General features: G+C 58.8%; 109 protein-coding genes (1 of these 109 cut by a window edge). 65 read left to right on the top strand and 44 right to left on the bottom strand.

Going from position 1 to position 113,827, the window contains the following annotated elements:
- Positions 1-60 precede the first annotated feature (60 nt).
- The 13 genes from Q1A32_RS16665 (at position 61) to Q1A32_RS16725 (ending at position 13,472) form a co-directional block, all read left to right on the top strand.
- The gene (locus Q1A32_RS16665) at positions 61-1,152 is read left to right on the top strand and encodes an alpha-hydroxy acid oxidase (protein ID WP_299656699.1); all 1,092 of its coding nucleotides are present in this window, start codon (positions 61-63) and stop codon (positions 1,150-1,152) included.
- Between the two features lie 451 nt (positions 1,153-1,603).
- Positions 1,604-2,527, top strand: coding sequence for a glutamine amidotransferase family protein (locus tag Q1A32_RS16670; protein ID WP_299655655.1), 924 nt, complete (start codon positions 1,604-1,606; stop codon positions 2,525-2,527).
- Positions 2,527-3,210 carry a protein GlxC gene (locus tag Q1A32_RS16675; protein ID WP_299655658.1) on the top strand — a complete coding sequence of 228 codons (684 nt, stop codon included), beginning with the start codon at positions 2,527-2,529 and terminating at the stop codon, positions 3,208-3,210. Before Q1A32_RS16670 ends, Q1A32_RS16675 begins: the two co-directional genes overlap by 1 nt.
- A 13-nt stretch (positions 3,211-3,223) precedes the next feature.
- A complete protein-coding gene (locus Q1A32_RS16680) occupies positions 3,224-4,570 on the top strand; it encodes an FMN-binding glutamate synthase family protein (protein WP_299655661.1) in 1,347 nt (448 codons plus the stop codon).
- Between the two features lie 66 nt (positions 4,571-4,636).
- Entirely contained in the window at positions 4,637-5,965 is a 1,329-nt protein-coding gene (gene glnT, locus Q1A32_RS16685) for a type III glutamate--ammonia ligase (protein WP_299655664.1), read from the top strand.
- A 276-nt stretch (positions 5,966-6,241) separates the two neighbouring features.
- Positions 6,242-6,349, top strand: coding sequence for a pyrroloquinoline quinone precursor peptide PqqA (gene pqqA / locus Q1A32_RS16690; protein WP_076630733.1), 108 nt, complete (start codon positions 6,242-6,244; stop codon positions 6,347-6,349).
- 14 nt (positions 6,350-6,363) lie between these two features.
- Positions 6,364-7,251: a pyrroloquinoline quinone biosynthesis protein PqqB gene (gene pqqB / locus Q1A32_RS16695; RefSeq protein ID WP_299655667.1), complete on the top strand. Its 888-nt coding sequence runs from the start codon at positions 6,364-6,366 to the stop codon at positions 7,249-7,251.
- Positions 7,248-7,994, top strand: coding sequence for a pyrroloquinoline-quinone synthase PqqC (gene pqqC / locus Q1A32_RS16700; protein WP_299655669.1), 747 nt, complete (start codon positions 7,248-7,250; stop codon positions 7,992-7,994). Before pqqB ends, pqqC begins: the two co-directional genes overlap by 4 nt.
- Complete coding sequence (gene pqqD / locus Q1A32_RS16705) at positions 7,991-8,269, top strand: pyrroloquinoline quinone biosynthesis peptide chaperone PqqD (protein WP_299655672.1); 279 nt, start codon at positions 7,991-7,993, stop codon at positions 8,267-8,269. The genes pqqC and pqqD overlap by 4 nt, the downstream gene beginning before the upstream one ends.
- On the top strand, positions 8,253-9,338 hold the full coding sequence (gene pqqE / locus Q1A32_RS16710; protein ID WP_299655675.1) for a pyrroloquinoline quinone biosynthesis protein PqqE: 1,086 nt from the start codon (positions 8,253-8,255) through the stop codon (positions 9,336-9,338). The genes pqqD and pqqE overlap by 17 nt, the downstream gene beginning before the upstream one ends.
- A 9-nt stretch (positions 9,339-9,347) precedes the next feature.
- Complete coding sequence (locus Q1A32_RS16715) at positions 9,348-10,052, top strand: vWA domain-containing protein (protein ID WP_299614581.1); 705 nt, start codon at positions 9,348-9,350, stop codon at positions 10,050-10,052.
- Positions 10,053-10,548: 496 nt separating this feature from the next.
- The gene (locus Q1A32_RS16720; RefSeq protein WP_299655678.1) at positions 10,549-12,603 is read left to right on the top strand and encodes a 4Fe-4S binding protein; all 2,055 of its coding nucleotides are present in this window, start codon (positions 10,549-10,551) and stop codon (positions 12,601-12,603) included.
- Positions 12,600-13,472, top strand: coding sequence for an FAD:protein FMN transferase (locus Q1A32_RS16725; RefSeq protein WP_299655681.1), 873 nt, complete (start codon positions 12,600-12,602; stop codon positions 13,470-13,472). The genes Q1A32_RS16720 and Q1A32_RS16725 overlap by 4 nt, the downstream gene beginning before the upstream one ends.
- A 56-nt stretch (positions 13,473-13,528) precedes the next feature.
- Here Q1A32_RS16725 and Q1A32_RS16730 read toward each other — a convergent pair whose 3' ends face one another.
- The 6 genes from Q1A32_RS16730 to pedF form a co-directional block, all read right to left on the bottom strand.
- Positions 13,529-14,311 carry a xanthine dehydrogenase family protein subunit M gene (locus tag Q1A32_RS16730; RefSeq protein ID WP_299655684.1) on the bottom strand — a complete coding sequence of 261 codons (783 nt, stop codon included), beginning with the start codon at positions 14,309-14,311 and terminating at the stop codon, positions 13,529-13,531.
- A 1-nt stretch (position 14,312) separates the two neighbouring features.
- Complete coding sequence (locus tag Q1A32_RS16735) at positions 14,313-16,697, bottom strand: xanthine dehydrogenase family protein molybdopterin-binding subunit (RefSeq protein WP_299655687.1); 2,385 nt, start codon at positions 16,695-16,697, stop codon at positions 14,313-14,315.
- 14 nt (positions 16,698-16,711) lie between these two features.
- Positions 16,712-17,197 carry a (2Fe-2S)-binding protein gene (locus tag Q1A32_RS16740; protein ID WP_299655690.1) on the bottom strand — a complete coding sequence of 162 codons (486 nt, stop codon included), beginning with the start codon at positions 17,195-17,197 and terminating at the stop codon, positions 16,712-16,714.
- A gap of 39 nt (positions 17,198-17,236) precedes the next feature.
- Positions 17,237-17,752 carry a CoxG family protein gene (locus tag Q1A32_RS16745; RefSeq protein ID WP_299655693.1) on the bottom strand — a complete coding sequence of 172 codons (516 nt, stop codon included), beginning with the start codon at positions 17,750-17,752 and terminating at the stop codon, positions 17,237-17,239.
- 88 nt (positions 17,753-17,840) lie between these two features.
- Positions 17,841-18,743: an ABC transporter substrate-binding protein gene (locus Q1A32_RS16750; RefSeq protein WP_299655696.1), complete on the bottom strand. Its 903-nt coding sequence runs from the start codon at positions 18,741-18,743 to the stop codon at positions 17,841-17,843.
- A 4-nt stretch (positions 18,744-18,747) separates the two neighbouring features.
- Positions 18,748-19,446 carry a cytochrome c-550 PedF gene (gene pedF, locus Q1A32_RS16755; protein ID WP_299655699.1) on the bottom strand — a complete coding sequence of 233 codons (699 nt, stop codon included), beginning with the start codon at positions 19,444-19,446 and terminating at the stop codon, positions 18,748-18,750.
- A gap of 201 nt (positions 19,447-19,647) precedes the next feature.
- Here pedF and Q1A32_RS16760 point away from each other — a divergent pair, with 201 nt between their 5' ends.
- Genes Q1A32_RS16760 through Q1A32_RS16785 form a run of 6 tightly spaced genes read left to right on the top strand, consistent with a single transcriptional unit; the run spans position 19,648 to position 24,278 of the window.
- A complete protein-coding gene (locus tag Q1A32_RS16760; protein WP_299655702.1) occupies positions 19,648-20,772 on the top strand; it encodes an ABC transporter substrate-binding protein in 1,125 nt (374 codons plus the stop codon).
- Positions 20,769-21,731 carry a YVTN family beta-propeller repeat protein gene (locus Q1A32_RS16765; RefSeq protein ID WP_299655705.1) on the top strand — a complete coding sequence of 321 codons (963 nt, stop codon included), beginning with the start codon at positions 20,769-20,771 and terminating at the stop codon, positions 21,729-21,731. Before Q1A32_RS16760 ends, Q1A32_RS16765 begins: the two co-directional genes overlap by 4 nt.
- 24 nt (positions 21,732-21,755) lie before the next feature.
- Entirely contained in the window at positions 21,756-22,208 is a 453-nt protein-coding gene (locus Q1A32_RS16770) for a hypothetical protein (protein ID WP_299655708.1), read from the top strand.
- Positions 22,205-22,921, top strand: coding sequence for an ABC transporter ATP-binding protein (locus tag Q1A32_RS16775; RefSeq protein WP_299655711.1), 717 nt, complete (start codon positions 22,205-22,207; stop codon positions 22,919-22,921). Before Q1A32_RS16770 ends, Q1A32_RS16775 begins: the two co-directional genes overlap by 4 nt.
- A complete protein-coding gene (locus Q1A32_RS16780) occupies positions 22,918-23,709 on the top strand; it encodes an ABC transporter permease (RefSeq protein ID WP_299655714.1) in 792 nt (263 codons plus the stop codon). The genes Q1A32_RS16775 and Q1A32_RS16780 overlap by 4 nt, the downstream gene beginning before the upstream one ends.
- Before the next feature lie 32 nt (positions 23,710-23,741).
- Positions 23,742-24,278, top strand: coding sequence for a tetratricopeptide repeat protein (locus Q1A32_RS16785; RefSeq protein WP_299655717.1), 537 nt, complete (start codon positions 23,742-23,744; stop codon positions 24,276-24,278).
- A gap of 134 nt (positions 24,279-24,412) precedes the next feature.
- On the opposite strand, the gene Q1A32_RS16790 is transcribed toward Q1A32_RS16785, so the two are convergent.
- A complete protein-coding gene (locus tag Q1A32_RS16790) occupies positions 24,413-24,934 on the bottom strand; it encodes a hypothetical protein (protein ID WP_299655721.1) in 522 nt (173 codons plus the stop codon).
- Positions 24,935-25,155: 221 nt separating this feature from the next.
- Here Q1A32_RS16790 and Q1A32_RS16795 point away from each other — a divergent pair, with 221 nt between their 5' ends.
- From Q1A32_RS16795 to Q1A32_RS16810, 4 genes are all read left to right on the top strand, one after another.
- Positions 25,156-26,925 (top strand): PQQ-dependent methanol/ethanol family dehydrogenase, encoded by a 1,770-nt coding sequence (locus tag Q1A32_RS16795; protein WP_299614598.1) that lies wholly within the window; start codon positions 25,156-25,158, stop codon positions 26,923-26,925.
- 108 nt (positions 26,926-27,033) lie between these two features.
- Complete coding sequence (locus Q1A32_RS16800; protein WP_299655724.1) at positions 27,034-27,735, top strand: response regulator transcription factor; 702 nt, start codon at positions 27,034-27,036, stop codon at positions 27,733-27,735.
- 34 nt (positions 27,736-27,769) lie between these two features.
- Complete coding sequence (locus Q1A32_RS16805) at positions 27,770-28,966, top strand: FIST N-terminal domain-containing protein (protein ID WP_299655727.1); 1,197 nt, start codon at positions 27,770-27,772, stop codon at positions 28,964-28,966.
- On the top strand, positions 28,966-31,182 hold the full coding sequence (locus tag Q1A32_RS16810) for a PAS-domain containing protein (protein WP_299655730.1): 2,217 nt from the start codon (positions 28,966-28,968) through the stop codon (positions 31,180-31,182). The genes Q1A32_RS16805 and Q1A32_RS16810 overlap by 1 nt, the downstream gene beginning before the upstream one ends.
- A gap of 32 nt (positions 31,183-31,214) precedes the next feature.
- On the opposite strand, the gene Q1A32_RS16815 is transcribed toward Q1A32_RS16810, so the two are convergent.
- The 5 genes from Q1A32_RS16815 to Q1A32_RS16835 form a co-directional block, all read right to left on the bottom strand.
- Positions 31,215-32,498 (bottom strand): TRAP transporter large permease, encoded by a 1,284-nt coding sequence (locus tag Q1A32_RS16815; RefSeq protein ID WP_299655733.1) that lies wholly within the window; start codon positions 32,496-32,498, stop codon positions 31,215-31,217.
- Between the two features lie 9 nt (positions 32,499-32,507).
- Positions 32,508-33,035: a TRAP transporter small permease gene (locus tag Q1A32_RS16820; RefSeq protein ID WP_299655735.1), complete on the bottom strand. Its 528-nt coding sequence runs from the start codon at positions 33,033-33,035 to the stop codon at positions 32,508-32,510.
- Between the two features lie 75 nt (positions 33,036-33,110).
- Entirely contained in the window at positions 33,111-34,091 is a 981-nt protein-coding gene (locus Q1A32_RS16825; RefSeq protein WP_299655737.1) for a TRAP transporter substrate-binding protein, read from the bottom strand.
- 218 nt (positions 34,092-34,309) lie between these two features.
- The gene (locus Q1A32_RS16830) at positions 34,310-34,822 is read right to left on the bottom strand and encodes a redoxin domain-containing protein (RefSeq protein ID WP_299655739.1); all 513 of its coding nucleotides are present in this window, start codon (positions 34,820-34,822) and stop codon (positions 34,310-34,312) included.
- Between the two features lie 23 nt (positions 34,823-34,845).
- Positions 34,846-35,538: a GntR family transcriptional regulator gene (locus Q1A32_RS16835; protein ID WP_299655741.1), complete on the bottom strand. Its 693-nt coding sequence runs from the start codon at positions 35,536-35,538 to the stop codon at positions 34,846-34,848.
- Between the two features lie 283 nt (positions 35,539-35,821).
- Here Q1A32_RS16835 and Q1A32_RS16840 point away from each other — a divergent pair, with 283 nt between their 5' ends.
- Together Q1A32_RS16840 and Q1A32_RS16845 are read left to right on the top strand one after the other, a co-directional pair.
- Positions 35,822-36,565 (top strand): SDR family NAD(P)-dependent oxidoreductase, encoded by a 744-nt coding sequence (locus Q1A32_RS16840; RefSeq protein WP_299655743.1) that lies wholly within the window; start codon positions 35,822-35,824, stop codon positions 36,563-36,565.
- 21 nt (positions 36,566-36,586) lie between these two features.
- Positions 36,587-36,898: a cupin domain-containing protein gene (locus Q1A32_RS16845; RefSeq protein WP_299655745.1), complete on the top strand. Its 312-nt coding sequence runs from the start codon at positions 36,587-36,589 to the stop codon at positions 36,896-36,898.
- Between the two features lie 177 nt (positions 36,899-37,075).
- Here the strand turns inward: Q1A32_RS16845 and Q1A32_RS16850 are convergent, their stop codons facing one another.
- The 8 genes from Q1A32_RS16850 to Q1A32_RS16885 form a co-directional block, all read right to left on the bottom strand.
- Positions 37,076-38,896, bottom strand: a complete 1,821-nt coding sequence (locus tag Q1A32_RS16850) for a D-Ala-D-Ala carboxypeptidase family metallohydrolase (RefSeq protein ID WP_299655747.1) — start codon at positions 38,894-38,896, stop codon at positions 37,076-37,078.
- 27 nt (positions 38,897-38,923) lie between these two features.
- Complete coding sequence (locus Q1A32_RS16855) at positions 38,924-39,754, bottom strand: hypothetical protein (protein ID WP_299655749.1); 831 nt, start codon at positions 39,752-39,754, stop codon at positions 38,924-38,926.
- Between the two features lie 308 nt (positions 39,755-40,062).
- The gene (locus Q1A32_RS16860) at positions 40,063-43,023 is read right to left on the bottom strand and encodes a hypothetical protein (RefSeq protein ID WP_299655751.1); all 2,961 of its coding nucleotides are present in this window, start codon (positions 43,021-43,023) and stop codon (positions 40,063-40,065) included.
- Positions 43,024-43,360: 337 nt separating this feature from the next.
- A complete protein-coding gene (gene goxB / locus Q1A32_RS16865; RefSeq protein WP_299655753.1) occupies positions 43,361-44,440 on the bottom strand; it encodes a glycine oxidase maturase GoxB in 1,080 nt (359 codons plus the stop codon).
- Positions 44,437-46,461, bottom strand: a complete 2,025-nt coding sequence (gene goxA, locus Q1A32_RS16870) for a CTQ-dependent glycine oxidase GoxA (RefSeq protein ID WP_299655755.1) — start codon at positions 46,459-46,461, stop codon at positions 44,437-44,439. Before goxA ends, goxB begins: the two co-directional genes overlap by 4 nt.
- Before the next feature lie 407 nt (positions 46,462-46,868).
- Positions 46,869-47,261, bottom strand: coding sequence for a response regulator (locus Q1A32_RS16875; protein ID WP_299614614.1), 393 nt, complete (start codon positions 47,259-47,261; stop codon positions 46,869-46,871).
- On the bottom strand, positions 47,258-48,724 hold the full coding sequence (locus Q1A32_RS16880; protein ID WP_299655757.1) for a HAMP domain-containing sensor histidine kinase: 1,467 nt from the start codon (positions 48,722-48,724) through the stop codon (positions 47,258-47,260). The genes Q1A32_RS16875 and Q1A32_RS16880 overlap by 4 nt, the downstream gene beginning before the upstream one ends.
- 3 nt (positions 48,725-48,727) lie before the next feature.
- Complete coding sequence (locus tag Q1A32_RS16885) at positions 48,728-49,474, bottom strand: ABC transporter substrate-binding protein (protein WP_299655759.1); 747 nt, start codon at positions 49,472-49,474, stop codon at positions 48,728-48,730.
- A gap of 438 nt (positions 49,475-49,912) precedes the next feature.
- Between Q1A32_RS16885 and Q1A32_RS16890 the strand changes: the two genes are divergently transcribed.
- The 9 genes from Q1A32_RS16890 (at position 49,913) to Q1A32_RS16930 (ending at position 58,388) form a co-directional block, all read left to right on the top strand.
- On the top strand, positions 49,913-50,293 hold the full coding sequence (locus tag Q1A32_RS16890; RefSeq protein ID WP_299655761.1) for a carboxymuconolactone decarboxylase family protein: 381 nt from the start codon (positions 49,913-49,915) through the stop codon (positions 50,291-50,293).
- Between the two features lie 249 nt (positions 50,294-50,542).
- On the top strand, positions 50,543-52,276 hold the full coding sequence (locus tag Q1A32_RS16895; protein ID WP_299614619.1) for an ABC transporter substrate-binding protein: 1,734 nt from the start codon (positions 50,543-50,545) through the stop codon (positions 52,274-52,276).
- A gap of 94 nt (positions 52,277-52,370) precedes the next feature.
- Positions 52,371-53,435 (top strand): ABC transporter ATP-binding protein, encoded by a 1,065-nt coding sequence (locus Q1A32_RS16900; RefSeq protein ID WP_299655764.1) that lies wholly within the window; start codon positions 52,371-52,373, stop codon positions 53,433-53,435.
- The gene (locus Q1A32_RS16905; protein WP_299655767.1) at positions 53,435-54,520 is read left to right on the top strand and encodes an ABC transporter ATP-binding protein; all 1,086 of its coding nucleotides are present in this window, start codon (positions 53,435-53,437) and stop codon (positions 54,518-54,520) included. Before Q1A32_RS16900 ends, Q1A32_RS16905 begins: the two co-directional genes overlap by 1 nt.
- Positions 54,517-55,380, top strand: a complete 864-nt coding sequence (locus Q1A32_RS16910; RefSeq protein ID WP_299655770.1) for a carbohydrate ABC transporter permease — start codon at positions 54,517-54,519, stop codon at positions 55,378-55,380. The genes Q1A32_RS16905 and Q1A32_RS16910 overlap by 4 nt, the downstream gene beginning before the upstream one ends.
- Positions 55,381-55,584: 204 nt before the next feature.
- A complete protein-coding gene (locus Q1A32_RS16915; protein WP_299614623.1) occupies positions 55,585-56,382 on the top strand; it encodes a carbohydrate ABC transporter permease in 798 nt (265 codons plus the stop codon).
- Between the two features lie 128 nt (positions 56,383-56,510).
- Positions 56,511-56,780 (top strand): DUF2160 domain-containing protein, encoded by a 270-nt coding sequence (locus Q1A32_RS16920; RefSeq protein ID WP_366141243.1) that lies wholly within the window; start codon positions 56,511-56,513, stop codon positions 56,778-56,780.
- An 80-nt stretch (positions 56,781-56,860) separates the two neighbouring features.
- A complete protein-coding gene (locus Q1A32_RS16925) occupies positions 56,861-57,256 on the top strand; it encodes a BlaI/MecI/CopY family transcriptional regulator (protein WP_299655773.1) in 396 nt (131 codons plus the stop codon).
- On the top strand, positions 57,243-58,388 hold the full coding sequence (locus Q1A32_RS16930; RefSeq protein WP_299655776.1) for a M56 family metallopeptidase: 1,146 nt from the start codon (positions 57,243-57,245) through the stop codon (positions 58,386-58,388). Before Q1A32_RS16925 ends, Q1A32_RS16930 begins: the two co-directional genes overlap by 14 nt.
- Positions 58,389-58,390: 2 nt before the next feature.
- Here the strand turns inward: Q1A32_RS16930 and Q1A32_RS16935 are convergent, their stop codons facing one another.
- Entirely contained in the window at positions 58,391-59,443 is a 1,053-nt protein-coding gene (locus tag Q1A32_RS16935) for a LacI family transcriptional regulator (RefSeq protein WP_299655779.1), read from the bottom strand.
- Between the two features lie 187 nt (positions 59,444-59,630).
- Here Q1A32_RS16935 and Q1A32_RS16940 point away from each other — a divergent pair, with 187 nt between their 5' ends.
- The 7 genes from Q1A32_RS16940 to Q1A32_RS16970 all read left to right on the top strand — a co-directional run bounded on the left by Q1A32_RS16940 (position 59,631) and on the right by Q1A32_RS16970 (position 68,087).
- Positions 59,631-60,857 (top strand): ABC transporter substrate-binding protein, encoded by a 1,227-nt coding sequence (locus tag Q1A32_RS16940; protein WP_299655782.1) that lies wholly within the window; start codon positions 59,631-59,633, stop codon positions 60,855-60,857.
- A 72-nt stretch (positions 60,858-60,929) separates the two neighbouring features.
- Positions 60,930-61,829, top strand: coding sequence for a carbohydrate ABC transporter permease (locus Q1A32_RS16945; RefSeq protein WP_299655786.1), 900 nt, complete (start codon positions 60,930-60,932; stop codon positions 61,827-61,829).
- Entirely contained in the window at positions 61,822-62,712 is an 891-nt protein-coding gene (locus tag Q1A32_RS16950; protein ID WP_299655789.1) for a carbohydrate ABC transporter permease, read from the top strand. The genes Q1A32_RS16945 and Q1A32_RS16950 overlap by 8 nt, the downstream gene beginning before the upstream one ends.
- 3 nt (positions 62,713-62,715) lie before the next feature.
- Positions 62,716-63,789 (top strand): ABC transporter ATP-binding protein, encoded by a 1,074-nt coding sequence (locus Q1A32_RS16955; RefSeq protein ID WP_299655792.1) that lies wholly within the window; start codon positions 62,716-62,718, stop codon positions 63,787-63,789.
- Between the two features lie 4 nt (positions 63,790-63,793).
- Positions 63,794-66,184 carry a glycoside hydrolase family 2 protein gene (locus tag Q1A32_RS16960; RefSeq protein WP_299655795.1) on the top strand — a complete coding sequence of 797 codons (2,391 nt, stop codon included), beginning with the start codon at positions 63,794-63,796 and terminating at the stop codon, positions 66,182-66,184.
- A gap of 11 nt (positions 66,185-66,195) precedes the next feature.
- Complete coding sequence (locus tag Q1A32_RS16965) at positions 66,196-66,951, top strand: sugar phosphate isomerase/epimerase (RefSeq protein WP_299655797.1); 756 nt, start codon at positions 66,196-66,198, stop codon at positions 66,949-66,951.
- Positions 66,952-66,962: 11 nt separating this feature from the next.
- Positions 66,963-68,087 carry a Gfo/Idh/MocA family protein gene (locus Q1A32_RS16970; RefSeq protein ID WP_299655800.1) on the top strand — a complete coding sequence of 375 codons (1,125 nt, stop codon included), beginning with the start codon at positions 66,963-66,965 and terminating at the stop codon, positions 68,085-68,087.
- A 13-nt stretch (positions 68,088-68,100) separates the two neighbouring features.
- On the opposite strand, the gene Q1A32_RS16975 is transcribed toward Q1A32_RS16970, so the two are convergent.
- The 7 genes from Q1A32_RS16975 to Q1A32_RS17005 all read right to left on the bottom strand — a co-directional run bounded on the left by Q1A32_RS16975 (position 68,101) and on the right by Q1A32_RS17005 (position 75,804).
- Positions 68,101-69,594, bottom strand: a complete 1,494-nt coding sequence (locus tag Q1A32_RS16975) for a mannitol dehydrogenase family protein (protein ID WP_299655803.1) — start codon at positions 69,592-69,594, stop codon at positions 68,101-68,103.
- Positions 69,594-70,367, bottom strand: coding sequence for an L-iditol 2-dehydrogenase (locus Q1A32_RS16980; RefSeq protein WP_299655807.1), 774 nt, complete (start codon positions 70,365-70,367; stop codon positions 69,594-69,596). The genes Q1A32_RS16975 and Q1A32_RS16980 overlap by 1 nt, the downstream gene beginning before the upstream one ends.
- Positions 70,364-71,368 (bottom strand): ABC transporter ATP-binding protein, encoded by a 1,005-nt coding sequence (locus Q1A32_RS16985; RefSeq protein ID WP_299614637.1) that lies wholly within the window; start codon positions 71,366-71,368, stop codon positions 70,364-70,366. The genes Q1A32_RS16980 and Q1A32_RS16985 overlap by 4 nt, the downstream gene beginning before the upstream one ends.
- A gap of 50 nt (positions 71,369-71,418) precedes the next feature.
- On the bottom strand, positions 71,419-72,252 hold the full coding sequence (locus Q1A32_RS16990) for a carbohydrate ABC transporter permease (RefSeq protein ID WP_299655810.1): 834 nt from the start codon (positions 72,250-72,252) through the stop codon (positions 71,419-71,421).
- A gap of 5 nt (positions 72,253-72,257) precedes the next feature.
- Positions 72,258-73,196 carry a carbohydrate ABC transporter permease gene (locus Q1A32_RS16995; RefSeq protein WP_299614639.1) on the bottom strand — a complete coding sequence of 313 codons (939 nt, stop codon included), beginning with the start codon at positions 73,194-73,196 and terminating at the stop codon, positions 72,258-72,260.
- 163 nt (positions 73,197-73,359) lie between these two features.
- Positions 73,360-74,655: a sugar ABC transporter substrate-binding protein gene (locus Q1A32_RS17000; RefSeq protein ID WP_299655813.1), complete on the bottom strand. Its 1,296-nt coding sequence runs from the start codon at positions 74,653-74,655 to the stop codon at positions 73,360-73,362.
- A gap of 117 nt (positions 74,656-74,772) precedes the next feature.
- The gene (locus tag Q1A32_RS17005) at positions 74,773-75,804 is read right to left on the bottom strand and encodes a LacI family DNA-binding transcriptional regulator (protein ID WP_299655816.1); all 1,032 of its coding nucleotides are present in this window, start codon (positions 75,802-75,804) and stop codon (positions 74,773-74,775) included.
- 195 nt (positions 75,805-75,999) lie between these two features.
- Here Q1A32_RS17005 and Q1A32_RS17010 point away from each other — a divergent pair, with 195 nt between their 5' ends.
- From Q1A32_RS17010 to Q1A32_RS17040, 7 genes are all read left to right on the top strand, one after another.
- Positions 76,000-76,668, top strand: a complete 669-nt coding sequence (locus Q1A32_RS17010) for a DNA-3-methyladenine glycosylase I (RefSeq protein WP_299655818.1) — start codon at positions 76,000-76,002, stop codon at positions 76,666-76,668.
- Between the two features lie 196 nt (positions 76,669-76,864).
- Positions 76,865-77,803, top strand: coding sequence for a sugar ABC transporter substrate-binding protein (locus Q1A32_RS17015; protein ID WP_299614644.1), 939 nt, complete (start codon positions 76,865-76,867; stop codon positions 77,801-77,803).
- 91 nt (positions 77,804-77,894) lie between these two features.
- Positions 77,895-78,977, top strand: coding sequence for an ABC transporter permease (locus Q1A32_RS17020; protein ID WP_299614646.1), 1,083 nt, complete (start codon positions 77,895-77,897; stop codon positions 78,975-78,977).
- A 4-nt stretch (positions 78,978-78,981) separates the two neighbouring features.
- A complete protein-coding gene (locus Q1A32_RS17025) occupies positions 78,982-79,755 on the top strand; it encodes an ATP-binding cassette domain-containing protein (protein ID WP_299655821.1) in 774 nt (257 codons plus the stop codon).
- 9 nt (positions 79,756-79,764) lie between these two features.
- Complete coding sequence (locus tag Q1A32_RS17030; RefSeq protein WP_299614648.1) at positions 79,765-79,959, top strand: hypothetical protein; 195 nt, start codon at positions 79,765-79,767, stop codon at positions 79,957-79,959.
- 3 nt (positions 79,960-79,962) lie between these two features.
- On the top strand, positions 79,963-80,964 hold the full coding sequence (locus Q1A32_RS17035; RefSeq protein WP_299655824.1) for a LacI family DNA-binding transcriptional regulator: 1,002 nt from the start codon (positions 79,963-79,965) through the stop codon (positions 80,962-80,964).
- Between the two features lie 107 nt (positions 80,965-81,071).
- Positions 81,072-81,806: a class I SAM-dependent methyltransferase gene (locus tag Q1A32_RS17040; RefSeq protein WP_299655829.1), complete on the top strand. Its 735-nt coding sequence runs from the start codon at positions 81,072-81,074 to the stop codon at positions 81,804-81,806.
- 62 nt (positions 81,807-81,868) lie between these two features.
- On the opposite strand, the gene Q1A32_RS17045 is transcribed toward Q1A32_RS17040, so the two are convergent.
- The 3 genes from Q1A32_RS17045 to Q1A32_RS17055 are packed head-to-tail and all read right to left on the bottom strand — an operon-like array spanning position 81,869 to position 85,039.
- Complete coding sequence (locus Q1A32_RS17045; protein WP_299655831.1) at positions 81,869-83,023, bottom strand: Gfo/Idh/MocA family protein; 1,155 nt, start codon at positions 83,021-83,023, stop codon at positions 81,869-81,871.
- A 3-nt stretch (positions 83,024-83,026) separates the two neighbouring features.
- Positions 83,027-83,923, bottom strand: coding sequence for a TIM barrel protein (locus Q1A32_RS17050; RefSeq protein WP_299655833.1), 897 nt, complete (start codon positions 83,921-83,923; stop codon positions 83,027-83,029).
- A 12-nt stretch (positions 83,924-83,935) separates the two neighbouring features.
- Positions 83,936-85,039, bottom strand: coding sequence for a Gfo/Idh/MocA family protein (locus Q1A32_RS17055; protein ID WP_299655835.1), 1,104 nt, complete (start codon positions 85,037-85,039; stop codon positions 83,936-83,938).
- A 157-nt stretch (positions 85,040-85,196) separates the two neighbouring features.
- Between Q1A32_RS17055 and iolD the strand changes: the two genes are divergently transcribed.
- The 6 genes from iolD (at position 85,197) to iolG (ending at position 91,717) form a co-directional block, all read left to right on the top strand.
- A complete protein-coding gene (gene iolD, locus Q1A32_RS17060; RefSeq protein WP_299655837.1) occupies positions 85,197-87,065 on the top strand; it encodes a 3D-(3,5/4)-trihydroxycyclohexane-1,2-dione acylhydrolase (decyclizing) in 1,869 nt (622 codons plus the stop codon).
- On the top strand, positions 87,065-87,910 hold the full coding sequence (locus Q1A32_RS17065; RefSeq protein WP_299655840.1) for a phytanoyl-CoA dioxygenase family protein: 846 nt from the start codon (positions 87,065-87,067) through the stop codon (positions 87,908-87,910). Before iolD ends, Q1A32_RS17065 begins: the two co-directional genes overlap by 1 nt.
- Positions 87,907-88,887 (top strand): 5-dehydro-2-deoxygluconokinase, encoded by a 981-nt coding sequence (iolC, locus tag Q1A32_RS17070; protein ID WP_299655843.1) that lies wholly within the window; start codon positions 87,907-87,909, stop codon positions 88,885-88,887. The genes Q1A32_RS17065 and iolC overlap by 4 nt, the downstream gene beginning before the upstream one ends.
- 13 nt (positions 88,888-88,900) lie before the next feature.
- Positions 88,901-89,755 carry a 5-deoxy-glucuronate isomerase gene (locus Q1A32_RS17075; protein WP_299655846.1) on the top strand — a complete coding sequence of 285 codons (855 nt, stop codon included), beginning with the start codon at positions 88,901-88,903 and terminating at the stop codon, positions 89,753-89,755.
- 136 nt (positions 89,756-89,891) lie between these two features.
- Complete coding sequence (locus Q1A32_RS17080; RefSeq protein ID WP_299655849.1) at positions 89,892-90,725, top strand: class II fructose-bisphosphate aldolase; 834 nt, start codon at positions 89,892-89,894, stop codon at positions 90,723-90,725.
- Positions 90,722-91,717, top strand: a complete 996-nt coding sequence (gene iolG / locus Q1A32_RS17085) for an inositol 2-dehydrogenase (protein ID WP_299655852.1) — start codon at positions 90,722-90,724, stop codon at positions 91,715-91,717. Before Q1A32_RS17080 ends, iolG begins: the two co-directional genes overlap by 4 nt.
- Here the strand turns inward: iolG and hemN are convergent.
- A complete protein-coding gene (gene hemN / locus Q1A32_RS17090) occupies positions 91,714-93,066 on the bottom strand; it encodes an oxygen-independent coproporphyrinogen III oxidase (RefSeq protein WP_299655854.1) in 1,353 nt (450 codons plus the stop codon). The genes iolG and hemN overlap by 4 nt on opposite strands.
- Positions 93,067-93,125: 59 nt before the next feature.
- On the opposite strand from hemN, the gene fnrL reads away from it, so the two are divergent.
- The 10 genes from fnrL to ccoS all read left to right on the top strand — a co-directional run bounded on the left by fnrL (position 93,126) and on the right by ccoS (position 102,279).
- Positions 93,126-93,866 carry a transcriptional regulator FnrL gene (gene fnrL, locus Q1A32_RS17095; RefSeq protein ID WP_299655857.1) on the top strand — a complete coding sequence of 247 codons (741 nt, stop codon included), beginning with the start codon at positions 93,126-93,128 and terminating at the stop codon, positions 93,864-93,866.
- 81 nt (positions 93,867-93,947) lie between these two features.
- Positions 93,948-94,355, top strand: coding sequence for a universal stress protein (locus Q1A32_RS17100; protein WP_299655860.1), 408 nt, complete (start codon positions 93,948-93,950; stop codon positions 94,353-94,355).
- A 156-nt stretch (positions 94,356-94,511) separates the two neighbouring features.
- Complete coding sequence (gene ccoN / locus Q1A32_RS17105; RefSeq protein WP_299655863.1) at positions 94,512-96,122, top strand: cytochrome-c oxidase, cbb3-type subunit I; 1,611 nt, start codon at positions 94,512-94,514, stop codon at positions 96,120-96,122.
- A gap of 12 nt (positions 96,123-96,134) precedes the next feature.
- Positions 96,135-96,860, top strand: a complete 726-nt coding sequence (gene ccoO / locus Q1A32_RS17110) for a cytochrome-c oxidase, cbb3-type subunit II (protein ID WP_299614664.1) — start codon at positions 96,135-96,137, stop codon at positions 96,858-96,860.
- A 9-nt stretch (positions 96,861-96,869) separates the two neighbouring features.
- Entirely contained in the window at positions 96,870-97,061 is a 192-nt protein-coding gene (locus Q1A32_RS17115) for a cbb3-type cytochrome c oxidase subunit 3 (protein WP_299614665.1), read from the top strand.
- A gap of 1 nt (position 97,062) precedes the next feature.
- Complete coding sequence (gene ccoP / locus Q1A32_RS17120; protein ID WP_299655866.1) at positions 97,063-97,935, top strand: cytochrome-c oxidase, cbb3-type subunit III; 873 nt, start codon at positions 97,063-97,065, stop codon at positions 97,933-97,935.
- Positions 97,936-98,119: 184 nt separating this feature from the next.
- Positions 98,120-99,553 carry a cytochrome c oxidase accessory protein CcoG gene (gene ccoG, locus Q1A32_RS17125; RefSeq protein WP_299655869.1) on the top strand — a complete coding sequence of 478 codons (1,434 nt, stop codon included), beginning with the start codon at positions 98,120-98,122 and terminating at the stop codon, positions 99,551-99,553.
- Between the two features lie 3 nt (positions 99,554-99,556).
- Positions 99,557-100,012 carry a FixH family protein gene (locus Q1A32_RS17130; protein WP_299655872.1) on the top strand — a complete coding sequence of 152 codons (456 nt, stop codon included), beginning with the start codon at positions 99,557-99,559 and terminating at the stop codon, positions 100,010-100,012.
- Positions 100,009-102,135, top strand: coding sequence for a heavy metal translocating P-type ATPase (locus Q1A32_RS17135; protein WP_299655876.1), 2,127 nt, complete (start codon positions 100,009-100,011; stop codon positions 102,133-102,135). Before Q1A32_RS17130 ends, Q1A32_RS17135 begins: the two co-directional genes overlap by 4 nt.
- 3 nt (positions 102,136-102,138) lie before the next feature.
- On the top strand, positions 102,139-102,279 hold the full coding sequence (ccoS, locus tag Q1A32_RS17140) for a cbb3-type cytochrome oxidase assembly protein CcoS (RefSeq protein ID WP_299614670.1): 141 nt from the start codon (positions 102,139-102,141) through the stop codon (positions 102,277-102,279).
- Here the strand turns inward: ccoS and Q1A32_RS17145 are convergent.
- The 10 genes from Q1A32_RS17145 to Q1A32_RS17190 all read right to left on the bottom strand — a co-directional run bounded on the left by Q1A32_RS17145 (position 102,276) and on the right by Q1A32_RS17190 (position 110,863).
- A complete protein-coding gene (locus Q1A32_RS17145) occupies positions 102,276-103,205 on the bottom strand; it encodes a 3-keto-5-aminohexanoate cleavage protein (RefSeq protein ID WP_299655879.1) in 930 nt (309 codons plus the stop codon). The genes ccoS and Q1A32_RS17145 overlap by 4 nt on opposite strands.
- Before the next feature lies 1 nt (position 103,206).
- On the bottom strand, positions 103,207-104,226 hold the full coding sequence (locus Q1A32_RS17150) for a branched-chain amino acid ABC transporter permease (protein WP_299655882.1): 1,020 nt from the start codon (positions 104,224-104,226) through the stop codon (positions 103,207-103,209).
- Complete coding sequence (locus Q1A32_RS17155) at positions 104,223-105,089, bottom strand: branched-chain amino acid ABC transporter permease (RefSeq protein WP_299655885.1); 867 nt, start codon at positions 105,087-105,089, stop codon at positions 104,223-104,225. The genes Q1A32_RS17150 and Q1A32_RS17155 overlap by 4 nt, the downstream gene beginning before the upstream one ends.
- The gene (locus tag Q1A32_RS17160; protein WP_299655888.1) at positions 105,086-105,796 is read right to left on the bottom strand and encodes an ABC transporter ATP-binding protein; all 711 of its coding nucleotides are present in this window, start codon (positions 105,794-105,796) and stop codon (positions 105,086-105,088) included. The genes Q1A32_RS17155 and Q1A32_RS17160 overlap by 4 nt, the downstream gene beginning before the upstream one ends.
- Positions 105,789-106,517: an ABC transporter ATP-binding protein gene (locus tag Q1A32_RS17165; protein WP_299655891.1), complete on the bottom strand. Its 729-nt coding sequence runs from the start codon at positions 106,515-106,517 to the stop codon at positions 105,789-105,791. Before Q1A32_RS17165 ends, Q1A32_RS17160 begins: the two co-directional genes overlap by 8 nt.
- A 9-nt stretch (positions 106,518-106,526) precedes the next feature.
- Positions 106,527-107,798 carry an ABC transporter substrate-binding protein gene (locus Q1A32_RS17170; RefSeq protein WP_299655893.1) on the bottom strand — a complete coding sequence of 424 codons (1,272 nt, stop codon included), beginning with the start codon at positions 107,796-107,798 and terminating at the stop codon, positions 106,527-106,529.
- 151 nt (positions 107,799-107,949) lie between these two features.
- Positions 107,950-108,888 carry a 3-hydroxyacyl-CoA dehydrogenase family protein gene (locus Q1A32_RS17175; protein WP_299655895.1) on the bottom strand — a complete coding sequence of 313 codons (939 nt, stop codon included), beginning with the start codon at positions 108,886-108,888 and terminating at the stop codon, positions 107,950-107,952.
- A 3-nt stretch (positions 108,889-108,891) separates the two neighbouring features.
- The gene (locus Q1A32_RS17180) at positions 108,892-109,677 is read right to left on the bottom strand and encodes an SDR family NAD(P)-dependent oxidoreductase (protein ID WP_299655897.1); all 786 of its coding nucleotides are present in this window, start codon (positions 109,675-109,677) and stop codon (positions 108,892-108,894) included.
- Positions 109,674-110,024 carry a cupin domain-containing protein gene (locus Q1A32_RS17185; protein WP_299655899.1) on the bottom strand — a complete coding sequence of 117 codons (351 nt, stop codon included), beginning with the start codon at positions 110,022-110,024 and terminating at the stop codon, positions 109,674-109,676. Before Q1A32_RS17185 ends, Q1A32_RS17180 begins: the two co-directional genes overlap by 4 nt.
- Positions 110,024-110,863, bottom strand: a complete 840-nt coding sequence (locus Q1A32_RS17190) for a cyclase family protein (RefSeq protein ID WP_299655901.1) — start codon at positions 110,861-110,863, stop codon at positions 110,024-110,026. The genes Q1A32_RS17185 and Q1A32_RS17190 overlap by 1 nt, the downstream gene beginning before the upstream one ends.
- 141 nt (positions 110,864-111,004) lie before the next feature.
- On the opposite strand from Q1A32_RS17190, the gene Q1A32_RS17195 reads away from it, so the two are divergent.
- Entirely contained in the window at positions 111,005-111,748 is a 744-nt protein-coding gene (locus Q1A32_RS17195) for an IclR family transcriptional regulator (protein WP_299655903.1), read from the top strand.
- A gap of 1 nt (position 111,749) precedes the next feature.
- Here Q1A32_RS17195 and Q1A32_RS17200 read toward each other — a convergent pair whose 3' ends face one another.
- Positions 111,750-113,222, bottom strand: a complete 1,473-nt coding sequence (locus Q1A32_RS17200; RefSeq protein WP_299655905.1) for an aldehyde dehydrogenase — start codon at positions 113,220-113,222, stop codon at positions 111,750-111,752.
- A gap of 8 nt (positions 113,223-113,230) precedes the next feature.
- Positions 113,231-113,827: the 3' portion of an LLM class flavin-dependent oxidoreductase gene (locus tag Q1A32_RS17205; protein WP_299655907.1), read on the bottom strand. The gene runs 438 nt beyond the window's last position; the window shows 597 of its 1,035 coding nt (coding positions 439-1,035); its start codon lies off the right edge, out of view — the gene reads right to left on this strand; it ends in the stop codon at positions 113,231-113,233.

Consider the following 113,827-nt stretch of genomic DNA (forward strand, 5'->3'; position numbering starts at 1 on the left):
TGTGATCACCATGGATCCGGTCGTGATCAAGGACCGGTTCATGAAGGCCGTCGCCAGCTGATGCGAGGGGGGAGGCGCATTCACTCAAGTGAGGATGCGCGGCGTCTGGCCAAGGCTCGTCTTCCGTGGATGGTGTTCGATTACATCGACGGTGCGGCTGGGACCGAAGCAGGGGCGGCCAGAAACCGGGCTGCCCTTGATGAGGTTTGTCTTGAGCCGCGCATTTTGACTGACGTCAGTGAGCGCACGCTGGACGTTGGCTTGTTTGACAAGATCGCCAATCGTCCGTTTGGCATCGCGCCCATGGGGATGTGCAACCTGTCTGGGCCGGGCGCTGATTTGATGCTGGCCCGTCTGGCCGCACGCAATGCAGTTCCGGTCGGGGTGTCGACGGTTGCATCGACCCCATTGGAAAAGATGATCGAAACGGCAGACGGACACGCCTGGTTCCAGCTTTACTTCAGCGGTGACGGAGCGGGATCATTTGCGTTGGCCAAGCGCGCACAAGATGCAGGTTACGAGACGTTGATCGTGACGGTCGATGTACCTGAAGTCGGTCGTAGGCCGCGCGAATTGCGCCACGGGTTCACGATGCCCTTCCGCATCGGTCCACGCCAGTTTCTGGACTTCGCGCTCCATCCTCGGTGGTCGCTCAGCTCATTGGCGGCCGGACGGCCTCAGATGGCAAACTTCGAGATGGAAGGCTTTGAATTCGACCGAACCGAAAGCCGGGCGAAGGCAGACTGGAATACACTCAAGACGCTGCGCGATCTTTGGAAAGGAAAACTGGTCATAAAGGGCGTCACCAACGTCGAAGACGCAGTACGCTTGAAAGCGGAAGGTGCGGATGCCATCCAAGTCTCCAACCATGGCGCGCGGCAGTTGGAAAGCTCACCTGCGCCGATCCACGCGTTGCCAAAGATCCGCACCGCGCTCGGGCCAGAGTTCCCTTTGTTCTACGACAGCGGTCTTCGATCTGGTGAAGACGTGCTGAAAGCTTTGAACCAAGGTGCAAATTTCGCATTTTTCGGTCGCGTTCTGCAATTTGCGATCACTGCTGGTGGCGAAGAGGGCTTGCAGCGTATGTGGGACATCCTGACCGCTGAACTGTCCATTGCAATGGCGCAGACAGGTCTTCGTCGGCTCGAGTAACAGCGCTGGCTCAGCTTGTGGGGCGCCATGAATACCCACTATATGCAGATATGCGAGAGCGCATCGATTTCGGGGTTTCGTTCAAGTCGAAGACCCGAGGTTCTGCCATGACGCGCCGCGCAACAACCCACGTCGATTTGCCTGTGCTGACAGTACCTAGACGAGAATGTCCTTGTTTTATCATATTGAGTTAAATGTGTTTTCTGTTGAGTGTAGCATTTTTTTGCGCGTCGATGCCTGAACCCGTCAAAAGCCGAAAATGCGGGACAGATATGAATTCAAATACTGCCAGCATCTGGTGAAATACGCCGGACCTGTCGTCGCCACAAACGAGACTTCAGAGATGGCACCAGCACGCCATCTTGCCTGTTGAGAAAAATAGTTTCCTAGTGGTTGAGTTTCGCTTGTGGGATGGTAGCGTCGTCTGCGTGCCTGAGTCGGGAGCAATACGATGTGCGGAATTGTCGGCCTTTTTCTTAAGGACAGATCACTTGAGCCAAAGCTGGGTGAAATGCTCACGGCGATGCTGATCACCATGACAGACCGTGGGCCCGATAGCGCGGGTATCGCGATTTATGGTGGAGAAACAGTGGGTCGGACGAAAATGACTGTTCAGTCTGACTCGCCTCAAACAGCTTTCTCTGGACTCGAGGTCGTTCTGAGCAAAGCCGCCGGTGACCCTGTTTCGATTGATGTCAAAAGCACGCACGCCATTCTCGACATTCCTGCCGGTTCGACTGCCAAAATTCGTGAGGCACTGGATAATCTGGGCATTCGGGTGATGAGCCGGGGAGACAGCCTTGAGATCTACAAGGAAGTTGGCTTGCCCAAAGATGTGGCGGCCCGGTTTGATCTTGTGGACATGTCGGGCACACATGGGATCGGGCACACTCGCATGGCCACCGAATCCGCGGTCACAACCATGGGCGCGCATCCATTCAATACCGGGGACGACCAGTGCCTTGTGCATAATGGATCATTGTCCAATCACAACTCCCTGCGTCGCAAGCTGCGCCGCGAAGGCATTCACATCGAAACCGAGAACGACACCGAAGTGGGCGCGGCCTATCTGACATGGCAGATGCAGAACGGGGCGACCTTGGGTGAGGCGCTGACCAGCAGCCTTGATGATCTGGACGGCTTTTTCACGTTTGTCGTCGGCACCAAGGATGGATTTGGCGTCGTGCGCGACCCGATTGCGTGCAAGCCTGCAGTGATGGCTGAAACCGATCAATATGTGGCGTTCGGCTCTGAATACCGCGCCTTGGTTGATTTGCCCGGGATCGAGACTGCTCGGGTCTGGGAGCCCGAACCCGCGACCGTCTACTTCTGGAGCCACAACAACACGCCTTCAGCCACGGGGAAAGCGGCCTGATGCAAACAATCGACCTGTCCGAGACCGGCTTGCGCGCCATGAACAAGATGCTGCATGAGCAATCCGGGACCACAAACCAAACGGCATGGGAAATTGTAAACCCCAAAGGCGCGCATGCGATTGCGTGTGGGTTGGATGCCCCGATTGAAGTGACCGTCAAAGGGTCAACCGGATATTATTGCGCGGGCATGAACCAACAGGCGACGGTGAATATTCATGGTTCGGCTGGTCCTGGTACCGGCGAGAACATCATGTCCGGAAAGATCGTCATCGAAGGTGACGCAAGCCAATATCTGGGTGCGACAGGCCATGGCGGGATGATCGTCGTGAAGGGCAACGCCTCGTCGCGCTGTGGCATTTCGATGAAGGGCGTAAACATCGTCGTTCAGGGCAATATCGGGCACATGTCCGCTTTCATGGGTCAGTCGGGCAACCTTGTGGTCTGCGGAGACGCTGGAGACGCACTTGGCGACAGCTGCTACGAAGCCCGCTTTTTCGTGCGCGGAACCGTGAAAAGCCTTGGTGCTGACTGCGAGAAGAAAGAGATGCGCGAGGAACATCTGACTTTGTTGCAAGGTCTGCTGGATGAGGCGGGTATTGATGCGGACCCCTCCGAATTCACCCGGTACGGTTCCGCCCGCACCCTATACAATTTCGATGTCGACAACGCTGGCGCGTATTGAGGACACCCACAGGATGAACAAACGTGATCAAACGGGTATTCCCCACACAACACCGCGTCAGTCGGCGACATTCACACAGGACGTTAACAGTGACATCCGCCGAGCTGCCGCGACAGGCATCTACGACATTCGGGGCGGCGGTGCCAAACGCAAGGTCCCGTCATTCGATGACCTTCTCTTCATGGGTGCGTCGATCTCTCGCTATCCTCTCGAAGGCTACCGGGAGAAATGCGAAACATCCGTGACCATTGGCGGCTTGAACGCGGAAAATCCGGTCGAGCTTGATATTCCAATCACCATCGCGGGCATGTCCTTTGGCGCGTTGTCCGGACCGGCAAAAGAGGCGTTGGGACGCGGCGCGTCAGCCGCTGGGACGTCCACCACAACAGGTGATGGCGGAATGACCCCCGAAGAGCGTGGCCATTCGGACAAGCTTGTCTACCAATACCTGCCCTCGCGCTATGGCATGAACCCCGATGATCTGCGCAAAGCTGATGCCATTGAAATCGTCGTGGGGCAGGGCGCCAAACCGGGCGGTGGTGGGATGCTGTTGGGGCAAAAAATCTCGGACCGCGTGGCCGAAATGCGCAACTTGCCCAAGGGGATCGATCAGCGTTCCGCCTGTCGTCATCCCGATTGGACCGGGCCGGACGACCTTGAAATCAAGATACTCGAGCTTCGGGAAATCACCGGTTGGAAAGTGCCGATCTATGTTAAGGTCGCCGGCGCCCGCCCGTATTATGACACCACTCTCGCCATCAAAGCGGGTGCAGATGCGGTTGTTCTGGACGGGATGCAGGGGGGCACAGCCGCGACGCAGAATGTTTTTATCGAACATGTGGGATTGCCAACACTGGCCATCGTCCGCCCCGCGGTTCAGGCGCTGCAAGACCTCGGCATGCATCGCAAAGTCCAACTGATCCTGTCAGGCGGCATCCGGTCAGGTGCAGATGTGGCGAAGGCGATGGCTTTGGGCGCCGATGCCGTGGCCATCGGAACGGCCGCGCTGATCGCACTTGGGGACAATGACCCGAAATGGGAGGCCGAATACAACGCGCTTGGGACCACCGCCGGGGCCTATGATGACTGGCACGAGGGTCAGGACCCTGCGGGCATTACCACGCAAGACCCCGATCTGATGGCGCGGCTTGATCCGATTGAAGGGGGGCGCCGTTTGCGCAACTACCTGAAAGTCATGACGCTCGAGGCGCAGACAATCGCGCGGGCGTGCGGGAAAAACCACCTGCATAATCTGGAGCCCGAGGATCTGGTTGCACTGACAATGGAGGCCGCAGCCATGGCGCAGATCCCCTTGGCAGGCACGAATTGGTACCCTGGCAAACCGGGCACTGCATATTGAGCAAAATGAGGGAGCGCCTGACTTCAGGCGGCCCCCTATTCGCTAGACGGAAGGGAAGGCACATTTATGGCTACAGATCTCGCTAAGTTCGCCGAAGAAAACGGCGTGAAATACTTCATGATCTCGTTCACCGACCTCTTTGGTGGACAGCGTGCCAAGCTGGTTCCGACACGCGCGATTGCCGAGATGCAACGCGACGGCGCTGGATTTGCAGGGTTCGCCACTTGGCTTGATCTGACACCAGCCCATCCGGACATGCTGGCCGTTCCCGACCCGGAGGCTGTGATTATCCTGCCTTGGAACAAGGAAATTGCGTGGGTGCCCGCCAATTGTGTGATGGAGGACGAACCGGTTGCGCAGGCTCCGCGCAACGTCTTGCGCCGATTGATAAAAGAGGCCGCCGCCGAAGGGCTCCACGTCAAGACAGGGATTGAAGCCGAGTTTTTCCTGCTGACCCCTGCAGGGGATCAAGTTTCCGACCCATACGACATAGCCGCAAAGCCATGCTATGATCAGCAGGCGTTCATGCGCCGTCTCGATGTTATCCGCGAGATCTCGGATCACATGCTGGAACTGGGCTGGAACCCCTACCAGAACGACCACGAGGACGCGAACGGCCAGTGGGAGATGAACTGGGAATTCGACGACGCCCTCAACACCGCCGACAAGCATTCGTTCTTCAAGTTCATGGCCAAATGCGTCGCTGAAAAGCACGGATATCGCGCCACGTTCATGCCAAAACCCATCGAAGGGCTCACCGGAAATGGCTGTCACGCGCACATCTCTGTGTGGGACGCGCCCGGTGCCGCGGCGAAAACCAACGTGTTCGCCGGTGAGGGCGAAGGCGAGACCGGAGAGTTGGGTCTGTCCAAACGGGGCAAGCATTTCCTTGGCGGGATCATGAAGCATGCCAGCGCACTTGCCGCGATCACCAATCCAACGGTGAACAGCTACAAGCGCATTAATGCTCCACGGACGATGTCCGGCGCAACATGGGCGCCGAACACGGTGACCTGGACCGGCAACAACCGGACCCACATGGTCCGCGTGCCGGGCCCCGGCCGGTTCGAACTGCGCCTGCCCGATGGCGCGGCGAACCCGTATCTTCTGCAAGCGGTCATTATCGCTGCTGGCCTGTCGGGCATTCAATCCGAAGCGGATCCGGGCAAACGGTACGATATCGACATGTATGCCGAAGGTCACAAGGTCCGCGGCGCACCCAAGCTGCCCTTGAACATGCTGGATGCGTTGCGTGCATATGACAAGGACAAAGGCCTCAAGGAGGCGATGGGCAAGGAGTTTTCTGCCGCCTTCCTCAAGATGAAGCACGACGAATGGAACGATTACGTGTCTCACTTCTCCGCGTGGGAAAAGGCCAACACACTGGACATCTGACCTATGAAACGTGCCGCGCGGGAGGCTTAGCCAAGCCAATCCGTTTCCTATCCATGGACGCTGAAATCCATTCGCGTTGAGCATGGCTCGACACATCTTTGGGAGTTGGATCGCTCAGTTGTGATGTCTTTGGCGGCTTTTTATGTGGTGTTTTGCGCGCAGATTGGATCGTATGCTCTGGCATCGCATGTGCAATAGATATCTAGGCCTAAAGTCTGATATGTTGGCCCTGCGAAACGGACTACGTTTGAACTCACATTAACGGAGGACATAAAGATGGCGTGGACAAAGCCCAAAGCGCGCGAAGTGAAGTGCGGAATGGAGATTAACATGTATGGGCCCGGTGAAGATGATGACCGCGGCGCAGAACGTGATGTGATCTAAGCCACTTTCGATACATGAGATTGATTGTTCTTGGGGCAGCCGCCGGAGGGGGGCTGCCCCAATGGAATTGCGGCTGCCGAAATTGCGCGGATGCACGTGCCGAGGTGATTCCACGGATGACACAGTCTTCGGTCGCGGTCTCCTTGGATGGCACCGCGTGGGTGGTGCTGAACGCCTCGCCTGATATTCGGGCACAGGTGGATGCCTGCCCACAAATGCACCCACCGTCATTGCGAGGGTCGCCAATTGCGTCGGTGGTGCTGACAAATGGAGACATCGACCACATTGCAGGGTTGTTGACCTTGCGAGAGAAGACCCCTTTCGATCTCTATGCGACATCTGCAGGGCTGGAAATTCTGCGCGGAAACTCGGTGTTTGGAGTTTTGGACCCATCGCTTGTCTCGCAGCGCCAGATTGCACTGGATGCCCCATTCGAGCCGCTTCCGGGGCTGACCATCACGCCTTTTGCAGTCCCTGGCAAAGTGGCGTTGTTTCTGGAAGGCGACACATTGAACCTCGAGGAAGTAGGTGAGCAGACTGTGGGTCTTTTGCTGGAAGATGGTACGACGCGCGCGGCCTATGTGCCCGGCTGCGCGGCGATCCCTGACTGGCTGATCGACCGCTTGGGTGGCTTGGACGCACTGCTGTTTGACGGCACAGTCTGGAATAACGACGATATGCAACGGACCGGGACCGGAGAGAAGACGGGCGCGCGCATGGGGCACATTCCTTTGAATGGATCGCAGGGCAGTCTGGAGCGGTTGGCCGAATTGGGCGGGCGTAAGGTATACATCCATATCAACAACACCAATCCGATCCTGCAACCTGACAGCGCCGAGCGGGCGGAGGTTCTGCGACAGGGCTGGGAGATTGCCTTTGACGGCATGGAGATGTCGCTGTGACCGATCAGGCCGACAACCGGGACCTTTTTGAAGCGCGGCTGCGCGCGGTCGGCGACGCACAATACCACGACAAACACCCGTTTCACCATTTGCTGCATTCCGGTGGATGTACGCCGGATCAGGTGCGCGCATGGGTGATCAATCGCTATTACTATCAAACGCGTATCCCGATGAAGGATGCGGCATTCATGTCCCGTGTATCGGACCCCGCCCTGCGCCGGTCCTGGCGATCGCGGATCGAAGATCACGATGGTTCTGCCCCGGGCGAAGGCGGTATTGCCCGCTGGCTGAAGCTGGCCGAAGGTGTCGGGCTCGATCCCGACTATGTCGCGTCGGAGGTTGGGATCTTGCCTGCCACGCGATTTGCCGTCGATGCCTACGTGCGCTTTGTTCGGGACGAGCCGTTGCTGCCTGCCGTCGCATCGTCGTTGACTGAGTTGTTTGCTCCCGCCATCCACAAGAACAGAATTGCCGGCCTGTTGCAGCATTATGATTTCGCCAATGCCGAAACGCTCTCATATTTTCGAAACCGTTTGAACGAGGCACCAAAGGATGTCGCTTTTGGTTTGCAATGGGTCATGGATCACGCCGTTACGAAGGCGGATCAGGATGCCGCTGTGCGCGCGCTGACCTTCAAGACCGAGGTGTTGTGGGCGCAATTGGACGCACTTTGGTCGGCCTATGTCGAACCCGGTCGCGTGCCTCCAGGCGGTTGGCAACCCGGTGAGGGGGTGGCGTCGTGACGCAAGACGATGTGCCATACTTGCCGCGCGGCGTACGCACACGCTTTGATACTGTGCGCAAGGTGGATGTCTTGTTGGGTCCTGAACGGGTGCTGGTGTTGGACCAGGTCGGCACAGCGGTGTTGGGTCGGCTGGATGGCAAGGCGAATTTGGCGCAGATATCCACTGATCTGGCAGAGGTCTATGACGCTCCGCTTGAGGTGATTGCGCCAGACGTGATCGCTTTTGTCGAGGACTTGCGAGATCGGGGGATGGTGCATGCTCGTCCGCGTTGATCCACCCATGGCAATGCTGGCCGAACTGACCCATCGATGTCCGCTGGCTTGCCCTTATTGTTCCAACCCCACAGAATTGCTGGCCAAAGAGGCTGAGCTAAGCACAGAAACATGGGCTGACGTCTTTCAACAAGCGGCAAAGCTGGGTGTGTTGCAGCTGCATCTGTCGGGTGGCGAACCTGCATCCCGAAGAGATCTGGTAGAGCTTGTCATCGCCGCGCGTGAAGCGGGGCTTTACACCAATCTGATCACCTCGGGTATCGGATTGAACGAACGACGTTTGCACGATCTGGATGATGCTGGGCTGGATCACGTGCAGCTGTCCCTGCAGGGCGTTACCGCGGAAATGGCCGATCGGATTGGCGGGTACAATGGCGGGTTTGACCGCAAGATGCACGTGGCTGAGATCATTTCGGACATCGGCTTTCCCTTGACGCTGAACGCCGTGATGCACCGCGAAAATCTGGACGACCTGCCTGCCACCATTGACATGGCGCGACGCCTTGGCGCGCGGCGGATCGAGGTGGCCTGCGTACAATTTCAAGGTTGGGCCCTGATCAATCGCGCGGCTTTGCAGCCCAGCCGAGCGCAGGTGGATGCGGCGAAAGAAACGGTCGCACGGGCCATCGAAACGCTGAAGGGACATCTGGTTATCGATTTCGTCCCGCCCGACTACTACTCGGACTTCCCCAAGGCGTGCATGAACGGGTGGGGCTCTACCGGATTGAATGTCACACCGAATGGCACCGTACTTCCCTGTCATGCGGCTGAGACCATTCCGCACTTGCAGTTTGACACTGTAACAGAGCGGACGCTGGAAGAAATATGGTATGAGGGTGACGCATTCAACGCGTATCGCGGCACGGATTGGTTGCCGGAACTGTGCCAGTCCTGTGACCGGCGGGACATTGATTTCGGGGGGTGCCGCTGTCAGGCGATGGCGGTTCTGGGTGATGCGGGCGCGCCGGATCCGGTGTGCCGCAAATCGGGGGGACGCGCAGCTCTCGATGCGCTTTTGAAGGAAGAAACGAAAGAGGTGGCGGCACCGGACTTCGTGTTCCGTCGGTAGGAAACGGTCATGCGAAAGACAACAGGTCGAAAATGCGTGGCAGCCGCTTGCATCCTATCCCTGTTGATGACGGGTGCGGCCCGCGCTGAATGCACTGATGATGCGATGATTGTTTTCGACGGATCGGGCTCCATGGCCGAGATGGGGTTCAATCAAATCGATGAACCCCGCATTTTCGAAGCGCGCCGCGCTGTACGGACCGCGATGCCGCAAGTGGCACCATTCAGGCGGATCGGGCTTATTGTCTATGGCCCCGGTGGCGCGGGTGGCGTCGGGGAATGTTCGGGCATCGAGTTACGCTTTGGTCCCCGTTCTGACGCGGCGGAGGCCGTCATCGCAGCGGTCGACGGCCTGGAACCCGAAGGCCGGACAGCTTTGACGGAAGCCGTCGCCTTGGCCGCAGAAACCCTCGGGTCGCCGGAGAAGCCCGGAACAGTGGTGCTGGTTACCGACGGCAAAGAGACCTGTGGCGGGCAAACATGTATGTTGGCAGCTCAGTTGTCGGGCACAGGACTGGTCGTGCATGTCATCGGTTTCAAAGTGCGGGGCGAACACTTTGGTTGGCAAAGTGAGGGTGTGACCGACTATCAGACATCCGTCAGCGTTGCCAAGTGCCTCGCAACCCAGACGGGCGGAGAATACGTGAACACCGAAACCGTCGATGAACTGGTCGAGGCAATGAGCCGGACGTTGGGTTGCAAACTGCTCTTCTAAGATGGCGGTTACGTCAACGTTTTGCCTGCGCGTGACGAGAGCGAGTTTCACTATTATGAACGCGACAACTTTGAGGGTGTAGACCCCCGCATGTCCGGTCCCGACCGTGTGGGCATACAGACAAATGCGGAAGCCAATTTCGGGGCGGTGAACGTGGAACTCGAAAACCAGTACAATCTTTGAAGTGGTGGTCAGGCCGTTGCGGATAGACACTAATATCTACGGCGAAAGTAACGGCCTTATTACATGCTGTAGGTTCGCGCCTCACATCGCTGAGGGGCAACAAGAAGTTTCATGGAAAGCATGACAGTCTCGTTGTCGAAGCAGGCACTAATTGCGCGCCGAGCCTGTTAAACATGTGGTGATGCTCGGGGCCTTGCCAACCATCGTTCATACCTTAGTCGCATAGGGCAGCATGGCGGGTCGTCATAGGCTGCGCTGGATGTCTCTGAGCAGATCCATATCAGCCCTGTTGGTAGCAACCATACTGTGGAGTATGGGGGCTTTGACGAGTTTGGGCGAGCCCCTGCCACGCGAGGCGTTGGAGCCCTATGTCGCACCGCCGATGAGCTTGGGTGAGCAGATCAACGACAAAGGCGTCTGGCAGTTGCTGAATTCCGGCGGGGCCGAGGCTGGATATGTGTTTGAAACCGAGCCCATGGCCCCGCTGCCTGGGTTTTCGGGGGCGGCGATCAACATGCTTGTTGTGCTTGATCTGGATGGTCGGTTTCTGGATGTCCAGTTGCTGTCGCACAACGAACCCATCTTTGTCTCGGGCCTTCCGGAAAAGCTGTTTTATGACTTTTTCAAACAGTATCGCGGGCATTCGATTTCGGACACGCTGGTGGTTGGCTCGCCCTATGGCGCTGGCAGCGATGGGTCTGCGCTGGTCTATCTGGATGGCGTGACCAAGGGCACAGCATCGGTCCGCATCGCACATGAAAGTATTCTGGCCGCAGCCCTTCAGGTTGCACGGGAAAAAATGGGCGGGATTTCGACTGGGCCGCCTGCCTATCCGGATATGCAGTACCAAGAGGATCTGACTTGGGACGATCTGGTCGCGCAAGGTATTGTAACGCGCAAGGTCGTCACCAATGCCGAAATGGACGCCGCCTTCGCGGGGACCCTATGGGAGGACGATGACCCCGACGCAAAGGGCGATCCGGCCGGAGCCTATCTGGACCTTTGGGTTGTGGATATCGGTGCCCCCTCCATCGCCCAAGCCGTTCTTAGTCCAAGCAGTTTTGATGAACTTCGCAATTTCATGGAGATCGCGGATACGGACGAGCCTGTTCTGGTTATCGAGACCGGGCGGCATGGGCTGGTCACCGAAGAGTTCGTTCGCAACACCGCGCCGGATTTGATCAGCGCAGAACAAGGCGGCTTTCCCATCGCGTTTCGGGACAGTGATATCTATGTCGAACTCAATGACGCCTTACCGAATGAGTTGCATAACGCCGCGTATGAAGGGGCTGCCTTGATCCTGCGCACTGATCGCCGCTTGGGGTTCGATCCGGCAAGCGATTGGACGTTGCAAATCAAAGCGCTCCGCGAGCACGGTTCATTTCAGCCAGAAATTGGGTCCGTCACGTTGGACGTTGCGCATGTCACGCCCGAACGCTTTTATGCTCGTCCGGAGGTCATCAAGCCTGTGCCGCCTTGGGTCGACGCGCTGCGCAATCGCGCTGCCGATCTGATCGTGTTGAGTGTCTTTCTGGTGGGTCTTCTTGCGCTTTTGCTGTTTGGGACCAACAGGCTGGCTGCGCACCGTTGGTTTACGCCCATGCGTCTTGGCATTCTCGCGTTTGTCACCGGGTTCATCGGCTGGTGGGGGCAGGGGCAATTGTCCATCGCCACCCCCTTGGCTGTTGCTCGTACTGCTCTTGATGGGGGCAGCTTTGCCTTCCTTCTCTATGATCCATTTTCACTGGTGATCTGGGCGGTTACCCTCGTCGGCTTTGTCCTGTGGGGCAGGGGGCTTTTCTGCGGGTGGCTTTGCCCGTTCGGCGCACTTCAAGAGTTCGCCCACCATTTGGGCCGATTGCTGCGATTGCCGCAGATCGAGCCGAATGCGTTCTGGGACAGCCAATTGAAGAACCTGAAATACATCGTGCTGGCGTCCTTGGTCGCCCTTTTGGTCACAGCACCCGCTGCTCTGGACAAGGCCATTGAAGTTGAACCGTTCAAGACGGCCATCACCACCTTCTTCATCCGCGAGTGGTACTATGTCGCCTATGCGGTCGGGCTTTTGCTGCTGTCGATGGTCCTTTTCAAAGGCTTCTGCCGCTATCTTTGCCCCTTGGGTGCCGTCATGGCGATTGGCGGTTTGGTGCGCGGTCGCGACTGGATCGCGCGGCGTGCGGAATGCGGATCGCCTTGCCAGTTGTGCAAGGTCAAATGCAGCTATGGCGCGATCAAGAAGACAGGCGAAATCCAGTATTCCGAGTGCTTTCAATGTCTTGATTGCGTGACGATCCATGACGATGCGCAGCAATGTGTACCGCTGGTTCTCGCCGCAAAGGGGCGTAAACTGTCGGTGGCTGCGGAATGAGTTTGAACCGTCGCCGCTTTCTGGCCATTGCGGCCACCTTCGTCGCGGCGCCTGCGCTGGCACAGCCCCATGCCTGGACAGGGCGCGCCTTTGGCGCCGAGGTTTCGATCCAGTTGCATGGGCCATCGGCTGAGGTTGGTCCAGCACTTGCAGAGACGCAGGCGCTGATTGTCGAGATCGAACGCCTCTTTTCACTCTATGACCCGGCATCGGATCTTGTGCAGTTGAACAAGACCGGAGCAATACGCATGTCAGAGCGTTTTGAGGAGCTTGTGACACTTGCTGATCAGGCGCACCGCTTGACCGGCGGGTTGTTTGATCCGACGGTTCAGCCGCTATGGCGCGCCATCGCCGAAGGGGCGGATGTGGATACGGCGCTTGCTTTGATCGGTTGGGATCGAGTGAGCGTCGTGGGGCGCGACGTGCGCTTGGATGCGGGACAAGCATTGACGTTCAACGGGATCGCACAGGGATACGCAACCGATCTGGTATCGCAGATGCTGCGCGATCGCGGGTTTCATCAAACACTGGTCAATATCGGTGAGTACCGCGGCATGGGAGGGCCCTGGCGTCTTGGATTGACCGATCCGACCTATGGAATGTTGGCGACCCGCACCATCGAAGATGGTGCTGTTGCGACGTCAAGCCCCTTGGCAACGCCGATTGGTCCGCATGGGCATATCGTGCATCCGTTCCACGCTCCGATCTGGTCTACTGTTTCGGTGGAAGCGGACACGGCAGCGATGGCTGATGCCTTATCCACCGGACTGACCCTGGCCGACATGGATTTGGTCCGTAAGGTGCGCGCGACGCCGGGCGTACGGCGGATCACACTTGTGGATCAGGCGGGAGATCTTGGCAGCTTGTGACCAAAGAAAAGGGCGGGGTGGTCCCCGCCCTCTCAGAAGACTTCTTACTGTGACCGTTAGCCAGCAGCGGTGACGGCACGACCAGTCATGACCTTCACCAGATGAGCCCGGTACGCGGCAGGGCCGTGCAGGTCCGAAATCATGTTGTCTGCGGGCACGCTCAATCCATCCAGAGCAGACGCTGAGAAGTCGTCGCCCAGTGCCGCTTCGGCCTCAGCCCAACGGAACACACCCTCATTAGACGCACCCGTCACGGCCACGCGTATGCCGTCGGCGTATTTGGCCAAAAAGACACCGACCAAAGCAAAGCGGGACGCAGGCTGCACGAACTTCTGATAGTTCGCGGCTTGCGGGATCGGAAAGCTGACTGCGGTGACGATCTCACCTTCATCCAAGGCGGTGTCGAACATGCCTTGGAAGTAGTCGTCTGCGGCAATCTCACGATTGGTCGTGATGATGGTCGCACCGGAGCCAAGGGCCGCTGCAGGGTAACAGGCTGCGGGGTCGTTGTTGGCAAGGCTACCGCCGATGGTGCCACGATTGCGCACCGCCGGATCACCGATCTGCGCAGCCAAGGCCGACAAGGCAGGGTAATTGCCATCGGCCGCAACAGCGCCATGTGTGGTCGCGCCTCCGATGCGCAGGGCATCCCCATCTTTGCTGATCCCTTGCATCTCGGCCACGCCGGACAGCGACACCAGCTTGGCCGGGCTTGCCAGGCGTTGCTTGAGCGTGGGGATCAGTGTTTGACCCCCGCCCAAAGCCTGCGCATCCTCACCCGCCATCGCAGCGGTGGCTTCGGCAAGCGTACCCGGTTTCTCAACCTCGAAATTATACATCTTAAGCCTCCTCTGACTTGGCGTTCTGCATGGCATCCCACACGCGGGCGGGCGTGACCGGCATGTCGATATGAGTGACGTTCGTGCCGCCTGATTGCAGTGCGTCGATCACCGCATTCACGACCGTGGGGGGCGATCCGATGGCCCCGGCCTCACCGCAGCCTTTCACCCCCAGCGGGTTGTGCGTGCAGGGCGTGCCTTGGCTGTGGTCCACATGGAACATGGGCATGTCGTCAGCGCGCGGCATGGTGTAGTCCATATAAGACGCGCTGAGCAGCTGGCCGTTTTCGTCATATGACGTGTTTTCAACCAATGCCTGCCCGATCCCTTGCGCCAGGCCGCCATGGACTTGTCCAGTCACGATCATCGGATTGATGACATTTCCGAAGTCGTCCACCGCGCACATCCGATCCACGCGCACTTTTCCGGTTTCGGGGTCCACCTCGACCTCGCAGGCATAGGCGCCGGAAGGATAGGTGAAGTTCGCCGGATCGTAGAACGCGGTTTCCTCCAGTCCCGGTTCGATATCTTCGAGCGGGTATTCGTGGGGGATGTAGGCCTTCAGCGCGACCTCACCGAAGGTCACGGATTTGTCGGTTCCCGCGACCGAGAACACGCCATTTTCCAGAGTGATATCCTGATCGGATGCCTCCAGCATGTGACCTGCGATCTTTTTGGCCTTGTTGATGATCTTCTCGGTCGCACGCACTACGGCAGAACCGCAGACTGCCAGCGAACGCGAGCCATAGGTACCCATGCCGAAGGGGATCTTGGACGTGTCGCCATGCACGATGTCGATCACGGCAGGATCAATGCCCAGCATCTCGGCCACCACTTGCGGAAAGGCCGTTTCATGGCCCTGACCGTGGCTGTGTGCGCCGACCATGACAGAAAGGTTGCCGGTGGCATTCACCCGTACCGTGGCTGCATCGTAAAGGCCCACGCGAGAGCCAAGCACACCTACAAGGTTCGACGGCGCGATGCCGCACGCCTCAATGTAGGCGTTCACGCCAAAGCCGCGCATCAGCCCATTGGCTTCGCTTTGCTTGCGGCGCGCCTCAAACCCGGCGACATCGGCCACCTCCTCCATCTTGTCCATGAGCGCGTCGTAATTGCCTGCGTCATATTCCAGACCCGCAGCAGAGGCGTAAGGGTACTGATCGGGTTTGATGAAGTTCTTGCGGCGCAACTCGATTGGATCCATGCGCAGTTCACGCGCAGCCTTGTCGATCACCCGTTCAAGGGAATAAGTCGCCTCTGGCCGCCCTGCACCGCGATAGGCATCGACGGGGGCCGTGTTGGTGAACACAGCCTTCACGTTCACATAGACGAGTGGCACGGTGTAGTTCCCGGCCATCAGCGTGCCGTGCAGGAAGGTCGGCGTTGCCGTCGAGAAGTTCGACAGATACGCGCCCACATTGGCCTTGGTGTCCGTGCGGAAGGCGAGGAAGTTGCCCTCCTTGTCCAGCGCCAGTTCGATTTTGGTCACGTGGTCGCGGCCATGGGCGTCCGTCAGAAAGGATTCCGTCCGGTCCGCTGTCCATTTGACCGGGCGACCCAGTTTTTTGGCCGCGGCCAGCACCAGTGCCTCTTCACCGTAATGATAGATTTTTGAGCCGAAACCGCCGCCCACATCGGGCGCGATGACCGTCAGCATGTTCTCCGGGATACCAAGGACAAAGGCCGAAATCAGCAACCGCGTCAGGTGCGGGTTTTGCGACGTGGTGTGCAACGTGTACTCGCCCGTGCTGGCCTTGTAGCTGCCGATGGATGCGCGCGGCTCCATCGCGTTGGGGACCAGACGGTTGTTCACCAATTCCAGCGTGGTCACGTGGTGCGCATTCTTGATCGCGTTGTCCGTGGCGTCGCGGTTGTCCTCGATCCAGCCCCAGTCAAAGCACTGATTGGTCTCGATTTCATCGTGGACGAAATTGGACCCCGACAGCGCGTCGTTCATGTCTACCACGGCGGGCAGTTCGTCGATATCCGCCTCGATGGCTTCGACCGCGTCGCGGGCCTGTTCGATTGTTTCCGCGATGACAGCGGCATAGGCGTCGCCGACATGGCGCACCTTGCCATGGGCGAGAACCGGGCGCTTGGGCTCTTTCATCGGTTCGCCATTGCGCGAGTTGATCAACCAGCCAGCGGGGTTGCCGCCCACCTCGACGAAATCCTCGCCCGTGAACACGGCCAGCACGCCGGGCATTCCTTCGGCGGCAGAGGTGTCGATGGACTTGATTGTGCCATGGGCGACAGTCGAACGTGCAAAGACCGCATAGGTCTGTTTTGCCAGTACGATGTCGTCGGTATATTCGCCGGTTCCTGTCAGGAAGCGGACGTCTTCGCGGCGCACGGGTGAGGCGCCAATCCCTGTATCTTTGGGCATGTCTGTCTTCTCCCTTATTCGGCGGCGATGGCTGTCACGTCCTGCCCGGACGCAGCCATGATCGCTTTGACGATGTTGTGGTAACCGGTGCAGCGGCAGATATTGCCTTCGAGGTACTCGCGCACTTCCGTCTCGGACGGTTTCGGGTTGTCCTTGAGCAACGCAGCGGCGGACATCACCATGCCAGGCGTGCAGAATCCGCATTGCAGGCCGTGGTGGTCCTGGAACGCCTGCTGGATCACATTGAGCGACCCGTCCGCGTTGGACTGACCTTCAATCGTGTCCACATTCGCGCCGTCAGCTTCTGCTGCGAGCATAGTGCAGGCTTTGACCGCCGCGCCATCCACGTGCACGACGCAGGCCCCGCATTGCGACGTGTCGCAGCCCACATGGGTGCCGGTCAGGCCCTGATCCTCACGCAGAAAGGACGACAGCAATGTGCGTCCTTCCACGTCTCCCGAGACGGCCTTGCCATTCACCGTCATGGTTACCTTTGTCATACTGTCCTCCCTTAGAACGTCTGCAGTGTTGATGTGCGCTCAGGTGACCAAGCGCTTGAGCCAACCCTTTTTGGGCGCGTCGTCGGACGTCTCCGGCTCTGTGTCTTCGGCGGGCGGAGCGCCCACGTGATCCTGAAAGTTGTTAAAGAACTGGTCGGCCATCTTCTTGGCAAAGCCGTCGATGATGCGGCTGCCGAGTTGTGCAAGTTTGCCACCCACCTTGGCCTCGACGTCATAATGCAGCACGGTCTGATCACCTTGCTCTTCCAGCCGCACTTTGGCACCACCCTTTGCAAAGCCCGCAGCACCGCCCTTGCCTTCGCCCGAGATGGTGACGCTTTCCGGGGCTTGCATCTCTGACAAGGTTACGGCCCCTTTGAATGTCGCTTTGACCGGGCCAACCTTTTGCACAACCGTCGCGGTGAACCCGTCCTCGGGCGTGCCGTCCATCTCCTGACAGCCCGGAACGCACGCCATGAGCACCCCTGGATCGAGGATGGCGGACCAGACCGTGGGCCGGTCGGCATTGATAACGCGTGAGTCGCTGAGATTCATGGATTGACCCCCTTTTGGCTTCCTCAAAAGCCTATGGGGCCAAAGGTCAGGGCACCATTCGACCAAGTGTGTAAGACCAAAGTCGCTCTTACCTTTCAGGGGTTTGGTGGGTCAGTCCGTACCTTTGGTAGATCGCCGGAATCCGGCCATCCTGGAGTGCGTAATTGATCGCGTCATCCACAAAATAGGACAGCGGGCGATAGCGGAAATTGACCGCCACGCCGAGGGTCCATTGACTGACGGCGAAACCTGCCAGCGGCGGTTGATGCACATCCGATGTGTTAGTCAGCCCGTGTTCCAACTCCCCCAGTGGTCCCATGACGGCCATCACGTCACCTGCGTTCAGCGCTGCCATGGCAGCACCTGTTGTGGGAAAGCGGCGAATGTTGTTTTGAAGCTGACCGCCAACAAAGCCCGACAGGTAGAAGTCGGAGATTGAATCGTTCTCAACGCCGACGGTGTCGAAGCGGAAATAGGCGGGGACAGGCTTGTCATCGGGGTAAGTCGCCTTGTCATACGCGATGGCAATGCTTTCTCCGGCGTATTGACCGGTAAACACCACCTGCTCGACCCGGCATTTGAACGCGCTGTCATAGGGGATGCGCATCATGACGTTGGCGATACGGCCGCCGATCAAGGCACCGCGCCAGATGTTGTTGCGCAGATCGGCGTCCAGGTTTTCGCCAGCAGATACGAAGTTGAAGCGTGCCTCGACCCCGATATCCTCAGCGATAATTCTGGCGATCTCCACATCGACGCCTCGGGCCTCGCCCCCTTCTTCCCAGGAGTAGGGCGGGTAATCCTCGTAAACGGCGAATAGCATGTGCCCTTGTTCCTGGATTTGGTCCAGTTCCTGCCCGACAATGTCGCGCCCCACATTCTGGGGCTTGGCCTGAGGGACATAATCCGCACACGGATCAGCAGCGTGGGCCTGCCCCGTCAAGGACAGACCCACAACCACCAGGGAGAATAGCGTTGTTCGAAATGTCATACCGTCAGTTTGCGGCTGACAGTCCGATGGTCAAGGCTTCGGAGGCCGACTTGTACGCAGCGGGCGTCCCGTCGATCAGGTTTGCCGCGCGGAAGGCAGCACTGTCTGCCACCGGAGCCCCAGACAGTGTCGGGATTTCACCCGCAATCTCGCCAAGCCGCCCTTTCAGCGCATCTGCATCTGCACCGCTTGCATCGGTGGCGTAGCCTGCAAGTTGATCCCGCATCGCTTTCAACTCTTCTGCGACCTCTTCCACTGCAACGTCGTCCGGGCGCGCCTCGATATAGGTTCGGATAGCCCAAGCAGCTTCTTGGCCCAGCAGTTCGCCGAAGGCGGGCATCTTTGTGGTGCCATTTTGGGTGTATCCTGTCCGAAACCGTTCAACATACCATTCGTCACCGTATTCTTCAGCTTCGAGGAACCGCAGGTCCGGGGCCAAACCGCCTGAGACAACCTCGAGACCATGGCAGCGCGCGCAGTTCTGATTGTAACCGGATGCGCCGATTTCGATGGCGCGCAGCCAGGTTTCTTCGCCCACCTTGTCCGCTCGGTAGGGGTTCTCGGTCAACCAGTCGCCTTCGATTGCAGGCAGGCCGGTTGTGTCGACGGCTTGTGGGGCGACGTCGCCATGGGCGAAGGCCAGGCTCGCGATTGCGGTCAACGCACCGGCGAGTAAAAAGCGTTTTTCGGTTGTGCTGGGCATCACATCCCTCCCTGACATGAACGTTCGTGTTACCTTTGTCCTACGTGACTGGGCTGGTGTCCGGTATTGGACTTTGGTTGTGCGGCGAAAGGTGTAAGACCAAGGTCTAATTCCGCCCCGAGAATGGCCCACGTTAGCGTGACTGTCATGGGAGAATTCAGATTTATGCAAAGGGTTACCGGCTTTTGTGTCGGATGCATCATGGCGACGGCAAGCTTTGCGGACACGACGCTGTCGATTGGCTATCTGCGCGTTGAACAGCCTGTGCCACCGACCTTGTCGAATCTGGATCCGATTCCGAACGATAATGGGCTGGCCGGAGCCCAAACAGGCTTGGCGGATAACCTGACAACAGGCAAATTCCTGGGCCACGCCTATGAGATGACTGTGGCAGATGTGGCCGAGGGTGAGGACGCGTTGGCGGCTGCCCGCACTCTGTTGGCCACATCCCGCTATTTGGTGATCGACGCAAATGCCGATGATCTATTGGCCATTGCTGATCTGGACGAGGCGCAGGGCGCGCTGTTGTTCAATACGTCGGCCGGCAATCTGGATCTCCGCGATGGTGCGTGCCGCGCCAATGTTTTGCACACCCTCGCCTCGGATGCGATGCGCACAGATGCGTTGGCACAGGTGTTGGTGCAGAAGCGATGGAATGATCTGGTGATGATCTTTGGGACCCATGCTGCCGATATCAGCTATGCCGCTGCCATGCGCCGGTCGCTGACCAAGTTTGGTCTGTCGCTGGAGGGCGAAAAGGAATGGGCCTTTGATGCCGACATGCGCCGCAATGCAAGCCAGGAAGTGCCGCTCTTCACGCAGGATTTCGGGGATTACGATGCGTTGATCATCGCAGATGAGGTCCACGATTTCGGGCGCTACGTGCTGTATAATACATGGCAGGCGCGGCCTGTCGTGGGCTCCGAAGGGCTGACCGCTGTGGGCTGGTCACCGGTGATCGAACAATGGGGCGCGGCCCAATTGCAATCGCGTTTCGAAGAAGAGCACGCCCGTGATATGACGGCACAGGACTACGCCGCATGGGCAGCGGTGCGCACATTGGGCGAGGCGCTGACAAGGACCAATGCAATCGACCCCGAAACCTTGCGCACCTATATCCTGTCAGACGAATTCGAGCTTGCAGGTTTCAAAGGGCGCCCGCTGACGTTCCGAGACTGGAACGGTCAGCTCCGCCAACCCATTGCCGTCGCTCACCCGCGTGCCTTGGTGGCACAGGCTCCGCTTGAGGGGTTCCTGCATCAGACCAACGAACTAGACAGCTTGGGGCTCGACCGTCCCGAAAGCAAATGCGAGGCGTTCCAATGATCCGACTGACTGCGCTGCTGACCCTTCTGTCCACAACCGCCGTGGCGGATGAGATCTGGGTCACGAACGAAAAAGACGACACGGTGTCGGTAATTTCGACTGACACGCTGGAGGTTATCAAAACCTACGAAACCGGCGAACGCCCGCGTGGCATCATCTTTTCCAAGGACTACAGCCGCGTCTACATCTGCGCGTCGGACAGTAATGCGGTTCAGGTGATGGACCCCAACTCGGGCGAGATCCTGCACGAACTGCCATCTGGCGACGATCCGGAGCAGTTTGTACTGCATCCCAACGATCGCCACCTCTATATCGCGAACGAAGATGACGCGATCACGACCGTCGTGGACACCGAAACGCGCAAGGTCATTGCCCAGATCGACGTTGGGGTGGAACCCGAAGGCATGGCCGTATCCCCGGATGGCAAGATTGCCATCACCACATCCGAAACAACCAACATGGCGCACTGGATCGACACCGAGACGCAAGAGCTTTTTGCCAATACGCTTGTGGACAGCCGCCCGCGTCACGCCGAGTTTGTCAAAGAGGGCACCGAGATGTGGGTCAGTTCCGAGATCGGCGGCACGCTCACCGTTTTTGACACCGCCACTCAAACCGAAAAGGCCAAGATAAGCTTTGAGGTGCAGGGCGTGCATCCCGACCGCGTCCAACCCGTGGGTTTTGAGTTTGCTGCGGGTGACACCCATGCCTTTGTCGCGCTTGGTCCGTCGAACCACATCGCCGTTGTCAACGCCGAAACCTACGAGATCGAAGACTACATTCTTGTTGGCCGCCGCGTCTGGCACATGGATTTCAACGCGGATCGGTCGATGCTGTTCACGACCAACGGCGTGTCGGGCGACGTGACAGTGATCGACGTCGCATCACGCAAAGCCATCAAATCCATCAAGGTGGGCCGCTTTCCCTGGGGGGCCGCATTCCGACCCACCGGATCATAATCAAGACATTTTGGGAGAACTCACATGAAAACCTTGGCTTTGATCGCCGCGATGACACTTGCGGTGCCGACGCTTGCATTGGCCGACGACGATGATGACCGCCCCAGCTTTGGTGCTGCGGGCCTGTTGTCGGGCAAGAACAAGGAAGACCTGCCGCCGATCATCCTCTCCTCGGGCGAACCAATCGCACCGGACGGGCCGTGGGAGCTGCAATCGGGAACCTACTACGAGTTCGAAATACAGGGCGATGGCAGCCAGGAACTTGCCTTGGTCGGCCCTGAGTTTTTTCGTGCCATCTGGATCGATGAAATTGTCGTTGAGGGCCTGGAAATCCGACCCCTTGGCCTCGACAGCATCGAATTTGACGAGGCGGGCGAGATGGAAATCGGTTTCGTCGCGATCAAACCCGGTGCATATTACATCAAGATCCCCGGCACATCCGGGGAAACGCAGCGGTTGGACATCACCATCAAATGATCGGGCTTGAGGCGCAGGGCCTCAGCTATTCCTACGGACAAAAGCACGCGCTGGAAGATGTCTCTTTCAGCGTGCAGTCCGGCGTGTTCTGCGCGCTTCTTGGACCGAACGGCGCAGGCAAATCGACCTTGTTCAATCTGCTGACCCGGCTTTTCGTCGCACCGACGGGCCGGATTGAAATTGCGGGCCATGATTTGCGAACTGCACCACGTGCGGCTCTTGCAGAGCTTGGCATCGTGTTCCAACAGACGACGCTCGATCTGGACCTGACCGTGTGCCAAAACCTGACTTACTTCGCAGCTTTGCACGGATTGTCCGGTCGTTCGGCACGGTCCCGCATCGACGCGGCGCTTGATCAGCTGGATATGCGCGAGCGGGCAGGGGAGAAGGCCCGCGACTTGAACGGCGGCCATAGACGCCGGACCGAGATTGCCCGCGCTTTGCTGCACGATCCGAGCGTTTTGCTGTTGGATGAACCTACCGTTGGACTGGACGCGGCAGCGCGAGCGTCGATCACCGATTATGCTCATGCACTGGCGGAAACGGGCAAAACGATCCTTTGGGCAACGCACCTGACGGACGAAGTGCAACCGGGCGATGATCTGATCATCCTGCATCAGGCCCGCATTCTGGCGCACGGCAAAGCACGCGACATCGCGGGAGATTTGAGCTTGCAAGACCGCTTCCTGTCGCTGACCGGAGTGCAAGCGTGACGGCCTACCTCACATCCTTGCGCGCAATTGTCCTGCGCGAGGCGCTGCGTTTCATTCATCAGCGCGAGCGTTTTGTCGCGGCTCTTGTTCGGCCGCTGGTTTGGCTTTTGGTCTTTGCTGCCGGCTTCCGCGCAGCCCTCGGGCTCAGTATCATACCGCCCTATCAAACCTACATCACTTACGAGACCTACATCGTGCCGGGTTTGTGCGGGATGATCTTGCTGTTCAACGGAATGCAGTCGTCGCTGTCTTTGGTCTATGACCGCGAAATGGGGTCAATGAAACTGCTGCTCACGTCGCCGTTGCCTCGCGGGTGGCTGTTGTTCTGCAAGTTGCTGGGGTCGACGGCGATTTCGATCTTGCAGGTCTATGCATTTCTGGCCATCGCTGCCGCCTTCGACATTCGTATGCCCGGCTGGGGTTATGTCACAGTGCTGCCAGCCCTGATTGTTGCGGGGCTGATGCTTGGCGCGCTTGGGTTGCTCTTGTCCAGTTTTATCAAGCAGTTGGAAAACTTCGCCGGGGTCATGAATTTCGTGATCTTCCCGATGTTCTTTCTGTCCTCGGCGCTTTATCCACTTTGGAAAATGGCCGAAAGCTCAGAGCTCTTGCATGACATCTGCGCGCTGAACCCTTTCACGCATGCGGTCGAATTGATCCGCTTCGCGTTGTATACGCAACTCAATGGTTCTGCGTTGGTCTGGACGCTTGTGGCTGCGTCAGTTTTCGCGGCGGCGGCTCTGATCGGTTACGATCCTGCGCGCACTCGGATCGGGCGGCGCGGGTAGGTCGCCCAGCGAATCCGTGCTATGACAGAGCCATGCACAGCTTTTTTCCCACCGCTATCTTGATCGCGTTTGGCGCCACATCAGCCGCTGCCGACGAGTTTGGCACACTTAATCCGGACGAGATGACCTGGCAGCATTTCCTGGATCAGGCCGAGCGTGGGGAAACCGGAATGGTCATTTGTTCGATGGGATATGCGTTGACGAAATCGGGTGATCATGCGTCCGCGCGCACTCTGTTCCGGAACTGTGCCAATGACGGATACACCGGAGCGATGACGTGGATGAGCCAGCTGGACAACAATGGTCTGGGCGCTGAATACGACCCCGACAGTGCTGCCGAATGGGACCGCCGTGCGGCGCAGGCGGGTGATCCTGTCGGGAAATTCAACTACGGAATATCACTGATGCGCGGGCACGGTGTAGCGCAGGATGATGCGCTTGGCAGGCAACTGGTGGACGAAGCTGCGCGCGACGGACTGATGATCGCCAAGCGATTGCAACGTGCAGGATATGATTTGGACGAGGTCACGCCGGATGCCGACAACTGGAAATACGCGCCGTCATTCTAAAAACCTTCATCGGCAACGAACAAGTGCCTCAAAGCGATTTGCCAGCTATTGAATGCGACGTCTTCAACCCCGGAACTGGCGCTGGTGTAGCCTGAACGCCTTGGCATAGTCGGAAGTCGACCAGATCCTCTCGGCTATTCGATCACCATATGGGGCAACCAATGGCTGTCGGGGTCGCTTGCATGCAGGTCTGCTGCCTTGAGTGGGCGAAGGTTGCCTGCGTCGGGCGGGGCTGACAGCAAGTCCATATCCAACTCCAGCAGCGTGCCGATCAAACGGTCTCCCTCTGCTTCCAGCTTGTAATAGATCCCGTTCCACATATTGATCCCGTACTCTCCGGCGCCCTTCCATACGAACAGAAAGTCATACTCCAGATCGGTGAGGTCCGTGCTGATATCGCGCGCAATCTCATAGGGGTAGGGGACATGGCACCAGTGCTTTTTCGGTCCTTCAAGGCAGCGGAACGGGCGCATGGACAGGAAGTGGTTGGCAAACGGGTCGCTTTCCATTTCGACAGAATACGTGCCACTGTCAGAAATCTCGACGGTCGCAATCCTGACCTGCGTTCCGTCCTGCGCCTGAAGATATACATTTCTGGTGTCCGCCCATACGCCAGTGGCAAGAATGGCAAGGGCAATAGATGCATAGCGTATCATGTCGATTTCCCCCTTGAAAGCGCACGATATGGACTGCCGCCATGAGTCGCTGCGCGACCAAAGTCGCAAGGTTCATGTCAAGTTTCTTGGGGTCTTACGACCATTGTGCAATACCTGTGCACCCTTTTTGCACGAATAATTGACGCAGGGTGAAGGCCGTTCTGTTGCGACAGGTTGCCTTTGCAAGAACTGCCCACCAACGGGTTTTGGGAGGAAAACATATGAACAGATTTATTGCAGCCGCCATTGTCGGGGTGCTGTCGACCACACCCGCATTTGCGCAGGGTGTCACGGAAGAGATGCTGGCCAATGATGCCGCCTCGACCGCTGACGTGTTGACCAATGGGATGGGCCGTCACCTTCAGCGGTATTCACCGTTGGACATTTTGAATAAGGACAATGTGGACAATCTGGTGCCTGCTTGGGCGTTCTCATTGGGCGGTGAAAAGCAGCGCGGCCAGGAAACACAACCCATCGTACATGACGGGGTGATGTATATCACCGGTTCCTATTCGCGCCTCTATGCCATCGATGTGAAGTCAGGCGAAGAGCTGTGGCAATATGATGCCCGCCTGCCCGAAGGCATTCTGCCCTGCTGCGATGTGGTCAACCGCGGTGCGGCAATCTATGGCGACAACATCTATTTCGGCACGCTTGATGCGCGCATTGTGGCACTGAACGCAAAGACCGGCGACACTGTCTGGAACAAGAAGATAGCCGACTACAAGGCGGGCTACAGCTATACGGCGGCGCCGCTCATCGTGAACGGGTTGGTCATCACCGGCAACTCTGGTGGTGAGTTCGGGATCGTCGGCGAAGTGCAGGCGCGCAACGCCGAGTCAGGTGAGCTTGTCTGGACCCGCCCCGTGATCGAAGGTCACATGGGCACGCTCAACGGCGAAGAAAGCACAATGACCGGCACACTGAATGCAAGCTGGCCAGGTGACATGTGGAAAACCGGCGGCGGGGCCACCTGGTTGGGCGGATCCTACGACTCCGACACCGACACGCTTGTGTTCGGCACCGGCAACCCGGCCCCATGGAACAGCCACCTGCGCAACGCAGGCGAGCCAACCGAGGGCAATGCAGGTGACAACCTGTATGCCGCGTCACGCATCGGCATCGACCCTTCCAACGGCGAGATCAAGTGGCACTACCAGACCACTCCGCGCGAAGGCTGGGACTATGATGGCGTGAACGAGGTCGTTGCCTACGAAAACCGCGAAGGCGTGAAGCGTTTTGCCACCGCCGACCGGAACGGTTTCTTCTATGTGCTCAACCGTGAAGATGGCGCATTCGTGTCAGCTGTGCCCTTCGTCAAGGACATCAGCTGGGCAAGCGGCATTGACGAGAATGGGCGCCCAATCTTCATCGAAGACAACCGCCCCGGTGATCCGGCAGCTTCTGCCGATGGCAAGAAGGGTGAGGTCGTGTTTTCTTCACCTGGCTTCCTTGGGGGCAAAAACTGGATGCCGATGGCCTTCAGCCAGCGCACCGGCAATTTCTATGTGCCCTCGAACGAGTGGGGCATGGATATCTGGAACGAGCCGATCACCTACAAGAAGGGCGCTGCCTATCTTGGGTCTGGCTTTACCATCAAGCCCAACTACGAAGACCATATCGGTAGCTTGAAAGCGATTGACCCCGATACGGGTGAGACCAAGTGGGAATACAAGAATGATGCGCCGCTTTGGGCGGGTGTTATGACCACTGCGGGTGGCCTTGTCTTCACCGGTACGCCCGAAGGCAAGTTCATCGCCTTTGACGATGAAACCGGTGAAGAGTTGTGGTCCTTTCAGACCGGCTCGGGCATCGTGGGTCAGCCGATCACTTGGGAACAGGATGGCGAACAATATGTCACCGTCATTTCTGGCTGGGGCGGCGCGGTGCCACTCTGGGGTGGTGAAGTGGCCAAAAAGGTCAACTACCTGAACCAGGGCGGCACACTCTGGACATTCCGCCTGCCGGAACAGCTGGCCTCCGCCAACTGATTAGTTGAAGAAATGCGAAACGCCCCTGCCTGTGCGGGGGCGTTTTGCTTTTGGCCTAGTACCTTTTGACAAGTGACCGACACGCGGACTGTGGTTTAGGCTAGGTCTATGACGCTTCAAACCACGCCCGTGTCCAACCCATCCGAATCCAAGCCGCCGCAAGGCTGGGCGTTGGTGATCGATGATCATCCCTTGTTCTGTGATGCCCTCGAACTGACACTTCGATCCGTTGCGAATTTCACCAAGGTGGTTACCGCCGACAGTCTGGAACATGCGATAGAGCGTCTGGCGCAAGACACGCCACCATCCCTTATCTTGCTGGATCTGAACCTGCCGGATGTCGATGGGCTGGACGGGCTGATGCGTCTGAAACGAACGGCAGAACACACGCCGGTCATCATTGTGTCGTCGATGACGGACAATTCGATCATTGCCAATTCAATTGTCGCAGGTGCGCAGGGCTTTGTTCCGAAACATTCGCATAGATCCGTTTTCCTTGAAGCGATCCAGACGATCGCCGCGGGGGAAACCTATAAACCGGCGGGTTATGTCGAGGGCAACGGGACCGAAGGCAAGGAGGACCATCTGACACGCTTGTCTTCTCTCACCAATCAGCAAGCCCGGATTCTGGAGCTGATTTGCGAAGGCAAGCTGAACAAGCAGATTGCCTTTGACCTATCCATTGCCGAAACCACCGTGAAGGCGCATGTCACCGCCATCATGCGAAAGCTTGGTGTGCAAAGCCGGACGCAGGCCGTACTTGTCGCGCAAGAAGCCAAGTATTCAAAGGTCTTGCCAACGCCCAACTGACGCCCCTATCGTAGGTGTCAGGGAGAAAATCAAAATGACATTGCAGTCCAAGGCCGACAGGCTTGAAGGACGTGCCGTGGCAGACCAATGCGACATACTTCGCACTGGTGAAGTGCGCGCTTCAACGACGTCGCCCGTCAAACATCTCAAACGTGAATTGGGCGAAGGTCCGTTTGCGCTGGTCGCCCTTTTCGTAACGCCCAACGTCGATTTCCACGGGGTCGTGGCCGAAGCGGAAACACTGTTTCCAGACGTTGATGTGCTGGCCTGTACGACGGCCGGGGAAATCGGCACGACCGGGTACGAAGAGGGCCTTGTTGTTGCAATCGGGTTCCCGTCAGACGGGTTTGTGACCAAGTCCTTGATGATTGAGGACGTGAGTGTCCTTGATATGCAGGCAACCATCGACCAGGTCACGCTGGAAAGGATCGCTTTGCGGGATGGAACGCCTGACCTTGATCACAACTTTGCCTTTCTCGTGGTGGATGGCCTTTCGCTAAGCGAGGATACGCTGGCGGCAACAATTGCGCCTGCGTTGCGAGATTTCCCGATCTTCGGTGGATCGGCCGGCGATGGCACCAGCTTTACCCAGACCTTTGTTGCTCTGAACGGTAAGGTCGCCACAAACGCAGCCATTTTGACATTGGCGCGCAGCAAGTACCAAACCCGTGTGTTCAGCCTGAACCATCTTGTCCCCGGCGACACGCAGATGGTCGTCACCGGCGCTGACCCGGCGCGCCGCATCGTGAAAGAGATCAATGCCGAACCTGCTGCCCGCGAATATGCGCGGCTTGTTGGTAAGGACCCCGATCAGCTGGACCGCTTCACCTTTGCATCGCACCCGGTCGTGGTGCGGATTGGCGACACGCACCACGTGCGCGCCATCCAGCAGGTCAACGAACACGGCGAACTGGTCTTCTTTTCCGCCATTGACGAAGGAATGGTTCTGACCGTTGCGTCGCAGGAAAATCTGGCGGCACATTTGCAGGCCAGGCTGACCGATCTGAGTTATCCTGACAGGCCGGCCAACATCATAGGGTGCGATTGTATCTTGCGCCGCATAGAGGCGGAACAATCGCAGCAAACCCGCCAGATTTCAGAGGTGCTCAGCGCCAATCACGTCACCGGGTTTTCGACCTACGGTGAACAGATTGGTCCATTGCATGTAAACCACACGATGAGCGGTGTCGCTTTCTATCATCCCATGCCTGACAGCAAGGCAGATACATAGTGTCGCTGATCAATCCGCAGGACTCACTTGAGCGGCAGAACGAAAAACTTCTGCAAATCTCGCAAGCTTTGATGCGGCGGGTCGAACAAAAGACCGAGCAGTCGGGCTTTGCCTACCAGCAATTCGAGCGGGCTGCCCTTCTGGAGTCCGAGGTGCGGGAACGCACCCGTGATCTGGAACGGACATTGGACCTGCTCCAAGATTCCAATGCGCGCCTTGAGCGGGCGAACATGGAGACTGAGAACGCCCGGTCGAACTTGACCGAAGCGATCGAGACGATCAACGAAGGCTTTGCGCTGTTCGATCAGGACGACAGGCTGGTTCTGTTCAACAGTCGGTTCTGTCGGGATCTGCAAGACGTTGAGCCGGTGCTGAAAGAAGGGCTGACCTTTCACGACTATGTCACCTCGATCTCGACCAGTCGCTTTCTGGCATTGCCCGACGGGCAGACGGCTGACGATTGGGCACAACTGCGGCTGGAACGGCACCGGGAAGAGCACGTGGTGTTCAATGTCAGTCTGATCTGGGACCGGTGGTTGCAAGCCTCTGAACACCGGACATCGCGCAATGGGACCGTGATCCTGCAGACGGACGTAACCGACATCATCCGAATGGAACGTCAGGAACGTGACAAGATGCGCCACCAGGAGGCGCGCAAATTGCAGGCAACGCTTGATCACCTGAACCAGGGTGTCTGCATTTTCGACCACAACAAGACGCTTGTGGGCTGGAACAAGCGGATGGACCGGTTGCTTGACGTCGCACCTGTTCGCCATCGCCACAGGTTAAGCTTCGATGACCTGATGGAGCAGTTTCGAGAGGAGCTCGAATTCAATGCAACATTCTCAGCCGAGCGTCTGATAGAATGGACGAAACGCGCCCGACCGCGCGATCCTATAGCGTTCGAGGTGGCCCGCAAAGGTGACCAGACGTACAGTATCTTTGCCCAGGAAATGCCGGATCGAGGCTTCGTTATCAGCTTGACCGATGTAACCTCGGAACGTGCCGCCACACGGGCCCTCGCTGAGGTCAATGAAAAGCTCGAAGGGTGGGTCGAAGAGCGCACGGCCGAACTTGAGGAAGCTCTGGCGGAGGCGGAACGCGCCAATGCATCGAAGTCTCGATTTGTTGCGGCAGCCAGCCACGACCTGTTGCAACCGCTGTCTGCCGCCAAACTCTTTGTCTCGTCCATCTCGGATCAAACGGACAACGCTGACATTCAACATGTCGTGGCAAAAACCGAAACGGCCCTTCAGGGTGTCGAACAGATCATCGAAGCGTTGTCAGCAATTTCCAAATTGGATGCGGGCCATGCCGTGTTCGATGTCCAACCCATTTCATTGACCGAGATTTTCGATCCGCTCAGGGACGAACTTGCCCCGAGTGCGCGCGCGAAAGGGTTGGACTTTACCTTGGTGCACAGCGGGCTGACGGTTCTCAGCGATCCTGGGTATCTGCGAAGGATCGTGCAAAACCTTCTGTCCAATGCGATCCGCTATACCGAAAACGGACGAATTTTGGCGGGGGTAAGACGCGTTGGAGATTTTGCCCGGATCGAGGTGTGGGATACTGGGTGCGGCATCGCCGAGCTGGATCAGGACACGATTTTCCAAGAGTTCAAACAGCTTGGATCCGGCGCGGCCAATTCCGGATTGGGGCTGGGTTTGGCTATCGTCGAGCGCGCGTGCAAGGGACTTCGCCATCCGCTTGAGCTTTGGTCCAAGCCGGAGACCGGCAGCTGCTTTACCGTCATGGTGCCGGTATCTGCGACCGCGACGGGGCTGCTCGATCCAAGCACTGCGCCGTCAGCGCACCCGTTGCGCGACCTGAACGGATTGCTGGTCATGCTGGTCGAAAACAACCGTGGCGTAGCACAGGCGATCAGCCAATTGATCGAAAGCTGCGGCGGCGAAGTGATTGTCGCGGAGTCGGCGGAAGAAGCCCTCGATACCATTTCCGAAATCGATCTTGTGCCCGATGCTTTCCTTCTCGACTACCAATTGGGCAACAGTATGAACGGGATCGAGTTGTACGAACGCATACTGGAGAAATACGGTCGCGTTCCCGCATCCATTATTTCGGCAGACCGCACAGCGGAGCTGCGTTCCCAGTGCAAGCGATTGGACTTGAACCTCTTGTCCAAACCGGTGAATGCGCAACGCATCTACGATTTCTTGAATGCGGGCTTCGGATTGTCCGACCGGATGCAGGCATAGCGCGTCCATACCATCGGTATTTTGAGCCGCACTTACCCGCCGACCATCGAAGGCAATGTCAGCGAAATCGCGGGTACGAACGTGATCAGCATCAACGCGATCAAGATGGCAATATAGAAAGGCCAAATGGTCCGAACCGCCTTTTCCATCGGCAGCTTGCCCACGGCGCACCCGACGAACAGACATGAACCCACCGGCGGCGTGCACAGACCAAGACCAAGGTTCACCAACAGGATCATTCCAAACTGCAAGGGGTCAATGCCCAGACTGTTTGCGACTGGCAGGAAGATTGGTGTGCAGATCAGGATCAGGGCCGCCATGTCCATGATCATGCCAAGGATCAGCAAAACGAGATTGATCATCAGGAGGATCAGAATGGGGTTCTCGGTCAACCCGGTCAGCAGATCGACCGTCTTGGCCGGGACCCGGTAGAACGTCAGCATGTATGCGAACGCGCCCGCACAGGCGATCAGGATCATGACCATGGCCGTTGTACGAACGGATTGGATGACGGCCGTTTTGAACTTTTCCACCGTGATGGAACGGTAGACCAAAAGCGTCACGAGGAATGCATAGATCGCCCCAAACGCACCGGATTCAGTGACGGTGAACACGCCCGAAAGAACGCCGCCGACAATGATCACGGCCGTCAGTAGCCCAGGGATTGCACCCAGAAAAGCCATGACCAAGGCGGCCCACCCGGGAAATTTTTCTGCGCTGTAGCCTCGTTTGACAGCCACAATGTAAGCCGCTGCGGCAAGGCATAGACACATGAGGATACCCGGCACCACACCAGCCAGGAAAAGCTTGGAGATCGAAATGCCGCCACCCGCCGCGATGGCAAAGATGATCATGTTGTGACTGGGTGGGATGATGATTCCCGCAATCGACGACGTCACCGTGACGTTTACGGCATAGTCCGCGTCGTACCCTTTTTCCTTCATGACCGGCACAAGGATGGATCCAAGTGCGGAAATGTCCGCGATGGCAGAGCCTGAGATGCCGCCGAAAAGCATAGATGAAAACACGTTCACGATCCCCAGACCGCCGCGCACGGCCCCCACTGCGGCCTGGGCGAACCGAACAAGCCGCATGGCGATGCCGCCGTGGAACATCAACTCCCCCGCAAAGATGAAGAACGGGATCGCCATGAGTGCGAACACGTTGATGCCGGAAATGATCCGCTGAAATCCGATCATCAATGGCAGACCTTCGTACCAGAAGGCGACAATGGCCGAGATGCCGAGCGCGAAGGCGACAGGCGCGCCAATCACGACGCAAAAGGCAAACGCGCCCAGAAGGACTGCAATTCCCATGATCGGATCCTATTCGATGCTGTCCGTACGCTCATCCGCGCCAAGGAACAGGCGGACAAGGTGGCCAAGTGAAAAGAGCAGGATCAGACCGCCCCCGATTGTAAGCGGCAGCGATCGCAGACCTTCCGGCACCTGGATCAAGGGGATGAGCGAGCCCCATTTGAAGACCGTCAACTGCCATCCGTACCAGAACATGAGACCGCCAAAACTGGCCATCGCCACGTCCGTGATAACAACAAGAACCGCGCGAATGTGCCGTGGCAGGGATGTACGCAGAATGGAGACAGACAGGTGGGTGTTTTCGTGCACGCCGACAGCGGCGCCCAGAAATGCGATCAGCATGACCAGCAGAAGAGCCACTTGCTCGACCCATGTCGGCGTTGCATTCAGCACGTAGCGACCGAACACCAGCCAGCCAAAAATCACCGTCAGAACAACCAGCGCGACACCGGTCACGACACGGCACACCAGCGCAATCCAGTCGAGCACGGTCGACATGCGCTGCAGCTTTGGCGAGGTTTGAGAAGCATCACTCATGCGGCGTCTCCTGCGTAAAAACGCCCGGCTCCGAATGGTCGAAACCGGACGCTCATCGACTAGTTTAGCGACAGTTTATTCAGTTGTCTGGATCAGTTCGACCAAGGGGCGCAAGCCCGGATTGGTTTCGAAATACGCCTCGTACACAGGCGCCATAGCTTCCTGGAACGGCGTCTTGTTGGCGATTTCGTTCACGACCACACCTGCGGCTTCCACCGCTTCGCGGCTTGCCGCTTCACGCGCCGCCCACAACTCTCTTTGCAGCGTGGCTGACTCTTGCGCCGCTTCCGACACAGCCGCCTGCATATCCGCAGACAGCGCGTTGAACGCGTCAGTGTTCACACAGATGCATTCGGGGATGATCAGGTGCTGCGACAGCGAGTAGTAGCCCGCGACCTCAAAGTGGCCGGTGGATTCATAGGATGGCCAGTTGTTTTCCGCACCATCCACAACCCCCGTCTTGAGCGCTTGGTACACTTCGGCAAAAGCCATCGGCGACGGGTTGCCGCCTAGCTGGGCGATCATGCCGGTAAACAGGTCGTTGTTCATGACCCGAACCTTCATACCTACAACATCCTCGGGTGTATTGATTGCCTTGTCGCCATTGTAGAAAGACCGCGCACCTGCATCATACCATGCCAAGGGCGTCAGCCCCTTTGCGGCCATACCTTCGGCGATGGCTGCACCACCGTCGCTGTCCAGCACGCGGAACATGTGTGGCACATCTTTGAAAACGAACGGCAACGAGACAACATTGGCCTCAGCGACGATTGGGCCAATGGGTCCCAGATTGAAGTTGCCGATCTCGAGCGCACCCGCGCGCACCTGCTCAACTGCGTCTGGCTGGCTGCCCAGCGTACCGCCATGGAACATTTGCAGGGTGATTTCCCCACCCGTCTTTTCCGAAACCAACTCGGCGAATTTGTCCATGGCGACGGTGTTTGGATACCCTTCGACGTGAATATTCCAACCGCGCCAGTCTGCGGCATGGGCGGTGACGCCGATGACGGCTATGGCGGCCGCGCCAACCAATGATTTGGTAATGTTGTTGAACATGATGTCCTCCCTTTGAAATCGCGCCAATTTGCTTCTTGGGCATGCTGGCCCTTCATCGGAGGCTCCATCTCCCACCCCGATAGGTCCAACACGACGGCTTGGCATTTAGGTACATCAAGAGGAGTACTAGTATACCAGTTTTGTCAACAATAATCTTCTGTGCTATTACGGCGTTCCAGGTGGCAAAATGCGGTGACAAGCGCGTTCTGTATCAACGATCATGCTGTGCCGCGCACCGGGCGGTTGTTGCTGATGTTGAATTCCATCCCGTCCAGCAATTCACTGAGGTCCGGTCGTGCAGCCGGTCCATTGGAAATGTCCACCAGCATCAAGGTGCCATCAGGGCGTATGCCGAAGGCACCGGGTTCCGCGAAACGGTCTGTCGTCTCGGCCTCGGACAAAGGATCAGAAACGTACAGGCCAAGGGACCGCATTTGATCTTCTGTCAAACCGTAGGCGAGATCGAAGTCCCAACCGAACTCCTCTTTGTCCAGCCGTGCTTTTTCCGCAGTGTCCGCCGATACGACGACCACATCCATGACAGCCACCCACTGCGCCAACATGTCGTTCAGTTTATTCAGAAACCTTTTGCACCGGGGGCAATGCCGCCCTCTGTAGACGAACAGCATGGTCCATCGATCTTGATTTTGACCAATGGTCATCGTTCCGCCGCCGACTGTGTCAAAGTTGAAGATGCCGACGGGTTCACCAACGCGGGGTTTGGCGTTCATGCGATATTCGTCCTCTCTTGTGGTCAATGGCTCTCGGGCATGAAGTAGTTTGTGTTTGTCTCTGAGATCCGCGCAATGGTCTCGTCGAGCCGCGACAGATGATGGACACCGGCCTTTATTGCCTCGACAGGATCATGGATCTTGATGGCGGCGGCTATGGCGCGGTGATCTTCGACGAGTTCCGGCATGCGGTCGCCTTTTGACAAGCTCAAAGTGCACAAGCGATCCACTTTGGACTTCTCGGACACGATCACGTCGAACGCAAATTCGGACCGCGCAATCTGGCACAGCAACTTGTGAAACTCATAATCGAGTGCGTTGAACTGATCAATGTTCCTGTCTTGAACGGATTGCTCTTGCAGCTTCAAGGCAGTGTCGAGTTGCTTTGCATCGTCGGAATCGCATTGCTCGGCTGCGCGTTGCAATATTTCCTTTTCGACGGCCAAACGAACGAATCGAGATTTGACGATCTCGCGCATGGAAAACCGTTTCACTTCCGTGGCGCGTTGTGGGCGGATCAACAACAGGTCCTGCGTCGCCAATCGGCTGAACGCATCCCGAACAGGTTGGCGAGACACACCGAACTGAGTAGCGATATCGGCCTCGGAAATCTTGTCACCCGGTCTGAGACGGAGCGACGAAATCTCGTCGTAGAGGTAGGCATAGATGTCATCGACACTTGTGCGACGCACACCGAACTGAGTTACCTGCGCCATTTGGCGGCCTCCGTAATTTGGTCTTCCATTTGAGGTCTACTGCCTTTGCAGCAGAGCCAAAACTGCATTTTCAGACCCTGCATCTGGCAGAGTGTTCAAGTTGGGCCGAAGCGGCAGCACTCCAAGTAACACTGATTGACTAGTATACCAGTTTGAGTGAAAAGTGAAACCGAATCTGTATGGCACTGGTTATCTGCCTCACTCGACTGGTGCGTGGATGTGCGGTCGCGTGAGGGTTGCACAGTGCGGGTCAGAGCGTCGGGATAATAAAGAGGATCAAGACATGAAACTTGCTGGACAAACAGCCATCGTCACCGGTGGCGGTCGCGATATCGGTCTTGCCGCGGCACTCAAGCTCGCCTCTGAGGGTGCAAATATTGCCATTAACTACTTTTCCAGCGGCGACGGTGCAGATGCCGCTGTTGAAAAGATCAACGCGCAAGGTGGCCGCGCATTCTCGATGCAGGGCGATCTCAAGCGCCAAGAGGATGTGGATGCGCTGGTGTCTCGAACAGTCCAAGAGTTCGGCAGTATCGATATCCTGGTGAACAATGCCGGCGGTTTGATCGCCCGCAAGAAAATGGCCGAGATGGATTTGGATCACTGGAATGCCGTGATGGATCTGAATCTGACAAGCGTTTTCATGATCACCAAAGCCTGCCTTGAGCACATGAAAACGGGCGTCGTAGTGAATTTGGCCAGCCAAGCGGGCCGCGATGGGGGCGGCGCCGGTGCGGTCGCCTACGCAACGTCCAAGGGCGCTGTCATGACGATGACGCGGGCACTGGCGAAGGAATTGGGTCCGGACATTCGGGTCAACGCCTTGTGTCCGGGTATGATCGACACCGACTTTCACAACATTCACACAGCCGATGCGGCCAGGCGCGGCTACGAGGCCGCAGTACCAGTGAAGCGACAGGGAACGATCGAAGATACGGCCAATCTGATCCTGTTTTTGGCGTGTGATGACTCGGCTTTCATCACAGGTGCAAATATCGACATCAACGGCGGCATGCTGTTTTCCTGATCGGCAAAGGAGCGTTTTGACATGACCAAATTCCCCGTGGTGAAAACCGGAGAAGACGTGACCCGCCAAGTACTTGCGGATGATCCTGCGCTCATGGTCGTGGTCTTTCGTTTCGACGCGGAAGGTGCCGTTGGCGATCTGCACAACCACCCTCACGTCCAATCAACCTATGTCGAGAAGGGGCGTTTTCGATTCACGATTGGCGATGAAACCAGAGAGGTTGGTCCGGGCGACAGCTTTGTCATCCCGTCAGACGTGACGCACGGCTGCATCTGCCTCGAACCCGGCACCTTGATCGATTGCTTCACCCCGCGGCGCGAGGATTTTCTTTAGGGCACCGAGCCGATTGGTGATTGGCTCATCCTGCCGCCTTGGAAAGACGATCTATTGTAACCCTGCAAGGCGATAAGATGCGGCTCGGTGGGCGCGGGCAATTGGCTGTTTCGGTCACTGATTGCCCTCTAACGAAAATTCGCAAAAATCAGTGGCTGCCGAAGTTGATGTATGGGCCTACCATGTTGCGTTTTCTCCGCGCACATCCACGTGCACGAAGGTGTTGTACCGTCCAATCCCTCCGGAAAATACACCTCGATTGCGCATTTCCAGGATCTTGTTGTACCACGTGAGTGGCGTGTTTCCATTTGCAATTGTGATGTCTGCGGCCGTGAAACGCATGTGCTGGCTGCGGCTCGCGCCACCGATGCAACTGTTGTATTCGGGGGACCGGTAGCAGCTGCTGATGCGGAGCGGAGCCCCAAACTCATCCCGAATGGCTTGCAACAATGTACTCAGTGCAACCGCGTTCTGCCATAGGTCCTCGGGTGGGTCAGTGTTGAGCCCCTTGCAGGCACCAGCCGCATTGCCACCGCCGGGATACAGCAGTTCTGTCGCGCTGAAATTCGGTGCGTGGCTTTGAATTTCATCCTCAAAGAACTGCGCAAAACTGCGTTGGCTTGGCTGAATGGCAGGCATCTGCGTGATTTCGGGCAGCCGTGGTGGGATAATCCGTCCCTCATTTTCGTCGTCGGACGCAAAGAACCCCCAGGCCCCCAGATCGTAGTTGACCGAATGCACTTTGCCGCGTCCGGAAATGAAGGCTCTGCGCCGTGCGAATACGTCATCGGCCCACTTTGAATTGGACAGCTGTGCGCGCAGTGCTTTCGCAAGAACTTCCCGCAAAGACATTTCCGTCGCATTGGGGTTTGCCGCCCGCGCGGCCTTCACTTTTTCAAGCGTTGAGTTGGATGCACCACCTTGTTGAATGGCCGCGTCGAAAAGCATGCCAAGGCTCAGCGGTTCGTGCAGACCCATAAGCGTCGCCTGAGGCACTGCAATACCGTCCCAAAACGCTTCACGACTGTGCTCCAGCATTGCCGTACGCGCACTTTCCTGCTCGCCCAGATCTGCAAACTGGGTATGCCAATCGCTGCGGATCCTGCTTTGGCCGTCCAAAACGTTTTGGCGCGCCCAGTCCAATTGACCCTGTAGCGGCATTTGCAGCATCTGACGAACTTGGTTGGCTCGTTCTGATCCGAACACGGCGTCCAGTGTCTGTGGTCCCTTGGCTTCGATCCGGCCCAGCACGGCCTGCAAATGACCGAACTTGAGAGTGTACCCGTGATAGCCCCAGGTCATGACGGCGCCGTCAAAGTCTCCGACAATCTTACCAAAACCGTGACCTTCAAAGGACGCCGTGGCTTGGGCACAAAAGTCGAAAAGGTCCACTTCATCCTGTCCCGTGAGGTCCGTGAATTCATTCTTCGTAATGATGGCATCCAGCGTGGACCGACCCGTGCTGGCGCGCCACGCAAGGAGGGCGTTGGCCGTGTCATCGCCAAAGATCATATCGACGCCATTGGTGCTGAAGCCTGCGTTGCTCAACGCGTTTTGCATCGCCCGAACCAAATGCCCGTACACGGCTCGCGTGCCCGAACTGCGGCGCAGCATTACCGGGTCATCGGCCACCGGGTTGACGATAGCGGGTGTCGGGGCGGTGTTGGGAACGACGGCGACGGGATCGGGCGTGATGTCGCGGATGATGCGTTGGACGTCCTCGCGAATGGAAGCAACGACGGCGGACAGCCCATCCAAAACCTTGCCCAACACGTTCCGCCCGGCCGCCTCTGTCGAGGCAACGACAGCCTGTGAGGCGGCGTTAACTTGCGTGGCGGCATGATCCATCATGACCACGTCGATATCGTCGATTTCAAAATTGATTTCCGAGATACGCCGCGCTTTTTCCGCGGGTGTAAGCGCGGACTGCCCGACCTCCGCCGCTGCGGCAATCAATTCATCCCGTAGTGCTTGGAGTCTTCTGAGTTCCTCGTCCATATCTTGTCCTCCAATGTGTTCAGTTTATCAATTCGCAGCAGATAGCCGTTTGATCCTGTCCACCCGAGCGCGCAGGTCACCAGACAGCACCGCCGCTTCGATCAGGCGGCCATTTCGATCAACCGACGAGCCTGCAGCGCTCACTGCTTGTGACAGTGCCGATTGCGACAATTCGATCAGATGAAGCCATTCGGCCAACATCTCACGCTCGGTCGCGATATCCTCTCTGATCGCGGCCGCGTTGGGTGGATTACCCCGCAAGGCGCGAAACTCGCTTGCCGTGAGGGCGGTAAACGCGACTTGCGCGTTGTCCAGAATGACATCCAGCACATCACTGATCTTGCCCGCGGTTTTGCTCAGTTCCGTTCGGAACGCTTCGCGTGATCCGATACCTGCAAAGACATCAAGGGCTTCTTCAAACACCGCGATTTTGCCGTTTAATGCGCCGGACAGGCCATTGCCGGTGTCCTGCTTCTCAAACCCAAGTGCTGACACCTGCAACGCGTTGACGTCCTTTTTAAGAACGTCGAGAGGCCGACCTTGGGCATAGGCCAGTAGAATGCCGTTCAGGTCTGCGACGGACTGCACCGCAAACCGCATGGATGCAACGAAAGGCGGATCGGCAGATGGCGCAAAAATCGAGATATCGTCGCGTGTGAATTTGTTGGATACGCTGCCACGGTCAATTGTCCGCTTCCGGGTCAAACGTTCTTCCGCAGCTATCTCATTCAAAACCGTGTCGGACGCCTCAACCACCCCGTCAAATGCCTCTGCATAGGCTGTAAATTCCCGAACAGCGACCGTCGTGCCGCAATTCGCCAACGCAGAAAATGCCATTAATAAAACGAGTTTTTTCATATGTTCCTCGTTGAAAATGCAAACGCTAAAAATCTTACAACAAGTGCTAAACACGGCCCGGCAATGCGAAATGGTCGCCCGGCTCAATCGTCCAACCGCAAATTGCACACGAAAAATAAATATGTGACGGGCTGGTTGACTGGCAACTATTGTAAAAGCCCTTGGCTTTCCACGCAAGGATGTTGCCGTATCGGCCTCGGAATAGGCGGAAAACCCGGTCGACGACCAAGCGGCGAGCGCCCCAGTGTTCGCACTTTCCGACAGTTCGGATCGACCTCAATCAGTTGGGAACAAGAACCAGCCGCTTCCTATTGAAGCTGCGCCGAATCTTCTTGGATCTTCAACTTCCAATTCTCGATCAGCGTGCCTTCGGTCTGCAACCGGCTCGCCAAATAGTACAATCGCTGTGTCGCCGGGCCGTTTGGTGCGGTCTCGAACCGTTGCTTGAGGTAATAGGGTGGAATGGCTTGCGAATAGAGCGTTGCCGATACGGTCACAGACGCCGGATCGACGTCAGGCGGCAAGTTGATCTGATAGGTTAGCTTGTCCTTGCCTGCTTTGACGCCTGCGTCATGCTCTGCCCGACCTTCGGGCATCGTTGCTTTCATGAATGCGGCGGTCACGGCAGAGTCGCCAAATCGTTCCACAAATTCGGGCGTTCCAGGTTCCGCGGCACCCCAGGGCAACAAGCGGTTGTCTTTCGGATGGTGCACTCGGTGCACAAAACTGGTCGTGAATTCCTTCTTCGCGTTTTGCGTCAGCTCTTCGTAGATTTGTACCTGCGTTTGATCGTCGATGACGTCGTAATGGGGCTGATACAGCGCTTCGGTCGCGCCTTCGGGCACCACATCCAGAAACTCGGTCGGGAGTGGTTGCATGTCCGGACCGATGATCACACCCGCTCCATTTGTGCAACCCGAACACCAGACCGACGCGCCACTTGCATCGGTCACATTCACCTCCAGAAACGCCCGTCGGAAACCGACACCAGACGGTAGGCGGTGGCCGGTCTTGTTGTCGACACTGACAACGACCTCAAGCGTCCCGTCAGCTTCGGTCAGGCTTTCGATGACAACGTCGGCGGTCTCATCCCGCGCTTGCAGCGCCATTGTCTCAATGGACAGTTCCGCGCCGTTGGTTGCATAGGTCATTGGATCCTTCGGTCCCAATCCCATCTCCTCATCAAATTGCGACAGCATTTCGACCATAAAGGCATTCAGCCCCACAAAGTTGTGCCGCTTGTAGTCGTCGCGAAACGGCACATCGATCTCGTCTTGGGGCAGGGCGTTGGGCACCTCGGGCAGGTTGGTGTCCTGGATTGTTGCAATCTGAGTTGTCAGGCTGTCGATCTTGATCGTGCCGTCGAGCGTTTCAAAATTGCTTTTCATGTGGCAATCCTGACAGGACTGCGCGGTGCCCGCATCCGCGAATTGGCTGTTCTGCCATTCGATGAACGTCGCCTGCTCGACCGAATGCTGGAACTGGACCAATGGCTCGCGGTAGGTCACGCCAAATTCTTCATTCAGGAAATCGACCGCGTTCTTGGCGGCTTGGTTGAGAATGGCTTGCTCCGCGGGCGTGAAACCGGGCAGTGGTTCGTCCGTCGCCGCGTCCACATTTGGCAGGTTGATCGTATGGCATGCGCCGCACATCTCACTGTCCTTGATGTAGTCATCATACATGGGCGTGATGCCCATCGCGTTCTGCATGGGTTTTTCGCGCACATCGGAAAACGGACCAATCAGTTCGTCCGCAGCGGTTGTGCGGAATACACCCGTTGTGCCGTTCATCAGATAGGTGTCGAGCTTGTTGTAATCGGGTTGGCCAGCAGCCTGTTCCGGCGGCGCAATATGATGGCAGACCGCGCACGAGATCCCCTCGCGGGCCAAATTGCCGTACTGATGATAGGGGTATGTTCCATCGGCCACCTGCTGCTCTTTCTCCGCAACAGTCAGCGGGTCGTGCAGCAACGTGTATTCGACTTTGAAGGCGTTGCCGTCGAGGCCCAGATCCGGGTTTGCGTGCGCATCAATTTCCAGCTGACGTTGGCCCATTGCACCGTGACACGACAGGCATGTGGTTCCAAGGTTCTCGGACAGGTCCCCAACGCCGGCCTGTTCCAGCAGTGCAAATTCCGATTCCAGCTGGGCAAAAAAGATCGGATCGCGCCCGGCGAGACCCATCGGTGACCAGCGCCATTCTCCATATTCGGAGATGTTGTAGCCGTCGCCATATTCAGAGCCATCCTTGATGAACATGGTCACACCCGACGGTGCGCCGCCCAATCCGCCATGACAGCCAAGGCAATTGTCTGATGTCAGGAAATGCTGCGTATCGTTGGGGCGTGCAGGAACATGATCCAGCCACTCGCTGGGCAATGTCTGCAAGTTGGCGCGCGTGATATCGACACCGCCTGTACCGGGGAACATGTCGGTGAAGTCCTTGTTCTGATCGACCGGCGATGCCTTGGCCGCCGCCACATGGGCGGCGCGCATGGCGGCCGGATCATGCGCGTCGTTCACATACGACTTGATCATATCTTCCAGACTGGCACCAAACGCGGGTTTTTGCGCCTTGGGAAGATCGCGCCAACTTTCGTCGACGCGGAAAATGACCGGCTCCCCCGGATACCCTTCGATGTTTTCCAATGCGGAAAAGATCAGCTCCTCGGCGGCGGACGCATGGCAGCGCATACACATTCCATCGCCCCCGGCACCCAATGGCGGGCTGTAGGGTGCTTCAAACGTGTCGATGGCCGGCTTTCGCGCCTTCATGTCGTCCTTGTCGGCAAAGTACACCGAGGCAAAGAACCACCCGCCATGCGACAGGGCGCTGTCCTTGACCATGACCGTCCAGTTCAAACCACCGGTATCATAGGCATAGTTCGACATCTCTTCGGCGACTTTGGCGGGATCATTGGGGTATTGTTCGACAAGGCCCGCCCGGTATTCGTTGTACATGGCAGACGGTGGGTTCACCATTTCCTTGATCACGATGGCGCCATCTTCGATCTCACCGGTCCGACCGCCTTCGAGCCACACAATGATCTCGGGCGAGTAATACATGCGCACCGCCGGGTGGATGCCAAAGCTCATGTTAAAGACAAACGGGCCCGTATCACGCCAGCTTTTGTCGCGCTTCCACCCCAACCCCACGTATTCGCGGTTGGCAATCCACGGGAAGAGGACGTTCTCGTAGTCAATTAGCGGTAGCGTGCTCGGCAGCGGCAAGTTGGCAGACTGTGACTCATACGTGGTGCTATCGGCCATGGAGGGTGTTGGGGAGGCAAGTGGAATAAGGAAACAGAGGACAAAGGCAAAAAGCAGAGAGCGCAGCATGATCAATCTTTCCTTGAAAATCAGGCCCAGCATCCTAGCAATTTCGATTCGAAGAAACCCGTTATGATTGAATTTGTTGATTTTTCTGACGGAGGATCGGTGCAATTCATTGATCATAAACTACAATTTCGTGTGTCAGTCAGCGAGCGTAGCAGGTCTGGACCGTCAGCCCGTTTGACTTTGTTCTAAGGTCGGACGTGTAGTTCCGGCCGCTTATGCGTGCGTCTGCGCCACTCGATCAAATCGCACCGAAAACGTGGGCGTACTGCTAGACTGCAGCGTCTGTTTCCTGCTCCGCTCTTTCCGTTCGACGCTGCCAAAAGGTGCTGCCTGGCCATCTTGTTTCTCGACGGTAGACCGCCTGCTGCGCGATCAAATAGTCCTCGACGCCCTTGGCCACGCTCTCAGCATAGGCGAGCATTCGATCCCGATCTTGCGCAACAAATGCATCGGCAGCTTCGATGGCGGTCCATAATGCGGTCGTCATGCCATGCGATGATAAGGGATCAAACGCTGCGGCAGCATCCCCGATCGCAACCCAACCCGCACCTATTGATGGCGCGATCCAACTGCTGTTTGTAGCGATCCGTTTTGGCGTCCCGCACATAGAATACCCATAGTCTGACAGGTAGGCGCCAATTGCGGTCGTCAGCTGCGCATTCGCTTCCAGATCTGCATTTCCAAATCCGGGCAAATCTGCGTCAGAGTAATAGTTCACGACGACGCGCTGATCGGCCAGCACAGACATGTACCACCAGCCATGTTCCTGCGCTTCGATCAACGTGACAGGCCTGGGCGCCGTTTCGCCAGACGATGCGAACAGCGCGTATTGGCACTGTAACTTATCCGCCTGAAATCTCCGCGCGAACTTAGAGGCGACCATTGCCTTGCGCCCTGTCGCGTCAAACACAAACCGCGTCTGGACCTGACCTGCTGCCGTCTCAATCTGCCACAGGCCATCCGCAATCCGAAAATCGATCACGTCATGATCCATCCGGTCAGCGCCCGCGGCGGTCGCCTGTGCGGACAAGGCTGCCTCGAAAGCCCACCGGTCCAAAACGGTGGGCGGTCCTTCAAGCTGCACAATGGCATTGCGTTCGATCAGCAGATCACTGCCCCACGCGGAATACGTGCTATGGGCGTGCCGGTGCACTTCAGATCGCAGCATTGCGTCGGACCCAAGGCGCTTGAGTAGGGGTATGGCGGCAGCGCTCAGGTGTTCACCCGGCTTGAACGCATCCTGCCGATCTTGCGCGATCCAAATCGGTCGCACACCACCCTGCGCCAAACGCAAGGCCGCCGCAGCACCAGCGATCCCACCGCCAAGAACGGCAACATCGTGGATCAATTCGGCAACATCCCCTGACCCGGGTTCCACTGGAACCGCGTTTCCATGTTGTCCGCATGCTGCATTTCCACAAACACGTCGCCTTGGGGGGAGGGCATGCGCACGACAAAGCCCATACGTTCCCAAACCGTGATCATATTGGTGATGCCATCCCAGTAACTTGAATTGGCATGATATCCGATCCCCGCGACCCCCCGTGACCAGTTGACACGGTTGGCAAAGAACTTTTCGCGCTCTTCCTCTGTCAGATTTTCATCAAGGCCTGCCATGTAAAACGGTTCAGGCAAGACATCGATGGGCAGCAGGGCGGGCCACCATACTGCGATGGGATAGTTCTGTTGCATCAACACCTGTTGGCAACTGAACGCATCGCATTGCCACGGAAGCCCCATCCATCTCGTCAAATCACCTGCCATCTGCGGGCCGAGGGGCGGCGGCGTGTCCTCGAACCCGGCAAACGCAACCTCAGGTGTCAAAAGGCGCCCAAGGTTCTGGTTCAGGCTTGGCCGGGCACCATGCGCAATGCGAAACGGCTCTGCCGTTTCGTCGTAATTGCGCGCATACATTTCCTTGATGCGCAGGTAATAGGTCAGCTCGACACCGGGGTGAAAGGCACCACCTGAACACGGCTCAAGCGCGGCTTGGGTCAAGGCACCCGGTTGCAGCTCAAGTGGAATATCGTCGAATGTCTGGTAGTCGGTCACGCCGTCTTCGGCGACTTGACCATTATAGTCATTCACGAATTCACCGGCTGCCCACATGCGCAAGTAATCGTATTGCAGCTTTGGGAACTGGAACCACTGCAATGGGCTGCCATCGTAGTTCACCCCGTCGCCCAGCATATACGGAATCTTGAGGCGCTCTTCGAGATAGGCGCTGTCACTCAGGTTGTAGGGATCGCGGAAGAGATCGAAGATGGACTGACGGAAATCAGCGTTTGACGGATCGGGATCAGCCAGCCGCGCCACGTAATCAGGGTCGCCCAGGTCTCCGATCGCCATCCATCCTTGACGCAGGTTCGCGGCTTGGGTGACCCACTCCATCAAGGCCACGCGCCGAAACGTGGGATAGACGTATTTCATGAACGAAAGTGGCAGCTCTGGCGCGTCAGACCATCCTTCCTGGACATTCATATCTTCGATCACGTCATAAAGGGTGGTGATCGGCGGGATTTCCGGTGCAAAATTTGGACCGACACACGCCACCCAAGACGGCTCCGCTTCGAACTCCTGATCGCCAACGGTGACCCGCGCGGTCACAGGCCCATCGCACCAATCGTCATGCCAGGCGTTGTTGTCGGCAAAGCTGGTGATTGGCGCATCGCTGGGGGAGTTGGAAACTCCATCTGGCGGGACCACCAGTAAACGGCCGGCGTCGTCCGTTCTGAGCTGCCCAAGGTCAACCGAAATTGCATCGGGTTGCCCGCCCCAAAAGGTGCCTTCGAATTGATATGCGGGATCACCACCCGACTGATTGACCTCAAGTCCCGAAATCTGCAGTGCGCCGCCGTCGATGATCAGGTTCTCTTCCCGATCCGCATTTGACACGAAGTACTGGTTGCGTTTCTGCGAAGGCAATCCCGGTGCAAGCGGCCCGTTGTCCAACGGATTGTTGAACCCGTACCAATTGGCTTTTGTGTTGGCGAGATGAACGCCCCAAGTGATGCTGTCGCCGGTCACCTCACCGATGATCTGGTCATCTGCGTCAAAGGCGTACACGCGGAATCGCTGCACCTGCTTTTTGATCTTTTCCGAACCGTCCTTGAACGTGCCATCGTCCGGTTGCGGCGGCAGTCCGGGTACCTCGGGTGCGTAGAACCATTTTGGCGAACCACCAACTCTGCAAATCCCGAGCGCTGGGTAAATGCGCACTTTGGCCACCGCCGCGCCGGACGGCGCCACATCATAGACATTCTGGGTAGAGACGTTGGCGCGTGCAGGCCAAGGCGCACCGGCAATCAACGCGGCGCTGGATGCCATCCCAAGAAATTGACGGCGTGAAGCTAATGGCTGGTCTGGCATAATACGTCCTTAAAAAATGCGTCGCTGGGTATCAGCGTCTATGCAAAGACGAAAAAAATCAACCAGGAGGTGTGGGTGTTCACTGGTCAGGCATGGTGATGAGACGGGCCGACACATGATGTTGTGTCGATGGTGTAGGCAGGTTGAGAGCCAACCTTGTTCACGTAGATTTGGAGTGCAAGGCACGCTTATTGAGTGACCACATTTGAACGCTCTTTCTCTTAGTGGGAGGCACATTCCGCATCGCAAAGTCAGTATTTGGCCTGCAAAAATGGCTTGGCAGCTCCGGATGGTCAAAAAAGGTGCGCAGTTATGCTCTACCTGGAAGAACTGCCACAGTTGTTCCAAGCGCGCCACCCGAGCCGAATGACCAAGCCCACCTAGTTGCGTTCAGACGGAGCGCCCTGTCAGGCTGCGGAACAATAGCGATCAATGACGTCGTTCACTTCCGTCGCCACGATCGGTTTGCGTAGATAACCATTCATTCCCGTCTCGCGGATGGCTTCATCATCGTGGTAGTCGCTGTCGGCAGTGACGGCGATAATCGGAATGTTCTTGGGCGGATCCGATGCGGTTTCACGGATCGTGCGGGTGGCATCCACGCCGGACATGCGGGGCATGTGGATGTCCATCAACACCACGCCGTAGGCACCGGGGTTTGCGCGCAAGATGTCTTCGCATTCCTGACCGTCCTTGGCGACGTCAAAATCGAAGCCCAAAGTGTGAAATATTTCGCCCATCATGTAGCGGGTGAAACCGTCGTCTTCGGCAAGAAGCACTTTTTTCGGCAATTGGGTCATGCAGTCTTTTCCCCCATATGATGGGCCGGGATGTGCAGAGTAAATGTCGTATTGTAGCCGCTCAACGGTGACGGGCACTCTGCGAACAGTTCGCCACCCATCAATTTTGCGAGGTCTGCGCTGATCGACAAGCCAAGCCCTGTACCGCTATGACGCCTTGTCAGGCTGTCGTCAACTTGCGCGAACCTGTCAAAAACGGCGCTCACCTCGTCAGCTGGCAGGCCTGCCCCCGTGTCAGACACCGATATCGTCACCATTTCGGGGTCCGTTTGTGGGGCGCAGCCGATGTGGATCAGGATCTTGCCTTCCATGGTGAATTTCGCGGCATTGTCACACAAGTTGTGCACGATTTGAGTGACACGCTTGTCATCGACATGCAGCGTGGCAGGCACGTCATCGGCGACTTCCACTATGACTTCGATATCCTTGTCATACCGCTGCACGGCACCTTCGGCGGTTTCGCCCCACTGGTCCGCAAGCTTTCTCGTATCGATATGGTGCCGGGTCAGCTTCACCGCATTTGCTTCGATACGAGACACCTCCAAAACATTGGTCAGTTGGCTCAGCATGACCTTCGCGGCTTCGAGCCCGGTAGAAGCCTGCTTTTTCTGCCGTTCCGGGACGTCAGACATTTCGATCAACTGGAACAGGCCCATCATCGCATTGAGCGGTGTTCTGATCTCGTGACTCATGTTTGCAAGGAACCGCTTGCGCGCCAGTGACGCGGTCAACGCTTCTTGCTCCGCGACTTTGCGCTGTGCGACCTCGCGCTCAAGCGCGTCGATCTGAAGGGCTGATCTAAGGCTCATGTCATTCAACGCCGACACGATTTTGTCGATGGCATCCGCGCGATGTGTAGCAGGGCGGTCCAGTTCCAGCCCCAACGGTGCGTTCGGCTCATCAAAGGCTTCTACACGTCTGGCGATCTTGGACAGGTGACGCGTCACAAGCCTGTAGTAGAAAACAAGCAGCGCAATGGCGACCAGATATGCCTTGATCAAATTCGTTGCGACCAGCGTCAGAAACTGTGCCCACAGGCTTGCCCAGATCGTGTCGAGCGACAAGTATATCGTGAGCGACCCAATCAGGTCCTCGTCCCCATCAACCTGATGCACGAGTTCGAAGTTCGTCTTCCGCTCTTTGTATTCGCTGTCTCCGAATTCAAATACATGCCCGGTGGATGAATTCAAAAGCACGTGGGCAACGGCAGGGTCGGACTGAATACCGCGCAGGATGATATCGACCTGTTCGAAATCAAACTGCCAGAGCGCATTCTGGAGTGGTTCCAATGCAGTTGCACTGACGCGGTCCACGACCTGAAATGCTGTTCCAACCTGCCGTTGATAGCTGAGGTAAAGCTGCACACCTGCAGCGACTGCCGAGAACAGCGTGCTGACCAGCAAGGTCACAACAACAAGGCGAAGACCAAGCCTGTCGCGCAGGGCAGTGCGGACAAATGTCATGCGCTACGGTTTAACATGCTGAGCGAGGATTTCCGCGAGCGATCCATCCGACCGCATTTCCCGCAGCGTTGCATTAAAATCATCGAGCGTCTGCTCGAGGTTGGGAAAGTCCGTTCGCATTGCCATGTGAATGTCTTGCGATGTCAGAACACCCGGCACAAACTCAAGCCGACCAGACAGATCCGGGTCAAGCGTATCGGTTGCATAGTTGACGACATCAACACTATCGAGCGTCAGATCGGCTCGCTCGAATGCGACCATCCGAAGGGCTTGCAGGGTCGTTGTGACGGTCACTTTATTCAAATAGTCCGCCCGGTCAAATTCATCTTCGTAGAGAAACCCGTCACCGACGGCGATACTGTACGGCTGCAACTCGGAAACGCTTGTAAAGACGTGGTCGCCACCAACACGCTGAACAAGCTGCACATTGGTGGTGTAAAAAGGGTCTCCGTAATCCAGAAACTCCGTCAGGCTGGGATCGTAAAAGAGACTTCCAACGACATCGAATTCACTGCGCCGCGCACCATCCATGATCCGCGCCCACGGCAGTACATCGCTTTCGACAGCATAGCCCGCCCGCTCGAATACTGCGGAAATGACGTGAATGGACAGCCCGTTGTTCGGCAGGTCGACCCCTGAAAAGGGGGGCCACTCATCGGCCACAACACGAATGGTCGGCTTGTCATCGCTCGCATGCACTGACGTGGCGAACAGCACCGCCAGCATGACCAAGTGAAGCAATGTTTTCATATTATCTCCTCGGTCCTTGAACCGTTTGTCGTATCTTGATGCGCCATGGCGGACGCAAACGCGGTATTTCAATCACCGGGTGTATAAGCTGTAAGTGCATGGGCATCAAAAACAAATCACGCGAGAGCTCGACAGGGTTTCTCAACAGTCTCAAAATCCGCGACCTTCACCAAAAGCAAGCGATAACATCCTCCGTTTTGTTTCGCCCTCACGTACGGACATATGCCAGATGTCACACAGACTGGTTAAAGGATTGTATACCTGCATATCTGCACCTGAAGTGGCCGTGTCCCCATGTCCGGCGCGTGAGTTATCAAGTCATCCAGCCAACCAAACGAGGGGTGCGAACCTCTTGTGCTTGCGTCCCGAACGGCGACGCGGGCTTGCGCGCCACATCGAAACATGCGGACCTGCGCGCAAGATATCAGGAGAGCAACGATGAGCACCTTTGACGAAGATCTGTTTCTGAAAGGTCTGGAACAGCGCAAGGCCACTTTGGGGGCAGAGTATGTGGAAAAGAACCTTGCGGCAGCGGATGACTTCTCGCGGCCGTTCCAAGAGGCAATGACCGCATGGTGCTGGGGCTTCGGCTGGGGTGATGACGTGATCGATGCCAAGACGCGATCAATGATGAACCTCGCCATGATCGGCGCGCTGGGCAAGATGAGCGAGTGGGAAATCCACTGCCGCGGGGCCATCACGAACGGTGTCAGCCGCGAGGAAATTCGTGCGATCATCCACGTGGTTGCGATCTATTGCGGCGTGCCGCAGGGGCTGGAATGTTTTCGTGTCGCCCGGCGGGTTCTGGACGAAGAGTGATCGTTTGCCTTGTTGAACAGCCACCGAAAGCCGTGACATCCAACTGATCGTATGGGCGGGACGCTGCGTCCGCTCACAGTTGGCCAGCAACCGTCCCAAAGGGCTTTGGAGCCGATCTTCTGCTTTAGTGCGCTGATTTTAAATAACAAATGTCTACTAACTTTTTAGTTTGACAGAAAATTTACTTTGAGCCTATCGTAAGCCAAGTCGGCAAAAACCGGCTCAACTAAAAATTTGGGAGGACACAAGATGCGCAAGTATCTTCTCTCCGCGACGGCTGTTGCTGCAGTCATTGCGGGGCATGGAACTGCTTTTGCCGATACGGCAGCAGCCCAGAAATGGATTGACCAGGAATTCCAGCCATCCACGCTTTCGAAAGAAGAGCAGATGTCTGAAATGGAGTGGTTCATCGGCGCGGCCGAGCCATTCTCGGGCATGGAAATCAACGTGCTGTCCGAGGGCATTCCGACCCACGGCTACGAATCCGAAGTGCTGACCAAGGCGTTCGAGGAAATCACTGGGATCAAGGTGAACCACCAGATCCTTGGCGAAGGTGAGGTTGTGCAGGCTGTGCAAACACAGATGCAGACCCAGCGGAATCTTTATGATGGTTATGTCAACGACTCTGACCTGATCGGCACGCACTCACGCCTGCAACTGGCCTACAACCTGACCGAACAGATGGCGGGGGATTGGGCAAGCACGACAAGCCCGACGCTTGACCTTGATGACTTCATGGGCATCCAGTTCACCACTGGCCCCGATGGCAACCTGTACCAGCTGCCAGACCAGCAGTTTGCGAACCTCTACTGGTTCCGCAAGGACTGGTTCGATGACGAAGACAACAAAGCCGCGTTCCAAGCCAAATACGGCTACGAACTGGGCGTCCCGGTCAACTGGTCCGCGTACGAGGACATCGCAGAGTTCTTCTCGAACGACGTCAAGGAAATCGACGGCGTCGCGATCTATGGTCACATGGATTACGGCAAGCGCGCGCCCGACCTTGGTTGGCGTATGACCGACGCGTGGCTGTCCATGGCAGGCACCGGGTCAGTGGGCGAGCCAAACGGTATCCCAATCGATGAATGGGGCATCCGCATGGAAGCCGGCTCGTGCAATCCGGCGGGTGCAAGCGTCACCCGTGGCGGTGCGGCCAACGGTCCGGCGGCGGTCTATGCGATCCGCAAATGGGATGAATGGCTGCGGAACTACGCACCACCCGGCGCGGCATCCTATGACTTCTACCAGTCGCTGCCCGCATTGGCGCAAGGCAACGTGGCCCAGCAGATCTTCTGGTACACCGCCTTCACCGCCGACATGGTCAAGCCGAAGTCCGAAGGCAACAACACCGTGGACGATGATGGCAACCCATTGTGGCGGATGGCCCCCAGCCCGCACGGCCCATACTGGACCGAAGGGCAGAAGGTTGGCTATCAGGATGTGGGGTCCTGGACCTTCCTGAAATCCACACCGTCCGAACGTGCGCAGGCCGCATGGCTCTATGCTCAGTTCGTGACGTCCAAGACCGTCGATGTGAAGAAGTCCCATGTGGGTTTGACCTTCATCCGCGACAGTTCGGTCAACCACGAAAGCTTCACCGAACGCGCACCCAAACTGGGTGGTCTGGTCGAGTTCTATCGCTCGCCTGACCGCGTGGCATGGTCGCCAACCGGCATCAACGTGCCCGATTATCCCAAGCTGGCCCAAATCTGGTGGCAGCAAATCGGTGACGTGAACTCCGGTGCCTTCACACCTCAGCAAGCGATGGACCGTCTGGCCGAGGAAATGGACATCACCATGGCCCGGATGCAGCAGGCGGACGAAGCGGCTGGTGTCTATGGCGGATGTGGCCCTCGTTTGAACGACGAACAGGACGCGGAATTCTGGTTCGCCAATGGCGGTGCCAAGCCCAAGCTGGAGAACGAGAAGCCTCAGGGCGAGACCGTCAACTACGACGATCTCGTGGCCCGCTGGCAGAACTAAACTCCCAGTCAGCCCGCGCGGTGAGTGCGTGTGGGCTGACAGTGGCCGGGGCCCTACAGGTGCCCCGGCTTTCTACGGAAACTGGATACAACCCATGACAATCGAGCTGAAATCGGCCAGCAAGGTGATCCGCGGGGTCACACATATCAAGCCGACCTCACTGGTGCTGGAGACGGGGCATTTCAACGTCCTGCTTGGCCAGACCGGATCGGGCAAGACATCCCTGATCAAGCTGATGGCGGGCCTTGATCCGCTGGCGTCAGGCGAGATCTGGATGGACGGGCAGAACGTGTCGCGCCTGTCCACGCAGAAACGCAACGTCAGCCTCGTGCACCAGTTCTTTGTGAATTATCCGCAGATGACGGTCTACGACAACATCGCCTCCCCCTTGCGGGTTGCAGGCATGGCGAAGTCCGAAATTCAGGGCCGGGTGGAGGAAGCGGCGGACATCCTGCAACTGCGCCCGATGCTGAACCGCCGCCCGCAGGAATTGTCGGGCGGGCAGCAACAGCGCTGCGCTTTGGCGCGCGCGATCGCCAAGGAAAGCCGCGCTGTCTTTCTGGACGAGCCGCTCGCGAACCTCGACTACAAGCTGCGCGAAGAATTGCGCGAGCAACTGCCAGAACTTTTTGCAGGGCGGGGGGCGGTTGTGGTCTACGCCACGTCCGAACCGGAAGAGGCGTTGTTACTGGGCGGCAAGACCGCATTGATGGACGACGGGGTGGTCACGCAGTACGGCACCACGGCGCAGATTTATCGCAAGCCCGAGAATCTCACCGCAGCACGTGTCTTTTCGGACCCGCCGATCAATGCGGCGCGGATGTCCAAGGTTGGTGACACCGCGACCCTCGATACAGGGGCAAGTTGGACCGTGTCGGGCGCTGCGGCGGGTCTGCCGGATGGGGCCTATACCCTTGCCATTCGTCCCCACCACGTGACACCTGTCCCCGCGGGGACAGATTATGTTAAATTATCTGGTAAGGTTTTGGTAACCGAATTGTCCGGGTCCGAGTCCAGTGCCCACTTTCAATTGGGCGACGATGGCTGGGTGTCTTTGGCCCATGGCGTGCATCCCTACGAGGTGGGTGAGGCGCATGAGTTTTACATGGATGCGTCCCACGCCTTCTATTTCACGCAAGACGGAAAGTTGGTGGCGTAATGGCAAAGATCACCCTTTCCAATCTACGCCATTCCTACATGCCGAACCCCACCGGGCCTGCGGACTATGCGCTGAAAGAGATTGACCTCGATTGGCAGGACGGCGGCGCCTATGCGCTGCTCGGGCCGTCGGGCTGTGGCAAGTCCACGCTTTTGAACATCATATCGGGCCTGCTCACCCCGTCCGAGGGGCGCATCCTCTTTGATGATCGTGACGTGACGGACCTACCGCCGGATCAGCGCAACATTGCGCAGGTGTTCCAGTTCCCGGTGATCTACGACACGATGACGGTGCGCAACAATCTGGCCTTTCCCTTGCGCAATCGCGGCGTGGACGAAGGACGGATTGCGCGGCGCGTGGCCGAGATTGCGAAGATGCTGGAGGTCGAGGAGATGCTCGACATCCGCGCCTCGCACCTGTCGCCCGACAACAAGCAGAAGATTTCCATGGGTCGGGGGCTGGTTCGCGACGATGTGAATGTCGTGATGTTCGACGAGCCGCTCACCGTGATCGACCCGCATCTGAAATGGAAGCTGCGGTCAAAGCTGAAAGAACTCCACCAGCGGGTGCGGGCGACGATGATCTATGTAACGCACGACCAGACCGAGGCGCTGACCTTTGCCGATCAGGTGGTGGTGATGCAGGACGGTGAGATCGTGCAAATCGGCACGCCGGTCGAGTTGTTCGAGCGGCCTCAGCATACGTTTGTGGGCCACTTCATCGGCTCGCCCGGCATGAACGTATTGCCCGCTGAGGAATCGGGCGGTGCGGTGTCGTTCCAGGGAAATCGGATCACGCTTGAGGGGGCCGTCACGGGGCAGGGGGGAACAACGCAGGTTGGCATCCGTCCTGAATTTGTGTCGCTTGCCCATTCCGGATTGCCTGCACGCGTCAGTAAAGTGTCGGATGTCGGCCGCCATGCGGTGGTTGAAGCTGTGGTGGGAGATACGCCGGTCAAAGCCATCGTCGAGGGTGAATTACCAGAGCAGGGGGCGGAGGTGCATTTGGCGTTTCGCCCGGATCACACGCGCCTCTACAGAGACGGCTGGCTGTCTACTGAAAATGAGGGGTCGGCACGCACATGAAAACCGAAAACCAAAAGGCGTGGTTCTTTGTCCTGCCCGTGCTGCTGCTGGTCGCGTTCAACGCGCTGGTGCCCATCATGACGGTGGTCAATTATTCGGTGCAGGAGACGTTCGGGAACAACGTATTCTTCTGGCAGGGCCTTGATTGGTTCGAACAGATTCTGCGGTCGGATCGATTTCAGGCGGCGTTGGGGCGGCAGTTCCTGTTCACCTTCCTGATCCTGATCATCGAGATTCCGCTGGGCATCATCATCGCCCTGTCCATGCCCAAGAAGGGCATGTGGGTGCCGGTCTGTCTGGTGCTGATGGCGCTGCCGATGCTGATCCCGTGGAACGTGGTGGGGGCGATGTGGAACATCTTTACCCTGCCCAAAATCGGCTTGCTGGGATACTTCCTGAATGACGTGTTGGGCGTTTCCTATGACATGACCCAGAACCCCTTTGCGGCGTGGGTGACGATCATTGTCATGGATGTGTGGCACTGGACATCGCTGGTGGTGCTGCTGAGTTACGCGGGCCTCGTGTCGATCCCGGATGCCTATTACCAGGCGGCCAAGATTGATGGGGCGTCGCCCTGGAAGGTGTTCCGGTACATCCAGTTGCCGAAGATGAAGACGGTGCTGACCATCGCGATCCTGCTGCGTTTCATGGATAGCTTCAATATCTATACGGAGCCGTTTGTTTTAACCGGTGGTGGGCCAGGGAACTCGACGACGCTCTTGTCGATTGATCTGGTGAAGATCGCCTTGGGGCAGTTTGACCTTGGGCCTGCGGCAGCGATGAGCCTGATCTATTTCGCGATCACGCTGCTGGTGTCGTGGTTGTTCTATACTCTGATGACGAAGGATGACGCGCAATGAATGTGTCGTTTGAGCATTGCGTGACGGCTGACGTCGCGCTCAACCGGCGCGCATGCGCCAAGCCCGACCTCCCCCCCGGGAGGGCTTACCGCAACAACTGTGGCACTCGGGACATCTGCAATTCTTGGAACGCAGCTCGCACCAAGCACAGCCACCTCCCGAGGTCGGGCTTGGCGCATGCGGCCTTTGGCGGAGGGTCTGCTCGTGCGTAAACGCTCCCTCATCCCGATCCTCTACATCGCGTTCCTGATGCTGCCGATCTATTGGCTGGTGGCGATGTCGTTCAAAACCACGAACGAGATCCTGTCCGGGTTCAGCCTGTTCCCCCAGACCTTCACGCTGGAAAACTACCGGGTGATCTTTACCGATCCGAGCTGGTACTGGGGCTACATCAACTCGATCATCTACGTGTCGATGAATACGGTGATCTCGGTCGCTGTGGCGTTGCCCGCGGCCTATGCATTTTCGCGTTACCGGTTTCTGGGCGACAAGCAGTTGTTTTTCTGGTTGCTGACAAACCGGATGGCGCCGGCGGCCGTGTTCGCCTTGCCGTTCTTCCAGCTTTATTCATCGGTGGGCCTCTTTGACACACATATCGCCGTGGCGTTGGCGCATTGCCTGTTCAACATCCCGCTTGCGGTGTGGATTTTGGAGGGATTCATGGGCGGCGTGCCGAAGGAGCTTGATGAGACGGCCTATGTCGACGGTTATTCCTTCCCGCGTTTCTTCGTCGTGATCTTCCTGCCAACGATCAAGGCAGGCGTTGGGGTGGCGGCGTTCTTCTGCTTCATGTTCTCTTGGGTTGAACTGCTGCTGGCCAAGACGCTGACGGCTGTTCAGGCCAAGCCCATCGCCGCCGAGATGACCAAGACGGCGTCGTCTGCCGGATATGAGCTGGGCCTGCTGGCGGCGGCGGGGACGTTGACGATCATTCCCGGCGCCATCGTGATCTACTTTGTCCGCAACTACATCGCCAAGGGCTTTGCCCTGGGGAGGGTGTGATGAAACGTCTTGTCTATCTTGCTGCTGTTTTGCCCACGACGACGTGGGCCCAAGGCTGGGGCAATGTCGCCAACAATCAGGAAGACAAGGGGTTTTCGTGGACTGATCCGCTCTGGCCTGCGTTCTGGATGGCATGGACCCCAGCCACGTTTGTGCTCTTCTGCTGCATCTTCGGGGCCATCGCCATCATCGGTGTGCTGGAGGTGTTCAAGTACCGCGACGGGATCGAACGGCAGGGTATCCTTGGGCTGACGACCACATTGGGGGACCGGCTGTTTATCTCGCTGTTGGGGTCGGCCTACATCTTCCTTGCATGGCTGGGTCTGATGGGGCAACCGCTGTGGATCCCGCTGGGTCTGGCCATCGGTTGGGGCATCTTCTGCTTCTGGAAGGTGTGAAAAAGCGTTTTGTAACAGAAAGGTTTTCGTATTTACTCACCCCGCGTAAAGAGTGAGCGATACGTCTTGGATTGGACGGCATGAGACAAAAGAAGAAAAGCGAACTGCTGACCGAGGTTGAACTGGAGTTCATGACCGAGCTTTGGGAACTGGGAGAGGGCACCGTACGGGATGTTCTGGACCAGTTGCCGGAAGGTCGGGACCTTGCCTATACCTCTGCCGCGACGATCCTGCGCATTCTGGAACAGAAGGAATTCGTGACCAGCCGCAAGGACGGCAAGCGGCATGTGTTCAAACCGACGCTGGCCAAGGATGCGTACCAGACACGCTCACTCAAGGATCTGTCGATGAAGCTGTTTGACGATACGCCCGCGTCCCTCGTGGCGCGGCTGGTCAATGATGATGCGCTGACAGAGGAAGCATTGGGGCAAATCCGGGCACTTGTGGATCGGAGGTTGAAAAATGATTCCGGGTGACGCGCTGCTCGACACTTTTATCAATGCCAATATTCTGCTGATCGTGGCCTATGCCCTTTGGTCAGTTGCACGGTACGCTTTTCACCGTTTGGGGCTTAGCCACAGTTACGCCACGCAATTGCGCCTGCTGAACGCGGTGTTTGTGGCGATTGTCCTGTCGCCCTTCCTGATCCTTGCCTTCACCACGCTGCAATCAAGCGGATATGCCAAATCGGTGAACATGAACCTGTCGGACATGGTGGTGGCCTACTATCTGAATGGCGGGTTCGAAATGCAGGCGACCGAGTTCGAACGGCTTGTGAACCTGCGTGACACCTTTACCAATAACGTCGTCAATGCGGCGGGATGGATGGCATGGGCCGTGATCTGTGCTTTCCTTGTGGGCCTTGTCATAGGGGCAGGGCGGCTGGCGTATTCCATGTTCTGCCTGCACAGTATCGTGTCGGCCAGCTATGCGTGGCGCAGCTTTGGCCGCATTCGGTTGCGTCTGTCGGACAAGACGCTGGTACCTTTTTCGACCCGTGGATTGCGCAACTACTACGTGGTCATCCCGTCCCACATGCTGGGGCAGCGGCAAGAGTTGACGGTGTCGCTTGCCCATGAATTCCAGCATCTGCGCCAAGGCGATATCGAATGGGAGATCGTGCTTGAGACACTCAAGCCGTTCTTTTTCCTCAACCCGGCCTATCACGCGTGGAAGCGGCAGGTGGAAAACCTGCGTGAGCTGTCCTGCGATGCCGAGGTGCTGAACCGGGGCCGCATCGACGTGCGCGCCTATTGCGATACGTTGCTGGCGGTGTGCCAGCAGACTTTGCGTAAGGACCGGATGTTCGTTGTGGCGGTGCCCAAGGTGACGCTGGTGACGGCGGACCGGTCCGCACTGCGCGACGGACGGATGACATTTTTGGAACGGCGGATCACGTCGCTGCTGGACCTCCGTCATCTGCGCCGTCCTCGACTGCTGTATATGGCGACGCTGCTGCCCTTGATTGGGGCGATCATGCTGACCGCCATCGCCATTCAACGGCCCGGAGACTGGAGCCAGGACCGGCTTATGCTGTCGACGGTCGTGAATCTTGAACGGCTGGACGAGATCAACCGTCTGTCCACGTTCGGGCGTATCCGGAACTAAGCCTAATCTGACCGCCACGCGCTGTCGTTGGGGTGGTCCAGCTCTTGCATTGGCGGCTCTGTCGGGGCGTTGATCCGGTGCATCAGGGCGCGCGCCATGAAGTTGCCCGCCTGATCAATATCTTCCTCCACCACCAGAATGCCGGACCGGAAGCGGCGCAGGAAGGTGATCGCTTCCTTGGCGACCACATCGAAATCCTGTTCCAGCACAAATCCCATATGTTCCACGGTCGAGACCATGGTGACGCAACCGCCGATGCTGGGCGCGATCAACCCATCGGGGCGGTCTTTGCGTTCAAACAGCGGGATCATGGCTTGTTCAATAACCGGGTTGTCTTGATGGGCGTCGGCGCCGTCGATCACCGAAAACCGCACCCCGTACTCAGCCGCCGCGCGCGTGGCCCCTTCGATCATGTTCTGGGCATAGGTCTGGTTTTGCGGCGGGGCCAGCATGGCAATGTGTTTGCGCCCGCGTGCGGCCAATGCCTTGACCGCCAATGCGCCAAAGCTGGTGTTGTCATAGTCGAAATAGGCGTGACGGTCGCAGGCTTCCGTCCGGCCATGGGTCACAAACGGGAACTTGTGATCCAGCAGGTAGTCCACGCGCGGATCATTCGGTTCGATCTGGTTGATGATCAGCCCGTCCGCACTGCCGGTTTCCACGATGTAGCGGATGGGAACCATGGGGTCTTCGTCCGGGAAATAGGGGGTGATGATCATGTGGTATTGGGTGCCGCGCAACGACGACGCGACCGACGATATCAGGCGCGCGGTGTGGTTCATCATGTCATGTTCGGTCGACATCACGATGCTGATCACGTTGGTACGCCCCGTGCGCAGGCGCACGCCCGCGCGGTTGGGACGATAGCCGATTTGCTTGGCGATATCGCGCACCCGTTCCTTGGTGTTCTTGCGAATGTCCGGGGCGTCGGCCAAAGCCCGCGACACCGTGGGCACAGCCAAGCCAGACAGCCGCGCAATCGTCTTGAGTGTGGGTCGTTCGCCCGGTTCCAGAGCGACGGGTGTGGGGGTGTCCGGGGTCCCGGATTTGGTCATTTCGGGCCCTTTCCGGCGCGTATCCGCATGAGTGCCCTGCCGGTTGGCCGGGGCGATGTCAACGGATTCAAGCCGTTGCATTCTCGTCGATGATTAATTCGAGCCATAGCAAAATTCTAGCTTGATCGAAAAATCTAAATCGTTGTAGCAATTACTATAACGATTTAGAAGTCAGGGAGGACTCAAGATGAAAACTTTTACAAAACTGATGGCAACTGCCGCGTTGGGTGTCGCGACGGCGGCCCATGCGGGTGAGTTGGAAGTGACCCATTGGTGGACGTCCGGCGGTGAAGCGGCTGCCGTGGCCGAATTTGCCAAAGCGTTTGATGCCACGGGCAACAAGTGGGTGGACGGTGCCATCGCGGGGTCGGGCGGCACCGCACGGCCCATCATCATCAGCCGCATTCTGGGCGGGGACCCGATGGGTGCCACGCAGTTGAACCACGGACGTCAGGCCGAAGAATTGATCGAAGCGGGCCTGATGACGGACCTTACCGACCTGGCGGAAGAGCAGGGGTGGAAAGAAATCGTGAACCCGCCGTCCCTGCTGGATGCGTGCACGTTCGAGGGGCGCATCTACTGTGTGCCCGTGAATATCCATTCGTGGCAGTGGATCTGGCTCAGCCATGATGCCTTTGCCAAGATCGACACAGCCGTACCGTCGAACTGGAACGAATTTGCCGCCGCCGCGCCCAAGCTCGAAGAGGCCGGGATTGTGCCCTTGGCCATGGGGCAGCAGGGCTGGCAGCAGAACGGTGCCTTTGGTGTGATGACCATTGCCATCGCGGGCCTTGATGCCTGGCGCAAGGTTGTCGTCGACAAGGATGCTGACACGGCCCGCGGCCCGGAATATGCCGCCGTGTTCGAGGCGGCGGTGGATGCCCGCAATTTTGCGGCGGATTCCAATGTGCAGGACTGGAACCTGGCGACCAACATGGTCATCACCGGTAACGCAGGCGGCCAGATCATGGGGGACTGGGCGCAGGGTGAGTTCCAAGTGGCCGGTCAGGTCGCGGGCGAAGACTACACCTGTCTGCCCGGTCTGGGCGTGAACGAAATCCTCGATACCGGGGGCGACGCGTTCTACTTCCCGGTGATCGACGATGAAGAGACGAAAGCCGCGCAGATGGCGCTGGCCTCGACCCTGATTTCGCCCGAGGTGCAGGTGGCCTTTAACCTCAAAAAGGGGTCGCTGCCGGTGCGCGGCGACATTGACCTGAGTGCGGCCAATGACTGCATGCAGAAGGGTCTCGATATCCTCAAGGCAGGCGGCGTCATGCCCTCGGGCGACATGAACCTGTCTGCGGATACCCAAACCCAGATCGAGGATCTGATGGCCGAGTTCTGGACCTCGGACATGTCTGCCGGTGACGCGCAAGAGCGCTACGCCGACATCATCGCGTCTGCTGACTAAGGCGCGCCTCCCAGTCGCCTGTCCGGTCGTTTCCACCGGGCAGGCGCAGTGCGACATGTGACGGGGTGAGCCATGTCTTCTTCCAAAGCGCGGAAGCCTTCGGGCCTGTTCCGCAACCTGTCGGCCAAGATTGCATCCGTGCCTATGGTCCTGACCGCATTGGTGGTCTTCGTGGGTGGGACGGCGTGGACGGTGGTCTATTCCTTCACCTCGTCCAAGCTGCTGCCGAAGCTGAACTTCGTTGGCCTTGACCAATACGAGCGGCTGTGGAGCACGCGGCGCTGGCTGATCTCGATCGAGAATTTGGCCATCTACGGCTTCTTTTCGATGATCTTTACGTTGCTCATTGGCTTCACCCTCGCCGCCCTGTTGGATCGCAAGATCAGGGGCGAGAACGTGTTTCGCACCATTTTCCTCTATCCCTTTGCCCTCAGCTTTGTTGTCACCGGGTTGGCGTGGCAGTGGATTTTGAATCCCGATCTGGGGGTTCAGAATGTCGTGCGGTCGATGGGCTGGGAGAGTTTTGCCTTCAATCCGCTCAATGACCCCGACATTGTGATTTATGGCATCCTGATTGCGGGGCTGTGGCAAGGCACGGGCCTGATCATGGTGATCATGCTGGCCGGTCTGCGCGGCATTGATGAAGACATCTGGAAAGCGGCGCGCGTCGACGGGATTGGCACGATCAAGACCTATGTCCGCGTGATCATTCCCATGATGCGGCCCGTGTTTGTGACCGCGCTGGTGCTGATCGCGAGCGGTATAATCAAGATTTACGATCTGGTGGTGGCACAGACCAATGGTGGTCCTGGCATCGCATCCGAAGTGCCGGCCAAATACGTGATCAACTACATGTTCCGCGCGCAGAACCTGGCCCAAGGCTTTGCCGCATCGACCATGATGTTGGTGAGCGTGATCATCATCCTTATCCCGTGGGCCTATCTGGAATTCGGAGGGAAGAAACGTGGCTGATGTGATCACCCCGCGCGGTCCCAAACCGCGCCGCCGTTTTTCCCGCACCAACATCATGCTTTACGGCACATTGATCGTTGTCGCGGCCTACTATGCCTTGCCGCTTTACGTGATGATCGTGACATCGCTGAAGGGCATGCCGGAAATCCGCATCGGCAACATCTTTTCCCCACCGGTCGAGATCACGTATCAACCGTGGGTCAAGGCATGGGCCGAGGCGTGCACCGGCATCAATTGCGAGGGGTTGAGCCGGGGCTTCTGGAACTCGGTCAAGATCCTGATCCCGTCGGTGATCCTGTCCATCGCGATTGCATCCGTGAACGGCTACGCGCTGGCCAATTGGAAGTTCAAAGGATCGGAGGTGTTCTTTACCATCCTGATCGTGGGCGCGTTCATCCCTTATCAAGTGATGCTCTACCCGCTGGTGATTATCTTGCGCGAACTGGGACTGTACGGCAACGTTTGGGGGCTGGTGCTGGTGCACACGGTCTTTGGGATGCCCATCCTGACGCTGCTCTTCCGCAACTACTTCACCTCGGTGCCCGAGGAGTTGTTCAAGGCGGCACGTGTCGATGGGGCCGGGTTCTGGGGTATCTATTTTCGCATCATGCTGCCCATGTCCCTGCCCATTTTCGTGGTGGCGATTATCCTGCAGGTCACCGGCATCTGGAACGATTTCCTGTTTGGCGTGATCTACACCAAGCCCGCCGATTATCCGATGACCGTGCAGCTCAACAACATCGTCAACTCGGTGCAGGGCATCAAGGAATACAACGTCAACATGGCCGCCACGCTGCTGACCGGCCTTGTCCCCCTCATCATCTACTTCGCATCCGGCAAGCTGTTTGTCCGAGGCATCGCCGCGGGCGCGGTGAAAGGCTGATCCATGACTTCTGTTCTTGTCAAAGACCTGACCCTTAAATTCGGTGCGCTCACGGTGCTGGACAACCTCAACATCGACATCCCCGAGGGCGAATTTCTGGTGCTGCTGGGGGCCTCGGGCTGCGGGAAATCCACGCTGCTGAACTGCATCGCGGGGCTGCTGGATCCGACTGATGGAGAAATCCACATCAACGACCGCAATGTCACTTGGGAAGAACCGTCGGGCCGGGGCATTGGCATGGTGTTCCAATCCTATGCGCTTTACCCGCAGATGACGGTTGAGGGGAACCTGTCCTTTGGCCTGAAAAACGCGCGGATGGATAAGGCCGAGATCAGGAAGCGCGTCGCGCGGGCCGCCGAAATCCTGCAGATCGAGCCGCTTCTGCACCGAAAGCCTGCGGCCTTGTCCGGCGGGCAACGACAGCGCGTCGCCATTGGCCGGGCTTTGGTGCGCGACGTGGATGTGTTCCTGTTTGACGAACCGCTGTCGAACCTCGATGCCAAGCTGCGCGCCGACCTGCGGGTCGAGATCAAGCGCCTGCATCACAACCTGAAAAACACGATGATCTATGTGACCCATGACCAAGTGGAGGCGATGACGCTGGCCGACCGCATTGCCATCATGAAAAGCGGGATCATTCAACAACTCGACACGCCCACGGAAATCTACAACCGGCCGGTCAACAAATACGTGGCGGGGTTCATTGGCAGTCCGGAGATCAATTTTTTCGAAGGCGCGGTCGAGGATGGGGCGTTCGTGACCGGGGACACGCAATTCACGTTGGCGGGTTATGCGTTTCAGGGCGATGCCGCAAATGTCCCCGCGTGGTTGGGCATCCGGCCTGAGCACATTATGTCCGGTGACGCCGCCAGGGACCTGCCTGTATCCGCTGAGGTGCAAATCGACATTGTCGAGCCGATGGGTTCGGACACCCTCGCATGGGCCAGCCTTGCCGGTGTGCCGATCCGCATTCGAATGGACGGGCAGGCGGCAGTGTCGACCGGTGACAGCATCCTGATCGGATTTGATCCCGCCCGCGCATCGCTGTTTGACAAGACCACCGAACTCAGGATCTGATCGCATGCTTGATCTGTCTGGCACCTGGCACCTCTCTGACGAGACGGGGCAGCACACCGCACCGATGGCGTTGCCCGGTGACGGCATCAGCGCGTTGCGGGATGCAGGTGTCATTCCCGATCCGTACTGGGGCCAGAATGAATACGACCTGCGCTGGATTGCAGAGCGGGATTGGCTGCTGACCCGCACCTTCCGCGTCACGGATCGCAAAATGGTGCTGGTGCTGTCGATGCTGGATACCGTGGTGGACGTGTCGCTGAACGGTCAGGCGGTTTTGCATGCTGACAGCATGTTTCGCACCTACCGGGTGGACGTTTCTGACGCGCTTGTCAGTGGCGAGAACGTGATCACGCTGCATGTCCGGTCCGCACCCCGAGAGGCGCGACGCCGGGCCGAGGCGCAACCGTTTCCGGTGCCTTTTCAGGTGGACAACTGTCCGATCCCGCATGGCAACATGCTGCGCAAACCGGAATGCGACTTCGGTTGGGATTGGAACATCGCCCTGGCCCCCTTTGGTCTATATGGCGACATACGGCTGGAACCTGCGGGACCGCGCATCGCCGACATCATCATCGCCCAAAAGCATGAGGCGGGCAGGGTGGAGGTGCGGGTTACCGCAAGGACCGAAGGGATCAAGGACGGCACGCAGATCGAAGTCAGCCTGTGCGGTGTCGCGGCATCGGCCACGATCCACCAAAGCGAAGCGACAGCGACCTTGCGCATCGACCAACCGCAAATCTGGTGGCCGGCGGGCCAAGGGCCACAGATCCTGCATGATCTGAAGGTGTCCGCCAAGAACGTCCACGCCACGCGCCGTATCGGGTTGCGAGACGTCCAGCTTGTCACAGCGCAGGACGCCACGGGCACGGGCTTTGCCCTGCATATCAACGGACGGCCCGTGTTCATGAAAGGCGCCAACTGGATTCCTGCCGATGCCCTTGGCTCTGCCATCACACCCGAGGTCTGTCGCGACCTTTTGCAATCTGCGGTCGATGCCAACATGAACATGATACGCGTCTGGGGCGGGGGCCGGTACGAGCCCGATTGGTTCTATGATCTGTGCGACGAAATGGGCTTGCTGGTCTGGCACGACTTCATGTTTGCCTGCCATCTCTACCCCGCGACAGATGACTTTTTGACAGCCGTGCAAATGGAAGTAACCCAACAGGTGGCGCGGCTTAACCACCACGCGTGCATCGCCCTTTGGTGTGGCGACAACGAATTGCTGGGCGCGCTGAACTGGTACGATGAAAGCCGCAAGGATCGTGACCGATACCTGGTGGCTTATGATCGGTTGAACCGCACCATCGAAACGGCACTGAAGGCGACAGCACCCGACGCGGTCTGGTGGCCGTCCAGCCCGTCACCGGGCCCGATGAGTTTCAGCGGCGATTGGCACGATGACCGTTCCGGCGACATGCACTTCTGGTCCGTGTGGCATGAGGGGCGGGATTTTGATCACTACCGGGACATCACCCCCCGGTTCTGTTCCGAGTTCGGCTTTCAATCCTATCCGTCCATGGACGTGATCCGGCGCTTTGCAGACCCGGCGGATTTCAATATTGCCGCTCCGGTGATGGAGAGCCATCAGAAGAACACAGGTGGCAATGCGCGAATTGCGGAGACGATGTTCCGATATTTTCGCTTTCCTGTGGGGTTCGAGAATTTCGTCTACCTCAGTCAGGTCCAGCAGGCGCTGGCCATAAAAACGGCTGTCACGCATTGGCGCAGCCTGAAACCGCATTGTATGGGAACGCTCTATTGGCAGCTCAATGACACGTGGCCGGTTTGTTCGTGGTCGAGCCTTGATCATGGTGGGGGCTGGAAGCTGCTGCACCACGTGGCGCGCCGTTTCTACGCGGATGTGATTGTGGCAGCGGTGCCCACGGCGCAGGGCACCGAGCTACGGGTGGTCAATGATTTGCCAAGCGCAACGACCGTGCGGGTCGAAGCCTTTGCCGTCTCCACAGCCGGACAAAGCCGCGCTTTGGACACAGCGGCCGTATCGGCCCCGCCCGACGCGGCTGTTGCGGTCGCGATGATCGCGACGGACGCAATCGGCGACAATGAAGTCCTGATGTTCGACTGGTCGGTTGAGGACGGTCCAACACGGACCGATCACTTCGCCCTGCGTCCTTACAAGGCCTATGCGCTTGAGCCTGCGGGGATCACGACCGATACCTCTTGGCAGGACGACGCGTGGGTTATCACGCTGACCGCTGATCGGCTGGCCCTGTTCGTGGCTATCGAGGTCGACCAACCCGGACGGTTCAGCGACAACGCCTTTGACATCATACCCGGTCGCCGCGTGACCACCCGCTTCACTCCGGCACTGACCGAAACGCAACCGACCTTCACCATCCGCGATCTTCATTCCGCCACCTACGACACCTGAAAGGTTCCGCCATGACTGCCTTGTCCTACCAGCTCTACAGCTCCCGGCTTTTTCCACCACTCACGGACACGCTCGGGATGCTGGCCGATATCGGATATACACATGTCGAGGGCTACGGCGCTTTGGTAAGCGATCCGGCAGCCATGGATGCGCTGGAGCGTGGGTTGGCAGATACGGGGCTGACCATGCCCACCTGCCATGTGGGGCTGGAGATGTGCGAAAGCGATCCGGGCGGCGTCACGGACATTGCCAAACGCTTCGGGGTCGAGACCATTGTGATCCCCTACATCATGCCGGACGACCGGCCTGTGGACGCAGATGGTTGGCTGGCCTATGGGGCGCGGCTCGAGGCTGTGGCCAACGCATTCGGGCAATCGGGTTTGTCAGTCGCGTATCACAATCATGATTTCGAGTTCCGGGCTTTAGGGGATGGTACATTGCCTATGGATCTGATCCTGAGTGCTGCCCCTTCGGTGCAGTTCGAATATGATGTGGCTTGGGCTGTGCGGGCGGGCGCTGATCCGATGGCTCCTATCGACCGCTACGGATCGCGGATCGCGATTGCGCATCTGAAGGACATCGCGCCCGAGGGTGAGGCGCTGGACGAAGATGGCTGGGCCGATGTGGGGCATGGCACGATGGACTGGCCCGCGCTGTTCAATGCGCTCAAGCAGGCGGGCACACGGTATTTCGTGACAGAGCACGACAAACCCAGCGACCACCACCGCTTTGCCAAACGCGCGTTTGTCGCCGCACAAAGCTTTTGAAGGAGACGACCATGCAAGGCATTGGCATCATCGGCTGCGGCAACATCTCGACCGCATATCTGACACTTGCGCCTTTGTTCAAAGGGTTGGAGGTGCGGGCAGTTGCCGACATGAACGCGGACGCGGCTCAGTCGCAGGCTGCGAAGTTTGGCGTGCGGGCAGAGACCGTCGAAGGCTTGCTTGCTGCCGACGATATCCACATCATCGTGAATCTGACCATCCCCGACGCCCATTTTCAGGTGACGCGGTCGATCCTTCAGGCGGGCAAGCATGCCTATTCCGAAAAGCCCATCGTTCTGACCCAAGCCGAGGGCGAGGAGTTGCGCAGCTTGGCGGCAGCCAAGAACCTGCGTATCGGGTCGGCGCCTGATACGTTTCTGGGCGGTGCGCATCAGGCGGCGCGTGCGGCGCTCGATGCGGGCCAGATCGGGGATGTGGTTGCGGGCACAGCCCACGTGATGAACCACGGGATGGAGCATTGGCATCCGAACCCCGACTTTTTCTTTCTGCCGGGTGCCGGGCCGATGCTGGACATTGGACCCTATTACGTGACCAATCTGATCCAGCTTCTGGGGCCGGTGGCGCGGGTCGGGGCGCTGACCTCGACCCCGGCCAAGACGCGGACCATCCTGTCCGAGCCACGCAAGGGCGAAGAGATCCCCGTCAAGACCCCGACCAACATCCACGCTTTGCTGGAGTTTCAATCCGGTGCGACCATCACCCTATCCACGTCCTGGGATGTGTGGGCACATCGCCACGGGCATATGGAGCTTTATGGAACAACAGGCAGTATGTTCCTGCCTGATCCCAACTGGTTCTCGGGCGAGGTTGAAGTGGTGGATGCGGACGGTAATGCCGAAATGCTGACGACAGATGCCCACCCGTTTGGCGTGCCCAATCAAGAGAACAACGGCGCGGCCAAGGCGAATTACAGGACGGCGGGTCTGGCCGACATGGCGGCGGCCATGAACGAGGCGCGCCCGCACCGCTGTTCGCTGGAATTGGCCCTGCATGCTGTGGACGTGATGACATCCGTTCTGAAAGCCGGTGAGACCGGTGAGATGATCACCCTGAGCACCACATGCGCGCGCCCCGAGCCGTTGACGGCAGAGGCGGCGCAAGCGTTGTTGAAGTGATGCGAGGTCGCGCTTAGGCCGTGTAGGTTGTGAGCGCGGCGTCCACGCCATCTGCCCAGATCAGGCGCAGCCACTTGTCGAACTGCTGTGCAAATTCAGGGATGTCCGCAAGCTCTTGATAATATTGGCTTTGTGCCAGCCAAGCCTGCGGGTTGTCTTTGGCCGCGCGTGCCGCGGTGGTCAGAGCGTCCCAATGCGGGTCGTTTGGCTCAATCACACTGCCGTCCTGCCGCGTGCCTGCGCACATCCGAGCCCAGAGCGCTTCGACGAGGCTCAGGCCCGACACCGAACCGCCAGCGGCCAGCGCATCACGGAGGATGGGCAGGATAAAGCCCGTGTGCCGGGACGAGCCGTCAAAGGCCACGCGGCGGGTCGTGTCACGGATTTCCGGGTTGGAGAACCGTGTTTCGATCAGATCGACATAGGCGGCTGGCGTGAAGCCCGGCACTTCGTGAACGTAGGGCGCGATTTCTTCCATCTGAACCTTGCGGAAAAAGGCGCGGATATCCGTGTGCCCCATGCAGTCCGCAATGGTATCGGCCCCGAGCAATTCGCCTGCATTGGCAAGCACCTGATGGCCTGCATTCAGGATGCGGATTTTCATCGCTTCATAGGCGTGCACCTGATCGGTAAAGGTGGCGCCTGCCTTGTCCCAATCGGGGCGTCCGGCGCAAAAGGCGTCTTCGATCACCCACTGGCGAAAGTTTTCGTGCGTGACAGGGGCCGCATCCGCGATACCAAGAGCGGTTGCCAGCGCGATTTCATTGGGGCCTGTGGCGGGCACGATGCAGTCTACCATCGAATTGGGGAAGGTCCCGTTGCTGTTGATCCAATCGGCCAGATCGGGATCCGTGGCGCGGGCCAGCGACACCACGATATCGCGCAGGATATCGCCGTTGCCTTGCAGGTTGTCACAGCTTTGGCTGGTGAAGGGACCGACGCCTGCGGCACGACGTTTGGCCAGCGCGGCCACCATCGCACCAAAGGCGGTGCCGGGTGTGGCCGGGTTGTCGATATCGTGCTGGATATCGGGATGGGACAGATCAAGCCCCCCCGTCGCCGGGTCGACGTAATACCCGCCCTCCGTCACAGTCATGGCGACGATCCGGATGTCCGGGCGGGCCATGGTGGCGATCAAGGTCGCGTTATCCGGCTCAACCGGAAGGAAGTCGATCATCGACCCGGTCACTTCGGCAGACGTCCCCTTTGGGTCCAGTTCGACCAGCGTTGTCAGGCAATCCTGCGCCAACAGCTTGTCACGCATCACGGCATCGCCCTGACGGACGCCAGCGCCGACGATGGCCCAGTCATGGGCAAGACCCATCTGCATCAGACGGTGCAGATACCAGGCCTGATGGCCACGGTGGAAATTGCCGACACCGATATGCACGATGCCGGGCGTCAGTTGCGTGCGGTCATATTCAGGGCGCAGCACACCTTCGGGCAATGCGGCCAGCGCCGCGTCCGACAGGTGCACGGCGGGGTGTCGTTTCGAACCATCTGCCATCAGCTCATCCATTGTCCGCCATCTACATTGTAGGTTTGTGCGACGATGTATTCCGCATCATCGCTTGCAAGAAAAACGGCCATGCCGGTGAGGTCCTGTGCGGTCCCCATGCGCCCGTAAGGCACGGCTTGGCCAACTTCTTTCTTCTTCTGGCCGGGCGCTTTGCCTTCGTATTTGGCAAAGAACGCATCGACCCCGTCCCAGTGTTCGCCATCCACCACACCGGGCGAGATCGCGTTCACGTTGATCCCATGTTCGATGAGGTTCAGCCCCGCCGATTGGGTGAGCGAGATAACGGCAGCCTTGGTTGCGCAATAGACCGCAACCAAGGCTTCCCCCCGCCGTCCGGCCTGGCTTGCCATGTTGATGATCCGGCCTTTGACGCCGGTTTCTATCATATGGCGGGCCACGGCCTGCATTGTAAAAAGGGTGCCTTTCACGTTGATGTCGAACACGCGGTCCACATCTGTACGTTCGATTTCGGTGATCGGAGCGGCTGTGAACAGGGCGGCGTTGTTGATCAGGATGTCGATCTGTCCAAAGCTGTCGGCAACATGCGCCACGGCAGCATCAATGCTGTCCTGACGTGTCACATCCATCTCGACTGCAATTGCGGCATCGCCCAGATCGGCGGCCGCTGCGCGGGCACGCGCGATGTCGATATCGGCAATGGCAACGCGCGCGCCTTCGCGCACATAGGCTTGGGCAAATGCCAAACCTATGCCGCGTGCAGCACCTGTGATCAGCGCGTTTTTGCCCGCCAGTCGTGTCATGCCATCCGCAATCCGTCAGCGTCAAACTTGTGCAGCTTGTCGAGCTGTGGCGTGAGATAAATGTCATCGCCGTGGGTCACCGCAATATCGCCCGTGATGCGCACAGTGATCATGTCGGCAAGGCCGGTGTCATGCACATGGATGAACGTGTCGGAGCCCAGATGCTCGGCCACGCCAACGCGACCTTTCCACATGCCTTCGGTCTTGCTGACATCCGTATGCTCAGGCCGGAACCCGACGGATGTGGCGCCCAGCTTGTCAGCTTCGGGACCGCTGATGATGTTCATTTTGGGCGAGCCGATGAAGCCCGCGACAAAGATGTTGCGCGGCGTGTGATACAGATCAAGCGGGGAGCCCACCTGTTCGATATTGCCGGCGCGCAGCACGACGATCTTGTCGGCCATGGTCATGGCCTCGACCTGATCGTGGGTCACGTAGATCATTGTGGTGCTGAGGCGGTTGTGCAGTTCGGAAATTTCCAAACGCATGCCCACGCGCAGCGCCGCATCAAGGTTCGACAAAGGTTCGTCAAACAGAAACGCCGCAGGTTCACGGACAATGGCGCGGCCAATGGCGACACGCTGGCGCTGACCACCGGACAACTGACCGGGCTTCTGCTCAAGGTAGTCGGCAAGGTTCAGGATCTTGGCCGCCCCTTCAACTTTCTTGTCAATCTCGGATTGCGACATCTTTGCCATCCGCAAGGGGAAGGCGATGTTCTTGCGCACCGACATATGCGGGTACAGCGCGTAGGATTGGAACACCATGGCCAGACCGCGCTTGGATGGCGGCACCTGCGTGGCATCCTCGTTGTCTATCACGATCTTGCCTGAAGTCGTGTCTTCCAACCCTGCGATCAGCCGCAGAAGGGTGGATTTCCCGCAGCCCGAGGGGCCGACGAACACAGCGAACTCACCATCTTCGATGGTCAGGTTCAGCGGGGGAATGACCTGGCTTTCACCAAAGCTCTTGGTCACATCTTCCAGTACGATACGTCCCATAAGTCTATCCTTTTATGCGCTACCGCTTTGCTACTAGAGCGCGGGCGTTCCTATTTCACGGCACCGAAGGTCAAGCCTTGGACCAATTGCTTTTGACAGAACCAGCCCAGTACAACGATGGGCCCGACGGCTGCGGCAGACACGGCAGACAGGCGGCCAAAGAACAGCCCCTCTGGTGCACGGTTGCCTTCGATCAGTTTCGACAATGTGGCGGCTTCCGTGGTGGTCAGACGAACAGTCCAGTACGCCTCGTTCCAGCAGAAGATGAAGCACAGAAGCGCGGTTGAGGCGATGCCACCCCACGCCAGCGGGATCAAGATTTCCTTGACCTCACCCCAAGTGTTCACGCCATCCATTTGACCCGCTTCGATGATATCCTTGGGAATTTCCTTGAAGTAGGTGAACAGCATCCAGATCACGATTGGCAAGTTGATCAGCATCAGGACCACGATGACCATGAAGTGGGTGTCAAAGAGGCCCAGGCTCTTGGTCAGGAAGGTCATGGGATACAGAACAGCAGCCGCTGGCAACATCTTGGTCGACAACATCCACATCAGCACGTCCTTGGTCGCGCGGGACGGGTTGAAAGCCATGGCATAGGCGCTGGGAATACCCACTGCGAGCGCAAAGATGGTGGCGAAAACCGACGTGATGACCGAGTTGGTGGCAAAGCGCCAGTAATCGTAGTTCTCGGTCATGTTCAGGTAGTTGTCGAGCGTCGGAGTGAAGAAGAACAGGAACTCGGGCTTTACCGCGTCCGCGTCCGTCTTGAAGCTGGTCAGCACGAGCCAGAAAATCGGGAAGAAGAACAGCAGGCCCACGATCCAGGCCAGAACAGGCCGTCCGTACACGCTGAATTTGGTTGTGGTTGCAACGATAGCCATTGGTCTTACTCCATCAATGTCTTGCCAATCATCCGCAGCAGGAAGATGGCGACGATGTTGGCGAGGATGACGGCAAAGATGCCGGTGGCGCTGGCTGCACCGATATTGTTGTTGGCGAACTCACCGATCAGATAGGGCAGGTTCTTGTTGCCGTTGCCGCGGCTGACGATCTCGATCTCGGCATAGAGCGACAGGTGGAAGATCGCCTGGATCATCACCACAATCGCGATGGGGCGACCAAGGTGGGGCAGGGTGAGGAAGCGGAATTGCGACCACGTCCCGGCACCGTCCAACACTGCGGCTTCTTTCTGTTGCTGGTCCTCGGATTGCAGCGACGTCATGAAGATCAGGACCGCAAAGGGCGTCCATTGCCACGTCACCATGATGATGACGGCGATGGCGGAGGTTTGCGTGGCTCGGAACGAGATTGGCTCGATCTCAGGCCAGAGTGAGAAGAACCACCCGACCACCGGTGCCCCTTGGAGCGATGCGATCAGATCGTTGATCCCCGCCACGGCAAGGCCCTGCAGGCCAAGCACCGGGTCAAGGATCATGTTGATCCACAGAACCGCGTTCACGGCAGGCATCACGAAGAAGGGCGAGATCAGCAGGACCCGTACGATCCCTTGTCCGGGAAAGGCCTTGTTGATCATCACCGCGATCAACACGCCCAAGGCGACGGTCAGGAACAGAATGCTGCCGACGATGAATAGGCTGTTCTGGATGGCGAGCAGGAAGTCCTTGGAGTTCAGGACAAATTCGTAGTTCCCGAAGCCGCGCCAATTGCTGAAGCTTGGTGTTGTCCATTCCGGGCGACGCAGGTTGTTCAGCACGTAGCGGATGAACGAGAAGTAAAGCGTCAAGCTCAGGGGGACCAGCATCCAGATCAGCAGCAATATGACGGCTGGTGTCTGGAGCAAACGTGGGAGCGTTCTGTTGGACATGACTCTCCTGCCTTGGCGAGGTGAAGTGCTCGCCACGTTCGGTGGTTTCAAAAATCTTGTGGTTTCAGTTTCGGGGTTTTGGCCCATTCGGGCAAGGCATCCGACAATCCTTTGGGGGGTGAAGGCCCGAATACACCGGGCCTTCTGATCTTAGTGCGCGGGCTTAGTAGTAGCCTGCTTCGCGCATGACCGAGTCAGCAACTTCCTGTGCTGCGGCAAGTGCGTCTTCGACCGATTTGGCGCCCGACAGTGCGGCCGACATTTCCTGGCCAAACGCGCTACCGATTTCCGGAAATTCCGGGATCGCAACAAACTGAACACCAACGTAGGGCTTCAGGTCTGTGGCGCCGGGTGCCGCGGACTCGATGGCTGCCATTTCAGCTTCGGCGAAAGGTGCCGCCGCCTGGAATTCAGGGATTGCATATGTGGATGCACGCTGACCTGTGGGAACTTTGCCCCAGCCGAAGTCAGGGTGGTTGCCAACAGCTTTCACGTAGTCTTTGGACGTTGCCCACTCGATGAACGCTTTTGCTTCTTCGGCGTTCTCGGTGCCGGCAGGCACAGCCATCGCCCATGCCCACAGCCAGTTCGCACCAACCGGGTTACCGGCGTTTGGCGACTGAGCGTATGCAACATTTGGGTTGTCCAAGAACGAAGCGGCGATTGTCGCGTCGATCCACAGGCCACACTTGTCTTCGTTGTAGAGGGCGAGGATCTCGTTGAACGAGTTGCCTTCCGAACCGGGAGGGCCGTAGTTGCTGAGCAGGTCAACATAGAAGCTGACAGCAGCGTTCCACTCGGGCGAATCCAGTTGTGGTTTGTAGTCTGCGTCGAACCATGCCGCGCCGAACGAGTTGGCAACCGTTGTGATGAAGGCTGCGTTGTCGCCCCAACCGGGCTTGCCGCGCAGGCAGGCGCCGTAGACGCCGTTGTCGGGATCGTGCATCGCAGCAGCGGCTGCTTTCACGTTTTCCCAGCTGTCGTTGTCCGCGATTGTGACGCCAGCCGCATCGGCCAGGTCCTTGCGATACATGACCATCGAGCTTTCGCCGTAGAACGGAGCAGCATAGAGCTGGCCGTCATAGCTCAGACCTTCGCGCATGGCGGGCAGGATATCTTCGACGTCATATTCGTCGCTGAAGTCCAGAGGCTCGATCCAACCGGCCTGGCCCCAGATGGGTGCTTCCTGCATGCCGATGTTGATGATGTCGTACTGACCGCCACCTGTGGCGGTGTCGGACGTGACCTGCTCGCGCAGCACGCCTTCTTCCAGCGAAACCCACTCAAGCTGCACACCGGTTTCTTCGGTGTAGGCTTCAGCGACTTTCTGCATGTTGATCATGTGACCGTTGTTCACGATCGCAATTGTGAGTGATTTTGCGTGGCCATCTGCCAGTGCGCCCGATGCGGTGATCAGAGACAGGGCTGTTGCCGCACGAAGTGCGTTCCCAAGAGACATCCGGTTCCTCCCTAGATTGGATGTTATGTCAGGTACGGTAGCCGTTTAATTGTCGCCGCGTCAAATTATTTTTTACGCGCGTAAAGTATTTTGGTAAATTTTATTAAAATCAGAGATTTACGCGGAGTCTCGCATGATCAAATGCGCCGAAAACAGTGTTTCCTCGCGGGTTTCAAAGCGCCCACCCGATTCGATCAGACGAAACAATGTTTCAACCGAGTGCCCCGACACGTTCGCATAGTCATGCGCCGCCGTTGTCAGGGACGGGCAGGTATAGCGCGAGAACGGGTGGTCATCATGCGATGCGACACGAAGATCGCAATCTGGCCCGCGCCCGACCTTGTGCCCTGTCTCGTAACACGCAGACAGAAGGCCTATCGCCAGGCGATCATTGCTGCACAGGATGGTGTCCGTGGGCAGCGCGCCGCGGTTCAGAATTTCCAAGGCCCCCTGACGCCCGATCTCCTCAAAAGCCCAGCCTGTGCCATCGATCTGCATGACGTTGGGTTCCAGTCCCAACCGCTCCATCATGTCCAGATACGCCCGCCTGCGCTTGTTGGCGTTCGGGTTGGCGGGGTTCTTCATCTCGAAGAATGATGGCGGCTCGCCCGTCCGGCTCAGATATTCGACGGTTTGAGAGACAAAGCTGTAATTGTCTGATCCGACAAAGGATTCGCCCATGCCTTCGATGTTACTGTCGAACAGGACGGTCGGCACATCGCGGCAAAACGCTTCGATGGCGGATTTGTCTGACAAGCGGCCCAAAGGGGCCAGCAAAACGCCAGCGGGTTTGAGCGACCGCAACGTATCAAGGATGTCGCGTTCCTGTTCTGCGGAGCCGTGCGAACTGAACAGCGACGGCGAAAACCCGGCCTCGATGCAGCGGCGTTCGATGACGCGCACAATCTCACCAAAGAACGGGTCGGCCAAATACGGCACCACGACACCAATGTTCTTGGTCAACTCGCGGTTCTGGTTCATCGCGTAGATGTTGGGCCGGTAATCATATTGTTCGATGGCCGCCTCGATGCGGGCGCGCGTCGTGGCCCGAACGCTGGTCGGGTCATGGAAATACTTGGACACGGTCGGGCGCGAGATGCCACTGACCGAGGCAAATTCCTCCATGTTCCTGATCTTGCGTTCGCCCACGTTCTGCTCCGTCGGTGTGCCACGGTCGCCCCGTGAACATCAAAACGATAGGCAAAAAAGTTTGCGCGCGCAAACTTTCTGACGCAGATCAGCCCGAGTGCACGTATTTTTGCGCCACCCCAATGCGGAAATGCGCCTTCTCCGGATGCGCCACGATCGTGTATCTTGTCCAAGCGACCACACAGGACCTTCGGCATGCGCACAATCGACGACATCTTGGCCATCAGCGCGGAACGCAAAGGGTCCGAGGCGAATGTTTTTGCTGGTTTCGAACCCTCCGCCGCGCCGGATGTTGTTGCGCAAATACCTGATGACCGTTGGCTGGCAGAGATGACACGCTCCACCTTTCAGGCCGGGTTCAACTGGAAGGTCGTGGAACGCATGTGGCCCGGGTTCGAAGAGGCGTTTCACGGCTTTGACGTTGGGCGTTGCGCCATGATGAGCGAGGATTGGTTTGATGATCTGTGCAAGAACACGGCGATCATCCGCTATCCGCAAAAGATCAGGTCAGTACAACAGAACGCTGTTTTCATTCAGGAACAGGCAGCCGAGCACGGCAGCTTTGGTCAGATGATTGCCAAGTGGCCTGCGGACGACTTTGCAGGGCTCTTGGCGTTGCTGAAAAGGGAAGGGTCGCGATTGGGCGGCACGACCGGTCAGTATGTCCTGCGGTTCATGGGGGTGGATGGGTACATCCTGTCCCGCGATGTGACCGCCCGCCTGATTGCCGAAGGGATCATCGACAAACCGCCCACATCCAAAGCGGCCATGAAGGCGGTCCAGTCCGCGATCAACACATGGGCGGATCAATCGGGACGCTCGTTGAAAGAGATCAGCCGCATTCTTGCAACAAGCTGCGGGTAGACCGAGGCGGCGCACTGCGCCTGGCCTGCTGCGGGAGCCGCAGCGAAAATTTAAATGCAACCGGTTGCAAAATGCAGCGACTCGCATATCATCCCGCCCGTAGCCAACCAAGACTCAGTCCAAAACAGACGTGTGGTGGTCGGCGGTCCGGAAAAAAAGGGGCGTGATCCGGACACGCCAAAACGGGAGGAAACCAATGAAGAAATTTCTGATCGCAAGCGCGATGGCAACCCTGCTGGGTGGCACAGCGATGGCGGAAACAATCGGTGTGTCCGTGGCGCGCTTTGACGACAACGGCCTGACCATCATGCGAAATGGCATGACGGACCACATCGAAACGCTCGATGGTGTGGACCTGCAAATGGAAGACGCGCAAGACGATGTTGCGCGCCAGCTGGACCAGATCAACAACTTTGTTGCATCGGGCGTTGACGCGATCATCGTGAACGCGGTCGACACCAACGCAACCGAAGCGATGAGCCAGGCTGCGGCATCGGCGGGCATTCCGCTGGTCTATGTGAACCGCCAGCCCATCAACATGGACACGCTGCCCGAAGGTCAGGCGTTCGTGGCATCAAACGAGATCGAATCCGGTACACTGAAAGCGTTCGAGATCTGCAAGAACCTGCGCGCCGAAGGCAAGTCGGGCGGGGCCACCGCCTACATGCTGATGGGCCAGCTGTCGAACCAGGCGGCTGTGCAGCGTTCCAAGGACGTCGAGGACGTTCTGGGCATGGACATGTGCAACTTCATCACGCTGATCGACAGCCAGACGGCCAACTGGTCGCGTGACCAGGCGCAAGACCTCATGACCAACTGGATTTCGTCCGGTGAAGACTTCGACGCCGTGTTCGCCAACAACGACGAAATGGCAATTGGCGCGATCCAGGCGATGAAAGCCTCCGGTATCTCCATGGATGATGTGCAGGTCGGTGGCGTTGATGCGACACCTGACGCACTGGTCGCGATGCAGGCGGGCGACATGGACGTGACCGTGTTCCAGGACCTTGCCGGTCAGGGCGCAGGTTCCATCGACACGGCGCTGAAACTGGCCCGGGGCGAAGAGGTCGACAAGACCGTCTTCATCCCCTTCAAGCTGGTGACACCGGACAACGTGTCTGACTTCCTGCAGTAATCTGCACGATCCAAGCATCGGGGTGGCGCTGACGTGCCGCCCCATTCTGACGGCCTGACGTGATCGCAGCCACGCAATAGGGAAGTTAAAAATGTCCGACGCAACCCACGGCACAGGCGGGCTAAAGTTTGACGCCTCGAAACGATCCTGGCCAAACGAGATCAACATTTTCTTCGCGTTGATCCTGATCATCATCATCTTCGAAATTCTGGGACAGGCGCTGCCGTATATGAACGGCCAAAGCTTCCTGTTCGACACGCGGGATCGGTTCGACTCCATCTTCAACGAAGCGCGTTTGCGCATCATCATCCTGCAAGTCTCCATCATCGGAATTATCGCTTTGGGCGTGACGCAGGTGATCATTTCCGGCGGTATCGACCTCAGTTCCGGCCCGCTTGTCGGGGCGACGGCCATGATCGTGATGTCATTTGCGCAGACCGAACTGGTCAACGGCAACGCCAATCCCAAGGCCGTTTTCGGGCCGTGGGCCTTTGATTTGCCGGTGATCGCACCGGTGATTGTGGGCCTCATGTTCGGGGCCTTTATCGGGGCCATAAACGGGGCCTTGATCGCCTACACGCGTATTCCGCCCTTCATCGCCACGCTGGGCATGTTCCTGATCTGCCGCGGCATTGCGCAGGCGTGGACACGCGGCAAGCCCGTGTCTTTTCCGACCGAAAGCTACGCTGCCCTCGGCAAGGGCATGATGCCGGTGTTCTGGTTCATCGGCCTCGCCTTCGTCTTCCACGTGGTGCTGAAATACACGCTCTACGGCAAACACACCTACGCCATCGGCTCAAACGAAGATGCCGCGCGCATGTCCGGCATCAACGTGCAGCGGCACAAGGTGCGGGTCTATATGGTGGCGTCGATGCTGGCAGCGTTCGCGGCCATTATCCTGAGTTCCAAGAACCTCACCGCGCAGTCTGGTATGGGCATCTTCTATGAACTTTATGCCATCGCCATGGCCGTGATCGGAGGCGTCAGCCTGACAGGCGGGCGCGGATCGATCATTGGCACGGTGCTGGGTGCCATGGTCTTTGGCGTCATCCAGTCCGGGTTCACTTACATCAAGCTCGACGCCTTCTTCCAGTTGATGGCCATGGGCGCCATCATCATTAGTGCCGTTGTGCTGGACAAAATGCGCCAAGAACGCGCCGCATCAAGGAGTTGAAGCCATGAGTGACGTCATTCTTGAGACCCGTGGGCTGACCAAGCACTACGGCGGTGTGCATGCGTTGAACGACGCGAACTTCGTGCTGCACAAGGGCGAACACGTGGCGATCATGGGCGACAACGGGGCGGGCAAATCCACCTTCGTCCGCCAGATCACCGGGGTCGAACAACGCACATCGGGCGACATCATGTTTGACGGCGCGCCTGTGCAGTTCGACGGGCCGCTCGATGCGCGCCGTGCAGGGATCGAGACGGTGTTTCAAACGCTTGCGCTGGCCGACGATCTGGACGTGCCCGACAACCTGTTCCTTGGGCGCGAGATCACCAAGTTCGACTGGCTCGGCCCCTTCCGGTTCCTCGACTACAAGGCGATGCGCCAGGCCACCATCGACGGGCTTGAGAAGACGGCCGTGAAAATCCCCAACATCCGCAACACGATCCAGAACATGTCAGGCGGCCAGCGGCAATGCGTGGCCATTGCGCGCACGGCCACGTTCCATTCCAAGCTGACGATCATGGACGAACCCACGGCGGCGCTTGGTGTGCAGGAAACGGCCCAGGTCGAAAACATCATCCGCACGCTCAAAGAGGCCGGCGAGCCGCTCATCCTCGTCAGCCACAACATGCGGCAGGTGTTTGACTTGGTGGACCGGATCGTGGTTTTCCGCCGGGGGCGCATTTGCGCGAACCTTCGCAAGGAAGATACGGATGGACAGGATGTCGTGGCCTACATCACCGGGGCCAAAACGCAAGAAGGGTACGAGGACGCGGCCTGAGGTCGGCCCGTGCTGAACCTCGACCACGCCTTCTTTGCGCCCGCCTGGCGGCGCTACCTGACGGTCGCGATCTGTGTTCTTTGGGGGCTGTTCGAGCTGTCCACCGGGGCTGTGATCTGGGGCGTGATCTTCCTTGGGCTTGCGGCCCTTGCGCAATGGCAGTTCATGCGCGTCGACTGGTCCAAATACGATGGCGGTCACTGACCCGTGGCGGTAACGCTCAAGGATGTGGCCGAACGGGCAGGGGTCTCACGCTCCGCCGTGTCGCGTTGTTTCACGCCCGGTGCGTCCATCAGCGGCAAGACCCGCGAAAAGGTGGAAAAGGCCGCGTTGGAACTGGGGTACAGTCCCAACGCGCTCGCCTCATCGCTCACCACGGGCCGCACCAAGCTGGTCGGCGTGATTTCCAACAACTTTCACAACCCGATCTTTCTCGAAGTCTTCGATCTGGTCACGCGCGAGTTGCAAAAGCGCGATCTGCGTCCGCTGCTGGTAAACTTGTCAGACGAAACCGACCCATCCAACTCTGTCCGCCTGCTCCAACAATACTCGGTCGATGCGGTCATCGTGGCGTCATCCACCTTGCCCGTCAGCTTTGCAGAAAGCTTTCACGAGGCGGGCATGCGCGTCGTCCATTCCTTTGGCCGCCTTACTGATGCACCCAAAATCAACGTGCTTGGCATCGACAATATCGAAGCAGGCCGCATCGCCGCGCGCGAGTTGATCAAACGGGGCTACCGCAAGGTGGGCTTTCTCGCAGGCCCCCTCAGCGCCACTTCCACCCGCGACCGCCACACCGGCTTTGTCGAGGAACTGGGCCGCCACCCCGACGTGTCGCTGTCGGTCAGTTACGCCTCCGCCTACTCCTTTGACGCAGGCCGCACCGAGATGGCGCGCCTGTTGTCCATGGGGCCAGCGGAGGCATATTTCTGCGGCGATGACGTCCTGTCCATTGGGGCGCTATCGGCCATCAAGGACGCGGGCCTGTCCGTGCCCGGCGATGTAGGCATCCTTGGCCTCAACAACATGGAAATGGCGGCGTGGGAATTGATCGACCTCACCACCATCCACAACCCGATAGACGAGATTGTCCGTACGTCCGTCGATCTGGTGGAGGCAATGTTGGACGGCGAAGAAACGGTGGCCCAATCGCTGAGCTTCGATTGTCATGTTGTGGAGCGCGGAACGCTGCGCCCGATAGCAAGTTAGTACGCACGCCTTCGCAGCTTGATAGGGTAGGGTTTCATCCAAAGAGCGACGCTGGTCGCATAGGCAAAAACCTGATCGGCTGACACGAACGCAAGGGACGCAATGCAATGGATGAGGATGGATACTTTGGCGCGGCCGTCGCAAACAGTTATGACCGCGACCATGGCGGAAACGATCCTGCGCTGATCGATCAAACGGTTGCATGCCTGAAAGAACTGGCCGGGACCGGCAGCGTTCTTGAATTCGCTGTCGGAACAGGTCGCATTGCGCTTCCATTGTCGGCGCATTGCCACTGTGTAAAAGGTATCGAGCTGTCCAAGGCCATGGTCGCGGAGCTTCGAAAGAAAGAGACGGGCGCGCCGATGGACATTGCTATCGGGGACATGACGTCAACGCGTCTGGCGGGGCCGTTCTCGCTGGTGTTTCTAGTCTTTAACACGATCGACAATCTTGTCACGCAAGAGGCTCAGATAGAGTGTTTCAGGAATGCGGCCCGACACCTGGGGCTCGGCGGACGTTTTCTGGTCGAAACGCGTGTTCCACCCCTCCAACGTATCCCGTTTGGCGAGACCAAGATGGCATTCGCGTGCTGTGATCGCCACATAGGTGTTGATGACTATGACATTTCAAATCAGAGCTATACGTCCAACCATGTCTGGATGGCGGACGGCGGGCACGAACACGTGTCGATCCCGTTTCGATATGTTTGGCCGTCTGAATTAGATCTCATGGCGAAGCTTGCGGGGCTTGAGTTCGAGCATCGCTGGTCGGATTGGAACAGAGCGCCGTTCACACATTTGAGTGAAAGCCACATTTCGGTTTGGAAGAAGACGACCTGCTAGCTACACGAAGCGCGCCAACGCTGTGATCGGGCAATGCTGACGACAGCGCCGCTTGCACAGTTTTAGCGGAACATCGGCGGACGCGCATCCAGCCACTTGCCATCCTGCTTCCCGCTTTCGGCCACAGCGAACACCGCCGCCATCGACCGCAATCCATCCTCCGCTCGCGGATACAGATTGGCCGCCGGATCCATCAGCCGCCCCTCCTTGCGCGCCCGGATCGCCTCGGCCAGATCGGTGTAGATATTGGCAAAGGCCAGCGGCATCCCCTCGGCGTGTCCGATGGTGACACGGGTGGTCCGGTCGGCTTCGGGCGACAGGTTCGCCTCTCCCCGCTCAATCACCTGCAACCGTTCATTCAGCGGCATGTAGTACAGCTGGTTCGGCTGTTCCTGGCTCCAACGCAGACCGCCCGTTTCGCCAAAGACCTGAATGCCCAGCCCGTGCTGCCGCCCTATGGCAACGGAACTGGTCCAAAGCCGCCCAACGGCACCGCCATCCATGCGGAAGTTGACCATTGCATCGTCTTCCAGCGTGCGCACGTCGATGCAGGATACGGTGTCAGCGCTGAGCCGTTCAACCTCTTGGCCCGTCACAAAGGACGCCATGTGCAGGGCATGTATCCCGCAATCGGCAAACTGCGCCGACACGCCAGCCTGCGCCGGATCATAGCGCCAGCGGACGCGCGGGTTGTCCGCATCCGTCGCGTCCGCATGGTGGCCGTGCGCAAACTCGGCCACGACCAACCGGACCTTGCCGATGTCGCCGCGCGCGACCATGGCCCGCATGTGACGGACGAGTGAATAGCCCGAATAGCCATAGTTCACGGCGCAGATGTTGCCGGTCTTCTGCGCGATCTCAACGATCTCCTGACCCTCTTCCACGGTCATGGTCATGGGCTTTTCGCAAAGCACGTGAAAGCCGCCCTCAAGGAAGGCTTTGGTGATCTCGAAATGCGTGGCGTTGGGCGTGGCAACCGTGACCAGATCAATCCGATCATCGCGCTTCTGCTCGCCCTCCAGCATCTCCTGCCATGACCCATAGGCCCGGTCACCCAGACCCAGCCGCTGGCCGTACTCACGCCCTTCCTCGGGTCGGTGATCCAACGCACCTGCCGAGAATTCAAACAGCCCGTCCAGTCCCGCGCCCAAACGATGCGCAGGCCCAATCTGACTACCTTCACCGCCGCCGATCATGCCCCATTGCAGCTTTGCCATGGCTTAAGCTCCTTCAAAACCAATGGATTGCAGGTATGCGCGGTTCAGTTTCGCGTCGTCGATGGGCGACGTGTCGCCCGCAGGGTCGCAATCCTGCTCAACCGTGCACCAGCCGTCAAAGCCGTTGTCGAGCAGCACCTGACGCACAGCCGGGAAATCCACATCGCCGTCACCCAGATTGCAGAAAATTCCCTGACCACAGGCATCATAGAACCCAGTGCGCTTGGCAATCACATCGGCCTTCACCTTCGGGTCGATATCCTTGAAGTGCATGTAGCTGATACGGTCGATATGACGCTTCATAAACGCCACCGGATCAAAGCCCGCATAGGAATGGTGGCCCGTGTCGAAACAGATCTTCAGGATGCTTTCGTCCACCTCGTCCAGCAGGCGCTCCAACTCAGGTTCAAAGTCAATGAACCCTGCAGCGTGAGCGTGCATGCCCACCGTCAGCCCGTACTCTTCCGCCCCCATCTTGGCGACGGTCGCGATACGGTCGCGGAACGCTGTCCACTCGGCTTTGTCCATCTGCTCAGCCTCCGCCGCGCGACCCGCAGTCGGCGCACGACGTTCAGAGATACTGTCGATCAAAACCAGATGCTGCGCCCCGTGCGCTTTTAGCGCCTTGCAGGTGCGCACGGCGCCGTCCATCACATCGTCCCACGCATTCGGATCATGGAAGGGGCGGAACACCACACCGCCGACCAGTTCCTGCCCGAACTCTTCCAGCGCGTCACCCAGTACCGCCGGGTCCTCCGGCATGAAGCCGACAGGCCCCAGCTCGATCCCGGTATATCCCGCATCCGCGTTTTCCTGCAGCACCTTGCGCCACGCCGGATTGCGCGGGTCGTCCGCAAATTCCACACCCCAGGAGCAGGGGGCATTGCCGATCTTGATCATGTCTTTGCCTCTTTAGAAATCCGCCACGTTGACCCAAGCCTCTGCCCGAGAGGACGCGAGGGCCGCAGCCACAACTTGATTGACGCGCAGGCCTTCTTCGAACGTGGGCCACACCGGGTCGCCGGTGTGGATCGCAGTCAGAAAGTCCTTGGCCTCGATGATGATCTGGTCCTGATAGCCGGTGCCATGCCCCGGTCCCTGACAGAAGGGCAGGTAGTCGGGATGGGCGGGACCGGTCAGGATCTTGCGAAATCCCCGCTCGGCCTCTGGACCCTCGGCGGTATAGAGCCAGAGTGCATTCTGATCCTCACCATCAAAGCGGATCGCGCCCTTTGTGCCATAGATATCATAGGCATAGCCCATCTTGCGCCCTGTCGCCACGCGGCTGATGAACAGGCTGCCATTGATGCCGGAGGCGAATCGCAACGTCAGATAGGCTTGGTCGTCATTGGTCACTTCGACCCCGTTTCGCATCGGATGTACGGTTTCGACCCGGGCGAACAGCGCCTCGATCGGGCCCATGAGCGCCTGGGCGCAGTTGATCGGATGCGGGGCCAGATCGCCCATGCAGCCATTTGCATCCCCTTGGGCGCGCCACGTGCCGGGGCTTTCGGGGTCGGCATAAAAATCCTCGGTCATCTCGCCGCGAAAGGATGTGATCTGCCCGATGCGCCCCTCTGCCACCAATTGGCGGGCGTATTGTGTGGCGGGGGTTTTGGCGTAGTTGAAGCCGACCATGTTGGCGACGCCAGCCGCTCTGGCCGCATCCGACATTTCCCGCGCGTGATCCGGCGTTTCAGCGAGGGGTTTTTCACACAGAACAGGCTTGGCGGCTGCAAAGGCAGCCAAAGCAATGTCGCGATGGGTATCTTGGGGCGAGGCGATAACAATGGCCTCAATCTTTGGGTCGTTCACCAGCACGCGCCAATTCTCGGTCGCCCGTGCGAATCCGTATGTTTTGCGGTAGCGTTCCGCAGATGCAGTCGTGGTCGCGCAGACCATCTCAAGCCGGGGGCGCAGGGCTGTGTCGAACACTGCGGCCACCGCGCCAAAGGCCACCGCATGCGCCTTGCCCATATAGCCGCCGCCGATGATTCCGATGCCGATTTCGGACATGGCCTGCCTCCCTCCAAAAAGTATTTGCAACCGGTTGCAACGCGTTGGAATATCGGTATCGTCATTGCAACGGATGGGTCAATACAGAATCGTCGCGAGATGAAATCGCGCATCAAATGGCCATAAACGAAATCGCGCGAGCCATGGGGAGGATTTTATGGCGGGCAGCGACACAGTGCGTTTGACGACAGCACAGGCAATCATCCGCTATCTGGCGGCACAGTATATCGAAATTGACGGACAGGAATGGCGCCTGTGCGGCGGTGGTTTTGGCATCTTCGGGCATGGCAATGTGACCTGTCTGGGTGAGGCGTTGTATGACCACAAAGCCGAGTTGCCGCTTTATCGCGGGCAGAACGAACAGAGCATGGGATTTGCGGCCGCGGCATATGCCAAGACATGGCTGCGCCAGCGGTTCATGTTTTGCACAGCAAGTGCTGGGCCGGGCACTGCGAACCTGTTGACTGCCTCGGCCTTGGCCCATGCGAACCGCCTGCCTATGCTCATGCTGTGTGGCGATACGTTCCTGACCCGTTTGCCCGACCCGGTGCTGCAACAGCTCGAACATTTCGGCGACCCGACCTTCGGCGTGAATGACGCCTTCAAGCCCGTGACCCGTTATTGGGACCGCATCACGCACCCCGCGCAGATCATCCAATCCCTGCCCAACGCGCTTGCGACCATGCTGGACGCTGCGGATTGTGGCCCCGCCTTCATCGGTTTGCCGCAGGATGTACAAGGTTGGGCCTATGACTACCCGCTGGCGATGTTCGAACGCAAAACCCACCGCATCCGCCGTCAGTTCCCGGATGCAGCAGAGGTAACGGATGCCGCTGCCGCGCTCAAAGCAGCCAAGCGGCCCATGATCATCGCAGGAGGCGGGGTGCAGTATTCCGGCGCGGTCGAAGACCTCACTGCCTTTGCAGAGGCGCACGATATTCCCGTGGTCGAAACCATCGCGGGCCGCGCCAATATGCTCGACACGCATCCGCTCAATTGCGGACCCATCGGCGTGACCGGGTCGGACAGCGCCAATGCGATTGCAGAAAAAGCCGACGTGATCCTGTCGGTCGGCTGCCGTTTGCAGGACTTCACCACCGGCTCATGGACGGCCTTCGCACCTGACGCTCAGATCATTGGCCTGAACGCAGGGCGGCACGATGCAGGCAAGCACCGGTCGCTTCCTGTCGTCGGCGATGCCAAGCTGGGACTGGATGCGCTGGGTGCGGCGATGACCGGCTATATGGCTCCGTCCGATTGGCTGGCATTTGCCAAAGAAGAACGCGCCAAGTGGACTGACTATGTCGCGGCCAATGTGGCCCACGGGAACCGCCCCAACTCCTATGCCCAAGCCATCGGCGTCGTGAATGCAGCCTGTGACCGGCGCGACCGCGTGGTCGCAGCAGCGGGTGGTTTGCCTGCCGAGGTGACGGCCAACTGGCGCACGCTGGAAATTGGGACCGTGGACGTCGAGTTCGGCTTTTCCTGCATGGGCTACGAGATTGCAGGCGCATGGGGTGCCCGCATCGCGCAGTCCGAACGGGAACCGGATCAGGACGTGATCACCTTCTGTGGCGATGGCTCGTACCTGCTGATGAACTCCGACATCTATTCGTCCGTCCTCAGCCAGAAAAAGATGATTGTGCTGGTTTTGGACAACGGCGGCTTTGCCGTCATCAACAAGCTGCAGAACAACACCGGCAACGAAGGTTTCAATAACCTGCTCAGCGACGCGCCGACAATTCCCGAAGCCTTTGCCGTGGATTTCGAAGCCCACGCCGCCAGCATGGGGGCAGCGGCTGAGACGGTCGCGAACCCCACCGAACTGGGCGAGGCGTTCAAACGCGCCAGGGCCAGCGACAAAACCTATGTCATCTGCATGAAGGTCGACGCCTACGAGGGCTGGACCGAAGGTGGTCACAGTTGGTGGGAGGTCGGCACGCCGCATGTGACCGAAAATGACAAGGTTGCCGCCGCCCACGCGGATTGGGAATCCACCCGGCCCAAACAGCGCAAGGGTGTGTGATGCAGACCTTTACCGCTGATAGCGCTGACCCGGTCGCGATCTGCGACGAGATGCTCAACGGCCCCAGCGCGGTGCGTATCACTGGCCTGTTCTCCGCTGACCAGATTGCTGATGCCCGCGCGCGGATCATGATGCATTCGGATGGCGAGGGTGACAAGGTCACACACTTTCAGGGCGCGGCCATGGAAGAGGGCAAGGCCAACCTGCAACGCCGCGTCTGGAACCTGCTGGCCAAGGGCGAGGTGTTCTCGGACATGGCCACGCATCCCGTTATCATGGCCGTGCTCAGTCGTTGGTTGGGGTCAGAATTCATCATGGGCTCCATCGCCGCCAACCGCATCCTGCCCGGCGGGCCGGGGCAAGAGCCGCATATCGACTTTCCCTATTGGGATTTCCATGCGCCCGACACACACCCAATGGGCCTGAACGCCAGCTTTCCGATGAACGCGCAAGTGACCATCGCGCTGGACCCGTTCACAGACGAAAGCGGTGCGACAGCCTATCTGCCCGGCAGCCAGAAAAACATGCGTTATCCCACGCCCGACGACCGCGATCATTTCTACGCCAACTGCGCCCGCATGACGGGGGACCCCGGCGACGTCGTGATCTTCTTTGGCGCAGCATGGCACTGCGCGATGCCCAACACCGCCGATCACGACCGCAACGCCGTGCTGATCAACTACATCCCGAAATTCGTCAAACCGCTAGAGGATATGCCGGGCGCTTTGCCACAAGCCTTCCTCGACGCGGCCGGCCCCGAGATGCGGCAGCTTCTGGGTTTCAACTACAAGTACCCGGAAATTCTGGATCAAGCAGACGCCATAAACGCCGAGGGCATCAAATGAGCGCACTTCTGAATGGCATAAGGGACAACGACTTCGTCATTGTGGGGCGCGCCGGCATCGACTTCTTTACGGATGTGGGTGTGCGGGCCGAAGATGCGGAACGGCTGACGGTCGACCTTGGTGGATCGGCTGCGAACATCGGCGCAGGCATCTGCAAACTCGGGGGCAAGGCCGCCCTCGTCACGTCTGTCTCGGACGACTCGGTTGGCAGCTACTGCATCAACCGCCTACAGCATTACGGCGTAGACACCACTCACGTGAACAGGGTTGGCGGCGAATATCGCAACTCGCTGGCCTTCTACGAAAGTGTGCTCGAAGGGCATCGGAACGTCATCTACCGCAATGGGGCGGCGGACTTTCAGATGACTTCTCAAGATGTCGAAGCCGTGGACTATTCCAAGTACGGCGCATTGATCACCGCAGGCACGGTCTTCGCCGCCGAACCCTCGCGCAGCGCCACGTTCCGCAGTTTCGAACTGGCCAAAGCCGCCGGTCTGCCCATCATCTTCGATGTCGATTACCGCCCCTATTCCTGGCCGTCTCCGCAGGTCGCCGCCGATGTGTTGAGCCGTGCAGCGGACGCCTCGGACATGATCGTCGGCAATGACGAAGAGTTCGGCTTCATGGCCGGTGGCATGGACAAGGGGCAGGCCAAGGCCCGCGCATTGTCCGAAACGACAGCGGAGATCGTCATCTACAAAATGGGTGAAAAGGGCGCTGTCACCTATGCGGGCGGCGAAGAGATCGCCACCGGCATCTACCCTGTCACCGCCGTCAAACCCAACGGGGCAGGGGACGCGTTTATGGCAGGTCTCATGACCGGCCTCGCCGATGGCCACGACCTGAAAACCGCTATCCTGCGCGGGTCCGCTTGCGCCTCCATCACCGTCTCGCAACCGGGGTGTGCGCCAGCCATGCCCACCCCCGACCTGTTGGACGATTTCCTGACAAACCATCCCGGTTCGACATCACCCTAAAGGAGGCAGACACATGCATATCGCGCCTTACGACAACCAGAACAAACCGATCGTGGATGCCGACGACGCCACCGTCCCGCTCAATTACTTCAACATAGTGAAGCTGAAAAAGGGCGAGGCGTTTGAATATACCGTGCCGGGATACGAGACGTGCATCGTGCCCGCGACGGGCACCGTCGACGTGAATGTCGAAGGGTTCAAGGCCGATGCGCTGGGCGGGCGTGGCGTGGACGTGTGGGACGGCGAGCCCGAAGGCGTCTATGTGCCCACAGCTGCCAAGGCAGAGATGGTCTGCACATCGGACGAAGCTGAAATCTTCGTGGCCGGCGCGCGGTATGACAAGGTGCTGGACGCCTTTGCCGTGCGAAATGACGAGTTGGATCTTGTGCAATACGGCTCCGACGACACGAAAACGCACCGCAAGATCAAGCACATCCTTGGCACCAAGTACCACGACAAGGTGGGTCGTTTGCTGGTGTCTGAACTCTTCACCGTGGGGCAGGGCGGTTGGTCTGGCTTCCCCAGCCACAAGCACGACACCGACCGATCTGAGGCGGGTGAGATCATCGAGACACGTCATGACGAGACCTACAATTTCCGGTTTCGCCCCAATCACGGCTCGGGCGTGCAGATGCTGCAACGCAATGACAATACAGCAGGGGACGCTTATCACATCGTCGATGGCTCCACGATCTGCCTCGATAATGGCTACCACCCCTGCGCGGTGCTGCCGGGCTACGAGATGTATTACTTCACCATTCTCGGCGGTCTGAGCCAGCGCAGTCTGGTGCAGTATTTCCAGCCCACCCATGCCTACCAGATCGAAACGATCCCCGGCATCAAGGACATGATCGCGAAGTTCAAGTGATGTTCCATTCAGCTTTATGTACTGAGGGCAGCGTCCGTCCGCGGGCGTCGCGTGTAGCGCCCGCCCGTGGGGGCGGACGGGCGCTGCCCGGCGGTGCCCGCCGTGCGGTACATCTAATCTGCGCGGGTCTGGTCCCATGACCTTGGCAACACTCTCAGACGTTCTCATCCCCGCCAAAACCAAAGGCTACGCCGTCGCCGGTCTGGTCTGCTTGGGCTGGGAAGACATGCGCGCCTATGTTGCCGCAGCCGAGGCCGAGGGCTGCCCGGTGATCTTGCAAGCCGGACCAAGCTGTCGCGAACACACGCCGCTGCCTGTGCTGGGCAAGATGTTCCGCCATCTGGCCGAAGCAGCAAGCGTGCCCGTTGTCGCACATCTCGACCATGGCTACACATTTGGCGAGTGCAAGGAAGCGCTCGACAGCGGCTTCACCTCCCTCATGTTCGACGGCTCGCGCAAGCCTTTGGCCGAGAACATCGCAGAAACCAAAGCCATTGCCGACATGGCGCATGCGGCGGGCATCTCCTGCGAGGGGGAGATCGGGTTCGTAGGCTATGACAATGGCGAGGCCTCAGCCGGAACAGACCCGGAGGAAGCCGCTCAGTTCGCCAAGGAAACAGGCGTGGACGCCATGGCGATTTCCGTCGGCAACGTGCACCTGCAAACCGACCAATCGGGTGGGCTGGACGAAGACCGAATTGCTGCCATCCAAGCGCTGACGGACGTGCCGTTGGTCATTCACGGCGGATCGGGCGTGCCTGCCGCGCAGCGGCGCAAGCTCGCCACACAAACCAACATCTGCAAGTTCAACATCGGGACCGAGTTGCGGCAGGCCTTTGGTCATGCGCTGCGCAATGCCGTGAACTCCGATCCCGACCGCTTCGACCGTGTGCAAATCTTGAAGGACACGCATGATCCTGTGGTCGCGGCCACCCGCACCGTCCTGAAAACCATGAGAGCCGAACCATGATCAACATCGCACTTCTGGGCTGTGGCCGCATCGGACAGGTCCACGCCCGCAGCCTGATGGGCATGGAAGGCGCACGGGTTGCCGCCGTGGCCGACGCGATGCCTGACGCGGCCAATGTGCTGGCCGCACGCACGGAAGCGAAGGTGATGGAGGTCGAGGATATCCTTGCCGCCCCCGATATCGACGCGGTGGTGATCGGCACGCCTACCACGACGCACTACGATCTGATCCATAGTGCGGCCCGCGCGGGCAAGGCGATTTTCTGTGAAAAACCCATCGACCTGAACGCAGCGCGCATCCGCGATTGCCTCGCTGTGGTCGAACAGCACGATGTGCCCTTCTTCATTGCGTTCAACCGCCGCTTCGACCCAAACTTTCGCACACTCAAAAGCCAGATCGACGAGGGTCATATCGGCAAGGTCGAGATGGTCACGATTCTGTCGCGCGACCCGTCGCCGCCGCCCATCGGCTATATCAAGACCTCGGGTGGCCTGTTCCGGGACATGATGATCCATGACCTCGATATGGCGCGGTTCCTGCTGGGCGAAGATCCGGTGGAAATCTTTGCCCATGGCTCCTGCCTTGTTGACCCAGAGATCGGGCAGGCGGGCGACGTGGACACGGCGATGGTCAGCCTGCGCACCGGCTCCGGCAAGCTGTGCCAAATCTCCAACTCGCGCCGCGCGACCTATGGCTACGATCAACGGATCGAGGTGCATGGGGAAGAGGGAATGCTGCGGGCCGACAACGTGCTGACCTCAACCGTTGAGATGTCGAACGCCAGCGGTTTCACCCGCGCGCCCACCGAACCCTTCTTCCTCGAACGCTATGCCGCGGCCTATACCGCCGAGATGGAGCATTTCGTCGAGGTCCTGACCGCAGGCACGACGCCGAACCCAAGTGGCATAGATGGCTACAAGGCGCAGGTGATGGCCGATGCGGCGCAGGCGTCGCTTGAGGCAGGCACGCCACAAGCACTCGTGTTCGACTAGATCGCGGCGCTGTAGGTCCGCTGGTCGGATTGCTCGGTGTGGTCGTTCGTCATGGCACCGGCGATCAGGCGCACAAGTGGGTGCGCCCACCGCGCAATCGACAGCGTGGACCCGTCCCATGTCACGGCATCACTGAACCTTTCGACGATGTGCAGGATGCTAGTCAACACCTGCTCGTCCGATAACTGTACGTCCGACAACGTAGCCGCGTGATAGCACATCAGTTGCTCAACCACGTTTGCCTTCAGGTGATCCAGATCGTTCAGGGCATAGCCCCGCCAGATCGGTGAGCGATCCGCTTCAACCTCGGCCGCGTATTTCCCGGTGACGGGAATGTTCTGCGCAAATCCCTGCGGATATGTCGAGATGGCTGACGCCCCCAATCCGATCAGATATGGGGCGTTGTCATCGGTGTAGCCTTGGAAGGATCGGGTCAGCCGCTTGTCAAAGTAGGCTTGTGCCAGTGCGTCGTCGGGGCGTGCAAAGTGGTCGATCCCGATCTGGACATAGCCCTGACCCAATAGCGTACGCCGGGCCAGATCGAAGAGCTCCAACCGTTTTTCCGGCTTTGGCAATGCGTCGCTTGGGATGAGAGATTGCCGCTTGGACATCCAAGGCACATGCGCGTACCCAAAAAGCGCAATGCGGGTCGGCTCCATCTCAAGTGCGGCCTGCAATGTGGCAGTCAGCGTCTGTTCTGTTTGAAACGGTAGGCCATACAGCAGATCGAAGTTTAGTGCATTAACGTCAAGCAGGCGCAACTGCGTGACGACGTCAGCCGTCATCTCGAAAGATTGCTCTCGCCCGATGGCTTGCTGCACGTGTGGATCGAAATCCTGAATACCAAGGCTCGCGCGCGACAGCCCATGCTTCTTGAGCATGGCAAGGCGCTTGGGTCCCACATCTGTCGGGTCCACCTCGACGGAGAACTCCTCGAGGTCATCGAGGCCCCAAATGTCATTCAGCCCTGTCAGCAACCGGTCCAGCAGGTCGGCGGAGAGTATGGTGGGCGTGCCACCGCCAAGGTGCAGGCGCTTGGGTTTGACTGTTTGTGTGAAACCGTCGCGTGTGGCGCGCGCCTCGGTCAGCACCCGCTCGACATAGGGCGCAAGCGGGGCGTCGTTGCGCGTGCCTTGGGTCCGGCAGGCACAGAACCAGCATAATCTGCGGCAAAACGGGATGTGGACATACAGCGAAATCTCTGCATCCTTGGGAGCAGTGGATTGCCAGGTGCGCACGCATTCCGCATTCACCCCTTCGCTGAACCAATTGGCGGGTGGGTAGCTTGTAAAGCGTGGCACCCTGGCATCGAAAAGCCCATGACGGCGGAGGTCGGAAACGTGTTTCATTCATCCAAGTTCAGTGATCTGTCGGCCCCGTGCATTGACACAGATCAACGGAGCTTAAGATGAACAAACCGCTTGCGGCCGTTGAAAGCTGTTCGACCTGCCCGATCCGTCACCGGGCTGTCTGCGCGCGTTGTGATGATGATGAGCTGGAGCAGCTGAACCAGATCAAGTTCTACAAGACGTATTCCGCCGGGCAGACCATCGCGATGCGTGGCGACGCGCTGGATGTTGTCGCCTCTGTTGTGGGCGGCACAGCGACGTTGGAGCGCGGGATCGAGGATGGGCGAACCCAGCTTGTTGGTCTTTTGCTGCCCTCAGACTTCATTGGCCGTCCGGGACGCGACACGTTGCAATATGATGTCACGGCCGTAACCGATGTCACGCTATGTTGTTTTTACCGCAAGCCCTTCGAAAAGCTGTTGAAAGAGGTTCCTCATGTGCAAGAGCGCATGTTGGAGATGGCGCTGGACGAATTGGATGCCGCGCGCGACTGGATGTTGCTTCTGGGGCGCAAGACGGCGCGGGAGAAGATCGCCAGCTTCCTGATGCTGATCGCCAAACGCACAGTGCATCCTGATGGTCGGGTGTTGGGGGATACCTCCCGTATTCAGCTGCCGATCAGCCGTGAGGCGATGGCCAATTTCTTGGGTCTCACCATTGAAACCGTCAGCCGTCAATTCACCGGACTGCGCAAGGATGGCGTCATCGAACTGGATGGGAACCGTGTTGTGCTTGTCCCCGACCTTGAGACGTTGCTGCTGGAAAGCGGTGATGATTCTGACGGTGGTCCCCTGATCTGATCAAGGCTTGATCCACATCAACGCGCCTCCGCACGGGGGCTGCTATCCCTTCTGGCCTTAGGGCCAAAGGAGGGCTTTCCCATGTATTCCAACATTCTGATCCCCGTCGCATTCGGTGAGGGACGCGATCATGCCCAAGCCACAGCCGTCGCACAGCATCTGGCGTCGGAAGGTGCCCGCATCACATTGCTGCACGTGATGGAACAACTGCCGGTCTACGCGGCAGAGTACATCCCCGCAGACCTTGTCGCAGGAAGCCGGGAGCGCGTGAATGCGCGTCTGCAGGTCATGGCGTCGGAACTGCCCAATTGCCAGAGCGCCCTGATTGAAGGGCCGACCGGGCGCAGCATCACGGATTATGCGCAAGAACACGGGATTGACCTGATTGTCATGCCGTCCCACCAGCCCGCGCTGTCCGACATCCTACTGGGATCGACGGCTGCATGGGTCACTCGTCACGTGAAGTGCGCGGTGCATGTCATCCGGTAAATCTGCGCATCTTGATCCAGATCAACGCGCCTCGGCGCACGGGTCCCTAATCAGAAAACATACGAACAGGTGTGTTGTCCCCGCGGGGACAGTGCGCAGACGCGTAGCGAACGGTTTCTTCCAGGCCGTGCGGTGCGAATTTGCAAAGGAAAGAGAATGTGGGACTACGTTAAACTCATTTTACTTGGCCTTGTTGCCCTGCTCGCTGCCATCGCAGCGGATTGGGGGCACGATCTGGCTTACAAACTGCATGCAGCGCTGATCTTCGTGATCGCGCTGGGCATGTTCATCTGGCAAGTCCGCCAGATCGGAGAAACGCGCGCCGTCGTGGATGACACCGGATATATGGATGGTGTGATCCGGGCGGGTGTGATCGCCACCGGGTTCTGGGGGGTCGTTGGCTTCCTCGCCGGGGTGTTCATCGCCTTCCAGCTTGCCTTTCCCGGTCTGAACTTCGATTGGGGTCAACCCTTTACCAACTTCGGACGTCTGCGCCCGCTGCACACAAGTGCGGTGATTTTTGCGTTTGGCGGCAACGCCCTGATCATGTCCTCTTTCTACATTGTGCAACGGACCTGCGGTGCACGCCTCTGGGGCGGCAACCTGTCTTGGTTCGTGTTCTGGGGGTACCAGCTGTTTATCGTGATGGCCGCCACCGGTTATCTGCTGGGTGCCACGCAGTCCAAGGAATATGCCGAACCTGAGTGGTACGTGGACATCTGGCTTACCCTTGTGTGGGTCGCGTTCCTGGCCGTCTATCTGGGCACGATCTTCAAGCGGCAAGAGAAACACATCTATGTCGCCAACTGGTTCCTTTTGAGCTTCATCATCACTGTGGCGATGCTGCACATCGTTAACAACCTGAGCATCCCCGTATCGCTGCTGGGCTCCAAGTCCGTGCAGGTGTTCTCGGGTGTGCAGGATGCGATGACGCAGTGGTGGTATGGCCACAACGCGGTTGGCTTCTTCCTCACTGCCGGGTTCCTGGGCATGATGTACTACTTTGTGCCGAAGCAGGCCGAACGCCCCGTCTACAGCTACAAGCTGTCGATCATTCACTTCTGGGCGCTGATCTTCCTGTATATCTGGGCCGGTCCGCACCACCTGCACTACACCGCGTTGCCGGATTGGGCCGCGACCCTTGGTATGGTGTTTTCGATCATCCTGTGGATGCCGAGCTGGGGTGGCATGATCAACGGTCTGATGACGCTGCAAGGCGCGTGGGACAAGCTGCGCACGGACCCGATCATTCGGATGATGGTGATCAGCCTCGCCTTCTACGGCATGTCCACCTTTGAGGGACCGATGATGTCGATCCGCGCGGTGAACTCCCTGTCACACTACACCGACTGGACCATCGGGCACGTGCACTCTGGCGCACTTGGCTGGAACGGCATGATCACCTTTGGCGCGCTTTACTTCCTGACGCCACGCCTGTGGGGTCGCAAGCAGATGTATTCCATGTCGGCCATCGACTGGCACTTCTGGCTCGCGACCATCGGTATCGTGCTTTACGCCTCGTCGATGTGGGTGACCGGCATCATGGAAGGCCTGATGTGGCGCGAAGTCGATGCCCAAGGCTTCCTGGTGAATTCGTTCGCCGACACCGTGAGCGCGAAGTTCCCGATGTATGTGGTGCGTGGTCTGGGCGGGGTTCTGTACCTCGCAGGGGGCATCATCATGGTGTGGAACATGTGGATGACCATCCGCGGCGGCAAGCCCGTCACGGTGGCCCCACCCATGCCCGCAAACGTTCAAGCGGCATAAGGAGACAGCACAATGGCTTTTCTTGACCGACATCAGGTTCTGGAACGCAGCCCGACGCTTTTGTTCGTCTTCTCGCTGCTTGTCGTCACCATCGGTGGCATCGTTGAAATCGCACCTCTGTTCTATCTTGAGAACACGATCGAAGAGGTTGATGGGGTGCGGCCCTACAGCCCGCTGGAGCTGGCCGGGCGCGACATCTACATCCGCGAAGGGTGCTATGTCTGCCACAGCCAGATGATCCGCCCCATGCGGGATGAGGTTGAACGTTACGGGCATTATTCACTGGCGGCGGAGTCGATGTATGACCACCCGTTCCAGTGGGGGTCAAAGCGCACCGGGCCTGATCTGGCCCGTGTGGGTGGCCGATATTCGGATGCGTGGCATGTGGATCACCTGCTTGATCCGCAGTCCGTGGTGCCGGAATCGATCATGCCCAAATACGCGTTCCTCGCCGACACCGTGATTGACGGCGAACAGATCGAGGATTTGGTCAGCACCCACCGCTTTGTGGGCGTGCCTTACTCCGACGAGATGGTGGAGGCTGCGGCTGCGGACTTCCGGGTGCAGGCCGATCCCGATGGCGACTGGGACGGGCTGGTGGAACGCTATCCCGGTGCGGTGGTGTCCAATTTCGACGGTCAGCCTGAGTTGACCGAAATGGATGCGCTGATTGCGTATCTTCAGATGCTGGGCACGTTGGTCGACTTCTCGACCTTCACCCCCGATGCGAACCGATAGGAGGACATGATGGACACCTATTCCTTCCTGCGTGAACTCGCTGACAGCTGGGTCCTGCTGGCCATGGTGGTCTTCTACATCACAGCGTGCCTCTGGTCCTTCCGCCCCTCGGCGCGCAAGGCCAACGAAGAGGCCGCCAGCATCCCATTCCGCAACGACACAGATGCGCATCTGACCGCACAAGAACCGGAGGCCGACTGAGATGGCTGACAACAAAGATATCGATGAAGCCACAGGCACTGACACCACCGGTCATGATTGGGATGGCATCAAGGAGCTGAACAACCCGCTGCCGCGGTGGTGGCTGTGGTGCTTTTACGGCACGATTGTCTGGGGCGTGGCCTATACCATCGCCTATCCGGCGTGGCCCCTGGTCAACTCGGCCACCGCAGGGTTGCTGGGGTATTCGACCCGCGCCGAGGTGGCAGAGCAGATTGCGGAAGTCGAAGCGCAGAACGCCGAAGTGGCGGCTGTGCTGGCCTCTGCCGATCTGTCCACCCTGTCGCCCGATGATCCGGCGCACCGATATGGTGTGGCAGGCGGCGCGTCCGTGTTCCTTGCCAACTGTTCGCAGTGTCACGGCGCGGGGGCTGCGGGTGTTCAGGCGGGAGGCTATCCCAACCTGCTGGATGACGCATGGCTTTGGGGCGGGTCGCTTGAAGATATCGAGTACACCGTCCGTCACGGCATTCGGAACGATACCGATCCCGATGCACGCTGGTCCGAGATGCCTGTCTTTGGCGACATCCTGTCGGATGAGGAGATCGGACAGACGGTGGAATACGTACTGGCCTTGTCTGGTCAGGATCACGACGCGGCACTGGCCGAACAGGGCTTGGTGTTGTTCGAAGAGCAGTGCACCGCCTGTCATGGCGACGCAGGTGAAGGCATCCGCGATCTGGGCGCACCCACCCTCAACGACGCGATCTGGCTTTATGGGGGCGACCGCGAGACCATCACCGAAACGATCACCTATTCCCGCTTCGGCGTGATGCCCGCATGGGGTCCGCGTCTGGATGAAGATGAGATCAAGGCGGTCACATTGTATCTGCACCAGCTTGGCGGGGGGGAGTAACGCCCGCCAGGCCTACGGCGCGCATCGGGGCGAAAGCCTCCTTGGAGGGGAATGCGCGACGGTCCCGGCCCTTGTCCTGTTCGTACCTAGCAGGGGCCGGGATATCATTTGTCACCCTTGATCCAGATCAAGGAGGCAAAATCCCACCCCGTGCAGTGTACGCTTACGAACAGGACAACTTGAAATGACACAGCCTCCGGCCTCTCCGCCGTCTCTTTATGCTGCGCGTGAACCGATCTTTCCCAAGCGGGTAAAGGGCACGTTTCGAACGCTCAAATGGTGGATCATGGGGGTGACCCTAGCGATCTACTATCTGACGCCGTGGATTCGCTGGGATCGCGGCCCGAACCTGCCCGATCAGGCGGTTCTGATCGATCTGGCCGGTCGCCGCTTCTACTTCCTCTGGATCGAGATTTGGCCCCATGAGTTCTACTTTGTGGCGGGCCTTCTGATCATGGCCGGGCTTGGCTTGTTTCTGTTTACATCCGCCCTTGGCCGCGTCTGGTGCGGCTATACCTGCCCGCAGACCGTGTGGACGGATTTGTTCATTCTGGTGGAGCGGTGGATCGAAGGGGACCGCAACGCGCGCGTCCGCCTGTGGAATGCGGATTGGTCGCTGCGCAAGGTCCGTTTGCGAGTAACCAAGTGGGCGGTGTGGTTTCTGATCGCCCTCGCCACCGGCGGCGCGTGGGTGTTCTATTTCGCGGATGCGCCTACCCTTGCCGGGCAATTGCTGACCTTCAGCGCGCCCTTGGTTGCCTATTCCACCATCCTTATTCTGGCGGCGACGACCTTCGTCTTTGGCGGCTTCATGCGCGAACAGGTCTGCAATTACATGTGCCCGTGGCCACGCATTCAAGCCGCGATGATGGATGAAAGCACCCTGACCGTCGCCTACCGCCATTGGCGGGGTGAGCCGCGCGGCAAGCACCGCAAGGCCGAAGGTGCGGACCAATTGGGTGATTGCATCGACTGCATGGCTTGCGTGAACGTGTGCCCCGCAGGCATCGACATTCGGGACGGGCAGCAGATGGAGTGCATCACCTGTGCCCTGTGCATTGACGCCTGTGACGAGATCATGGAGCGGATCGGCAAGCCGCGTGGCTTGATCGATTATCTGGCGTTGTCCGATGAGGAGGCGGAGACGCAGGGTGCCAAACCGCGTCCCATCTGGCAGCATGTTCTGCGCCCTCGCACCATTCTGTACACATCCATGTGGTCGTTGATCGGTGTGGCGTTGGTCTATGCGCTGTTCATCCGGTCGGACATCGACCTGACGGTGGAGCCTGTGCGCAATCCGCAATTCGTGACCTTGTCCGATGGGGCTGTGCGCAACACGTATACGTTGCGCATCCGCAACCTGACGGCGGATGACCGTGACTTCCGCGTCATGCTGACCTCGGACGAGATTTTGCGGATTGATGTGGAAACCGATGGGCCCGTGGCGAACCATGTCACCGTCCCTGCGAATGAGACGATGCAGGCGCGGATCTATGTGATTGCGCGCCCGGATGATCCGGCGGCTGATGCCGTCACCACCGATCTTCGCTTGTGGGTCGAAGACGTCGAAACCGACGACCGTGCGGGCGTCTCCACCATCTTCAACGGAAAGGGCTGAGCCATGATCAAGGAAATCACCGGGTGGCATGTACTGTGCATCTTTGGCTCCGCCTTCGCTGTGATCATCGGGGTGAACCTGACACTGGCCTTTCAGGCGGTGCACACCTTTCCGGGGCTTGAGACCAAGAACTCCTACGTGGTGAGCCAGCAGTTCGAAGCGGACCGGGCTGCGCAACAGGCATTGGGCTGGATGGTGTCGGCAGAGGTGACCGATGGTGTGCTGGAACTGACCATCGACGATGCAATTGGGCCTGTTGTGCCTGTCATTTCCTCTGCCACCCTTGGCCGCGCCACCCATGTCGGAGAGGACATTAGCCCCGCCTTCCTTCACGATGGAAAACGGTTCGTCGCTGATGTGCCTACGCTGGCAAGCGGCAACTGGAACTTGCGTCTGGAAGCCGTCGCACCTGACGGCACCGAGTTTCGCCAGCGCATTGTCTTGCGGGTTGCCAAATGAGCGTTGCCTCCTGTCCCGGCTGTATTGCCGCCGGTCCGATCGCCGAGGCATCGGGACGCAACGCAGGTCTGCCCACGCATGAGTTGATCCTGCCCGGCGTGCACTGCGTGGCCTGCATACGGTCTGTCGAAGGGTTGCTGAACGCGCGCCCTGATATCGCAGCGGCCCGCGTGAACCTGAGCCGCAAGCGCGTCGCCATCACTGCAGAGCCGGGTATGGACCCGGCCCCTTGGATTGCAGCCCTCACGGGTATCGGGTTCGAGGCGCATGAGGCGCGCGACACCGCGTCCTCTGGCAAGGATGATGGGCTGACCCTGCGTCTGGGCATCGCGGGCTTTGCGATGATGAACGTGATGCTGTTGTCCGTTGCCGTATGGTCCGGGGCGACAGATGCCACGCGTGATTTCTTTCACTGGATCGCCGCCACGATTTCTCTGCCTGCCGCAATCTATTGCGCGCAGCCCTTTTTCCGCTCCGCTTGGTCCGCTTTGCGCGGGGCGCGGTTGAACATGGATGTGCCCATTGCCTTGGCGATCCTGCTGGCCTGTGGCCTGTCGCTGTATGAGACGATGTCCGGCGGCGCACATGCGTATTTCGACGCGGCACTGTCCCTGACCTTTTTCCTGCTGGCGGGCCGTGTGCTGGAAACGCGGATGCGGCAGGCGGCGCGCTCTGCGGCGGCAGACTTAGCCGCACTTGAACCGATGCGCGTGACGCGCTTGGCCGGGGAGACGCGGGTAAGCGTTCCGGTGGACGACGTGAACGCAGGGGACACATTGTGGCTGGCCGCAGGCGCGCGAGTGCCTGTGGATGGAGTGTTAGCCAGTAAGGCCGCACAGATCGACCGCAGCGCCCTGACCGGCGAAAGCGACGAGATTGCCGTGACGCAGGGCGCGCCATTGACTGCCGGAGAGATAGTGCTGACCGGCCCAGTGACGATGCAGACAACCGTCGCCGCCAAAGGGTCGACCCTGCGCCGCTTGATCCAGATCGCGGCACAGGCCGAAGGCGCGCGCAGCCGGTATACCAGCCTCGCGGACCGCGCGGCAGGCGTATATGCGCCGCTGGTTCATGGATTGTCCTTTGCCGCCTTTGTGGGCTGGTCCGTGGCAACGGGCGATATGTACCATGCGCTGACCATCGCGATTGCGACGCTGATCATCACATGCCCCTGCGCTTTGGGGTTGGCTGTGCCTGCGGTTGCGACTGTCGCGACGGGGCGGCTGTTCCGCATGGGGCTGCTCGTGAAATCCGAGACAGCGTTGGAGCGTTTGGCCGAAGTGGATACGGTTGTTTTCGACAAGACCGGGACGTTGTCGGCTGCTGCACTTTCCCCCGAGATCGATATGCCGGACCAGGCGCGTTCGGTGCTCAAGGCGCTCGCCCAGTCCTCGGCGCATCCGCTCAGCCGGTCTGTCTTGCCACTTCTGAGCGATGTTGGCGCCGCTGATTTGGATGACATTGTCGAGCACCGGGGCAATGGCGTGTCAGCGCTTTGGTTGGGCAAACCTGTGCGATTTGGCAACGCGGCGTGGGCGGGCGTGGGGCAGGGCACCGTTCTTCTGATCGGTACTGCTGTGTATCCGTTGGAACGGAAGGAGCAGGTGTTCGCAGACGCGACGGACACAATTGCGCGCCTGCGCGACATGGGGCTGGATGTTCATATCCTGACCGGTGACAGCGCGCGAAATGCGGCCCGCGTTGCGGCAGAGCTAGGCGTGGACCGGGTCCATGCCGAAGTGGACCCCGAAGCCAAGCAAGACCTGATCGAAGCGCTGCAAGCCGACGGTCGCAAGGTCGTAATGGTGGGCGATGGTCTGAACGATACGCTGGCCCTGACCCGTGCGTGGGCGTCGATTGCACCCGGCACTGCGCTTGAGGCCAGCCAGAACGCGGCTGACGTGGTGCTGCTGGGCCAGCATCTTTCGGGCATTCCATCGGCAATCGGCATCGCCCGCAGCGCGCGGCGGCGGATATTGGAAAACTTTGGGCTGGCCGCGTGCTATAATATGGTTGCGATTCCGTTGGCATTGGCCGGTTTTGCCACGCCGCTTATGGCCGCTCTGGCCATGTCCACAAGTTCGATCACCGTGACCCTGAACGCACTTAGAACAAAGGCCTGAGTTATGAATGTACTTGTCATCCTCGTCCCCTGTTCGCTCATACTTGGTCTGGGTGCGCTTGTCGCATTTGTCTGGACGCTGAAAAGCGATCAGTATTCAGACCCCGATGGGGACGCGCAGCGCATCTTGCTCGATGACGACTAGAACGCGACCTTGTCGCCACCTTTGAGGTCGAGGATCTCGCGCGCCTCGTCCGGGCTTGCGACTTCGCAGCCGAGGTCTTCGACGATGCGGCGGATTTTGCTGACCTGCTGCGCGTTGGAGTCCGCCAGTTTGCCGCGAGAGATGAACAGGCTGTCTTCGAGCCCGACGCGCACGTTGCCGCCCATCTGGCTGGCTGTGGTCGCCAGTGGCATTTGTGCCCCGCCTGCGCCCAGGACAGACCAGCGGTAGTCGTCGCCAAAGAGCCGGTCAGCAGTGCGTTTCATAAAGATGAGGTTGTCGACCTCGGCCCCGATCCCGCCCAACACGCCAAAAACGAATTGCAGGAAGACAGGTGCCTTGAACAGGCCAATGTCCATGCAGAATTTCAGGTTGTAGAGGTGCCCGACATCGTAGCATTCGTGTTCGAATTTGATGTCGTGGGGCGCGAGTTCTGTTGCCGCCTGTTTGATGTCCGCAAAGGTGTTGCGGAAAATGTTGGCTTCGGACCCGGCGACATAGTCCTTTTCCCAATCGTGCTTCCAAGTGTCGTAGCGGTCTGAGAGTGGATGGAAGGCAAAATTCATGGAGCCCATGTTGAGCGAACACATTTCGGGGCTGAACTTGACCGCCGCTTTTATCCGATCCTCGATCAGCATGGTCGGCGCGCCACCTGTTGTGATATTCAGAACTGCGTTGGTGGATTGCTTCACGCGGGACAGGATACCGGTGTAGTGGTCGGGCATGACCGAGGGGCGGCCGTCTTCGGGATCACGGGTGTGTAGGTGCAGGATAGACGCGCCGGCTTCGGCTGCCGCAATGGCCTGTTCCGCGATGTCATTGTGCGTGACGGGCAGGTGGTCGGACATCGTGGGCGTGTGGATGGCGCCTGTGACCGCGCAGGTGATGATCGTCTTTTGCTTGGCCATGTCAGGTGTCCTTTGGGTCGTTCAATTTGATGCGGTAGCTGAGCGGGAAGAGTTCCAGATCGTAGCGGTCGCGGATCAGGCCCCAGACGCCCTTGGGTGCTTTCAGCATGACCACGATGGCGACGACGCCCAGCACCAGCAAGTAAATCGTGCCGAAATCGGCAAGTGTTTCACGCAGCAGGAAGAAGAGAAGCGTGCCGATGATCGGCCCTTCGAGCGTGCCGATACCGCCGATGACGACGATGAAGATGACGAAGGCTGTCCAGTCGTTGACTGAGAAGGCAGCATCGGGCGAGATCCGCAGTTTTTGCAGGAAGATGAGCCCGCCGATGATGGCCGTGAAGGCCGAGGTGACGACGTAGACTTCGAGTTTCGTGCGCCAGATGTCGATGCCAAGGCCGCTGGCGGCAACCTCGCTGTCACGGATGGCGGTGAGGGCAAGGCCCCGGCGGGAGCGGAGGAAGAGGTAGACGGCGGTGATGACGAGGATGGCAGCGCCGAGGGCGAGCCAGTAGCTGAGCGCCTCGCGGGCGGAACGGCCGTCTGCCAGCGACCGGACGATACCGACGGGCAGGGAGGTGCCGGAGCCGCCTCCCAAGGCGGAGATCTGGGCAAATGTCAGGCGGAACACTTCGGCCACGACCCATGTTCCGATGGCAAAATATGCGCCCTTGAGACGGAAGATCAGCGCGGCGATCGGGACCGACAGGACGGCGGCGAGCAGACCAGCGAGCAGGATCGCAGTGATGGGGTGCAGCCCGCCGAAGATGGTGAGCGCGAATAGCATGTAGCCGCCGAAGCCCACGAAGGCCTGTTGGCCCACGGACACGAGGCCCGCGTAGCCTGCCATCAGGTTCCAGAGGCAGGCAAGGGAAAGGTAGAGGAAAATCTCGCCCATGAGGCGCAGATCGGCGCGGCCGGCCCACCAGGGGGCCGCGGCCAAGACGATCAGGGCGAGGGCCGCGATGATCATCGCGATGCGGCTGGCGCGGGTGGCGCGGTATACGGTTGGGACGGTCAATGTTGGACCCTCGGGAACAGGCCGTTGGGGCGGACCGCGAGCACAACGAGGAAGGCAATATGGCCTGTGAGGACCTGCCAGCCTGGGTCAATCTTGGCCCCGATGGTTTGCGCGACGCCAAGGATCACACCTCCTGCAAGTGTGCCCCAGAGGTTGCCGAGGCCACCGATGATCACCGCCTCAAACCCGAAGATCAGTCGCCCGCCGCCAATGGAGGGATCGAAGCTGGTGCGGATGCCAAGAAGGATGCCCGCGATACCGGTGACAGCAAGGGCCAGCGCCATGGCGAGGCCGAAAACGTGTGCTTTGTTCAGGCCCATGAGTTGGGCGATATCCTGGTTGTCCGATACAGCGCGGAAGCCGCGACCAAGGGCGGTGGAGTAGAACATCCATTGCAGGCCAGCGATGACGGCAACGGCGATGCCGAACGTGAGCAGGGGTAGAATGCCGATGGTGAGGCCGCCCATGGATACACTGGCCGTCTCGATCGCCCCTGCCGACAGTTTCTGCGGGTCGGCCGTGTACCCTTCCAGCAATGCGTTCTGGATAATGACCGACAGACCGAACGTGACCAGCAGGGGCGGCAGGATGTCTGGCCCAAGCGTCTGGTTCAGGATGCCGCGTTGCAGGACGTAGCCGATGACCGCCATCACTGGCAGGACCAGAAGGGCGGCGGCAAAAGGGTGGACGCCGAACATCATTGTCGTGCTGAGACCGAGATAGGCGGCGAGAATGATCAGGTCGCCATGGGCGATGTTTACCAACCGCATCACACCAAAGATCAGCGACAGCCCGGCGGCAAAGAGGGCATAGAGCCCGCCCAGCAGGACGCCCTGCACAATTACGCCTGTCCATTCGATCATGCGGCTACTCCGAAATAGGCGGCGGTGATTTGGTCGCGGGTGACGTCGCCCGTCTTGCCGCTGAGCGACACGCGACCCTCTTGCAGGCAGAAAACGCGGGACGAGACTTCGAGCGCTTTGCTGATGTCCTGTTCGACCACGAGTGCGGTCATGCCACCGCCGATGATGCCCGGCAGGGCGTCGTAGATCGTTTTGATGATGACGGGGGCGAGGCCGAGGCTGATCTCGTCAAAGAGGATGACTTCGGGGTTCGCCATCAGGGCGCGGCCGATGGCGACCATCTGTTGTTGGCCGCCAGAGAGCGACGTGGACGCCTGTTTGCGCCGTTCCTTGAGGACCGGGAACAAGTCATAGACAGCGGTGAGCGACCATGGGCCGGGGCGTGCGACTTTGCCGCCAAGCATGAGGTTTTCCTCAACCGACAGGCTGGGAAAGAGTTGCCGTCCTTCCGGCACGAGGGCGAGACCGCGATAGGCAACCTCGTCTGCGCGCAGGGTACCAATGGGTTCGCCATTGAGCCGCACCTGTTCCGGCGCATTGGGCATCAGGCCGGAGATGGACCGCATAAGGGTGCTTTTGCCTGCGCCATTTGCGCCGATAATGGCGATCACTTCGCCTGCATGGATGTCCATGTCCACGCCATAGAGCGCCTGAAAGTCGCCGTAATGCGCGTCGAGTTTTGACAGCGACAGGATCGGGTCAGACATCGGGGTCCATTCCCAGATAGATTTCCTTGACCTCGGGGCTGTCCATAATCGCTTTTGGTGCGCCTTCGGCGATCTTTTTGCCGAAGTCGATGACGATCAGGCGGTCCACGACCGCAAGCAGAGCGTGGACGACATGTTCGATCCAGATGATCGTGGTGCCCGCAGCGTGCACTGTCTTGATGGTGTCGATCAGGGCGGTGCATTCTGCATCCGTCAGGCCGCCTGCGATTTCATCAAGGAGGAGGAGTTTTGGTTGCGCCGACAGTGCGCGGGCCATTTCGAGGCGCTTGCGGTCGAGCAAGGTCAGAGAGCCTGCGCGTTGGTTTGCCTTTGGCAGGAGCCCTGTGTCGGTCAAAACTTGGAGCGCGTGGTTTTCGGCGTCATGGCCAGACAGGCCCGCGCCTTGCATCGCGCCGACAAGGGCGTTTTCATAGACCGTCATGCCGCCGAACGGCTGGGGGACCTGGAAGGACCGGGCGATGCCCATCTTGCATCGCTTGGCAGCAGGGGTTGTTGTGATGTCCGCCCCTTGAAAGGTGATCCGGCCCGCGTCAGGGCTGAGCGCGCCGGTGATGAGGTTGAACAGCGATGTCTTGCCTGCGCCATTGGGGCCAAGGATGCCCACGGCGTCGCCCTGGGCAATCTCGAAACTCGAGTCGTCCGCCACCTTGACGGCGCCGAACGACTTTTGCAGCCCGCTGACGGATAAAAGGGCAGACATCGCCGTGCCTTAGCCCAGAAGCTGCAGGTCGCCGCCCACAGGGATCTGCGGCGCGTGGCTGTTGTTGGTGATGACCAATTCGACACCGTTGCCAGCCTTCTGCCATTGACCGGACACCAGCGGCGTTTTGGAGACGTTCGGCACAGGGCCGTTGGCCCAGTTCACGTCGCCCACAATGGTCGAGATGTTGGTGTCTGCAATAGCGGCAGCGTTGGCCTCGAAATCATCGAGGTCTTCGGAGCGCGAGATGACGTCAGCCACCACTTCGAACAGCGCGTGCTTGAAGCCGATGGGCTGGGTCCACGGGCGACCTGTTGCAGCGGTGAAGCCGTTTGCCAATTCGGCTGCTGACGTTCCGGTGAGGGACGAATTGAACGGGTGGTTCGGGGACCACCAGATTTCAGTCGTCAGGCCCACGCCGCGATCGCCAAGTGCTTCGATGGCGGACGGGAACAGCAGCGCCTTGCCGATGGTCGCAACCTTGGGATTGAAGCCCTGTTGCGCAGCCTGCGCCCAGAAGGTGCCGAAGTCCGGTGGGATCATCACGCCGGTGACAATCTCGCAGCCTGCGTCCTTGAAGGCGGAGATATAGTTCGAGAAATCGTCTGTCAGGGGCTGGAAGCGGCCCGGATCGACCAGTTCGAACCCTTGGGCGGCGAGGGGCGTTGGCAGGCCCAATTCAGGGTGGCCCCATGCGTTGCCGTCTGCGTCGTTCGGGAACAACCCGCCGACTTTCTTGGCCACGCCTGCGCCATCCCAAAGGCTGGTGAAGTTGGCGATGACGTCCTCTAGCCCCCAGAAGAAGTGGTAGGTGTATTGGAAGCCTTCCGCCGGGTTGCCGCCGCGTCCGAAGAAATAGGGCTGCCAGGGGGCGTCGGTGGTGATGCAGGGAACCTCGTTGATCTCGGCCTGATCTGCCACCGGGTTCGTCGTGTCCGGGGTCGCGGCGGCGGTGATGATGTCCACTTCGTCCGACAGGATCAGTTCCGCGGCCACTTCGGCGGCGCGGTTGGGGTTGGACTGGCTGTCCTTTTTGATGATCTCGATGTTGTAGGACTTGCCATTGTTGGTCACGCCGCCCGCGAAATGGGCGCGCAGACCTTCGAGGATGTAGTCATCGGCTTCGGCAAAACCTGCCAATGGCCCGGTGGATGGCGTCACGAAGCCCACCTTGATCGTCGGGTTCGCGGCATAGGCGCGTGTGGCGCGCAGAATCGCGGGGGCTGCGACAGTAGCGCCCAGCCCAGCCAGAATACGGCGGCGTGTGATATCGGTTTTCATGTCTTTCCTCCCTAGGGTGTGGTTCGAATTTTGATCCGATCCGGGGTGCGCGACCCACTTTTGACGTGGTTTGGCGCGGTCGTATTCAACAGACCTATCACATTCAAAAGATGATCCTGATCCGATTTGAATGGCAGTTTATAACCTTGCGTTATGTTGAGGACGTGTCCCCCAGCAGTTTTTCGAGAGCCAGAAGGTGATGCGCGATGCGTTGCTTCGTGGCGTTAACGTCACCATCTTGCCAGTTTCTCAATCCATGGCCCGCTGCCATACCGCTCCGCCCATCGTCCAAAAGGGATTGAAGGAGCGGGGACGGTTCGGGACGGGCGTCAAGGTCGAACAGGACCTGACGGTGAATGTCATGGGTCAGTTCCAACCCAACGAGATCGGCGTTCTCAAGCGGACCAAGCACTGCCAAACGTCGGCCGAAGCTGGCCTTGACCACATCATCAACGGCCTTGGCCGAACAGATGCCGTTTTCTACCAAACTGATCGCCTCGCGCCAGAGCGCATGCTGCAAGCGGTTGCCGATGAAGCCGGGAACATCCTTTTCCACAAGCGCGGGCGTTTTGCCCGCGTCCGCGAGCAAAGCCATCATCGTGTCGGCCAAGCCCGGATCGGTCCATTCGGTTTTGACCACCTCGACCAGCGGGATCATGTGCGGCGGGTTCCACCAGTGGGTGCCAAGCGCGCGGTGCCGGTGCCGCAGCCCGCCCATGATCTTGGTGATTTGAATGACAGACGTATTGGAGGCGAGGATCGTATGGTCGGGGGCGTGCGCCTCGACCTCGGCAAAGATGGATTGCTTCAGTTCCAGCTTTTCGGGGGCCGCTTCGAATACAAACCCCGCATCTCCGACGGCGGCCTTGATACTGTCGCACAGTTCAATCCGTTTCAACGCACGTGCAATATCTTGATCCGACGCGCCCAGCAGGCGCAGGCTGTCAGATACGCGCTGTGGCAGGGAATGCAGCATGTCGGGCAGGGGATCATGCACGGCGACGTAGTGACCGGCGCGGGCAAAGGTCAGGGCGATGCCATGGCCCATCAACCCGCCACCGATCACCGCAATTTGCTGGTTCTTGTCCATCCCTCAGCCCGCCGTGTAGCCGCCGTCGGCATAGAGGATATGCCCGGTGTAGAAGTCGGAGGCGCGGGAGGACAGGAACAGAAGCGGTCCCGCGAGGTCTTCGGGTTCGCCGAGCCGCCCCTTTGGCACACGGGTGAGGAAGCCGTTGCGCACGGTCTTTGCCTCGTCCGTGTCTTCGAACATCCATGCGGTGAGGGGCGAGCGGAAGACGGTCGGCGCGATGGCGTTCACGGTGATGCCTGTGGGGCCAAGCTCGCATCCGAGCGCTTTCGTGATCCCGTCCACGGCGGCCTTGGACGCGCAATAGGCGGTGTAGCCTGCCGGGTGGCCCAGAAGGCCTCGGGCGGAAGACATGAGGACGATCTTGCCGCCATTCCCTTGCGATTGCATTTGTGCGCTGGCGGCGCGGGCCATGAGCCAGCTTTGGGTGACGTTGGCGTCCATGACACCTTCGAACGTGGACGGGTCCATGTCGCCAATCTTGGCGACCTTGTTCATGCCGGACGCTACGACAAGGATATCCAGGCATCCGTATGTTTCCACCGTTTCTGCAATGAGGGCTGCGCAAGCATCTTCGCTGTCCGGGCGGGTGTTGATCTGGTGGGTGTCGCCAGTGCATGTGGCAGCGACCTCTGCCATGGCTGCGGCGTTTCCTGCAGCCAGAACCACCTTGGCCCCGGCCCCTGACAGGCACCGCGCGGCAGCCGCGCCAAATGCACCGGATGCGCCTGTTATCAGAGCGACTTTGCCGGACACGTCAAAGAAGGATAGCGGATTGTCGAGGCTCATGGTCGACCTCCTTCAGGATAGGGGATCACGACAAGCATTTTGCAGACATGGTTGCTGCGGTTTTCGATTTTGCGCACCTCTCCGGGAGGGATTGTGCAACTGTCCATCGCGCGCAAAACGGTGTCAGTTCCGTCAATGGTGATCGTCATTTCACCCTCAAGCAGCACATAGACTTTTTCGAACGGGGTCGCGTCGGGACCGGCCCCGCCACCGGGTAGAAATTGCGAGAAGCCGATCCACTGGTTCTCCGGCCCGCCATCCTCGAACCCCTGCAGGCGCAGCCCGGTGACGCCCCAGTGGTTTGGGGCGTCGTAGGGTTGGGCGTCGGCAAAGCGTTTGACCAGCATCAGAAGTCCTCGCCCGCCTCGATCCGGTAGGCTTGATCCTTGTCCATCATGGCGACCAGGCGGATGATGCAGCCATCGCCGCGGTCCCAGTTCCACGGGAAGAAGGCGAAGGTGACGCGTTTGCCGGTCACGCGGTCCAGATCGCCGCCGACATTTTCAATGCCAAGAATGCCGTTGGTGAACAGTTTTTGGTGCACAGGCTCCCATTCGGGGAAATCGACCTCCCATGGAGTGCCGCCAGACCACTCGAGGTATTCTTTTTCAAGATGCGGCAAGATGGGGCCGTTGCGCTGCGGGCCGATGGCCGTGGCGAGCGGATGGTCGTTGGCTTGGGTGTCGTGGCCGACAACCTTCACGCCCTTTTCCACCATCCAATCGGCGGCAGAGGGGACAAGGCCGGGGCAATAGGCAAAGTAGTCGCCGTCTTCGTATTGCTTGTGCCAGCCGGTGTTGATGATCAGAACGTCATTTTTCCGAATTGCGTCGCCGCAGGCTTTTTCCAGATCGTCGCCGGTAATCTGTTCCCATTTCTTCTTGGGAATACTGACCACAAGGCCCGAGCCAAAGAAGTGGGGCAGGGGCACTTCGTCGATGAACGGCGTGCCCTGCACCACGTGGGCCGGGGCGTCGATATGCGTGGTGACGTGCATGGTCGTGGTGATTGTCTGGCTGAGAACGCCCGACTTGGCCATGTAGTGCTTGCGGTCGATCTGGACGTCCTTGAAGTAGGGCCAGTTCGGGCACTGAAAGCCGTAACGGTGGCTGAGGTTCACGAACTCCAGCCCCATGTCGTTGTTGTCATTTTCCTGGAAATCGATCCCTCGAATATTGACGACCATCGGCTCCTCCCAAAGCTGCGTGTTGCTGTCCTGTATTATGGTGCGTATGTACCGCATTGCGGTCAATAATTGATTTGGCTGCGTGCTACGGGTAGGTTTTGGCGCATACTTGGTGCCTGAAGAATGAAGTGAGAACGGCGGATGCAGCACGAAGAAATATCGAAAAATCAAGGTATTCAGGTGATTTCACGGGCGGCTGACATCCTGAGATTGCTGGGGCGAGAGACGGGCGGACTGAGCCTTGGGCAGATTGCCAAGCGGGTTGGACTGCCCCGCTCTACGGTACAGCGCATCGTTGCAGCACTTGCGACCGAAGGCTTCATCTCGACCGAGCGAGGGGATGGGGGAATCAGGTTGGGCCGTGAAATCCAAAGCCTCGCGCAGGCCGTTTCGTCAGACATGCGCGCACGATTGCGCCCGGTGATGGAGCGTTTGTCGGAAGAGACCGGCGAGACGGTCGATCTGGCCGTGTTGGAAGGGACGCAGATGCTGTTTGTCGATCAGATCGAAGGCAGTCACAGGTTGCGGACCGTGTCCCGGATCGGTGAGCACTTTCCCTTGACGACAACAGCAAATGGGCGTGCGGCCCTGGCGTGCATGCCGCCCGAACGGGCGTTGTCCATGATCCGGGCAGAGCATCGGAACCGCGGCCAATACGTACCGCCGCTGAGCGAGATTGTGGCTGATATTGATAGCATCCGCGCAGGTGCGCTCGCCTGCGATGAGAACGAACACACCGATGGCATCTGCGCCATGGGGTTTGCCGTAGCCGATCAGGTGGGCGACATTTTTGCTGTCTCCGTCCCTGTGCCCAGCTCGCGCTATGACCGGGTGAAGCCGGTGCTTGCGCAGGCGATCAAAGCGGCGATTGCCGAATTGAACTAGATCATCGCATCACAAACGGGTTTTCCATCGGCGCGTCGGAGGTGTTGATCCACGTCGTCTTGGTCCGTGTGTAGTCGTGGATCGCTTCGATGCCCGCTTCGCGCCCATATCCCGACTGGTTGAAACCGCCGAACGGGGCAATGGGAGAGATTGCGCGATACGTGTTGATCCAGCAGATCCCGGCCCGCAATCGGTCTGACACGCGGTGGGCACGGGCAAGGTTCTGGGTGAAGATGCCAGAGCCGAGCCCGAAGTCGCTGTCATTGGCAAGCGCGATGGCTTCATCTTCGGTATCGAAGGGAAGAAGCGACATGACGGGGCCAAACATCTCGACCTTCAGAGTTTCGATGCTCGGGTTCGGGCATTCGACCAGAGTGGGCGGCATGTAGTTTCCAGCCGTGTCCAAAGCTGTTCCGCCGAAGTGTATCGTGGCGCCTTGCGACCTTGCTTTGTCCAAAGTGTCAGCAATCCGAGCAACCTGTGCTTGGGTGCAAAGCGGGCCAACATGGGTGGTGCTATCCAAAGGGTTGCCCATTTGGATGTCAGCCGCCTTCTCGCGGATTTTTTCGACCAGTTTGTCAAAGACGGGTCGGTGCACCAGACCACGTGACCCCGCCACGCAGCTTTGTCCGGAGGCTCCGAAGTTGCCTGCGATCAAGCCATTGGCTGCCCCATTCAGATCGGCGTCGTCAAACACGAGGATGGGGGACTTGCCCCCCAGTTCGAGCGTCGTGACAGCAAAGTTTTCTGCCGAATTGCGTACGACGTGTCGCGCGGTGTCGGGCCCGCCAGTGAAGGCGATACGGTCCACTTGAGGGTGCCTGGTCAGCGGGATCGCGCAATTGTTGGCGTCGCCCGTGATCACCGACACAACGCCGGGAGGAAAACCCGCCGCCTCGATCAGTTTAGCAAATTCGAACATCGGCGCGGGCGCGATTTCGGATGCCTTGAGCACGACGCTACACCCCGCCGCGAGCGCCGGGCCCAGCTTGGTTGCAGTGAGGAACATCTGGGCGTTCCAAGGCACCACCGCAGCGACAACCCCGATAGGCATACGGCGTGTAAAAACGTGCATGTCGGGCTTGTCGATGGGCAGCACGGCCCCTTCGATCTTGTCGGCAAGCCCCGCATAGTAACGGTAGTAGTCCGCGACGTAGGCTGTCTGCGCCGAGGTTTCCGCCAACAGCTTGCCGCTGTCTGTCGTCTCGATCCGGCCCAGATGGCCCGCGTGTTCTTCGATCAGATCAGCAAGGCGATACAGCAATTTCCCACGTTGTGTTTGGTTCATGTCGCGCCAAGTCGGATCATCAAGCACCCGTCGCGCCGCCTGTATCGCGTCATCGACATCCCCGGGCGCAGCACAGGCAAACGTTGCCCAATCTTTGCCCGTTGCAGGGTTCTGTGTCGCCATCACCTGACCCGCCGCACCGTCGCGCCACGCGCCATCAATGAAAAGTTGGTAGTGCTGGGTCATCGTGTCCCTCATTGAAAGGCAGGCATCACGTCGTCGATAAAACGGGCCAGCGACGCGCGTTTGCGTTCGAAACTCATACCGCTGTCGATCCAGAATGCATACTCGTCATAGCCCAGATCTTCGTACCGCTTGATCTGGTCGATCACCTCTCGGGCTGTGCCGATGGTCAGATCGCGGTGCATGTTTTGCGGGGACATCATTGTGTTGGCGGACAACTCATCATCGCTGAGTTTCGCAATTAGCCCCTGTTCGACAGGCCGTTTGTTCTGAAACCAAGCGCCGAAATAGCAGTAGAAACGCGATAATTCGCTCGCGGCCACATCGACGTCATCGGCATCTGACCCGACATAGGTGTGGTGCAGCAGCATGATCTTGGGGCGCTGCCCATCAAAGCTGGCGCAAGCGTCATTGAACCGGCCCATCAACGTTTCGATCTCTTCAAGCCCTTGCCAAAGTGGCGTCACTTGGATGTTGAAGCCGTTGTGCACGCCAAATTCATGGCTATTGGGATCGCGTGCTGCGATCCAGATCGGCGGGCCATCGGCCTGCCGCGGTTTTGGCGCGCATGTCGTCGGTGGGAATTGAAAGAACTCGCCTTCGTGCGC

The sequence above is a fragment of the uncultured Tateyamaria sp. genome (assembly GCF_947503415.1).
Taxonomy (GTDB): Bacteria; Pseudomonadota; Alphaproteobacteria; order Rhodobacterales; family Rhodobacteraceae; genus Tateyamaria.

What these genes read in the sequence shown, in the direction of transcription:
- Q1A32_RS16715 (WP_299614581.1), top strand. Translation starts at nt 9,348, where the DNA reads ATGCGAAAGACAACAGGTCGAAAATGCGTGGCAGCCGCTTGCATCCTA.
- Q1A32_RS16665 (WP_299656699.1), top strand. Translation starts at nt 61, where the DNA reads ATGCGAGGGGGGAGGCGCATTCACTCAAGTGAGGATGCGCGGCGTCTG.
- Q1A32_RS16945 (WP_299655786.1), top strand. Translation starts at nt 60,930, where the DNA reads ATGTCTTCTTCCAAAGCGCGGAAGCCTTCGGGCCTGTTCCGCAACCTG.
- pedF (WP_299655699.1), bottom strand. Translation starts at nt 19,446, where the DNA reads ATGCCCAGCACAACCGAAAAACGCTTTTTACTCGCCGGTGCGTTGACC.
- Q1A32_RS16765 (WP_299655705.1), top strand. Translation starts at nt 20,769, where the DNA reads ATGATCCGACTGACTGCGCTGCTGACCCTTCTGTCCACAACCGCCGTG.
- goxA (WP_299655755.1), bottom strand. Translation starts at nt 46,461, where the DNA reads ATGCCAGACCAGCCATTAGCTTCACGCCGTCAATTTCTTGGGATGGCA.
- Q1A32_RS17195 (WP_299655903.1), top strand. Translation starts at nt 111,005, where the DNA reads ATGCAGCACGAAGAAATATCGAAAAATCAAGGTATTCAGGTGATTTCA.
- Q1A32_RS17185 (WP_299655899.1), bottom strand. Translation starts at nt 110,024, where the DNA reads ATGCTGGTCAAACGCTTTGCCGACGCCCAACCCTACGACGCCCCAAAC.
- Q1A32_RS17040 (WP_299655829.1), top strand. Translation starts at nt 81,072, where the DNA reads ATGGATGAGGATGGATACTTTGGCGCGGCCGTCGCAAACAGTTATGAC.
- Q1A32_RS16895 (WP_299614619.1), top strand. Translation starts at nt 50,543, where the DNA reads ATGCGCAAGTATCTTCTCTCCGCGACGGCTGTTGCTGCAGTCATTGCG.
- Q1A32_RS16910 (WP_299655770.1), top strand. Translation starts at nt 54,517, where the DNA reads ATGAAAACCGAAAACCAAAAGGCGTGGTTCTTTGTCCTGCCCGTGCTG.
- Q1A32_RS17045 (WP_299655831.1), bottom strand. Translation starts at nt 83,023, where the DNA reads ATGGCAAAGCTGCAATGGGGCATGATCGGCGGCGGTGAAGGTAGTCAG.
- Q1A32_RS16720 (WP_299655678.1), top strand. Translation starts at nt 10,549, where the DNA reads ATGGGGGCTTTGACGAGTTTGGGCGAGCCCCTGCCACGCGAGGCGTTG.
- Q1A32_RS17115 (WP_299614665.1), top strand. Translation starts at nt 96,870, where the DNA reads ATGGACACCTATTCCTTCCTGCGTGAACTCGCTGACAGCTGGGTCCTG.
- Q1A32_RS16920 (WP_366141243.1), top strand. Translation starts at nt 56,511, where the DNA reads ATGGCATGGACCCCAGCCACGTTTGTGCTCTTCTGCTGCATCTTCGGG.
- Q1A32_RS17080 (WP_299655849.1), top strand. Translation starts at nt 89,892, where the DNA reads ATGACCTTGGCAACACTCTCAGACGTTCTCATCCCCGCCAAAACCAAA.
- Q1A32_RS16820 (WP_299655735.1), bottom strand. Translation starts at nt 33,035, where the DNA reads ATGAGTGATGCTTCTCAAACCTCGCCAAAGCTGCAGCGCATGTCGACC.
- Q1A32_RS16785 (WP_299655717.1), top strand. Translation starts at nt 23,742, where the DNA reads ATGCACAGCTTTTTTCCCACCGCTATCTTGATCGCGTTTGGCGCCACA.
- Q1A32_RS16860 (WP_299655751.1), bottom strand. Translation starts at nt 43,023, where the DNA reads ATGGCCGATAGCACCACGTATGAGTCACAGTCTGCCAACTTGCCGCTG.
- Q1A32_RS16830 (WP_299655739.1), bottom strand. Translation starts at nt 34,822, where the DNA reads ATGAACGCCAAACCCCGCGTTGGTGAACCCGTCGGCATCTTCAACTTT.
- Q1A32_RS17170 (WP_299655893.1), bottom strand. Translation starts at nt 107,798, where the DNA reads ATGAAAACCGATATCACACGCCGCCGTATTCTGGCTGGGCTGGGCGCT.
- Q1A32_RS16985 (WP_299614637.1), bottom strand. Translation starts at nt 71,368, where the DNA reads ATGGGACGTATCGTACTGGAAGATGTGACCAAGAGCTTTGGTGAAAGC.
- Q1A32_RS16735 (WP_299655687.1), bottom strand. Translation starts at nt 16,697, where the DNA reads ATGCCCAAAGATACAGGGATTGGCGCCTCACCCGTGCGCCGCGAAGAC.
- Q1A32_RS16770 (WP_299655708.1), top strand. Translation starts at nt 21,756, where the DNA reads ATGAAAACCTTGGCTTTGATCGCCGCGATGACACTTGCGGTGCCGACG.
- Q1A32_RS16965 (WP_299655797.1), top strand. Translation starts at nt 66,196, where the DNA reads ATGACTGCCTTGTCCTACCAGCTCTACAGCTCCCGGCTTTTTCCACCA.
- Q1A32_RS17155 (WP_299655885.1), bottom strand. Translation starts at nt 105,089, where the DNA reads ATGATCGAATGGACAGGCGTAATTGTGCAGGGCGTCCTGCTGGGCGGG.
- ccoN (WP_299655863.1), top strand. Translation starts at nt 94,512, where the DNA reads ATGTGGGACTACGTTAAACTCATTTTACTTGGCCTTGTTGCCCTGCTC.
- Q1A32_RS17050 (WP_299655833.1), bottom strand. Translation starts at nt 83,923, where the DNA reads ATGATCAAGATCGGCAATGCCCCCTGCTCCTGGGGTGTGGAATTTGCG.
- Q1A32_RS17100 (WP_299655860.1), top strand. Translation starts at nt 93,948, where the DNA reads ATGTATTCCAACATTCTGATCCCCGTCGCATTCGGTGAGGGACGCGAT.
- Q1A32_RS16905 (WP_299655767.1), top strand. Translation starts at nt 53,435, where the DNA reads ATGGCAAAGATCACCCTTTCCAATCTACGCCATTCCTACATGCCGAAC.
- Q1A32_RS16835 (WP_299655741.1), bottom strand. Translation starts at nt 35,538, where the DNA reads ATGGCGCAGGTAACTCAGTTCGGTGTGCGTCGCACAAGTGTCGATGAC.
- Q1A32_RS16670 (WP_299655655.1), top strand. Translation starts at nt 1,604, where the DNA reads ATGTGCGGAATTGTCGGCCTTTTTCTTAAGGACAGATCACTTGAGCCA.
- Q1A32_RS16775 (WP_299655711.1), top strand. Translation starts at nt 22,205, where the DNA reads ATGATCGGGCTTGAGGCGCAGGGCCTCAGCTATTCCTACGGACAAAAG.
- Q1A32_RS16725 (WP_299655681.1), top strand. Translation starts at nt 12,600, where the DNA reads ATGAGTTTGAACCGTCGCCGCTTTCTGGCCATTGCGGCCACCTTCGTC.
- Q1A32_RS17190 (WP_299655901.1), bottom strand. Translation starts at nt 110,863, where the DNA reads ATGGTCGTCAATATTCGAGGGATCGATTTCCAGGAAAATGACAACAAC.
- Q1A32_RS16880 (WP_299655757.1), bottom strand. Translation starts at nt 48,724, where the DNA reads ATGACATTTGTCCGCACTGCCCTGCGCGACAGGCTTGGTCTTCGCCTT.
- Q1A32_RS16975 (WP_299655803.1), bottom strand. Translation starts at nt 69,594, where the DNA reads ATGGCAGATGGTTCGAAACGACACCCCGCCGTGCACCTGTCGGACGCG.
- Q1A32_RS17065 (WP_299655840.1), top strand. Translation starts at nt 87,065, where the DNA reads ATGCAGACCTTTACCGCTGATAGCGCTGACCCGGTCGCGATCTGCGAC.
- Q1A32_RS17180 (WP_299655897.1), bottom strand. Translation starts at nt 109,677, where the DNA reads ATGAGCCTCGACAATCCGCTATCCTTCTTTGACGTGTCCGGCAAAGTC.
- Q1A32_RS16825 (WP_299655737.1), bottom strand. Translation starts at nt 34,091, where the DNA reads ATGTTCAACAACATTACCAAATCATTGGTTGGCGCGGCCGCCATAGCC.
- ccoO (WP_299614664.1), top strand. Translation starts at nt 96,135, where the DNA reads ATGGCTTTTCTTGACCGACATCAGGTTCTGGAACGCAGCCCGACGCTT.
- fnrL (WP_299655857.1), top strand. Translation starts at nt 93,126, where the DNA reads ATGAACAAACCGCTTGCGGCCGTTGAAAGCTGTTCGACCTGCCCGATC.
- Q1A32_RS16875 (WP_299614614.1), bottom strand. Translation starts at nt 47,261, where the DNA reads ATGACCCAATTGCCGAAAAAAGTGCTTCTTGCCGAAGACGACGGTTTC.
- Q1A32_RS17015 (WP_299614644.1), top strand. Translation starts at nt 76,865, where the DNA reads ATGAAGAAATTTCTGATCGCAAGCGCGATGGCAACCCTGCTGGGTGGC.
- Q1A32_RS16990 (WP_299655810.1), bottom strand. Translation starts at nt 72,252, where the DNA reads ATGGCTATCGTTGCAACCACAACCAAATTCAGCGTGTACGGACGGCCT.
- pqqA (WP_076630733.1), top strand. Translation starts at nt 6,242, where the DNA reads ATGGCGTGGACAAAGCCCAAAGCGCGCGAAGTGAAGTGCGGAATGGAG.
- Q1A32_RS16995 (WP_299614639.1), bottom strand. Translation starts at nt 73,196, where the DNA reads ATGTCCAACAGAACGCTCCCACGTTTGCTCCAGACACCAGCCGTCATA.
- Q1A32_RS17000 (WP_299655813.1), bottom strand. Translation starts at nt 74,655, where the DNA reads ATGTCTCTTGGGAACGCACTTCGTGCGGCAACAGCCCTGTCTCTGATC.
- Q1A32_RS17135 (WP_299655876.1), top strand. Translation starts at nt 100,009, where the DNA reads ATGAGCGTTGCCTCCTGTCCCGGCTGTATTGCCGCCGGTCCGATCGCC.
- Q1A32_RS17175 (WP_299655895.1), bottom strand. Translation starts at nt 108,888, where the DNA reads ATGGACAAGAACCAGCAAATTGCGGTGATCGGTGGCGGGTTGATGGGC.
- Q1A32_RS16790 (WP_299655721.1), bottom strand. Translation starts at nt 24,934, where the DNA reads ATGATACGCTATGCATCTATTGCCCTTGCCATTCTTGCCACTGGCGTA.
- Q1A32_RS16840 (WP_299655743.1), top strand. Translation starts at nt 35,822, where the DNA reads ATGAAACTTGCTGGACAAACAGCCATCGTCACCGGTGGCGGTCGCGAT.
- iolG (WP_299655852.1), top strand. Translation starts at nt 90,722, where the DNA reads ATGATCAACATCGCACTTCTGGGCTGTGGCCGCATCGGACAGGTCCAC.
- pqqB (WP_299655667.1), top strand. Translation starts at nt 6,364, where the DNA reads ATGAGATTGATTGTTCTTGGGGCAGCCGCCGGAGGGGGGCTGCCCCAA.
- Q1A32_RS17145 (WP_299655879.1), bottom strand. Translation starts at nt 103,205, where the DNA reads ATGGCCAAGCAAAAGACGATCATCACCTGCGCGGTCACAGGCGCCATC.
- Q1A32_RS16815 (WP_299655733.1), bottom strand. Translation starts at nt 32,498, where the DNA reads ATGGGAATTGCAGTCCTTCTGGGCGCGTTTGCCTTTTGCGTCGTGATT.
- Q1A32_RS16935 (WP_299655779.1), bottom strand. Translation starts at nt 59,443, where the DNA reads ATGACCAAATCCGGGACCCCGGACACCCCCACACCCGTCGCTCTGGAA.
- Q1A32_RS17160 (WP_299655888.1), bottom strand. Translation starts at nt 105,796, where the DNA reads ATGTCTGACCCGATCCTGTCGCTGTCAAAACTCGACGCGCATTACGGC.
- glnT (WP_299655664.1), top strand. Translation starts at nt 4,637, where the DNA reads ATGGCTACAGATCTCGCTAAGTTCGCCGAAGAAAACGGCGTGAAATAC.
- Q1A32_RS16960 (WP_299655795.1), top strand. Translation starts at nt 63,794, where the DNA reads ATGCTTGATCTGTCTGGCACCTGGCACCTCTCTGACGAGACGGGGCAG.
- Q1A32_RS16845 (WP_299655745.1), top strand. Translation starts at nt 36,587, where the DNA reads ATGACCAAATTCCCCGTGGTGAAAACCGGAGAAGACGTGACCCGCCAA.
- Q1A32_RS16890 (WP_299655761.1), top strand. Translation starts at nt 49,913, where the DNA reads ATGAGCACCTTTGACGAAGATCTGTTTCTGAAAGGTCTGGAACAGCGC.
- Q1A32_RS16730 (WP_299655684.1), bottom strand. Translation starts at nt 14,311, where the DNA reads ATGTATAATTTCGAGGTTGAGAAACCGGGTACGCTTGCCGAAGCCACC.
- Q1A32_RS17025 (WP_299655821.1), top strand. Translation starts at nt 78,982, where the DNA reads ATGAGTGACGTCATTCTTGAGACCCGTGGGCTGACCAAGCACTACGGC.
- Q1A32_RS16675 (WP_299655658.1), top strand. Translation starts at nt 2,527, where the DNA reads ATGCAAACAATCGACCTGTCCGAGACCGGCTTGCGCGCCATGAACAAG.
- Q1A32_RS16745 (WP_299655693.1), bottom strand. Translation starts at nt 17,752, where the DNA reads ATGAATCTCAGCGACTCACGCGTTATCAATGCCGACCGGCCCACGGTC.
- Q1A32_RS16925 (WP_299655773.1), top strand. Translation starts at nt 56,861, where the DNA reads ATGAGACAAAAGAAGAAAAGCGAACTGCTGACCGAGGTTGAACTGGAG.
- Q1A32_RS16970 (WP_299655800.1), top strand. Translation starts at nt 66,963, where the DNA reads ATGCAAGGCATTGGCATCATCGGCTGCGGCAACATCTCGACCGCATAT.
- Q1A32_RS16740 (WP_299655690.1), bottom strand. Translation starts at nt 17,197, where the DNA reads ATGACAAAGGTAACCATGACGGTGAATGGCAAGGCCGTCTCGGGAGAC.
- hemN (WP_299655854.1), bottom strand. Translation starts at nt 93,066, where the DNA reads ATGAAACACGTTTCCGACCTCCGCCGTCATGGGCTTTTCGATGCCAGG.
- Q1A32_RS16855 (WP_299655749.1), bottom strand. Translation starts at nt 39,754, where the DNA reads ATGAAAAAACTCGTTTTATTAATGGCATTTTCTGCGTTGGCGAATTGC.
- Q1A32_RS17200 (WP_299655905.1), bottom strand. Translation starts at nt 113,222, where the DNA reads ATGACCCAGCACTACCAACTTTTCATTGATGGCGCGTGGCGCGACGGT.
- Q1A32_RS16795 (WP_299614598.1), top strand. Translation starts at nt 25,156, where the DNA reads ATGAACAGATTTATTGCAGCCGCCATTGTCGGGGTGCTGTCGACCACA.
- Q1A32_RS17075 (WP_299655846.1), top strand. Translation starts at nt 88,901, where the DNA reads ATGCATATCGCGCCTTACGACAACCAGAACAAACCGATCGTGGATGCC.
- Q1A32_RS17020 (WP_299614646.1), top strand. Translation starts at nt 77,895, where the DNA reads ATGTCCGACGCAACCCACGGCACAGGCGGGCTAAAGTTTGACGCCTCG.
- Q1A32_RS17010 (WP_299655818.1), top strand. Translation starts at nt 76,000, where the DNA reads ATGCGCACAATCGACGACATCTTGGCCATCAGCGCGGAACGCAAAGGG.
- Q1A32_RS16760 (WP_299655702.1), top strand. Translation starts at nt 19,648, where the DNA reads ATGGCGACGGCAAGCTTTGCGGACACGACGCTGTCGATTGGCTATCTG.
- Q1A32_RS16955 (WP_299655792.1), top strand. Translation starts at nt 62,716, where the DNA reads ATGACTTCTGTTCTTGTCAAAGACCTGACCCTTAAATTCGGTGCGCTC.
- pqqE (WP_299655675.1), top strand. Translation starts at nt 8,253, where the DNA reads ATGCTCGTCCGCGTTGATCCACCCATGGCAATGCTGGCCGAACTGACC.
- Q1A32_RS16800 (WP_299655724.1), top strand. Translation starts at nt 27,034, where the DNA reads ATGACGCTTCAAACCACGCCCGTGTCCAACCCATCCGAATCCAAGCCG.
- ccoG (WP_299655869.1), top strand. Translation starts at nt 98,120, where the DNA reads ATGACACAGCCTCCGGCCTCTCCGCCGTCTCTTTATGCTGCGCGTGAA.
- Q1A32_RS16900 (WP_299655764.1), top strand. Translation starts at nt 52,371, where the DNA reads ATGACAATCGAGCTGAAATCGGCCAGCAAGGTGATCCGCGGGGTCACA.
- Q1A32_RS16805 (WP_299655727.1), top strand. Translation starts at nt 27,770, where the DNA reads ATGACATTGCAGTCCAAGGCCGACAGGCTTGAAGGACGTGCCGTGGCA.
- Q1A32_RS17165 (WP_299655891.1), bottom strand. Translation starts at nt 106,517, where the DNA reads ATGTCTGCCCTTTTATCCGTCAGCGGGCTGCAAAAGTCGTTCGGCGCC.
- iolD (WP_299655837.1), top strand. Translation starts at nt 85,197, where the DNA reads ATGGCGGGCAGCGACACAGTGCGTTTGACGACAGCACAGGCAATCATC.
- Q1A32_RS16680 (WP_299655661.1), top strand. Translation starts at nt 3,224, where the DNA reads ATGAACAAACGTGATCAAACGGGTATTCCCCACACAACACCGCGTCAG.
- Q1A32_RS17055 (WP_299655835.1), bottom strand. Translation starts at nt 85,039, where the DNA reads ATGTCCGAAATCGGCATCGGAATCATCGGCGGCGGCTATATGGGCAAG.
- iolC (WP_299655843.1), top strand. Translation starts at nt 87,907, where the DNA reads ATGAGCGCACTTCTGAATGGCATAAGGGACAACGACTTCGTCATTGTG.
- Q1A32_RS16930 (WP_299655776.1), top strand. Translation starts at nt 57,243, where the DNA reads ATGATTCCGGGTGACGCGCTGCTCGACACTTTTATCAATGCCAATATT.
- Q1A32_RS16940 (WP_299655782.1), top strand. Translation starts at nt 59,631, where the DNA reads ATGAAAACTTTTACAAAACTGATGGCAACTGCCGCGTTGGGTGTCGCG.
- Q1A32_RS16980 (WP_299655807.1), bottom strand. Translation starts at nt 70,367, where the DNA reads ATGACACGACTGGCGGGCAAAAACGCGCTGATCACAGGTGCTGCACGC.
- Q1A32_RS16885 (WP_299655759.1), bottom strand. Translation starts at nt 49,474, where the DNA reads ATGAAAACATTGCTTCACTTGGTCATGCTGGCGGTGCTGTTCGCCACG.
- Q1A32_RS16750 (WP_299655696.1), bottom strand. Translation starts at nt 18,743, where the DNA reads ATGACATTTCGAACAACGCTATTCTCCCTGGTGGTTGTGGGTCTGTCC.
- ccoP (WP_299655866.1), top strand. Translation starts at nt 97,063, where the DNA reads ATGGCTGACAACAAAGATATCGATGAAGCCACAGGCACTGACACCACC.
- Q1A32_RS16850 (WP_299655747.1), bottom strand. Translation starts at nt 38,896, where the DNA reads ATGGACGAGGAACTCAGAAGACTCCAAGCACTACGGGATGAATTGATT.
- Q1A32_RS17130 (WP_299655872.1), top strand. Translation starts at nt 99,557, where the DNA reads ATGATCAAGGAAATCACCGGGTGGCATGTACTGTGCATCTTTGGCTCC.
- ccoS (WP_299614670.1), top strand. Translation starts at nt 102,139, where the DNA reads ATGAATGTACTTGTCATCCTCGTCCCCTGTTCGCTCATACTTGGTCTG.